We start from the raw sequence: 115,343 nt of genomic DNA, 5'->3' as shown, positions 1-115,343 counted from the left end.
GGTTAAAAAACCAGATAGCCGGTTGTTTTAATGAAAGGAACGGTCTAACTGCGATGATGGATCAATGGTACAGCGAAGGTCAAACGGCACGGTTTCCGAAATTACCTGATCTGGAGCGGGTCAATGCACGCTTATCTCGGATGGACAGCAGTTTTAAGCAGTTATGGGATCAACAAGGAGATAGCGCATGACCGCGCCTGGATCGGAATTCAATGATTGCCGCCTGCTGCTTTACTACAAGGGCGATATCAGTGCATTGACCTTGTTTGCCCAGCATCAGAACGGTTCGGTGTGTTTTCCTGAGCCTTTGCCTGTACTGTCCAGTGCTCTGGAGGAAGACGAAACGGTCGCTCAGAAAGTGGCTTTGCATCCGGCTATGTTGATCAATGCGATCAACAATTTGCTGGCGTTACCTCACGATTTGTTACAACCAGAACCCGGTTTTAAAGCCCAAATTGATACGCCGGGCGGCATTATCACCGTTTATATGGCCAGGCTTGCCCGATTAGATCCGCCTCATGCCTTGATGCAAGCCAAGGATTGCTCGCTCAAAACACTGCCTTCACTGCGTGGCAGGCCTCCAGCGGAAATGGAATTATTGCGCCGCGCCTATGTAAAAGTAATGGAAACCTGACGGTGTTCGATTTTTTTGAATCGGAAGACACGGTCGATTCAAGGCAAGACCCAGGCGGACTTTATCTGCCTGATGCCGCCGAATGCATGCGCTGCGGCCTGTGTGTGAGTCAGTGCCCGACGTACCAATTGTTTCAGACTTATGAAGAGTCGCCGCGCGGGCGCGTTAAAACCCTAGGTAAAATTCTGCTGGACGATCAGACCATTGATGTTGACGAGTTGACGCATCTGAACAATTGCCTGCAATGCCGGGCTTGTGAAACAGTATGCCCCAGTCAGATGGCCTATGGTCGCTTGTTCGATCAAGCTCAGGCACGGTTAAGTGAAGGCCTGAAACTCAGTATTTTGGCAAGACTCGCTTTCCGTCTCATTGAAATCAAAAACCTTCGCAGGGCATTGTTACCGTTCATCCGGGTCTATATCCGTTCGGGTCTGCAATCTCTGATTCGTCGCAGCGGTTTGTTAGACCGGTTGAACCTGACAGCAGCCGATCATTTAGCCGCAGTACCGGCACTGGCAAAATTAGCGGACTTCTATCCCACGCAGATTGCGCGTCAAGGCAAAGTCGGTTTATTTACCGGTTGTTTGAGCGATCATTTTGACAGAGACAGCTTGAATGCGGCTATCACATTACTCAATGCCATCGGCTACGATGTCTGGGTTTCATCTGAACAAACCTGCTGTGGGGCCATTCATCAACATAATGGGCAGCAAGCCAAAGCACTCCTTTTTGCTGATCAAAACAAGCTGGTTTTTAATGGGTTGGATGTCGATGCCGTGGTTTTTACTGCAACGGGTTGCGGGGCTATGCTGGACGAATATGCGCAAGACGATCAAGCAGGCCTACTCTTTCAGTCCCGGCTTTTCGATATCAATGATTTTCTGTTGCAGCATTGGCCTGAGCAGCAGATCATGAAACCGACTGATTTGACCGTTGCCGTTCATGAACCTTGCAGTCAACGGAATGTTCTGAAAAATCAGACAGCGGTCTATCGCTTGTTGGAAAAAATTCCGGGATTATCCGTTCAGTCACTGCCTGATAATCATCTTTGCTGCGGATCGGCCGGAAGTTACATGCTGACGCATCCGGATAACGCAGATCGCCTTAAAGCATTGAAGCTGGATACTATCGCCCAGGCAAAGCCCGATGTGGTGGTCAGTGCCAATTTCGGTTGTGCACTTCATCTTAATACCGGTTTAGCAAAGGCCGGGGTTCAAGTCGTGCATCCTTTGGTGCTCTTGGTCAACCAATTAGAATCTGACCTGCAATTGCCAGTTTGAACTTTTAATGGTGCTTTGAGGGTTGGCGTAAGCCTTGCGAGGAACGCCGTAGACCCCTCCATGGGGGCTTGACGGCAGCATTCCGGCTGCCAAAATCCCCGCAAAGCTTAACGCCTCTCCCTCTTAATCATCAAACTGGCTGAGTGTTCATCCATTCCTCTTATCAAGCCCTGATTTTGTCGTTAAACCGACAATTCAGCAAAAACTCCCTTTGATATTTTGTTCTGTATTCAACAAATTAAAACGGACTTTTTCTATCCAGGTGTTCAAAGCTTGAATTTTGTCGGGTGTTGATCAGCTGCTTTCTAATTTAAACCACGATAAAACCACTATAAATGACTGATTTATATATTTTATTTATTGTTTCTAATGCGCCGTGATGGGCTTATGGATTGTCTACAAGCGCTCATCTCAAGAGATCTTTTAAATGGCATAGTCTCTGCTTATTCAATAGTTATTCATTATGCACAGAGGTAACTCATGAAAATAAGCACCCGTAATACGTGGCAGGGCACAGTTATAGCGATTACCCACGGTACCATTGTTTCCGAAGTGACATTGGAAATTGCTCCGGATGTGATTGTCACTTCAATAGTTTCCAGAAAGTCGATAGATGACCTGAAGTTACAGATCGGCAGCCCGGCTTACGCACTGGTCAAATCAACTGAAGTGATTCTTGCGGTTGACTGATACAAAAGCCGTTACCTTATTTCTTTTTAGCAAAAAACTCCGGAGATAAATTAATGTTATTAGATGGATACAACAAACAAGGGTTATTGACAGTGACCTCGGTATTGGGCAAGACAGGCAGCTCAGGTATCAGTGCATTTCGTGGCGATCTCGTATTAATCGAAGGTGCTTTCCGCGAAGGTTCCACTACCGACAAAAAACCGCCTGAGTTGGTGATACGCCATGTGGCGCTATTGGCTGACAATGAAAAGATTTTGTTTGTCAGCGGTTTACTCTTCGAGCTGGAACATTTAGCTATTTTTGTTGAAAAATACAAAGCCGCTTTGAGCGCTGAAACAATAGCCTTATTTTTTGTTGAAAATATCGTTTCAGACATGCAAATCACGTTAGATGGCGTTGTTTTCAATTTGACACCCTATAAAAACGGCATGGTTTGGAATGATTTACTGGATTTACTTTACATAGAAAAAGCCGATCTGAAAGGCCAGTCAGCCGAAGATAAGGTGGTCACTGTCTTTGATGCCACAAAAAGTTTTGTGGGTAAATCACCGGTGGTTTCATACAGCGAGGCATTGACTCAAACGGTTGAAGTCAAGAAAGATGCCGCCGTCGGACCGGTTTAATGGCTTATGAATCCATTCGAAACGATTAAGGTAGCGGACGCTGAAAAACTGATAGCAGCGAGTGCGCCTGTAATTCTGGATTGCCGCGATTTAAAAGATTATCGTGCCGGTCATATTGAAAACGCGATGCATCTGCATGAACAATTGAAGGAAAGTTTGTTAATGAAGGGAAACAAGGAACATCCGGTGCTGATTTATTGCTATTACGGCCATGCCAGCGAGCATCTGGCCACCCAGTTTTGCGATTTTGGTTTTACCCACGTTTACAGTCTGGCCGGTGGTTATGCCGACTGGAAAGAATGTCATTCACAAACTCCTTCCACTTAAAGGCTGGTTAACCATGGCTCAATTATCCCGAGAAATCGCTTTACGCATCGCTTTGGCATCCAGAGTGCTTCCAGGCGTGGATGTGCCGATGCTGATAGGTATTCTGCATGATAAAGTCGGATCACCTCTGGACGACGACAAACTCAAAGCAATCACCGTCACCAACCTCAAAACCGGTATCGGCAGTCTCGATGGCGAAGAGGACGGTGAGGACATTGGCATCGGTTTGGCTAATATCAAACTGGCAATCCGTTATTTATGGGGTGAAGAGGCCGAAGACGAAAATCTGCCGGAAATAATGCCTTATCATGAAGGTGATATGCCGGAATCGATACGGGTTGCGATTGCTTCAAATTTGGGCACATTACTCAATGGCCATTTCGGTTCCTGCATCCGTTTTCTGGTTTATCAACTGTCCAGAAACGACTGCCGATTAGTCGATATTCGTTCGACTATCGATGCTGACAATGCCGAGGACAAGAATATGTTTCGTGCACAACTCATTAAAGACTGCCACGTTCTATTTATTCAATCCATTGGTGGACCTGCAGCGGCTAAAGTGATCAGAGCCGATATCTATCCGATCAAAGTGCCTGAAGTTATTGAAGCGGCGGAGAAACTCAGCGAGTTTCAGAAAGTCTTCGATGCGCCGCCACCCTGGATGGCAAAAGCGCTGGGACGGACCGCCGAAGAGCGCAAGCGGTTTATTTTAGAAGAATAATAGTGATCCTGATCAGCAGGCTGTTTCTGCTAAATTCATAAGACCGTCATGCCCGTCCGGAAACGGGCATCCAATGCCATGGATGGCAGTGGACTTTCACATCCTTGTATCCTGGATTCACTTACGCGGTCTAGCGCCTCCGGCAATCCATGCCGGAATGACGGCTTTAATTTACTTTCAATTACTGACGAGAAAATAGCTTTGAAAAAGGGGAATTTATTAAAAATCCGCCCCCATTTCGGGAAGTTATTTGTAACCCTATTCGTAGGAATTGGCCAATAATAATCCCTTCATTTCATTACTCAATGTGAAGGGTTATTTTATCGCTTGACAACCTGCTTTATTCCCCTCATGGTTCATCTAACCCATTCAAAAGTAGGAGAAAATCATGCGACTCATACTCCTTGCAACTTTAAGCACTGTTTTATCGGGCTTCCTGGTTCAAAATGTTCAAGCGGTCAGTATTACGGAGCGGGCCGGTAATCCCTTTCGGACAGCCGCAAATAATGAGGAATTCACACTTAACAAGCAAAACGTCAATCCCGATAAATTCGGGTTACTTCGTACCTATGATTTTGATGCGAAAGTCGAGACTCAACCGCTGATCATTGAAAAAGGTGCCGGTTCTGATGATCTGGTCATCATTACCACGATGAAAAATGACGTCATCGGTATCAATGCCAGCACAAATGAAACCTTGTATAAGGTCAAACTCGGTCCTGAAATCAGCTCTCAGGATATGGATATGTGGAAACATACCCCCACCTGGGGTATTTCGGCCACGCCGATTATAGATACTGCAACCAACACCTTGTTTGTCGCCGCATGGCTGCGAAAAAACGCCAATGACAACCGCTTTCGTGACTACTGGGTATTTGCTTTGAATCCCTTGGACGGCAGTCGTAAATCACCGCCGGTTCGTATTTTCGGACAGTCTCAGGAAGGCAATGGCTGCTGGTTCAACGATTCTGGTGCCGTATTCACTGAAAATAACCAGACACGGCAACATGTCTACCCAAAACTCAGAGCGGGACTGGCACTTACCGCCAACCATGGTCTGGTTCTCGCCTTTGCGGCAAATGGCGAATCGTTAATGGGAGGACGGAAAAATCCGCATGGTTTTGTCGTGGCTTACGATACCCGGGGCTTGCTAGCCCAGCCCGGATTTTCCAGCGAGGCTGCGATCTTTTGTGCAACTGCTTATAATTCATGGGGTGCTGGTATTTGGCATGCCGGCGGCGCACCGGTCACGGAAAATGACATGATCTATGTGGCGACCTCAAATGGAACTTCGAATAACGGTGATGTCGATCTCGCTGAAAGCATGATCAAACTCAGGTTCATTCCAAACAATGCCGGTGGGCGTCCGTTACTTGAACGGGTGGATTATTACAAGGCGTTCATGGATGAGCGCACTTCCGGTGCCGGCTGTCTGTGGGGAGACAATGACTCTGAAGTATCTTGTGGCCGTGCAGAAGCTCATGCGGCCGGAGCAGATTGGGATTTCGGGGCGGCGGGCCCGATGCTGGTGCCGGGCTCCAGTTTGCTGTTGCAGGGAACCAAAGACGGCATTATTTATTCGCTGGATAAATTTAATCTGGGGAAAAACGACCGATTTAATCAATTGATGTCCAAGCCGCCTTTGATCGCTTCATACAATGGCGGGGATGTAGCCGAGAATTGGGATAGGGCTCAACGCCTGAATCGAAGCCTGCCTTGCCCCTCAAGTCAACACAGTGAACACGGCTGGTTTATTCCATGCGGTGACCCTGAAAACAATAAAATGCATCACATCCACGCACTGTCATTTGCCCAGCGCGATCAGCTAGGCGGTATCGTTTATGTCTGGGGCGAAAATTCGACACTCAAATCGTATAACTTTTCAGCCTTAGGCGGCACGCTTCCGACTTTTCGTGCCGAAGGCCTTGAGCAAGCCTCATTAAATTCAGAATCACCGGGTGGCATGCCGGGTGGACTTCTGATGCTGTCCAGCAAGCCATCGGCCAAAACTAATTTTCCCTACGCCGTTGATTTCGGTTCGGCTATTCTTTGGGCGGTTTATCCTAAATACGGTGATGTCAACAAAGGCTTCGCCGAGGGACAACTGGTTGCTTATGATGCGACTACGGTTGCACCGGGCAATAAACTGAATCGCTTGTTCCGGACAGGAGACGACACCCAGGGCGGGCTTGGCACCATGTCCAAGATGATTCCACCCGTGGTCGCCAACGGCAGGGTTTATGTCATGATTTATCGCGTGGGCGACGTTTCCAATTGCAGTGCGCCCGATAATCAGCAGAAGGTCTGCAGTCAACTGAAAATATACGGATTGAAATAATTGTTTGCTCCGGATGGCTCAAATTAACGATCAGAGGTCGGCACAGTTACTGACTGTATCAGGCCGGGTTCAGGGCGTAGGGTTTCGTCCTTTTATCAGCAGACTGGCGCATCAGCTGGCACTGTGTGGCTGGGTCAAAAACAGGGCAGGGCAAGTTGACATTTTTGTTCAGGGTTTGCCGTCCAGTCTAATTCAATTTGAACAGCAATTAGTCTGCTCGGCACCGCCCTTGGCCAGACCCGTTATTGTCCAATCCTCAACTGAAAAACTTGTTAGCTTATCGACGTTTAAGATCCTCAGCAGCGAGGAGGGCACGTTTGACGAGATTCATGTGCCACCGGATTACTTCACCTGTGATGATTGTTTGTCGGAAATGCGTGATCCCGGCGAGCGCCGTTTCCGTTACCCCTTTATCAATTGTACCCAATGCGGTCCGCGTTACACGTTGATTAAACGTTTGCCATACGACCGGGTCAATACCAGTCTGGCCGAATTCCCTCTGTGTGAGGCTTGTCTGGCCGAATTTGACCAACCGAATGACAGACGCTATCATGCCCAGCCGCTGGCATGTCCTAACTGTGGTCCATCGTTGAGCTTTAAGCAAGGCCACCAGATCGTAGCCGGTGATAACGAAGGCGCTTTAAATTTGACCGTTGCAGCGCTTAAGTCCGGTTTGATTGTCGCCATTAAAGGGATTGGCGGTTATCACCTGGTTTGCGATGCCGGATCAGAGGACGCGGTTGTTAGGCTGCGCAGTCGCAAGCATCGTCCGGATAAGCCGTTTGCCGTCATGCTGCCATGGCAGGGCTGTGATGGCGCAGATATTCTGCATGAAGTGGCTGAGCCCAATTCGCAGGAGTTGTCATTATTAACCGATCCGCTCAGGCCGATTGTGTTGGTTGACAAACGTGCAGGATCAACTATTGCGCCTGCCGTTGCCCCGGGTTTGAACCAGATTGGCATCATGTTGCCTTACAGTCCGCTTCATCATTTATTGGCCGATGATTTTGGGGGGCCATTAATCATGACTTCTGCCAATATCAGCGGCGAGCCGGTTTTGACCGAGGCCTCCGATGTTGAGCAGCGATTGGGCGTTATAGCCGATGCATTTTTGCATCATAATCGGCCTATCGTGCGGCCCGCTGATGACAGTGTTTTCAGAATGACAGCGGGCAAACTGAGGCCGGTCCGGATTGGACGCGGATTTGCTCCGTTTGAATTTACGCTTCCCTCTGTGGTGGACTATCCGGTGTTGGCTGTGGGCGGGCAATTAAAAAATACCGTTGCCATTGCTTTTAATAACCGGCTGATCATGTCGCCGCATATCGGTGATATGGATTCATTGCGCTCGCAAGCCGTGTTTGAGCAAATCATAGCCGATATGTGCCGTTTGTACGGTGTCGAGATTAAAGCCATTGTTTGCGATGCACATCCCGACTACCGGACCAGTCGCTGGGCGGCAGAACAAGGCTTGCCTTTAACCCGGGTTTATCATCATTATGCACATGCCTCAGCGGTAGCCGGTGAATGGGCTGTAACAGAGCCTATGCTGGTTTTTACCTGGGATGGTGCAGGTTTGGGTGCAGATGGCTCAATTTGGGGGGGCGAAGGTTTATTGGGGCAGCCCGGTCAATGGCAGCGCGTCTGTTCATTTCGGCCATTTCGTTTGTTGGGGGGGGAGCGGGCAGGTCAGCAGCCTTGGCGTTGTGCGCTGGCTTTGTTATGGGAAACCGGTGAAAACCGTAACGATTTTTCTAAGGCGCATCCCTTACTTTTTTCTGCCTGGCAAAAACAGATCAATTCACCCCTGACCAGTTCTGTGGGCCGCTTGTTTGATACGGCTTCCGCTTTGTTGGATGTTGTGCAGGAGCAAAGTTATCAGGGGCAGGCTGCAATGATGCTGGAATCGCTGAGCACTAATGTTGATGAGGTGCCGCCATTGCGGCTCTATAAAAATTCCGGTGGAATTTGCTTGGCTGATTGGGAGGCTTTGATCGGCTTACTGTACGATAACAGACATTCAATCGAGACGCGTGCGGGTCAGTTTCATGCCAGTCTCGCCGAGACCCTGTTAAATCAGGCGCAACTGTTCCGTAACGAGTACGGCGTTAACAAGGTCGGATTTTCAGGCGGGGTGTTCCAAAATAAACGCTTGCTTGACCAGGCTGTCAGTTTGTTGGTGCAGCAAGACTTTGAGGTCTTTATTCCTGAGCGGGTGCCGCTAAACGACGCCGGTCTCAGTTTTGGCCAACTCATTGAAGTGATAGCGCAAGGCAATCACGCGATTTGATTAAGCGATCGTCTCGTTGAGTAAAAGGTTTGAATGAAGTTTTTTGCAAGAATGACAGATACCGTGGATCTCTATCGTTTTGCGCTGGGCGCTAAAATCTGAATCGTTGAGCTCATTGGCTAACGCATCCATCACCTGCTTGGCGGGTCTTTCCTGGACTTGATGACAGGCTTCACAAATCAGCAGCAGCAAATCATGTTGACCCTGCAGATGATTACAGCCGATAAACGCATTCATGCTTTCCACGCGGTGAATCAGCTTGTTTTCCAGCAAAAAATCCAGTGCACGGTAAACCGTGGCCGGTTTTGCGGAGTCGTTGAAGGGTTTGATGCGGTCAAGTAAATCATAGGCTTTAACGGCCTGGTGGCTTTCCCAGATCAGCTCCAGCACTTTATGCCGAATCGGTGTCAGTTGCGTTCCCCGCTGCAAACAAATTTCTTCGGCTTTTTTGATCGCGTCTTTGATGCAGGCGGTGTGATCATGACTGACATCGACCGGGTTAGGTGAATCGTTATTGGCTTTAGACATTTCTTGAAATCCACTTCATTAAGGCCCGAATACTATAACATTGCCGAAAGTGTGGCAATCACTCGGTGGCGTCTATGTCAGCGTCAGACAGTTATGATCCGGACGAAGCCTCAGCAAACCACGCGCTCAGCTTCGCCCGAAGTACCGGCTTACTTCAGAAATGAACAGCAATAATCGGTTGGTGTAATGATTTTAACGGTAAATTTGGATTGTGCAGGCACATTAAAAGAGTCGCCGCCTTTAATCGATTGCCATTGATCGGAGCCGGGCAACTGAACTTCCAGTTCGCCGTCGATGATATCCATGACCTCTGCATCGGCGGTATTAAACGTGTATTCGCCGGGGAGCATGAAGCCCAACGTTTTTATCGATCCGTCTGCAAATTGCAAAGTACGGCTGCTGACATTGCCGTTGAAATACACGTTGGCTTTTTTAGTGACTGTTACATTTTCAAATGATGACATATCCGTCCCGAGATAAATTTAAAAGTGGGTAATAATATCAGAATCGCTCAGTCTTGTGCCCTGGCAGTTATCCAAAACAGCACAGGCGCCTGAGGGTTTTGCTCATCGCTGTAAATAATCTCGATCGAATAACTGGCCTTATCAAGGTTTAGGCACCATTCACGGACTCGGTCGGTTTCTTGACTCCCTCCGGCATGGCCGGGATAGGCCAGGATAGAAACAATGCCATCGGTTGAAATCAATTCTAAAGAAACCGCCAGAGCGGCGAGTGTTGATTCGCTGGTTGTGATGACTGATTTGTCCCCGCCCGGCAAATAGCCCAGATTGAACAGTACCGCTTTAATCTGCCCGACATGCGATGAATGAATCCATTGTTTCATAGCGGCATGACTGGCATTGATCAGCGCTGCATAGGCCGTCAGAAGCCGATGATCCAGGGCAATACGGGTTTTTTCCAGGGCTTGAGCCTGAATGTCAAATCCGTAGACCCGGCCGTTCGGCGCTATCTTTTCAGCAAGAAAGCAGGTGTCGTTTCCGTTTCCGGCCGTGGCGTCTATCACGGTATCCCCGTTATGCAACAAAGTGGACAGGCGGTTGTGGATCAGGTTAACCAATGAAATGCGAGGCATAGTGTCGTTTGATGTCACAAGAGGGAGAAATGAGTTGGTCCGCTACTAAACTGTCGGCAAAATGAGCACTGAACCACGGTATTTGCAAACTCCCTTTGGCGCCAAATCCATTGAAAACCGACAGTTGCTTATGCTTGGGATGGCTACCGATAAAAGGCATGCGGTCGCTCGTGCAGGGGCGAATATTCGAATCGCTTGCAGTAATTCTGGCTTTGTTGAAAAAACCGGTCAATCGATAAAGTGAATCCAAGAGTAATTTTTCACCTTGTTTGGTAGGTTCAAGACTCAGGTTGTTTCTGATGAATGTTGCTCCCAGCCGGATTCGATGGTCGTCTAGCGGTACCAGCCAATGACCGAAATTGAGCATGAGAGGGGGTATTTTTGTTGGGTTTTCCAGTGTCAGAATTTCTCCTTTTACCGGTTGTAAAGGCAGCCAGTTAAACCAGGGGTTATTGATCAGTTGATAGCCTTCACAAAAAATAATGCGGCCGGGCCTGATATCCTGCCAGCTAAGCGACGGAGTCAATTGAACGTCCGAATAATTGAAAAGAGCGGGCCGGAAATGCCCGTTAATCATAAAGAATTCGCGTAGGCATGCCAGTAAAGGCCGCGTCAGCAAATAGCCTGTTTGTTTCTGAACCAGGACTCCGTGCAGGTGATGACAGGGGATTTCCAATTGGTCAGACGGTAGCAAAGAGGCCAAATAGGGCCGGTATCGGGAATCTTTTAGCCGTTTCAATGCGAAACGGTATTCGGTTTCATCGCGCAACAGCCTCAGCATTCGCTTTTCATGAAGAAAATCTTGTTTGAAATGCTGAGCCAGTTGATGGTAGTACGTTCTGTTAAACGCCATCAGTTGATCGGTTTCATCGGCTTTGACAAAACGCTGGCCGGTGACCGGATTGATCAACCCCGCTGCAATTTGCGAAGCATTGTTAGCGCCGGAATCAACGACCAAAACCTTGCAGCCTCGCCGGATCAACTCCCAGCCTAGCAAGCTTCCTGCCAGCCCTTGTCCTACAATTAAATAATCAATGTTCATGTGGGATATGTTAGCAGGGGCGGATAGGCATCTGGAAAACAAATACTGCCTTCATACTCAAAAATTGTTTGATTTTGATGTGCGAGGTGAGAACCCTACTCGAGGGCTTGATGGCTACTTACATGATTACTGCCGACATTCCCGCCAAACACACCCTGTAACTTCCGAAAACAGACAATTTTTCAATCAGATAGAATTAATTAGTCAGCAATAGGAGAAAATTATATTTGAAAAATAAGCATATGTAAGAGCACCATTTGATGATGAATTTGGAGTTATCTCATGAGAACCACGATAGTAATAGATGATGAACTGTTGGCAAAAGCTCAAGCATTGACTAACCTTTATGAAAAATCCAGCTTAGTAAATGAAGCCTTGAGAGCATTGATAGAAAGGGAGAGTGCAAAAAGGCTGGCCAACTTGGGCGTTACAGAACCAGGATTGGAAAAGATTCCTCGTAGACAAAATAACGACTAATTTAATGATCCTGGTCGATACTTCTGTCTGGGTAGATCACCTGCGCACTAACGAACCAGTACTTGCACAATTACTGCTGCAAAACCAAGTTATGTGTCATCTTTTTGTTAGAGTGGAAATTGCGTTAAGAAATTTACAGCAGCGGAACAAGATTTTGTCAGCTTTAGACAATTTGCCACAAGCCCCGTTGGTTTTTAACGAAGAAGTTAATTTTTTCATAGAAAGCTATCAACTCTTTGGCTTAGGCATTGGCTATATTGACTCGCATTTGCAGGCTTCGACGAGGTTATTGGGCAATGCGAGCCTATGGACACGCAACAAGCGTTTATTGTTAGTCGCTACAAAGCTCAAAATAGCGGCAAATTTTGAAGCCACAAACCAACACTGAATAACAAGCAAGGGTTAATAAAAAGCATCGCTGACAAAACCTAAATTTGGATACCAGTCTTTCAATTTAGTTATGTATGCTTGCAAGACTTGACCCTATACCGGGTTTTAAAAAAGCATAGCCGGAAAACCAAGTTGAAGAATGCAAGTTGGTTGCTAACATCCCAATAAGCAAATTTTTGACTGGAAATCTGTGTTCGAGAAAACCGAAGGCGCATTTGGTTTGAAGGGAGGGGGTTTATTAGCTTATCAATGCCGTGGAATTAAACGTGGAAGCCAAAGCTACAGTTTTCCGACCGGGGCCGCTGATGTCAAGGTAGGGTGCGGAGCTGAGATCGCCCAAACAACTTGATGTAGAGGGGGCCAGGCGAGGACTTGTCGGCCTCAATGGCATTTACGGGATTTACGGGTGCTGGCCTTGATTTCACGTGAGTAGTTTTCTCTTTTATTTTCCATCTCCCCGAGCGGTCCAGTTCCAGGACACGATCATGATATTCAATTAAAGTGGAACGGTGTCCGACACTGATAAAACCGGTGCCGGCCTCCTTAAGCAGTTGATACAAGCGCTCTTGGTTTTCTTCGTCTAGCGCGCTGGTGGCCTCGTCAAGGAAGGCGAATTTGGAATTTCGCAAGAACAGCCTAGCGAAGGCCACGCGCTGTTGTTCCCCGATTGAAAGCACGTTGATCCAGTCCATCACACGATTCAGATCGCTATCCACGCGCTCCAGCACATCCGACAGGTTGACCTTGCCCGCCACTTCGAGAATTTGCTCGTCGCTAAAGCCTTCGTCGGGATACGGGTATAGCAACTGGTCCCGCAGGTTCCCGTCTATCATATAGGGGCGCTGGGGCAGGAACATGATGTCGCGCAATGGTGGCCGTTCGAGCGCGCCGGAGCCGATTGGCCACAGGCCGGCTATGGTGCGCAAAACAGAACTCTTGCCAGTGCCGCTTGCGCCCATGATGAGAAGGCTCTGGTTACGACGCAGTTCAAAGGACAGGTCGTTCACCAGTGTTTTCATCCCGTCCGGCGTGCGAACGGTCAGCTTGTTCAGACTCACTTTTAGGCTGTGTTCGTCTACTTCCTGGCTCCCCTCTTGTGCCACCCGATCCTCCTCTGCATCGAATTCATCCAGCTCGTCCCAAAGCATGCCGAGACGCTGCACGCCGGCCAGGTAGGCACTCAGTCGCTCGAACTGCGTGACGATCAGCGACACAGAGGACAGGACCTGGGCGAACGCCCCGGCCGACTGGGTGACGACGCCGAATTCCACCTCTCCACGCATAAACATGGGAGCGACGATCAAGACTGGCATGAGGGCTGCTGCATAAAAGTAGCCGCTGATGAAGAATGCAAGGTTTCGATTCCAGCCGATGATGTCCAACATGTTTACCACCGCCGTCATCAAACGACCCACCAGAACACGTCGCTCACGCTTTTCGCCGCGATAGAAGGCGATGGATTCGGCGTTGTCGCGCACACGCACCAGGCCGTAGCGAAAATCGGCCTCTTTCTGATACTGGTTATAGTTCAGGCCGATCAGTCGGCGGCCAATAAGGATACTCAACCCGGTGCCGACCAAGGCATAGATCATCAGCACGCCGACCAGTGTCGTAGAGACAGCCCAAAGCACACCGACAAATGCGACCACCGTGACAATAGCGTTCAGTGCGATGAGCAGGAAAGACAGCGAGACGGAAGAGAAATTGCGCACATCCTCGCTGATGCGCTGGTCTGGGTTGTCGATGCTGGCCGAGCCGCACAGCCGGTAGTAAGCACGGTTGTTGAAATACCGCTTGACCAGGTGCTGCGTCATCCATTCCCGCCACAGCAGGGCTAGCCGCTCTTCCGTCCACCTGTAAAAAGCACCGAGCGGGACGGCCAGGGCAAATGTACCGAGATAGAACCACAGCATTTGCCAGTACGCAGGAGTGTCCTTCTTTGAGATGGCGGTCATGAAATCCCTGGCCACATAGCTCATAACCACTTGCACTCCGGCGACGCACAGAACCAGGACGAGTAGAACAACGGCAAGCTTACGCGCCGTGAACCGGCGCTCCGAGGCGAAAAACGCTTTGGACATGATCCAGAGTAACCGGCAGTTTGTGCTGAAAGACGATTTATCGCCAGCTTTTTGGTTCAAAGATACTGCAGATGAGTTTTGATCCATAACACTTAACGAACCTTAAGGAATACCATGGGTAAGGCAAACTAAAAAAGGAGTCAGATGGATTGTCTTCATCGTTGATGACGATACGCCGCTCGCTCCACTTTTGCATCGGTGATATCGAGAAAGCCAAGTAGAGCTGGATATGCGGTGCGACCGGCATGATAGTCAGGTAGCTGGTGAAAGTCCAGTCTTTACCCGGTGAGAAGAAAACAGCAGGAGAATGCAATGGTGTCCAAAGAAACTTTGAGTAGCAATCCCATCAGTTGGTTTATTAACAGGAAAGAACGAGAAATACGATTCGACCGAAAGCAGGCGCATTGATTTGATGTCTCTCAATGGATTAGTCTTGCTTGAGGAGCCGGGGTAGTAGTCCGCGTTGCTCCAATTAGCGATAGTATAAAGGGAGGAATGTTGATCTTGAAATGTACGATTACGCAAGCTAATTGCAACTACATTTTGAAGGACAGTTTATTTGCCCTTTCCTGTCACCGCAAATTAAATCTTATCTGTCGGTAATGGGTCGCTAGCATCCGTTCGCAACACTCACAAGCCGACAATCACTAATGGTGTAATCGTATGGGAATAGATAGCCTGATAAGAATTGAAACCGGGAGCAGGTTTGTAGCGGAATAGGCAAAATAGATTTATTCAGTGTGACAAAATTTTCTGGTGTTCCGGATTAGAACTTTTTTAGGGAAAGCGTTTATTCGGTCAGAGCGATTTAATTCGCGTCAGATTTTGGTCGCAGTTCAAATCTGCTTAACATGTATCTTCAACGTTTGAATGCGGTAGGCGATTTGTCTGGGCGTCATTTCCAGCAGTCGGGCAGCTTTGGCTTGGACCCAGCCGGTTTGTTCAAGCGCGGCGATAACCCGCTCGCGTTCATCCAGATTGTCATCGTCCAAATCAACCGGTTTGATTGGATACGTGTTCATTGTCATGCCTATTTCACTTTCAAGTCCGGTACTAGCGATAACATCACGGTCGATTATACCGTCTGAGCTCATGATCGCGGCACGTTCCAGCCTGTTTTCAAGTTCTCTTACATTGCCGGGCCAATAATGTTTCATTAGGATGCGCAGTGCGCTTTCCTTGATTTCCAGATGCCTGCCGCCTTGCTGGTTGGAGATACGGTTCAGCAAAAATGCCGCCAATTCAGGAATATCCTCGATACGCTCGCGCAATGGCGGCATATAGAGCGGCATGACGTTAAGCCGGTAATACAAGTCTTCCCGAAACCGGCCTTCCGCGACTTCTTCTTCCAGATTTCGGTTGGTTGCAGCAATTACCCGAACATGGACTTTCAGCGTTTTCACTCCGCCTACCCGTTCAAATTCGCCTTCTTGCAGTACCCGCAATAATTTGGCTTGAAATGAAGCCGATATTTCCCCGATTTCGTCCAGAAACAAGGTGCCGTTGTCTGCCAGTTCGAAGCGGCCTTTGCGCAGGCCGATCGCGCCGCTAAACGAGCCTTTTTCATGGCCGAACAATTCCGATTCCAGCAACGTGTCGGGTAGCGCCGCGCAGTTGAGCTTTAAGAAAGGCCCATTGGCGCAGGCCGAATTAAAGTGGATGGAGTTGGCTACGACTTCCTTGCCGGTGCCAGACTCGCCGCGAATCAGCACGGTCGTGTTCCATTTTGCGACCTGCCGGATGATGTCAAACACTTTCAGCATGGGTTCGGAATGGCCGATGATGTTTTCGAACCGGTAATTACGGACCAGCGTTTGTTTGAGATAATCCCGTTCGTTCGTCAGCTCGTTTTGTTTGCGTTCCAGGACGCGCAGCATATTGACGCTTTGCGCGATCAGGTTCGCGACCATTTCCAGAAAGCGAGCTTTCTCGCCTAAAAAACGCGCATTCTCGGGTTGCGCGGCTAGAATACCGACTACTTCACCTTGTTGAACCGCCAGGGGTGAACCGATAAACGGCAGATTGGGATTATAAACGCCCAAACGGCTCAAAAACCGGGGTTCATCGGCAATACGGTCGACCACAATGGTACTGCCTTCATCCAAAATAGCGCCTACCAGTCCTTCTCCAGGCTGATAGCGCACCGATTTGTCAATATTTTCGCCATAAACTTCACAGATGCCCATGCTGTCATCATCAACGTCACGTAAGGTAATCATGCCGAAGTGCAGGCCATTACGTTTGTGTAATATTTCCAGGATACCGCCCAGTTTGCTGTGCATATCATGCGTGCTGTTCAGCAATTGACTGACCAGGAACAAGGTATCCAGTTCGGACTCGACCAACAATAGACGCTCTGACATGATTTATCTTTTGACCGTTGATTTTTTTTGGTGCACGGGAAACCCGATCTTGAAACGGCAGCCTTCGCTGTAGGCCGAATCAATTTCTATGGTTCCATTGTGTTGGTTGACGATTTCTTTCGCCATGACCAACCCCATGCCGGCCTGAATCGCACCCATAGGGTGAGTGGTATAAAACGGTTCAAAGACTTTGATTCGTTGATTCGAGGGTATGCCGGGCCCTTTATCATCGAGTAAAACATAAACCCAATTGCGTTCAACGGCCGTCGTTATTTTGATTAAGCGCTCTTTGCTACCGTTGCGGTTCATCGCTTCTATGGCATTATCTATCAACTGTTTGAAAAGCATCCGCAATTTGTTTTCCGATCCCAATACGGAAGGTAAAATGGGACTGGGCCGCCAGTCAATAATGATGCCGTTAGCCAACAGTTTTGTGCTGCTCATTTGCGTGACTTCGTGCAGCAGTTGATTCAAATTGACCGGTATCACGGCTGTTTCGGGAATCTCAGGAACGCATCGCTGCAAGGTGGCCAGCGTTTCATCACCCATTCGGCTGACTTGCTGCAAAAGATCTTTGATCGGGCTGTTTTGGCTATCGTTGCGTTGACTCATGATGTTGATAGCCGCGCTGATCTGATTTAGCGGCTGGCTGATATGGTGCATTGCGCCCAGCAAGGTTTCCCTGATACTCCGCAGTTGTTCTTCTTCGGCCAGCAGGGTGCGTAATGTTTGTAACTGGAGTTCTTCCTGCTGTCTCCGCTGTTGGGTAATGTCACTTAAACTCAATAACAGGTAATCTTTCGTTTGACCTGAAAAGAACGCATCGGCACAGGTATCATTTTCGGTAAACCAGTTGCCTGAACAGGCATACCAACGAGTTCCTCTTCGCCCCATGCCTTCCATCCTCAGTTCCCGGTTTACGAAACCATGTTCGGTGTTGGATGCGTATTGCCAGAGATCGCCCATATCCTGGCGCAACAGATTCAAAAAAAACTGGACCGGTTCCTGGAGTCCCAGGTCACTGATCAGCATTTTATAGACCTGATTATCCATGACCACCCGGTCTTCTTTATCCAGCACAACCATCGCGACAGGGGACGCATTGATTACTGATTCGATCAGTTTTTTCTGATTTTTGACCTTTTGTTCGGCATGGTACGTCTTGGTTATATCCCTGTGCATCCCAATATAGTGCGTTATATGACCCTCTTCGTCCTGCATTGGCGCAATGGATAATTCAGCCAGGTAGCGTTGTCCGGTTTTAGTTCGATTGACTAGATGGCCGCGCCAGACTTTTTTGCGCGAAATGGTATGCCATAAATCGTAATAGACGGTTCTGGGTGTTGATCTATCCGACAATGCCGATTCGTTTTGCCCCAGTATTTCCGTTGATTTATAACCGGTGACTTCGGTAAAAGCCTTGTTTATATAGAGAATGTTGGCTTTCTTATCGGTGATCGATATCGCGATAGGCACTTGTTCGACGACTTGCACCAGCATAAAAAAAGGCAGCATCTTACCTTGCTGCCCCAATGACTCGATAAGCTTGTGCAACTGTTGGTTGACCGAAGCAGACGGAGCCAGCAGGGCCATCATCTGCTCGATATCGAGAGAGGAATGTTCATAATCCGGAAACGTATTATTCATATCGATCAGTCTCTCTATTTCCTTAATATTATGAAGGATTAAGCAATTTAAACGCCAAATTCATTTAAAGACCGCTTGTCCCTTTAACATTAAGAGCCTTATGTAGAAATTGCTACGTAATTCAGACGATTCGGCTATCCGATTTTGTAGCGTTTACGACAATAGCTATTCCCGTTTAAGTCATTGTGTTTTTTTTCACACAGAGAAACAGGCTGCATTCTGCTTGGTTTCGGCATGGTTAGTGGTGTTCACCAGTCAAATCGGTATTGGCATGGTTGATGCTGTCCCACAGGGAAAAGATAACGAATAAAGGCAAGATGATGGGCGAATATTTAATGCTGATTGTGGGAACTGCGTTAGTCAATAATGTGGTTCTGGTCAAGTTTTTGGGGTTGTGTCCGTTTATGGGCGTGTCCAACAAACTGGACTCTGCACTGGGCATGGGGCTGGCGACCACTTTCGTGTTGACCTTGGCGGCACTCTCCGGCTGGTTGCTGGAACACGGTGTATTAATTCCGCTGGATATCGGCTTTTTAAGAGTATTGAGTTTTATTCTGGTGATTGCGGCAGTCGTCCAGTTTACTGAATTGGTGATTCATAAAACCAGTCCGGTCCTTTATCAGGTGTTAGGTATTTTTCTGCCTTTGATTACGACTAATTGCGCGGTACTGGGTGTGGCCTTGCTTAATATTCAACAAGAATCGGGATTTATGGAAAGCGTCCTTTACGGGTTTGGTTCTGCGCTGGGTTTTACGCTGGTCATGGTTATTTTTGCGGGACTTAGAGAGCGGCTGGCTTTAATGGCTGTGCCGGTTTTATTTGCCGGAACTCCGATTGCATTCATTACAGCCGGCATACTGTCTCTGGCCTTTATGGGTTTTGCCGGTCTTTCTCCAAAATAGCGAGGTTTATATGTACGTGTTATCCGCGATTGCAAGCTTGGCGACTTTGGGTTTGGTATTGGGCTGGTTATTGGCGATTGCTGCTAAATATCTCAAAGTCGAGAGCAATCCCATCGTAGAGGAGCTGGAAGCCTTGATGCCGGGATCGCAGTGTGGACAATGCGGATTCCCGGGTTGCCGTCCCGCTGCGGAAGCCATCGCAAATGGAGAAGCACCTATCACGGTCTGTCCGCCGGGAGGCAGTGCTTTAGCAGAACAATTTGCAGCGCTGCTCGGTGTTTCCATTGATCTAAGCAATTTTGAAGAACCGGAATTTTTGATCGCCAAAGTCAGCGAAGATACCTGCACAGGCTGTACGCGCTGTTTTAAAGTCTGCCCAACGGATGCGATCGTCGGTGCAGCGAAACAGATTCATGCGGTAGTGGCAGATGCGTGTACCGGATGTCAGAAGTGTATTGATGTATGTCCCACAGAGTGTTTGCAGATGCACAAGCCGGAAGTTACCTTGCGTAACTGGCGCTGGCAAAAGCCTTTACCAGAACTTGCCGGGGCGCCGGCATGATCAGCTTAATGCAAAGCTTTAGAATTCGGGGCGGCGTTCATCCGGATCCCAAAAAAACGGCAACGACCGATCTTTCTATCGCGTCTGATTTTCCTTTACCTAAAAAATTGTATATTCCGTTACAACAGCACGTTGGCAAACCGGCTGAGCCCGTGGTCAGGGTTGGTGATTACGTCTACAAAGGGCAGTTGTTGGCACACAGTCAGGGCATGATTTCAGCACCTGTGCACGCACCCAGTTCCGGTGTTGTCACCGATATCGCAGATTATCCCGCTCCTCATCCATCGGCCTTGCCGATACGTACCGTATTCATGGAAACCGATGGGAAAGATGCCTGGCAATTACTGCAGACCCATACCGACCCTTTTGCCTTGAGTGCTGAAGAAATCAGTTTACGTGTGGGTGCCGCCGGTGTTGTCGGCATGGGTGGCGCCACGTTTCCGGCTGCCGTCAAGCTGAATCTGGGCCGGAAAAATAAAATCAGCACCTTGTTGATCAACGGCGGCGAGTGCGAACCCTATTTGACGTGCGATGACCGGCTCATGCAGGAGTCAGCCGATGGCATTATCGATGGAATTCGCATCATGCTGCACGGCATGGAAACACCGCAAGCCATTGTTGGCATAGAAGATAACAAGCCTGCGGCTTTTCGTGCGATGAAAAATGCGGCGGCTGACTATCGGCAAATTGAAGTAAGACAGGTCCCGACTCATTATCCTATGGGATGGGACAGACAATTGATTCGCTATTTGACCGGAAAAGAGGTTCCGGCCGATGGGCGGGCAACCGATGTCGGTGTTTTGATGCATAACGTAGCAACGGCTTATGCGATTCATAAAGCGATACGGCATAACCGTCCGTTAGTGGACCGGGTAGTCACTATTGCCGGTGGCGCTGCAGGATCCCCCGGAAATATTTGGGTGCCTATCGGTACCCTGATTTCAGAATTACTGGATTATTGCCGGGTTAATAGGACACGCATGGCGCGCTTGGTGATGGGCGGGCCAATGATGGGCGATGCATTGCCGATTGCTGAACTGCCTGTCGTCAAAGCAACCAGCGGCATACTGGCCTTGACCCAGGACGAAATCACGCGCGGCAGTGAACAGGCCTGTATTCGCTGTGCCCGATGCATTAGTGCTTGCCCTGCAGGTTTGCTGCCGGTCGATATGGCGAACAGAATTCGCAGCAATCAACTGGAGTCGGCCGTTGACATCGGGTTAAAAGATTGCATCAGTTGCGGTTCGTGTTCTTATGTTTGCCCATCCAACATACCTTTGGTGCATTATTTTAAGTATGCGGCCGGTGAATTGGCAGCAAGGCAGCAAGCACAACACAAAACCGAGCAAACCAAAAAACTGATTGATGAACGGAACAAACGTATTGAACGGATTGAAAAGCAAAAAGCCGAGGAAGCGGCGCGGGAATTAGCTGCGAAAGTCGCAAAATACACGGCAGACCAGGCGGAGCAGGTAATATGAATACGGTTGCACTGCTGACAACAGGACATCACTCATGCTGAATGTCAAGCCCACGACAGGACCCCATACCACAGAAAACTTGAGCATTGGCGGGATTATGCGGCAGGTTATTTACGCGCTGATCCCTGCCACTTTGTTCGGACTTTATTTGTTTGGCTGGCCGGCGATTAATTTATTTTTGATCACGATCTTTTCTGCTCTGTTTTTTGAATATTTCTGTCTGAAACTGGCCGATAAACCGGCGCTGCCGGCATTAAAAGACAGTTCCGCACTCTTAACCGCCTGGCTACTGGCAATGAGTTTGCCGCCTTGGGCTCCCTGGTGGGTGGGTGTTATTGGTGCTGGATTAGCAATTATATTGGGCAAACAAGTTTACGGCGGCTTGGGGCAAAATTTGTTTAATCCGGCCATGCTGGCCAGAGTAGCCTTGCTGATTTCATTTCCCTTGGAGCTAACCACTTGGGCTAACGTCGCGCCGTGGTTATCAGAGTCCGCACCTGATTTTAAGACCGGGTTGCACATTACCTTCATGGGTCTGGACAATATCGACAGTTCTACCGGTGCCACCGTGCTGGGCTATGTGAAAACCGAATTGTCGCAAAAGCATCCGTTATCGGCGAGTCTCGCAGATATTTACAACTCGAATAATGCCTGGCTGGGTTTCATGCGAGGCAGTTTATCCGAAACATCGGCTATTCTTTTGATTTTGGGTGGGGGCTGGTTACTGTTTAAAAAAATCATTACCTGGCATATTCCTTTATCGATCATTATCTCCGTTGCTTTAATTTCAGCCGTGTTTCATGCCCTGAATCCCGAAATCTATCTAAGTCCAAGTGTGCATCTCAGTTCCGGCGCATTGATGTGCGCCGCTTTTTTTATCGCTACCGATTATGTCACTTCGCCGAATACGCCGCTAGGTCAGCTTATTTTTGGCTCGGCGTGCGGTCTGTTGATTTTTACGATAAGAACCTGGGGTGGATATCCGGAAGGGGCGGCTTTTGCGATTTTATTGATGAATGCGTTGACACCGCTAATCGATCATTACGTAAAACCCAGAATTTACGGCCGGGATCGTCAGGGGCGGCCATTAGAGCTTTGAACTAGCCGCCTTAATTAATCAACGAGAGTATCGATGAATCTGAAACAACTAAAAGCCCGTGTTTCTTATCAGACAATCCTGCTGGCTGCTTACGCTTTGATTGCCAGCGCCTTGCTGGGTGTTGCCGATCTCAATACACGGGATGTCATCAAACTACGGCAGGAAGAAGATTTAAAAGCCTCATTGGTTCAGGTTGTTCCGGCCGAACTTTTTGATAACGATTTGGTTAAAGATGCTGTGCCTGTTCCGGCAGATAGCGAGTTAGGTACAGCAGAAACCCTGGTTTATTTGGCGCGAAAACAGGGAGAAATCACGGCAGCAGCATTCCAATTAACAGCACCCGACGGTTATTCGGGTAATATCAAAATGATCATGGGCTTGAACCGAAACGGCGAAGTCTTAGGCGTTCGCGTCATTGCTCATGCTGAAACACCGGGTTTGGGCGATAAAATAGAAGTCAGTAAATCCGATTGGATTTTGAATTTTAACGGACGATCCATTCATAATCTGACCGTTAAGGAATGGGCTGTCAAAAAAGACGGGGGCATTTTTGATCAATTCAGCGGCGCGACGATTACGCCGCGTGCGGTTGTCAACACGATTTACAAGGGTTTGTTGTTTTTCGATAAACATAAATCCGAATTATTCAATTGATGAACAGGCGAACTGCTTTATTTTTATCGCCAATCTTACTTAACCGGAGTCAGTATGTTGCTATCGAAACCTTATAAAAGACTCGCTTCTGACGGACTTTGGGGGAACAATATCGTACTCGTCCAGAATCTGGCGCTTTGTCCTTTGCTGGCCGTAACAGGTACGGCAACTAACGGTTTGGGTATGGGTTTGGCGACCTTAGTTGTTCTGGTTATGTCAAACGGCATTATTTCGTTGAACCGGCATCTGGTTCCTGCTGAAGTTCGAATCCCTGTTTTCGTTTTGCTAATAGCCAGTTTGGTGACACTGGTCGATTTGTGCATGAATGCCTGGATGCATGAGATGCATAAAGTATTGGGTTTGTTTATTGCTTTAATCGTTACGAATTGCGCGATATTGGGCCGAGCCGAGTCGTTTGCATCAAAAAATTCCCTGGCCTTGTCATTGTGGGACGGCTTGGTGATGGGGGCCGGCTTTACCTTTGTCCTTGTGGTGCTTGGTGCGGCACGTGAAATCGTATCTTCCGGAACTTTATTTGCCAACGCATCGTTGTTATTGGGTGATTCGTTTTCTTTTCTGGAACTGACCCTTATTCCAAACTACAAAGGATTTTTGCTGACCGCCCTGCCGCCGGGCGGGTTTATTATGTTGGCATTTATCATCGTTGCCAAGCGATTGGTTGATAACAAACGGGCGGCAAAACTATCCCGGGTAAATGTCAACGAAGCTATTCCGGAATTGTAGGAGACAAACATGAATGTGGGTGTATGTTATGCAGAAGCCGATCGTCAGCTTTGGTTACGATTGGAGGTGCCCGACGGCAGCACAATCGAACAGGCAATTCAGTTATCAGGTGTTTTAAAACAATATCCCGACATCAATCTTGAGAACCAAAAAGTGGGTATTTTTGGAAAAATCGTTAAGCTGGATACTGTTGTCACGGACGGGGATCGTGTGGAAATATACCGGCAGATTACCGCCGACCCTAAACTGGTCAAGCGTCGAAGGCTTTAATTTCGATCCGGGGGAACTATGTATATCTGTGTGTGTAAGGCAGTAACGGATGGGCAGTTGGAGGCAGCTATCGATAGCGGTTTATGTTCGCGTAAACAATTGTTCCAATGTTTCGGCGTCGGCGGCGATTGCGGCAAATGCAATTCCGAAGTCGGCGAGATTTTGGACAGGAAAAGAAACTGCCGCTTAACAAAAGCGGCCAATGAAAATTTAGTTACGTGCACTATCTAAGGAGTGACGCTATGCAAGGTGATAAAAAAGTTATCGATTTTCTAAATAAAGCGCTGGAAAATGAATTGACGGCCATCAATCAATATTTCCTGCATGCCCGCATGTATAAAAATTGGGGCTTTCAAAAACTCAATGAAAAGGAATATCACGAGTCCATTGATGAAATGAAACATGCCGACAAGCTTATCGAGCGTATTTTATTTTTAGAGGGTTTGCCGAATCTGCAAAATCTCGGCAAGTTAATGATCGGCGAGAATCCACAAGAAATGCTTAAGTGCGACCTTAAACTTGAACACATTGCCTTGCCTTTGTTAAAAGACGCCATCGCCTATTGCGAAACTGTTAATGATTATGTAACACGCGAACTGTTCGAACACATTCTGGAAAGCGAGGAAGAGCATGTCGATTGGCTGGAAACTCAGTTGGAGTTGATTGAGAAAATCGGCTTGCAAAATTATTTGCAGTCACAAATGTAAATGTCGAATAAGTCATCTCGATTCAGATAGGGATGACATCGAAACATCTACTTCTTTCATGCTGAATGCTCTCCTGGAAATGACAGAAATAATCATGTCAGTGCAGTTTTCGCCTCAGTTGCTTGATTTTGATTTGGCTATTGTTAAATCTTAATTTATTGGAAAGGAACATAACTTGCCGAGTGATTGCTTGAGTTTCAGCATTCAACTCCTCTGCTATTTGCTCAATCGTAAGACCCATCATGACTAACTGGGTAATTGTGTTTTCGTATGCAGTTAACAGAGTAGCTTCATCAAAAGAATGTTGAGACAGGTTCCATTTGTCAGTGGTGTTAACGGTCTGATTATCGGCTTTTGACTCATTAATTCTTTTTGTTTTAAAACGCTCCGGTAACCAACGTTCACCTTCAATCACGGAACGAATTGCTCGAGTTACCGTGCATGCGTTATCCTTGGCGCTCAGAATTCCTGAAATTTCATGTTTAGCCATTACTTCCGTAAAATCATGGAAGTCTTCATTGACGATTAAAATGATATCAACCGGAGAATCGGCCATTCGAATTGCGTTTATCCAAAGATCTGAACTTGATTCCAAGCCTTGCATGTCCAATAAAAGCAAATTTGGCTGTGCATGGTTAAGCATTATCGGTATTAATTCGGCTCTATCTAAACGAAGCGATGAGGCGCTGATGAAAGTATCCCAACTGAGCTGAGTCAGCCAGTTCTGATAAAGGACCGGATGCAGAGATACCAGGACCAGGCTGAATAAGTCATTGACTGATTTGAAGCTGAATTGAGAAGAAATAGAAACAAGAGGCAGGCCTGGGCTTGTCTCAGGAACACCTGCTAGTTGCTGGGTTTTTTCGTTGTTAGAGGTTGGCTGGAAAACAGAAGGCCAGCGCCGATCACACTTTCTTCGTTCGATACTATGACTGTCAATGCCAGGATTTAATTTATTAACCAATATCGAGCGGAGTTGGTCTTCCAGATTTTCAAATACAGTATCATCAGTCCAAAATGGTTCCTGCATGACCTTTTTGATTTTTTTGGGTTTTTCATCTTTTAATAAGATGACAGGCGTTTTCGCCAGATAATCATCGGTTTTTAATTGATTTTTGATCTTCTCACATTCTTTGTCGCAGCATATGACAATCACATCCGGATGTTTTTCATTGAAGCAGTGAGATTCAGACAGGCCAGTGCAAATAACAGATTGATAGCCTTTATTCTTTAATCTTAAAGTAAGTTGTTCAGCCGGGGAATGATCTTCGGAAACGACCATAATTTGAAATAAACGCTGCGATTCCACGGTTAATAAAGGGCTTTTTCTTCGGTCGCCATCTGAAGTGCGCCGTTCCGTAAAATTGTTTTTCATCTGATGTTGGACTCTGTTAAGACTTTTCCTGGAATTAACCGATTTAATTAACGCCTTAGTTCAGTTCTTTTCGCGATAACCATAAACTACACCATTCAAGACGAGAATAATACCTGAACAAAAGTATTAGACATCAATAGAGTTGTGCATTTGTAAAGTCTTGTGACCAAATTGGAATGAAATAAATTCAAAGCCATCGCAATAATTACTGTGAGTTTGCAAAACTTGGAAATTCTAGTAAATTGGATTTTTTAAAACACTGGATAGGATAGATGTGAATAATTTTTTGTCATTTCAAATTCATGGCGGCGGAGATCATGGGGAAGGATTTTCAGCCTATGTTGCCGAACTTCTGGCTTTTTTTGAAGGTCTGGCCGGCAAAGAGCCTTCCGATATGTTGGCAACTATTTTCCCTGGGTTGACTCAGTTAGAAAATATTCATCCGATTCTGGTGCATTTTCCGATTGCGTTTTTAACAGGATTTTTTTTGCTGGATTGCTTGGGTGGGCTATTCAAAAAATCACATTGGCGGGATGTCGCTAGCGGGCTGCTTTATTTGGGCGCGCTGACAGCCGGATTAACAGTGGCGGCAGGGCTTCAAGCGGCTGAATCAGTTGCTCATGGGGATGCTGTTCATGAAATCATGGAGAATCATGAGCATATTGGAATTGCCGTTTTAGTACTTTCACTTTTTTTAAGTCTATGGCGTTTTGTCGGTCGATTATCAACAGGTGATAATCCAAAAGGAGCAGCGAATGGTCTGTTCATTACATTTTCGGCCATTCTTGTGGTTTTAGTCATGTTTGCGGCAGATCTCGGTGGATTAATGGTTTATCAGCATGGTGTTGCTGTAAAAAATAATCCTTCTGATGCTGTCCAATTAGAGCTTCATGATCATGAGCACGGTCATTCTCATGCAGTGGAAAGTGGGCAAAACCATCAACATTCACATAGCCACGATCATTAAACGCTTCGACTAACTAAAATGAACTGTGTTCGTTTAACACAATCGTTTTAGTTTTGTGGATTTATTGAGCGGGAGGGTTGAGTTGAAAAAGCTGAATTCAAGGGTAAATTTATAGAAATCCGGTTTTTTGGCTACTCTGCGTTTTGTCTTTGAAACAGGCGATTAAGCCTTCGCATATAAGAGGACTGTATGCTATGCTACGCCCCCTTAACCTTAGGGGCTGCGGCCTGTTACAGATATGCGTACACGCGTTAAAATTTGCGGTTTTACCTGTGCCGAAAATGCAAGATCTGCAGCCTTTATGGGTATTGATGCAATCGGTTTGGTATTTTACCCACCCAGTTCGCGTCATGTGGATATTGATGCGGCAATAAAAATTGTTGCAGGGTTACCTGCTTTTGTTTCGGTTGTCGGATTGTTTGTCGATGCCGATGAAACTTCTATCAGAGACGTATTGAAGCATGTTGCTATCGATTGCATTCAGTTTCATGGCGATGAAACAGCGGAGGCTTGCCGGATATACGGTAAGCCTTATATCAAGGCCGTGAGAATACGCAATGACTCATGCCTTGATCAAGTGTGTAAAGATTATTTTGATGCGTCCGGATTGCTTCTGGATGCCTATGACCCTGGTGCTAAAGGTGGAACAGGCAACTGCTTTGACTGGGATTTGATCCCTGAACAATGCGATTTGCCTTTAATTCTGGCCGGAGGATTGGATGTCAGTAATGCGAGACAGGCAATTCTGCAGGTAAGACCTTATGCTCTGGATGTCAGTAGCGGTGTTGAACTAAAAAAAGGTATAAAAGATACCGCTAAGATGGCGGCATTTTTAAGCGAGATTAATGAGGCTGATAGATTATTACGATGACCGAAAAATATAACATGCCGGATGAACGCGGACATTTCGGACCTTACGGCGGAATGTTTGTAGCTGAAACGTTGATGGAGCCTATCCAGGAATTGAATACGGCTTATCAACATTATATCAAAGACCCCGAGTTTTTAGCGGAACTTGACGATGACCTGCGGCATTATGTGGGACGTCCTTCTCCGTTGTACCATGCCCAAAGATGGAGCAGGGAACTTGGCGGGGCTCAAATTTACTTGAAGCGTGAAGATTTAAATCACACAGGTGCTCATAAAGTAAACAACACCATCGGTCAGGCGCTATTGGCAAAACGAATGGGTAAAACCAGAATCATTGCTGAAACAGGGGCCGGACAGCACGGTGTTGCAACGGCTACCGTTGCCGCCAGACTGGGGCTTGAATGTGTGGTTTACATGGGTTCGGTTGATGTGGCCCGGCAATCGTTAAATGTCTACCGCATGAAGCTGTTGGGCGCTACTGTCGTGCCGGTTGAATCTGGCTCCAAGACTCTCAAAGACGCATTGAACGAAGCCTTGAGAGATTGGGTAACCAACGTCGATAATACCTTTTATATTATAGGCACGGTGGCAGGACCTCATCCTTATCCAGCCATGGTGCGCGATTTTCAGTCGATTATTGGCCGCGAATCGAAAGAACAGTGCCTGGAAATGACAGGCAGACTGCCGGATGCGTTGGTGGCTTGTGTCGGCGGTGGGTCCAATGCGATCGGTTTGTTTTATCCGTTCATCGATGACCGTTCAGTTAAAATGTTCGGTGTTGAAGCTGCCGGTGATGGCGTAGAAACAGGCCGTCATTCGGCTCCGTTATGCGCAGGCCGTCCCGGAGTCCTTCATGGTAACAGAACCTATCTGATAGAAGACGACGATGGTGAAATTATCGAAACCCATTCAATTTCAGCCGGCCTCGATTACCCTGGGGTAGGACCGGAACATGCCTGGTTAAAAGACACCGGGCGGGCTCAATATGTCAATATTACCGACGAAGAGGCTTTGGTTGGTTTCCATACATTAACTGAATTGGAAGGTATTATTCCTGCGTTGGAAACAAGCCATGCAATTGCTTATGCAGCAAAACTTGCTCCGACCATGGATAAAGATCAAACCATCATTATCAACGTGTCAGGACGGGGTGATAAAGACATACTCACGTTGGCTCAACGCGAGGGGATAGAATTGTGAGTCGTTTAACTGCTAAATTTGAAGAGCTGGCTAAAAGTGGTCGTAAAGCCTTGATACCGTTTATAACTGCCGGAGATCCGGAACCTGGTTTTACTGTGCCTATGATGCATGACATGGTTGAAGCCGGCGCCGATATTATTGAATTAGGCGTACCTTTTTCAGATCCCATGGCGGATGGTCCGGTCATACAAAAAGCGAGTGAACGGGCATTGTCTCATCACATGAGCCTGCGAAAGGTATTAATGTTGGTTGCCGAATTCAGAAAAAAGGATGAGCAAACGCCTGTGGTATTGATGGGGTATTTGAATCCCATTGAAGCAATGGGTTATGAAGATTTTGCGAATGCTGCACAACGAGTCGGTGTGGATGGTGTTTTAACTGTCGATTTACCGCCGGAAGAGGCTGTCGATTGTGTCAGCCTGCTTAAAAGCCGGGATATTGATCCGATTTTTCTATTGGCTCCCAACAGCTCAGAAGAACGCATCAGGCTTATGAGTGAAGCTGGAAGCGGTTATCTTTATTATGTTTCTTTAAAAGGAGTCACCGGTGCAGGCCATCTTGATACAGTGAATGTTAAGGAAAAACTGGATGTTATCCGGGAAAATACCGGACTGCCTGTTGGCATAGGCTTTGGCGTCAAAGATGCGCAAACGGCTAAAACAGTCTCAGAAATTGGTGATGCCGTGGTGGTCGGTAGTGCGCTGATCAGCAAGATTGAAGCTCATTTGGATGATCCTGTCCAGGCAAAAGCCGAAATCGTTGAATTACTAAAGTCAATGCGCCAAGCGATGGACAGCTGAGCTTTAAGCTATATCTATACCCGGAGTTCGACAAAATGAGTTGGTTTGAAAAATTAGTACCTTCAACGATAAGAACAGAAGGTTCGAGCAAAAAAAAGGGCACCGTACCAGAAGGTCTTTGGACCAAGTGCCCCAGCTGCAGTGCCATTCTTTACAATACGGAGCTGGAAAGAAACGCCAGTGTTTGCCCAAAATGCGAACACCATATGCGCATTTCTGCAAGAACCCGGCTTGAACTATTTCTCGATAAGAATGATCAGGAAGAAATAGGGGCCGGCATAAAACCTACTGATCCGCTTAAATTTAAAGACAGTAAAAAATATAAAGACCGAATTACTCAAGCACAAAAACAAACCAAGGAAAACGACGCGCTGGTCGTTGTTAAAGGAAAATTAAAAGGAAAGGACATCGTTGTTGCCGCTTTTGACTTTGGTTTTATGGGCGGTTCAATGGGCTCTGTCGTCGGTGAGCGCTTTGTAAGAGGTGTTAATAAAAGCCTGGAACTTAAAATCCCTTTTATCGTTTTTACTGCCAGTGGTGGTGCGAGGATGCAGGAGTCGCTGTTTTCGCTTTTTCAGATGGTAAAAACCAGCGCCGCATTAACGCGTCTTTCTGAAGCGGGAATTCCCTTTATTTCCTTTATGACTGACCCCACTATGGGGGGGGTGTCGGCAAGTTTGGCCATGTTGGGCGATATCAATGTTGCTGAACCCAATGCGCTGATCGGATTTGCCGGACCCCGCGTAATTGAACAAACTGTGCGCGAAAAATTACCTGACGGGTTTCAGAGAAGTGAGTTTCTTCAGGATCACGGGGCTATTGACATGATTATTGATCGCCGTGAAATGAGGGATAAGCTTGCTGATATCTTGTCTATTTTAATGGCGTCAAAACTTGAATCAACCAGTTACAACCAGATCCCAAGCTCAGATAATGAGGTTGCTGTTGAAGAACAGACGGTATAGTCATCTAGTACCCGCCTGATCAGTTCATAAACATGTCATTTAATTCTTTGAAGGACTGGCTGCAATGGCAGGAGAGCCTACACCCGCGCGTTATTGATTTGGGTTTGCAACGTGTAGGACAGGTTTTCAGTGCTTTGCAGCCGAAGTACAATAAACCGGTAACGTTAACGATCGCCGGTACTAATGGCAAAGGTTCAGTTGTCGCGTTTTTGGAGTCGATTTATATCGCTCAAGGTTACAAAGTCGGCACTTACACCTCGCCTCATATTCTCAAATACAACGAAAGAATCAAAATAAACGGAATTCCTGTATCGGATGACCTTATTTGCAGTGCTTTTGAGAGAATTGACACCGTTCGATCCGATGTATCTTTAAGTTACTTTGAGTTTAGTACCTTGGCAGCATTGGATATCTTTGCTCAATTCGATCTGGATGTGCAATTGCTGGAAGTCGGATTAGGAGGCAGGCTGGATGCCGTCAATATTATTGATACTGACTTGGCCATTATTACGAGCATCGGCATTGACCATACTGAGTGGCTAGGTGATACACGCGAATCTATTGGCAGAGAAAAAGCCGGCATTTTTAGAAGGAATGTGACTGCCGTTGTCGGTGATCCTGTTCCTCCCTTATCGCTTAAAATCTGCGCAGATGAAAGTGGTGCAAAAGTCAGCTTCATAAATCAGGATTTTTACTTCGAGAAGCACCCGCATGGATGGAATTGGTTTGGCGAGCAAGTTCAGATAAGCAATTTGCCTTTACCTAATTTAAAAGGGGAGCATCAATACAGAAATGCTGCCACAGTAATTGCTGCAATCACGGCAATGCAGACTTCTCTTCCGGTTGATCGTGATGCTTTAAACAAAGGTATATCCCAGGTTCAATTACCCGGAAGATTTCAATACATCGAGGGTAAAATACCGGTCTTGCTTGATGTGGCGCATAATCCCCAAGCAGTCGAAACTCTGGCTGATTATCTTAAGGAAAACTTTAGTCAGATGCGTGTGCGTGCCGTTTTTTCCGTGATGAAAGACAAGGATATTGCCGGTATCATCAATATTATCAAGCCCTTCGTGTTTGACTGGTTTTGTGCGCCTTTAATAAACAATGTCAGAAGTGCGCCCGATTTTATGTTGCAAGAAATATTTGCAAGTTGCTCGGTGCCGCTCGTTCATACGGGGTTTGCCGATACAAAGTCCGCTTTTTTAGCGGTTAATCAGGTAGCAGAAGAGGGTGATTTGGTGTTGATATTTGGTTCTTTCTTTTTAGTATCGGAATACTTAGCCAGTTTAGAATAGAGGTTATTAATAATGGATCAGGAATTAAAACAAAGGCTTATTGGCGTCGCGGTTATAACTGCTTTGGCGGCAATCTTTATCCCTATGTTATTCGATAATCCGGTTGACGAAAGCGGACAAATTGTTAATGAGCTGACAATCCCTGAGCCACCCGTTCAGACATTTGAAGAGACCGCTCAACAAGTGCCCCCGGCCGAGGCGGTATTAGAACAAAAAGCTGATGATGAGGTAATTGTTCCAGATGGCGAGGATCAGTATTTACCCTTAAATGAAGAATATGTCGAGGACGCCGGACAATACACTGCCGATTTTCGGCAGAATTATTCTGAGATTGGCGATCTAGGAGAAGGAGCCGCGCCTCAAGTCCAGACTGTTCAACCGGACACAAAAACATCATCACAAGCCGGGGTCTCTGAAAATGATCCGCTCACAACTTTAGCAGACGCTAGTATTGATCCAGTGCAGGAGCCGTTAAATACCCCGGCAGTCTCGTCTGCCGTTCCGGATGCAACCGGCTGGTATATACAGCTGGGAAGCTTTAGTAAGCAGGAAAATGCTTCTACCTTGTATAACAAATTAAAAGCCGATGGGTTTCCTGTCATACTGGATGAAATAAGAACACCTGCAGGTAAAGCTTATCGATTAAGGGTCGGCCCGGAGTCTGATAAAAACAAGGCTGTCACTATTAAGTCAAAACTTGATCAACAACATAAACTCAAGAGTATTTTGACCGGAGGAAGTAAACCTGCGGCATCAGATACTCTCAAATCGCCTGCTCAGCAAGTTGATAAAGCATTGTCCGCGAAAGCTGAAAAATCCGTGGCGGATAATCCTCCTGCATCCGTCCGATGGTTCGTTCAGTTGGGGACTTTCACTAAACAAGAAAATGCGGTTGCGTTAAGAGATAAATTGCGCAGCAAGGGATTTTCTGTCAATTTTGATGAAATTACGACATCAAAGGGAAAAGCTTACCGCTTAAAAGCAGGACCTGAATTGAACAAGAAAAAAGCAGAGGAGATGAAAGCTAAACTCGACAAAGTTACAAATTCTTCCACGCTGTTAAAAGCCGAGTAGAAGATAAGTTGGGGTTGATTCGAGGGTTGTTAGCAAATAGGATTTATAGTTTTAACGCATTCTCTATTAAAAGCTAACAAAGAACGTCAATATCCCTGCTTTAAATAATCATTGGAAACAGAACAGTATCAGTGAGCGGTATCAGAAAAACGACAGCTTTATCAAGGTAACAGGCAATGATGATCTGGGTTGATTACACCATTATTGGTTTGGTTGGTATTTCATTGGTGATGGGTCTTTTACGTGGAATTTTGAAAGAAGCGCTGGCACTTTCAATGTGGGTCATAGGGATTTGCATAGGACTGATTTTTAGCAGTGAGTTGTCAGTTTGGCTGCAACCGGCTATTGAACTGCCAATAGCAAGAATTGGCATGGCATTTGGTATCCTTTTTTTTACGACACTGTTAGTGGGCGGTGTTATTGAATTGCTGTTGACTGAATTAATTAACAAGACTGGACTTACGATTTCTGATCGTTTTGCAGGTATGATTTTTGGTGCAGGACGCGGTCTTGTTGTTGTCTCTTTATGTATTATGCTGGCGGGCTTAACCTCTTTACCGGAAGACCCCTGGTGGAAAGAATCCATTTTAATCCCCCCATTTCAAACATTGGCCATCTGGATCAGGGAACACCTTCCTTCCGGTTTGGCCGGCTATGTGAATTATCATTAACCGTTCCAGAAATTAAGGCTCTAAGATGTGTGGTATCGCCGGTATTGTTTCTCATCGTTATGTCAGTCAGGAATTATATGATGCTTTGACTGTGCTTCAGCACAGAGGCCAGGATGCAGCAGGAATTGTGACCTGCGAAAACGGCCGATTGCATCTGCGCAAAGACAATGGCTTAGTCAGAGATGTGTTCAGTAACAGTCACATGCTGAAACTAAAAGGAAATATGGGCATTGGCCATGTCCGTTACCCTACTGCCGGCTGCACAAGCTCTGCTGAAGCCCAACCTTTTTACGTTAATTCTCCTTTTGGTTTGACGTTGGCTCACAACGGCAATCTGACCAATACCGAAGAGTTGAAGCAGGCCTTGTTTGTTGAAGATCAGCGTCATATCAATACCGATTCGGATTCGGAAGTATTGTTAAATGTGTTTGCTCATGAACTTCAAGAGCTGAAAAAACTGAAGCTCAGTGTAGAAGATGTATTTACGGCAGTAACCAAGGTTCACGAACGATGCCGCGGTGCTTATGCGGTTGTGGTGATGATCGCCGGTGTCGGCATTCTGGGATTTCGGGACCCTCACGGTATAAGGCCTATTGTTTTTGGCGAGCGCAAATCCGAAAGCGGTTCGGAATTTATGATCGCCTCGGAAAACGTGGCTCTGGATGTTCTGGGTTTTGACATGATCAGAGATATTGAACCCGGTGAAGCGGTATTTATAGAGGAATCCGGCATTCTCCATACCAAGCAGTGCTCTGCCTTGGTGGACCACTGTCCGTGTATTTTTGAATATGTTTACTTTGCCCGGCCGGACTCCATTATTGACGATATTCAGGTGTATAAAGCCCGTCTTAGAATGGGGGAAAAGCTGGCCGATAAAATCATACGTGAATGGCCTGATCATGACATTGATGTTGTCATCCCCATCCCGGATACCAGCCGGACTGCCGCGCTGCAGTTAGCCAACCGCCTGGGCGTAAAGTTTCGCGAAGGATTCATTAAAAACCGGTACATAGGACGGACGTTTATCATGCCCGGCCAGCAAATGCGTAAAAAATCGGTTCGGCAGAAATTAAACGCTATCGATCTGGAATTTGAAGGTAAAAACGTATTATTGGTCGATGATTCCATTGTTAGAGGTACCACATCCGAACAGATTATTCTGATGGCGAGGGATGCAGGCGCTAAAAAAGTCTATTTTGCATCGGCGGCTCCGCCGGTCAGGTATCCTAATGTGTATGGAATCGATATGCCTGCCGCCCGGGAGTTGATCGCGCATAACCGCACCGAAGATGAGATTTGCCAGGCGATCGGCGCAGATAAAGTAATCTATCAGGATCTTGATGATTTAATTGAAGCAGTTAGACGCGGTAACCGTAATATCAAGCATTTTGATACATCCTGCTTCAGTAAAGAATATATCACCGGTGATATTGATGATGCCTATTTGGAAAAAATTGAAAAGCTGCGTAATGATGGTGCGCAAATAATGCGAAATTCAGAAAATTTCATTATTGGCATGCAGAATTCAGATTGACCTTAGATGACACAGGATATGGAAACAAAAAAGTACCTAGACGAAACACTGGCGATAAGAGCGGGGCATAACCGGACTCAAGAGGATGAGCACAGTATCTCTATATTTACCACGTCAAGTTATGTTTTTAAAAGTGCCCGGGAAGCGGCGTTAAGATTTACCGGTCAACAACCCGGAAATATTTATTCACGCTTCACAAATCCAACCGTTAATGCTTTTCAGCAAAGATTGGCACTGATGGAAAATGGTGAGCGCTGTTTGGCATTTGCATCAGGAATGGCTGCCATTATGGCGGTGGGTATGGGTTTATTAAAAGCCGGTGATCATGCCGTAGTATCCAGAAGTGTATTCGGCAATACCGTTTTAATGTTTCAAAATTATTTTGGAAAGTTCGGAGTAACAACAGACTTTGTCGATTTGACCGATTTATCGGCATGGGAGGCCGCAATAAAGCCGAACACCCGGTTTTTATTTTTGGAAACCCCTTCCAATCCTTTGATTGAAATAGCCGACATAACAAAAATTGCTGAAATAGCCCACAGGAACGACTGTTTACTGGTAGTAGATAACTGTTTTTGTACGCCTGCCCTTCAAAAGCCCCTGGATATGGGGGCTGATATTATCGTGCATTCTGCCACTAAATATATTGACGGGCATGGGCGTTGTGTCGGGGGCGCAATAGTTGCCAGTGATGAGATTATTGAAAAAAGCATTTATCCTTATCTGCGCACGGGCGGTGCGACGATGAGTCCATTCAATGCCTGGGTCTTTCTGAGCGGTCTTGAAACCTTGTCGATCCGAATGAAAGCACATTGTGATAATGCCTTTGAATTAGCTAACTGGCTGGAACACCAGGAAAGTGTTGAAAAAGTGCATTACCCCGGTCTTGCGCATCATGCCCAACATGAGTTGGCTAAGCAGCAGCAAAAGCATTTCGGAGGAATTGTCAGTTTTGAAGTAAAAGGCGGGCAAGAAAAAGCATGGTCATTGATTGACTCAACGCAACTGATTTCGATAACGGCCAATTTGGGGGATGTAAAATCGACAATAACGCATCCGGCAACCACGACTCACGGACGCTTGTCACCGGAAGCAAGACAGGCAGCCGGAATCAAGGACAGTCTGGTAAGAATTTCCGTTGGCTTGGAAAATATCGAAGATATCAAGAATGATTTGTTACCAGGCCTTACAAACGGTTAATTGTCTCTAAGAAATTGCGGCAATGGATTCATGATTCAAGAACTACCTGATTTCTGCCGTTGCCCTTCGCTTTGTAAAGGGCTTCATCAGCACGCGTGATAAGGCTTTCTACAGTATCATCAGGCCTCAAAGAGGCGATACCAATCGATACCGTTATCACGCCGATAGATTCGCTGTTATCTTTTCGTTTCAATCGGCTTTTTTCCAAAGTGGATCTAATATTTTCGGCTACTGTTAATGCTTTTTGAATATGTGTGTCAGGCATGATAATTGCCATTTCTTCTCCTCCGAATCGGGCTGCGAAATGGGCATCTTCTGTGTGTTGTTTGATTAATTTGGCAGTAAATTTAAGTACTTTATCGCCGACCAAGTGACCATAGGTGTCATTAACTTTCTTAAAATGATCCAGATCAAGCAGCGTTAAGCACATCTTGGTGTGTTTATTCTTATTAACCAAATGCTCTAAAGTTGTGTCAAAAAATCCTCTGTTTAACAAACCTGTTAATGCATCGCAGGATGCGCTTTCTTTAACCTGGACCAATTCAATGCGTAATTCCTCTATTTCTTCTTTTGCTTTGTCGAGTTTTGATTGTAAATCCTGACTTGTTACCGTCAGGCCATTCGTTTCAATAACGATTTCAGCTAGGAGTTGTTTAAGATCATCTCGGCTGTTGATGTTTTCAAGCAGCTTTGATTTTTCCTGAAAACTGATTGTTGCCGCTGATGCCTTTAAGCTCGAGGCTTCGACAGTTTGAGCCGTGTTATTCATTAAGCTGATAAATTCGTTGTTGATTTTTTCAAAGGCTTCTATCGAACTGCTGCAAATAAATTTTTTATACAGTTCAAGTGCAAAAGCCTGATCAAACGGTTGATTTTTATCTCGCCAGTTATCAATAGCCTGATTTAAAAGTTTATTTTTGCCGGTTACATATTCATACCAAACAGAATAATTAATAGGATCAGCAGATATTCTATGGTTTGCCATTATCTGTATGATCTGTCGTAAATAATGACTGTTTTCTTCGAATGTATGGTTATAACTGGAAATAATGGACATTAAATTGGATCGTCTGTGGTTGAAAATCAATTAAAACAAGTCGTTCTTTGATGGCTTTAGATTTTTTCAATCCTATTCATAAAAATAAACAAAATTCGTAATTATTAGCCCGCTTTTAATTGAGTGTATAGGTGATTGATTTCAAAAGGGAGACTGGATGCGTTCCTGTATATCTCTGCAACATTACTGTTGCAAAAAGCTTTTTTAATCAACCACCTACACCCCATAAAATTGTAGAGGTGAACCGATATCAATATTCATTCAGCGACGATAAACGCTTAAAAAAAGCAGTCAGTTCCTTAACAGATTTTGTTACTTTTAGTAAAGGAAATTCTAGTCAATAAATGAGATTAAGCTATCTTTATCTCAATCAAGAAGATTTCAGAAACTGGTAACTCAATAATGTTCCAAGATCGAAAAGAATATAGAAAAAACTTTACTTCTTCAGGGCAACTGTATTTAGGAGGAGAGGTGCTGGACTTTATCAGTCATGATGTGTCGGTCAAGGGCATTTCTATTGAAGTGTTACCAGGGCTGCTGCTGTCATGTTATGAAGATTTTGAAGCGTGTCTGGCCGAAACATCTCACGCTGAAATCTTCGTCAAAGATTTAATGCTGACGGGCGAAGCCGAAATAATCTGGCTTCGCCAGGAAAACGGCAAAACATTAATTGGGCTTGAATTTAAAGATGTCATTTATAACGCTGAAAAAATTTGGCTAAAAAGGCAATATTACCGGAAGCAACAACATTTTAGCGGTTATATGTTATTGAAAAACAAACGTATTGAGTTCGAGGGTAAAAATGTATCAGTGGATGGTCTGATGATTCATTTGGTACAGGGAGACGAAAGTTTAATACCCGGAGTGGTCGTTAAATTATTTTCCGAAGCTTTAAATATAAGAGCGCTGGCTAAGGTGTGCTGGGTAAAATCAGAAATTACCGGTCAAGGTCTGTTTATGGGCTTACGCTACTTGTCGAGCGAATAAAGAATCACTGAATCTTCAGCAGGTTATCCAGTTTTTTCTCCCTTTCCAATGCATAGAGATCGTCGTAACCCCCTACATGATAGTTATCGATATAAATTTGAGGCACGGTTCGCCGTTTAGTTCGCTGCATCATTTCCAGTCGTAATTCAGGCTTTTCGTCGACATTCATTTCGATATAGCGAACGCCTTTTTTATCCAGCAATCGTTTGGCCATAATGCAATAAGGGCAGATCGTCGATGTATAAATTTGAATGTCAGGCATGTCATTTAATTCCATATTTAAAGAGTCATTTCATTTTAGGGATATGCATTAATTTATTCAATGCACTTCGACTTAATCCAACAATTTATCAGAGCCCAGGCCGCTACTTCAAGAGATCGGCCGAACGCAACAATACCGTCTTCATGGCCTTGCATGCTGAATATTGAACAAGTGTCCAGTTGCCCGCCGGTAAATAATTCTTTAACCGCTACGGCCATTTCCGGCGATCCGTATAAAACTGAAATCGGCGTATAAGGAAGCCCTAACTCTCTGGTTTTTATCCACAGCTCAGGACTGTGAACATGAATTACAGCTTTAATTTCAGGATCTTGTTGATAAACACTGGCATGCGTCAGTGCTTCCGATGACGGTTTTGATAAACCGGTTGAGGTTAAACGGTTCTTTATTATTTCAGTGCCAGTGACCATGCAATAATGCTCAGTTTCCAATGCTTCAAGATGCCCCGTCTGAGTGCCGCTAATAATGAATTGATCCATTGTATTGTCTGATTTGAAGCTGATATTGCCAAATCCGTATCCGTCGTATCTTTCCGGGTTTTGACCGATCAGTCCTAACCGGTGAAATAGTGTTCGCCAGGCATTAATAGGACGCAGGTCAATTCCGGCAGGTAAAGGGGCATGAGCATGATGAAGCTCAAATTTGATAACGCCTTCTGGTTCGTTCATGGTGTCGAAGAATGGATGACCGCTTTCAAAATGCGTTGTAGTTTAACCAATGCAAACAAAGGATGAACAATTTTCAGAATTTTAAGGTTAATTAAGATAAAATGCTCGGTTTTAAACGACTTAGCCTCAAACAGCGTAACTACTGGCCCGCTTTGAATTAAGAGGGTAGGTGAATGATTCAAAGGACGCGTGAATACGTCCCTGTAGCTCTCTGCAACATCCCTGTTGCGGAAGCCTTTTCAATCAACCACCTACACCCACTAAAATTGGAGAGGGTAAGCAGATACCATGCAGCATTACTATTGGTAGTTGATTATGCGATGTCCATTTTGTGGGACACAAGACACCCGGGTCGTTGATTCAAGACTTTCTAACGAAGGCGACCAAGTACGCAGGCGGCGTGAATGCATTGTCTGTAAAGAACGATTCACTACTTATGAGTTTGTCGAATTAAGCTTGCCAAGAATTGTAAAACGAGGCGGGGCAAGAGAACCTTTTGATGAAAACAAGCTGCGTTCCGGCATGTTGAGGGCTCTGGAAAAAAGACCGGTAGGCAGCGATGCTATTGAAGCGGCCATCAACAGGATCAAAAAAGAGCTGATGGCGAAAGGCGAACGTGAAGTGACTGCCAATGAGTTAGGGGAAAAAGTCATGCGAGAATTAAGCGAACTGGATCATGTCGCATTTGTCCGTTTTGCCTCTGTCTATCGCAGTTTTCAGGATATCAGTGAATTCACTGATATGATCAATCATCTACAAAAAAAGTGAGAAGATCTGTTGCTGGATATCGATGCTGAGCTGATGGCGCGAGCAATCAAGCTTGCCCAAAAAGGCGTATACACAACTGACCCTAATCCACGCGTTGGTTGTGTTTTAGTTAAAGACGGACAGATTTTGGGTGAAGGCTGGCACAAAAAGGCCGGTGAGGGACATGCTGAAGTAGAGGCGCTAAAAAATGCGGGCGACGTATCCGGTGCCACAGCTTATGTGACCCTGGAGCCCTGCAGTCACTATGGTAAGACGCCACCTTGCGCGGAGGCTTTGATCAGTGCAAAAGTCGCTCGTGTTGTTGTCGCCATGCAAGACCCCAATCCGCTGGTATCCGGACGAGGTATCTCAAATTTAAGAGCGGCGGGCATTGAAGTTCGTTGTCATGTTTTGGAAGAAGATGCCCAAAAGCTTAATCCTGGCTTCATCAAGCGGATGCAGACGGGCTTGCCGTATATTCGCAGTAAATTGGCCATGAGTCTGGATGGGCGGACTGCGCTGGCCAGCGGCGAAAGCAAATGGATTACCTCGCCACAGGCCCGGTCCGATGTTCATAAGCTTAGAGCGAGAAGCTCAGCTATTATGACCGGAATCAATACCGTTCTGGCTGATGACCCGCAATTGAATGCCCGCATTGATAAACCGCTGGTGCAGCCATTACGCGTGGTTCTGGATTCGCAGTTAAAAATGCCTGTCAACGCGAACATGTTAAAAATTCCTGGGCGCACGGTTGTTTTAACCTGTTGTGATGATGAAAAAAAAGCACAATTACTGGAACAGTCCGGTTGTGAAATTGTCAGAATCGGCCAACAAGGTGCAGTTGTTGATTTGTCTGCCGCATTAAAATTTTTGGGGACCCTGCAAATCAACGAGTTGCTCATTGAGGCGGGGGCAATTTTAAACGGTGCCTTACTGAAGCAAAACTGCGTCGATGAATGGATTGTTTACCAGGCAATGTGTGTATTGGGCGATAAAGGTCGGGGATTATTTTCGCTGCCCGAGTTGACCGGTATGGCCGGAAGAAAACAACTCAAACTGGTTGATGTTCGGCCTGTTGGTCCCGATCTCCGGCTCAGTTTGACTCAATTAATTTAAGCAACATTAAAGAAGCCATGTTTACAGGTATTATTTTGGCAATAGGGCAGGTCTCGGCCATCACGCCTAAAGAGGGTGACGTCCGTCTTAAGATTCAAACGGGCAAGTTGCCGATGTCTGCGGTTCAGCTCGGCGATAGTATCGCGGTTAACGGTGTCTGTCTGACGGCGGTAGAACTGGGTACTGATTATTTTATTGCCGATGTGTCTAATGAAACGCTGTCTCGCACAACGCTAAATGAAGCTAAAACAGGTTCGCCTGTCAATCTGGAACTGGCATTAACGCCCTCGACCCGGATGGGCGGTCATATTGTCAGTGGTCATGTCGACGGCATAGGCACGATTCTCGATAAAAAATCAGACGGGCGTTCCTGGCGTTTTCGTGTCGAGGCACCCAATACAATTGCCAAATATATTGCCGAAAAAGGATCTATCTGTATTGATGGCATCAGTTTGACGGTTAACGAAGTTGAAGGCGCCGTGTTTGGTATTAATATCGTGCCTCATACACTAAAGGAAACAACATTGGGTACCAGTCACATTGGTACAAAAGTCAACCTGGAAGTGGATCTTCTGGCTCGTTACATGGAGCGCTTACTCCAGGGCGGTAGTGCCGAGTCATCAGAATATACGGGCGGTGTTACCGAACAATTGCTCATAAACAGCGGATTTTTTAAACATCAATGAATACCATAGAAGAAATTATAGAGGACCTGCGCCAAGGCAAAATGGTCATTATCATGGACGATGAGGATAGGGAAAATGAAGGCGATCTGGTCATGGCTGCCTCATTCGTCAGATCCGAGGATATCAATTTTATGGCGCGTTACGGTAGAGGATTGATTTGTCTGACCTTAACGACTGAGCGGTGCAAACAGTTGCGGCTGCCGTTGATGGTCAACGAAAATAAAACGGCCCATTCGACTAATTTTACCGTCTCTATTGAAGCCGCTACCGGTGTAACAACCGGTATTTCTGCGGCTGACCGGGCCAGAACGATTCAATGTGCCGTAGCAACCGATGCAAAAGCCGAAGATTTAGTCCAGCCGGGGCATATTTTTCCATTAATGGCGCAATCCGGCGGCGTGTTGAACCGGGCTGGTCACACGGAAGCTGGGTGCGATCTGGCAAGGCTTGCAGGCGTAGAGCCGGCCTCCGTTATTGTTGAAATTTTAAACGATGACGGTAGCATGGCAAGGCGTCCTGATCTTGAGAAATTTGCAGATCAACATCAATTAAAAATCGGCACCATTGCCGATTTAATTCATTACCGGATACAAAACGAAAATACACTTGAGCGAATCAGCGAATGTAATTTTCCAACTGAGTTTGGTGATTTCCGTCTTTATGCATACCAGGACAGGAATGACAATAAGTTACACCTGGCGTTGGTGATGGGTAAAGTCGCCGGGGATGAACCGGTTCTGGTCAGAGTCCATGCGCGCAATTTACTGGATGATTTATTCTCATCAAAGCGTAATGAAAATAGCGTGTCGTTGCGTGAAGCGATGCGGATTGTCTCGGCAGCAGGCAAGGGTGTCATTGTCGTGATTCGCCAAAATGAAGACAATAAATCCCTGGTGGAACATATTCATCAATACCGGATGCAGGATAATGGCATTGCTCCGCAACCCGCTATGGTAGGCACAGACAATTGGCGTATGACCGGAACCGGTTCACGCATTTTAGCGGATCTGGGTGTCAGAAAGTTAAAAGTGATAGGAACACAGAAAAAGTATCTGGGATTGTCCGGTTTCAATCTGGAAGTGACCGATTATGCAGATCAGGACAGTTAAATAAACCGGGCTCATTAATAGTTATCACGCTAATGCTTACCTGCTTAAGACATTTTTTTACATTTAAAATTTAGAGAGTATCCATGTCAGCTATAAAAACCTTTGAAGGGCAGTTGTCTGCTAAAGGCGGAAAATTCTGTATCGTTGCCTCAAGATTCAACAGCTTCATTGTGGAGCAATTGGAAATGGGGGCTATTGATACGCTGGTTCGGCATGGCGCCGACAAAGCCGATCTCTGTTTGATCAAGGCTCCCGGCGCATTCGAACTACCCATGGTGGTGCAGCGAGCGGCTGCCACTAAAAAATATGATGCGATAATCGCACTGGGTGCAGTGATACGTGGTGGTACTCCGCATTTCGAATACGTTGCCGGTGAATGTGTGAAAGGTTTGGCGATGGTGTCTCTGCAATACGATATACCCGTCAGTTTTGGCGTATTAACCGTCGATTCGATTGAGCAAGCCATAGAAAGAGCGGGAACAAAAGCCGGAAATAAAGGGGCTGAAGCGGCTATGTCCGCATTGGAAATGGTCAGTTTATTCAAAAATCTGGAAAACGTTTAATGAGTCAGGCTCGAACCAATGCTCGAAAATCAGCTGTGCAGGCCTTATATCAGTGGCAGATGACCGGTCAGAATCTCAGTCAGATTGAGCTGCAGTTTCTCGAAGATGACCGACTTAAAGATGCCCAAAAGAGCTATTTTCATGAAATTTTTCACGGTGTTCCGGCGCAACTGGATAAAATTGATGAAGCACTAACGCCTTTTGTCGACAGGCCTATTGAAAAAATAGATCCTGTCGAGCGGGCTATTCTGAGAATTGGTGTGTATGAGTTGCTTCTGCGTCTTGATATGCCTTATAAGGTCGTTATCAACGAGAGCATCAATTTAGCCAAATGCTTTGGCGCTGAAGGCAGTCATCGTTATGTAAACGGTATTCTGGATAAAGTCGCTCAACAACAACGCGCGGGAGAGATAAAAATAAAAAATAGCGGGGCAAAAAAAACAAGTGGCGCTGACTGAATTCAGTTTAATCAGCCGTTTTTTTGCCGGTAAAACACATTATCGCTCATTCACGCATCTGGGTATTGGTGATGACTGCGCTCTGCTGAAGGTGCCCGATGGCCACCAATTGGCCGTGACCACAGATACGATGGTGGAAAGTGTTCACTTTTTGCGTGGCACAGATCCCAGGCAATTAGGATTCAAATTACTGGCAGTCAATTTAAGCGATTTGGCCGCGATGGGTGCAGAACCTATCGCAGTGAGCCTGGCCTTGACGATGCCGGAAGCCGATGAGAAGTGGCTGTCGGAGTTTTCAGCCGGTTTTCAGACGTTGGCTTCGCAATTTGGCGTTGACTTGATTGGTGGTGATACAACCAGCGGGCCGCTGACCCTGACAGTTCAAGCCATGGGATTGATACCTTCAGGACTTGCCTTGCTCCGATCCGGAGCTAAGCCCGGTGATTTGATCTTTATGACCGGCAGTCTTGGTGATGCCGGCTTGGGTCTCAAAATGGCCCAACATCTGACTAAAATAGACTGCCAAATGGCTTTGCAACGTTTTAATTGTCCAATGCCCAGAGTGCAGGAGGGCATTGCATTGCGCACTGTTGCCAATAGCTGCATCGATATTTCCGATGGCTTGGCTGCCGATTTGGGGCATATTCTGGAGCTGAGTTCAGTTGGCGCACGCCTTGATTTTGATCGGATTCCATTATCTGCCGGTGTTAATAAATACCTGAAGGAAACTGACGACTGGTCATTTCCTTTCTGTTCAGGTGATGATTATGAGCTTTGTTTTACCGTTGCGCCTGAAAAAGCAGATCTTCTGAAATTTGCCTGCACACAAATCGGCATCATCGAGTCGGAGCCCGGCATAAGAATTTCACGTAATGGCTTGATTGATTCATTAAAGGTAAAAGGTTTTGAGCATTTTTCTACATGAAGCCGGACGAAATAAGTTATCGCGATCAGAAATTTTGCGAGACCCCTTTTTGTTTCTTGCCTTTGGTTTCGGTTCGGGGCTATCCAAAAAAGCGCCCGGCACAATGGGTACACTCGCGGCTATTCCGATCTATTGGGCGCTATCGGCGTTAGATCCCTGGCTTTATGGTTTTCTGGTCATTTTAATCAATCTGGCCGGAATCTATTTTTGTGACTATGCGGCCAAAAAATTGGGTGAACATGATTTTGGTGGGATCGTCTGGGATGAAATAGGCGGTTTTTTAATTACACTGTTGTTTATTCCTCCGTCATGGATGGCAGTCTTAATAGGTTTTGTGCTTTTTCGCTGGTTTGATATCTTCAAGCCTTGGCCGATCAGTTGGGCTGACAAGAAAATCAATGGCGGCCTTGGTATCATGCTGGATGACATCATTGCAGGCGGGATATCCTGTCTGATAATGCTCTTTATTTTTAATGACCAGTCCGTTATTTAACAGGTATAAAATTAGCCATCCCAGTTTGAATTTTTAATGTGGGTTTAAGCCTTGCGAGGAGCGACGTAGACCCATCCGTGGGGGCTTGACGGCAGCATCCCTCTGCCGACATCCTCGCAAAGCTTACGCCTACCCTTGTTTGTCATCAACCGGGGATTTACTAATATAAAATAAATGAGTTGCTTAATCTGAAAAAGCGCTTATAATGCACAAATCAATCGCGGGGTGGAGCAGCTTGGTAGCTCGTCGGGCTCATAACCCGAAGGTCGTAGGTTCAAATCCTGCCCCCGCTACCAGATATTAAAAGGCCCCTTTTGGGGCTTTTTGCTTTTTAGGGCTTTTGCTTGAGCCCTTGATATTTTTTAAGGAAGAGCCTTTGGCTCTTTTTTTATGTGCGAGAGAAAATGAGGCAGCAATATGAAACAGGCTCCTGAGCATTTGGTTAATTTAATTGAACCAATTGTGGAAGGTCTAGGCTATGAATGCGTTGGGATTGAATACAATCCTCATCCTCGGCATGGCCTGTTGAGAATTTATATCGACAGTGATCAAGGCATTCTGGTTGATGACTGTTCCCGGGTAAGCCACCAAGTCAGTGGCATGCTGGATGTCGAAGACCCCATACAAGGAAATTATCAATTGGAAGTTTCTTCACCGGGTGAAGACAGACCTTTTTTTAAAGTGGAACAATTTGAACGTTTTATAGGCAGTCTGGCTCAGGTTAACCTGTTCAGTCCTATTCAAAAAAGAAAAAAAATAATAGGCCTCATCATCAAGGTTGAAGGCCAAAACATCTTTCTTCAGGAAGATGAGCAGATTTTTGAGGTTCCATTTGAAGCGATGAGTAAAGCGCGTCTGGCGCCTGAGTATTTAAAAAATAAAGGAGTGCGCAGTGGCAAATAAAGAAATTTTATTAATGGTTGATGTATTTTCCAATGAAAAGGAAATCGATAAAGAAACAGTTTTTCAAGCCGTAGAATCGGCACTGGAGGCTGCAACTTCCAAGCGCTACAGTCACAATATTAGATCTCGGGTCAGTATTAATCGCAAAACAGGCGACTACGACACTTTCAGATGCTGGGAAGTGGTGGAGCCGGATTCACGATTTGAAAATGACTTGGAATTTCCCCACACTCAACTCTTGCTGGATGATGCCAGAAAAATAAAAAGTGATGCCGAGGTTGGCGATGTCATAGAGGAACAGATTGACTCGATAGAATTTGGCCGCATTGCCGCCCAAACGGCCAAGCAAGTCATTATCCATAAAGTGAGGGAGGCTGAGCGTCAAAAGATCGTTGAAGCCTATAAAGACAGAGTGGGTGAACTGATTACAGGTATCGTCAAGCGAATTGAAAAAGGCAGTATCTATCTCGATCTGGGTGGGCACGTAGAAGCTTATATTTCTAAAGAAGATATGATCCCCCGTGAATCGGTTCGCATTGGCGACCGGGTACGAGGGTATTTAAAAGCGGTACGCTCCGAACAAAGAGGCCCCCAATTATTCGTCAGTCGTGCGGCGGCTGAATTATTGATAGCTTTATTTAGATTAGAGGTGCCTGAAGTCGGTGAAGGCATGATTGAAATTAAAGGCGCGGCTCGAGACCCTGGCTCACGCGCAAAAATTGCTGTTAAAGCTAATGACCCGCGTCTGGATCCGGTCGGTGCCTGCGTTGGCATGAGAGGATCCAGAGTTCAAGCAGTCTCGAATGAATTGGCAGGTGAAAGAATTGATATCATTCTGTGGAATGACAGCGAAGCCCAATTTGTAATTAACGCAATGGCGCCGGCTGAAATTGAATCCATCATTATCGATGAAGACAAACACTGCATGGATTTGGCGGTAAAATCAGATAATCTGTCTCAGGCCATCGGCCGAGGCGGACAAAACGTTCGGTTAGCGACAGAGCTAACCGGATGGGAATTGAATGTTATCGATGCATCCAAAGCAGAAGCTTCCAGCGGAGCGGAGGCTGAAATAACCAAGAAATTGTTTATAGATGAATTGGGTGTAGATGATGAGGTGGCTTCCATCCTGGTTGAAGTAGGTTTTAATTCAATCGAGGAAATTGCCTATGTACCGGTCAATGAAATGCTTGAAATTGAGGAATTTGACAAGGAATTGGTTGAAGAGCTTAAAAATCGGGCCAAAGATGCACTTTTAATTAGCGCAATTGCTTCAGAGGAGAAAATTGAGGCTGCCGAACCAGCAAGCGATTTGCTTGAAATGGAAGGCATGGATAAAGATTTGGCTTATGAAATGGCCAGTCACGGAATTTTGACCATGGAAGATCTGGCGGATCAGTCAGTTGATGATCTGCTGGAATTCTCTGATGTAAATGAAGAACGAGCGGCAAAACTAATTATGAAGGCACGAGAGCCTTGGTTTGCTGGAGATCAAGGCGTATAGGACGAGGGTAAGATATGAGCGATAAAACAGTACGGCAGTTAGCTGAGGTAGTAGGCATACCTCTTGAAAAATTATTAGAGCAACTGAAGGAAGCAGGTTTGTCTGCAAGTGCCCCTGATGATGTCATTCAAGAAGATGAAAAGGTCAAGTTATTGATACATTTGCGCAAACGACATGGCAAGTCCATTAGCGAAATTGAAAGCACACCCACCCGCGTTACGCTCAAACGACGCAAGGTTAGCGAAATCAAGCAAAATACCGGACCGGGTAGTGCAGCAAAAACGATCAGCGTCGAAGTCCGTAAAAAGAAAACCTACATCAAGCGCACTGATACAGCCAGCGTCGATGATCATAAAGAGACTGAGGCCGAAAAAACTAATTTATTAGAAGCGTCAGCATCACCCGAGATTGTTGCGAAATCAGTTAAGCCCGGTCTTGCGATTGATGTGTCGGCAGAAGATAAATCAGTTCATTTATCACACCCTGTGGTTGCTTCGCCCGAAACGGCAGTTCAATCCGAAATTTCTGTGACCCTTGAGCCTGTGGTTAAAGTGGAATATGACGAAGAGATTATTCCTGAGGCAGCAGAAGAAGTCGTTCCTATCATTGAAATAAGCAAAGAACAAAAAGAGAAAAACAAAAAAGCCGAAGAAGAGCGCAAGAAGACGGTTGACCGTCAAAAACGGCATGAAGAAGCTGTCGAGCGTAACGCTGAAAAAGTCAGGCAACTGGCTGCGGCTAAAGTGGAAAGCCAGAAAAAACGTAAACCCGTTATTCAGGAAATAGATAGCGAGGGTAGACGCACCGGCAAAAAGAAATCGAAACAGAAAGACCGAGGAAATCAATCGTCGGATGCCAAGCATCAATTCGAAAAACCGGTTTTACCGGTAGTCAGAGATGTGACTATTCCGGAACATATTATTGTTTCCGATTTAGCTCAAAAAATGAGCGTCAAGGCAGCTGAATTAATTAAACAATTAATGAAGCTGGGTATTATGGCGACCATTAATCAGGCAATTGATCAGGATACAGCCGTCTTGCTGGTTGAAGAAATGGGGCATAAAGCCATCCTGCAAAGCGATGATGATCTTGAAGCTGAAATCCTGGCCGAATTGAAAGAAGAAAACCGCAGGGAATTGCCCAGAGCACCGATTGTCACGATCATGGGCCATGTTGACCACGGAAAAACCTCGTTACTCGATTATATTCGTGAAACTCGGGTGGCTGCAGGCGAAGCGGGCGGTATTACCCAGCACATAGGTGCTTATCAGGTTGTTACTGACCATGGCTCAGTCACTTTTCTGGATACTCCGGGTCACGCGGCGTTTACCGCCATGCGGGCTCGCGGTGCAGAACTGACTGACGTTGTTATTGTTGTGGTAGCAGCCGATGATGGCGTCATGCCGCAAACCAAAGAAGCGGTTGAGCACGCCAGGGCAGCCAATGTGCCTATCATTGTAGCGGTCAATAAAATTGACAAGCCGCAGGCTAACCCTGAAAAAGTCATGCAGGAAATGTCCGTCATTAATGTCATACCCGAAGAATGGGGTGGTGATGTCCAGTTCATCAAGGTTTCTGCAAAAACCGGTGAAGGGATAGATGATTTGATCGAGGCATTGATTCTTCAGACTGAAATTTTAGAATTAACCTCTCCAGTTGAAGGCTCTGCTTCGGGTATTGTGATTGAATCACGACTTGATAAAGGACGGGGAGCGGTCGCTACCGTTCTGGTACAAAAAGGCACATTACAGAAAGGTCAATTTGTCCTTTGCGGTTACGAATATGGCCGTGTTAGAGCCATGTTTAACGAAAATGGGAAAAACCTTAAAGAAGCAGGCCCCAGTACGCCGGTTGAAATTTTAGGACTATCCGGAACTCCCAACTCTGGCGATGAGTTTTTAGTGGTTCAAAATGAGCGTGCCGCCAGAGAGTTGGCAGAACACCGTGAGGATAGAAGTAAAACCAGCAGAATGGCAGCTCAACAGGCCGCTAAACTCGATCAGGTATTTTCTCGCATGGCTACCGGTGAGATCGCATCACTTAATCTGGTGATCAAAACCGATGTTCAAGGCAGTCTGGAAGCTTTAAGAGAATCGTTGGTTAACTTGTCAAGTGAGGAAGTTGAAGTTAAGGTCATTTACGGTGGTGTCGGCGGCATTAACGAAGGCGACGCTAACCTGGCCCTTGCATCCGGTGCAATACTGATTGGTTTCAATGTGCGTGCCGACGCAACTTCACGCAAGCTGATTGAAGAAAAAGATATCGATCTGCATTACTACAGTGTGATCTACCATGCGATTGATGAAATTAAAAGCTCAATCAATGGCATGCTGGCACCGGAAATCAAAGAAAATATCGTTGGTTTGGCCGAAGTGCGCGATGTGTTCCGTTCCCCGAAATTTGGTGCTATCGCAGGCTGTATGGTGATTGAAGGCAATGTTAAGCGCAATCTTCCTATCCGCGTATTACGGGACAATGTGGTCATCTATGAAGGACAGTTAGAGTCACTGCGCCGTTTCAAAGACGATGTCAGCGAGGTGAAAATGGGCATGGAATGTGGTATCGGTGTGAAAAATTACAACGATGTTAAAGCCGGAGACCAGATTGAGGTATTTGAACGTATTGAAGTCAAACGGGAATTGTAACGAGAATGGCTAGAGAATTTGGTCGTAACGCCCGTGTTTCATCACAGATTCAAAAAGAACTGGCTTTGATTCTTCAAAGAGAGCTGGACAGGATTCGTTTGGGTTTTGTGACGATTAATGATGTTGAAACAAACAAGGATCTGGCTGTTGCTAAAATTTACGTCACCATCCTGAATAAGGAAGGTGACGAAAGAAAGCAAAGTATGAAGTATCTCAATGACTCGGCGCCCTTTATAAGAAGTGAGCTTGCAAAACGAATGCGACTGCGCATAGTACCGGAGCTCAGATTTTATTATGACACGTCTTTTGAAAACGGCATGCGGGTCGCTGAACTGCTGAGTGATTTACCTGACACTAAGCAAGATTGATGTTTGATGGCTAGACGAAAATCAGGACAGGCAGTTCACGGCATTATATTGCTTGATAAACGCAGCGGCGTTTCATCCAACAAAGCCCTTCAGGAAGTAAAAAGGCTTTTTGATGCGAATAAAGCGGGTCATACCGGCAGTCTTGATCCATTGGCGACCGGACTGCTGCCGCTGTGTTTTGGCGAAGCCACAAAAGTGTCTTCATTTATGCTGGATGATAACAAATGCTATCGGGTTGTAATCCAGTTAGGCGTTGTAACCGAAACGGGAGACAGGGAAGGGGCTGTTATTCAAACTGCCGTGGTGCCGGTGCTTGATGATCAATTAATCAGGCAGTGTTTGCTCCATTTCACGGGTGAAATTGAGCAAATTCCACCGATGTACTCCGCTTTGAAACATCAGGGAAAAAAACTGTATGAGTTGGCAAGGAAAGGTGTCACCGTTGAACGTAAAGCCAGGCGTATCACCCTTTATAAAATTGATCTGCTTGATAAAACAACCGATACGCTGACCCTTGATGTCTGGTGCTCAAAAGGGACTTACATAAGAACGCTGGCAGAAGATATCGGTCTTTACCTCGGTTGTGGCGGGACTGTCAATGAACTGCGCCGATTGGAAGCCGGTTGCTTCAAAATTGACGATGCCTTGACGATAGAACAGTTGCTGGACTTGTCGTTGGATGGCTTAAGGCTTGCACTTGTCCCAATGGACAAACCCCTTGAATTTATGGACTCCGTTCAAGTGAGCGAAGAACAAGCCGAACGATTAAAACAAGGAAGAGCTGTGAACTTTGATGAACATCGCACAGGTAAGGTTCGCATCTACAATCTGCAGAACTTTTTGGGGTTGGGTGAATTATCTTTGGATGGTAAACTAGCGCCTAAAAAAATATTTAACTTAAACTGAATACTCGGTATTCACAGAACAAAGGTGTCTGATTAATAGCAGACCCAAAAAACATCTGTTTCTACACCCTATTGTGGAAACAATGTGAACCCCAGTCATGAAAAAATGACTTTTTTTATTTCGTTAATCTATAGGGATTATCAATGCCATTTACTGCTGAACACAAAAAAGCAATCGTTGAAGAATATCGTTTATCAGAAACCGATACCGGTTCTACTGAAGTCCAAGTCGCCTTGTTGACTGCGCGGATTGTTCATTTGACGCCTCACTTCGCAGAACACAAAAAAGACAATCATTCACGTCGCGGCTTATTACGTCTCGTTAATCAGCGTCGTAAATTATTGGACTACTTGAAGAAAACAGATCTGAATCGCTATCGTTCATTAATAGATCGCTTAGGTTTGCGTAAATAAATGATCAGACTTAGAACGGCACCTGTGTGCCGTTCTTTGCGGTTACATAATGACTTAATTTATAACCTTTAACATAAAGGAACCTTATAGTGACTCTTGTTAGGAAAGAATTTCAGTACGGCGACCAGCTCGTCACACTTGAAACCGGTGAAATAGCCCGCCAGGCCGACGGTGCAGTAATTATTAACATGGGAGGGACTACCCTTCTCGTCACAGTCGTTGGAAAAAAAGATGCAAACGTTGGCGGAGATTTTTTTCCATTAACTGTGAACTATCAAGAAAAAACCTATGCCGCAGGAAAAATTCCAGGTGGTTTTTTCAAACGCGAAGGACGACCTAGCGAGAAAGAAACGCTTACTTCACGCTTAATCGATAGACCTATCAGGCCGCTTTTTCCTGACGAGTACACCAACGAGGTTCAAATCGTTGCAACGGTCATGTCTCTTAATCCTGAGATTGACCCCGAAATTCCTGCATTATTGGGCTCATCAGCCGCATTAGCTATCTCCGGCTTGCCGTTCAATGGTCCGGTTGCCGCAGCTATAGTGGGCTATCAAGATGATCAATATTTGTTGAATCCATCAGTAACGGCTCTTAAAGGATCGCAATTGTCCTTAGTTGTTGCCGGTACCGAACATGCTGTATTGATGGTTGAATCAGAGGCCCAAAGCTTAACCGAAGAAATTATGCTCGGCGCTGTTCTGTTTGGTCATGAGCAAATGCAACAAGCTATAGCCGGCATTAAAGAGTTTGCTCAAACGGTCAATAAACCCTTGATTAACTGGCAGGCTCCCGTCGCAAACAGTGAATTGGAAAAATTAGTGTCCGATTCGATTGAAGCTGATATTAAAGCTGCATATCAAGTTGCTGAAAAACTGACCCGGCAAGATCAATTAAAAGAAATCAGAAGCGCTGTTGTCGCCAAACTGACGGCTGACGATCAATATTCAGAAAAAGACATTCGCGCAATTATCGAAAAGCTGGAAAAGAAAATTGTCCGCAGTTCGATTATTAACGAACACAAGCGTATCGATGGCCGTAATCTGGACAGCGTCAGACCTATTTCAGTCCGTACCGGCGTTTTACCTCGCGCTCACGGTTCTGCCTTATTCACTCGTGGTGAAACCCAGGCCTTGGTTGTAGCCACACTGGGAACGGAGCGCGACTCACAAATTATCGATGCATTGGGTGGCGAGTATAAAGAAAGCTTTATGCTGCATTACAATTTCCCTCCGTATTGCGTAGGCGAAACCGGTTTTGTCGGATCACCGAAACGTCGTGAAATTGGTCATGGCCGCTTGGCTAAGCGTGGCGTTCAAGCCATATTACCGAATATGGATGAATTCCCCTATGTCATCCGCATCGTTTCGGAAATTACCGAATCGAACGGTTCCAGTTCCATGGCATCCGTGTGCGGTAGCAGTTTGGCCTTGATGGACGCCGGTGTTCCTACTAAAGCACCTGTAGCCGGCATTGCTATGGGGTTAATCAAAGAAGGCGACAATTTTGCTGTTTTGTCCGACATCATGGGTGATGAAGATCACCTGGGTGATATGGATTTCAAAGTAGCAGGAACGGAAGACGGTATAACCGCCTTGCAAATGGATATCAAAATTGATGGTATTACCGCGGAAATTATGAAAACCGCTTTGGATCAAGCCAAAATTGGTCGTATCCATATTCTGGGCGAGATGAATAAAGCGCTTTCTGAAACCAGAAAACAGATGTCAGATTTCGCGCCTCGTATTATTACTATTAGAATTGACCCCAGCAAAATTCGCGAAGTCATCGGTAAGGGCGGGGCGACAATTAGAAGTTTGACTGAGCAAACCGGAGCCAGCATCGATTTGACCGATGACGGTATCGTAAAAATTGCTTCGGTTGATAAACAGGCGGGAGAAGAAGCGCGCCGGTTGATAGAAGAAATCACCGCTGAAGTCGAAGTCGGTAAAACCTATGAAGGAAAAGTTGCCCGCTTGATGGACTTTGGTGCATTTGTAACTATTCTGCCTGGCAAAGACGGTTTGGTTCATATTTCGCAAATTTCAGATGAACATGTTGATAAAGTCAGCGATAAACTGAATGAAGGTGATGTTGTCCGGGTTAAAGTTCTGGAAATTGATCGCCAGGGCAGGGTCAGACTCAGCATGAAAGCAGTCGATATCAGTGAATAATGATTTCGAATTAGCCAGCTAGTAAAAAGGGCCTTAACAGGCCCTTTTTTTTGCTCTTTTCTTTCTCATTTGAATTGTGCATCTGCGTTCAAAAGACAGGTAATGCCTGGATATTTGACTCAATCCGGTGGATTTTATCTTAGCTTTTTCATGACTCCATTACTCAATAAGATTAACGATAGTTAAAGACAATTTAATCTATAATACGCGCCAAAAGTCGATTCACTCTTTTTTTGCTTAATGCTTCAACTGATTGAACTATGGTTTCACGATCTCTTCTGAGTGTTGCCTAATTCGAAATGTAAGCCGTAAGTATTTGCGTCGCGTCCTTACGAACTTCCTTTTTTAGTTCCTACTTTTTAATAATTATTTTGTGGTTGTGATTGATGGCCAGGACCTTTAGTAACAAATGAAAATTGCATTACTTTCAAGAAATTCAAAACTATACTCCACGCGAAGACTGATTGAAGCCGCTCAGGCCAGAGGGCATGAAATTCATGTCATTGATGCTTTACGTTGTTACATGGAAATCACGTCCAACAGACCCGGCATCCACTACAAAGGCACCATATTGAGTGGATTTGATGCCGTCATACCTAGAATCGGAGCTTCGATTACTTTTTACGGAACTGCCGTGCTGAGGCAGTTTGAAATGATGGGTACTTACACACTAAACGAATCGGTAGCCATATCTCGCTCAAGAGATAAGTTGCGTTCATTGCAGTTGTTATCACGAAAAGGTATCGGTTTGCCCGTCACAGGTTTTGCTCATAAACCCGATGATGTAGAAGATTTAATCAAAATGGTTGGCGGAGCGCCCTTGGTTATAAAACTATTGGAGGGTACGCAAGGTATTGGCGTCGTAATGGCAGAAACTCAAAAAGCGGCTGAAAGTGTTATCGAGGCATTTATGGGATTAAAGGCCAATATTTTAGTCCAGGAATTCATCAAAGAAGCTGCCGGTGCCGATATACGTTGCTTTGTTATCGGTGACAAGGTCGTTGCGGCCATGAAAAGACAAGGTAAAGAAGGCGAATTTAGATCCAATTTGCACAGGGGCGGAACTTCCTCTTTAATCAGAATATCGCCTGAGGAACGCTCCATTGCCGTTCGTGCGGCAAGAACCCTGGGATTAAATGTTGCCGGTGTGGATTTGCTGCGCTCCAACCATGGCCCGGTCATCATGGAAGTCAACTCATCACCGGGCTTGCAAGGTATTGAAACGTCAACTGAAAAAGATATAGCGGGTATGATTATTGACTTTATTGAAAAAGATTCAGTCAACAAATCGACCCGCACCAAAGGAAAAGGATAAATCCGGCTATCATGGTATGACCCCCTATAGCCGGATCTTATCAGGATATCTCGATTTTTTGACCGATTTTGGGTAAGTTGGCAGGCCAACCCAATCGGTTAAAACAGGTCTGTAAGGAATGAGAAGCGCTTGTTTCTCCGTGAACCAAAAACAACCGGGGCTTGGTTCCTTCAAAGTGATTAGCCCAGGCGAGCAATTGGCTTTGATCGGCGTGAGCGCTAAGACCGCCCAACGTATGGATTGTGGCTTCTACATGGATTTTGCTGCCCAGTATTTTTAAATCTTTCTGGCCGTCAATCAAGCGCCTGCCCAAGGTACCTTGAGCTTGAAAACCGACGAAAACGATGTGTGCATTACGCCGCCACAAGTTGTACTTCAAGTGGTGACGAATACGCCCACCCGTGCACATTCCGCTGCCAGCAATAATAACAGCGCCGCCAACAATCCGGTTGATCGCCATCGAGTCTTCTGCCGTTTCCGAATAGGATAGGCAGGGGAGCCAGGCTTGCCAGCCTTTTTGTGCTATTCGATTAAATTCAGGATCATCCTCGTTAAAAAGGTGCTTATAATCAAAATAAATTTCACTGGCATTGATGGCCATAGGGCTGTCAAGAAAAACCTGCTGTTGAGGCAATGAACCTTCGCGGTAAAGTTTGCCCAACCAGTACAGCAAATCCTGAGTACGGCCGACAGCAAACGAAGGAATAATGACATTGCCACCGCTATTGGCGGCTAACTTAAGTATCACTCTCAGTTCGTCCAGAGTAGGGTCTAACGCTTTATGATCTCTGTCTCCATAGGTGGATTCCAGCAATAGCAGATCAGCGTGTTTGACCGTTTCCGGATCAGGTAAAACGGGGGAGGCGGAATTGCCGAGATCCCCCGAGAAAACCAGTGTTTTGTTTTTATCGCCTTCCTGTAGTTCAAGCTTTACGATTGATGAACCTAAAATATGTCCGGCATCTAAAAACTGCAGTTTTATGCCGGGTAATACCTCAATTGCCGTTTTATAAGGAAAAGGTTTTCTCAATGTCAGCAAAGCTTCAACATCTTCGAGCGTAAACAGAGGATCTAACAGCTTTTTTCCAGCTCTCTCGCGCTTTTTATTTTCCCATTCGGTATCTCTCAGCTCCAGAAACGCAGCATCTTTCAGCAGCAGTTCCAGTAACTGATAGCTGCCTTCCGTCAGGAACAGATTACCTCGAAATCCTTCTTTAACCAGCTTGGGTAAGCGTCCGGAGTGATCAAGATGCGCATGGGACAAAACGACAGCATCAATTGTTGCTGGATCAAAGGGAAAGTCTTCGGCGTTGAGCCGTTCTGTTTCCTTACTTCCCTGAAATAAACCACAATCCAGTAAGATACGGTGATGGCCTGTTTCAAGCAGGTAACAAGATCCTGTTACCTGCTCTGTGCCACCCCAAAATGTCAGGTAAGTCATTGATTGGCCTCTTTTGTCTAATACAGCGGCTAAGAATTATGGCTGAATCAATTTTTGAGGCGCTCTAAGATTCGGTGATAGGCCGTGTTGAGTTCGTCAGCAATTACTTTGGTTTTGGAAACCAGTTCCTCTGTCGTTTCTTTGGTTTCATCCTTGATTTCCTCTGCTTTAATTTTCAGTTCATGCCATTTTTCTTCAGCTTTGTCCCACTCAGATTTTGCATCAAGTCCGGCCAAGTGCATTTGTACCATGATTTCATCGCGTTGAGTTTTGACTTTTTCTGAAATTTGTTCTAACTCTTTCAACAAATCCATTGATATATCCTCATGTTGTTTTAATAATAAAAGGTCTTAGGCTGTTTTAATCACCCAAGATTTTTGAAGCTAAAATGAAAGTTTAACAAATTGGTCTATAAGTTGGGGTTCCATTCTTCGATGATAGTCCTGTCTACCCTGACTAGGCAAATTACATTTCAACCGGCCGGTAGTCTTTTAATTGTACTTATTTGTCTTTATTCAGTATCTATATGATATTTAAGATCAATTCTTTGAGTTTCACCCGCTCTTGTCTGCAAACTGAAATGTTTGCTTAATTTCTTTGTCAGCAACACCGCATAGTTATTGGAAAAGAAACCCAGCGATAAACCAATATAAAAATCAGGACTGATGAATTTTCCTAAGCGCACTGCTGAATCTTCCAGCCGTTCCTTTTCCTCAAACTCCAGCTCATCAATGCCCAGTTTGGCATTGAGCCAGGACAGCTGTCCGGTACCATAGCTTAATGCTGCTTTTGCCAAGGCCTCAGACTGACTTCCACCCGCTGATTCCAGAGATCGTCCGGTAATAAGATATGCCAACGCTTCTGATTCCGGCAAGGCGGGCTGACTGCTGACTTTTGTTTGTGGAGACTTTAAGGGGCCGGTGACTTTGAGAATCGCGGTAATGTCTTCGCTGGTCGCTTTGCGGGTGGCTTCGATATTCAACCAGGGATTATCCAGCGGTCCGTTGAACAAAAATTCGCCTTTGCTGACCGTCAAGTCCTGTCCATAGGCTTTATACCTACCCTCATTCATAGCGACCCGGCCTTGCATACGTTGCTGATTAGACAGGCCGGTGTAGCGCAAACGGCCGCTGAGTTGAGTTGACAAGCCAAAACCATCAAATGTTATTTTGTCACCCAGCAACAATGAAATATCGGTTTTTAAGTTGATAGGACTGGGCTGGACTGCGGCAATTTCGATTTGTCCCAGAATAACTTCATCCTCGCTGGGTTGCACGGCATGTTCCGGCAATTCGTTAATTTTAAGGATGGCTTCGTCTATGGTTACGTCACCTGTTATTTCAACCCGATTATTTTCATGTGTGATATTAAGCCGGGGTGATACCGATATTGCCGCTTCAGGTACACGGGAAATTTGAAAATTATTGCCGCCGATCTGAATGTCTGCAGGGAACCCCTGATCAGCATAAGGTGACATGAAGCCGGATATCAATAAGTTGCCCGATCCTGATTCCATTTGCCCGGCTATTTTTAACCGGCCTTGTTCTGCATCGTCCGGTGTCAAAGCCAGCTGGATATTTTTGATTTGGATACCGGCTGCGGGAATATCCATTCCGGCATCGGTTAAACGAATCAGGCCTTGAATAGAGGGGTGGGCTGTTGGGCCTGAAAAAGTGACATCGGCATTGAATTGTCCTTTTACCTTTTCTATTTCCGGAACTAAAACATCTAATAACGTTAAATCCCGAATGACAGCCTCAATGTGCCCGTCAAGGGCGTGATCTGGTCCTGAAATTTGAGCCTTGATAAAATCCTGGCCTTCCAGCAGCATGACAAGGTCGGCATTGACTTGCTTTTGCTGATAAGTCGCTGTTAGCGTTGTGGATGTTAACCTGAAATCGATGGGCGGTTTGTCCGGCAAATACAATTTAACGCCCGCACCTTGTATTTCCGCGTTCAGGTTGGCGTTTATATTATCGCCTTTAATTGTCGAGTTAAGTTTTGCATTGAGCAAGCCTTGCGTTACCAGTTCTTCCGGCAACCAAAGCTTCAAGATGCTGAGATCCAGTTTTTCAATACGTGCCTGCGCCATTAGGTCTTTTTTCAAATCCCCCTCCACCTGGAAACACAAGGCAGCTTCTGATCGGGTTAAACAGCCTTCACTCATCCGCAGAAAACCGCCTTTCCCAAACTGGCTCAAGCTCAAATTAACGGTTTGATCAAGCCGCCAGACATCCATCTTGGGGTGATGCAGATCTAATTGCGTAATGGAACCTGTCCACCTTTCGTTAGCCCAGGAGCCATTGAGGCTGGCCGTGACATTAGACACATTCGAAGCCACCTCGAGATTAAAATGATGCTGATTTAATGGGCCGCTGCCTTTCAAGCCTAGCCTTTGGATCTGTTGGCCGTTCAACAGCAAATCATTCGCCAGTAAATCAAGCGTTAACGGTTTTTGAGCAATTCCGGGATAGTCCAGTTTCAAGCTGATCGTTTTCAATGAGTAATCGTTCTCATATTTTAAGTCCATTCCAGACAGATCCAGCTTGATTTGCGGCATCTGGTAATTTCCGGTCAAATCGATCTTTCCTATTAAACTGCCGCCCAGTCCCGGCCAGAGTGAAGCAAGCACCGGTGCATTAAGAGTGGCCTCAAGCTGCATTTTGGCTTGTGTTAACAAGCCATCGGCTTCCAGTTTGTTTCTGCCTGATTGTAAATGCAATTTTTCAATCGTCAGTTGATCATCTTTGAAGGCTAATTTTCCTGCACCTTCTATTGGGTTTTTGTGCAATGTGCCGCTCAGCTTGTTTAGCGTGAAGTCGCCACTCAACTTCCCGTCGGTTAGCGTGCCTGAAGTAGCTGCATCCAAATTAAGAGAGCCCGGAACATCTGCAATAAATTCCGCCGGATTGATGGCTTTGGCTAATAGATCCAGCGCATAACTGAAATGATCAGCCCAGGACAAATGACCCTTTATAGTTAATGATCCGGATTTTGGCGCCAGGGAAAGCTCGGCAATATCCAGCGATTCTGCGTTGCCGGTGCCGTTCAATAGCAGTTTAAAAGATGGCAACTGCTCGTTTTTTACCTGAGTGTTCAGGCTGATTTGATAGGCATTGGATGTGCCGCTAAAAGAAGTTTGGCCGGATATGATCTGCAATTGGGGCGGGCCTGATAACGGCCATTGAAGCGACTTCCAGTGGCCTTTTAGTTGGAACGCCGGTTCAGATTGTCCCCAATTGATATCACCGGTGAATTCGGCTTCTCCTTTTTCGGGTTTTATACGCAAGCTTTCCAAAGTAAGCGCATCGATGCCGCCAAAGCCTTTAAGATCAATAGTAATAAGGGATTTTTCAATCTGTAGGGGCGATTTAAGCTCAATAGTATAAGCTTGGCTGGTTCCCTTGATGTTCAACCGACCCTCGCCGGATTGAATCGAAGGTGTTGATTCCGTCAATGGCCATTGAAGTTTCTGCCATACCAAGGCGATATCAAAAGACGGGCTTGCTCCGGACAAGTCGATCTGAGCATTATGTTTTAACGATAAAGGCCCGCTGACATCGCCTGACATCCTTAATGAATTAAGGTTGCCATCGATTCGGATTCCGCCGTTAATCGGTGGCGATTCCTCCAGATTTATTCGCCAGTTCAATTCAGTTTGTAACGGGAAATGCTCGGCCAGCTCAATCACCCCTTGACCACCGGTTTCCAGTAGAGGTGTAGTAACTTTCAGATAAGCAACAGTGATTTGCTGGTTCACTAACGAAACGCCTGTTTCCAGACGATTGATCAGGGTCTCGGCATCCGCTGTTTTATAAGTCAATTGTTCAACCAGAAACTGTTCCAGCTTGATTTCTATGGGTATGATCGGAATTTTAAACGCTTCATCTTCTTGTGTTTCTGACTCGCTCTCGAAACCTGAAATGGCAAGGGTTTTTGCTTTGATTGATTCAATATGAAGCTTGCCCGTCAATAGCTCAATCGGTTGCCAGTCAAATTGAAGACTGTCGATGTGTATAGCATCATTTCCCGATTGATACGCTATGCCTGTTAATTCGAGTTTTCCCAGCAAGGTCCCGTTGACTTTATCGACTGCCACATTAAAGTTCGACGTCAACACGCTGTTTTTCAACAGCCAGCGGGTGCCCGGTTCAGTTCCAATCAAAGTGAACACCGCTCCAACAAGCACCAATAAACAGAGCAATATAGCGTACAGTAATCCCCTGGCTAAACGCTTCATAGGACTGACCCTGCCGCAAAATGGATCTGAAAGGATGATCCGGATTCATCAAGGGGGACTGCAAAATCAATTCGAACCGGACCCACCGGCGAAATCCAGCGAACGCCGAAACCGACCCCGGTGTTCAAACTAAAGTCATTGGTATCGAAGGCATTGCCGCTATCTATGAAGGCCGCGACGCCCCATTTGTCGCCAATAAATTTTTCGTACTCAATACTCAAAACCCCTAACATCGGGCCGCCGATGACCTCGTTGTCCTTATTTTTAGGCCCTAATTCCTTATATTCATAACCTCTTATGGTCTGAGCGCCCCCGGCAAAATAGCGAAATGAAGCAGGTAATCGGCTAAAGTCGCTGACCAGTGTGCCGCCTAATTCTGCGCGGGTTATGAGACGCCCTTCCCAAGGCATGGCCGTCAGCCATTTAAACAGTCCGCTTGCCTGAACAAAACTGACATCGGAAAGCAGAGCCTCATGGGCTCCCGAAATGCCCAGATTGAGGTGGTAGCCTTCAGTCGGTCTGACTTCCGCATTGGATTCGGTATATTGGACGCGACCCCCAGGTACCAGCAAAAATGAGCTGTTTGCGGTATCAGCAGAGACATAATCCTCATAGATTAAATCCAGTGACAGAATGCTTTTCCATCTGTTTTGATGAAATTTCAAGCGCTGTGCAGACAGCTTGAAAAGGTCCGAATTAAAGGTGTCCGGTTCTTCGTGTTTGTAGCCCAGTCCCAGATTGAAACTGTCGGTAGTGGGATTCTGCAAAGGGATGCTGTAACGGGCTTCCACGGTTGATAAAACCGGCGAGATATCCATGGCGGCAGAAACAGAATGACCGCGCAGGTTGATACGGCGATTGACGTATCCGGCACTGAACAAGGGACCGTAGTTAGTGTCATAACCCAGGCCTACCTCATAGGTATGTTTTTTTCTGGGATGTAACTGGATGACAACAGGCACTCTGAAATCGTCGGTCGCTTGATCAATTAACGGCTGTATTTCTATGCTGCTGAAATACTCGTTGCTGGAGAAGCTGTTATGAATTTGTGCCAGTTTTTTACTGGAATAGAATTCATCTTCTTCCAGGTTAACAAAGCGGTCGACCAAGTCCGGACTTAAAAAATCCTGTTCAATCTTGATGTCCCCAAAATAGAATCGAGGACCGGAATCAAAGCTGATTTCCACAGCAGCCTGGTGTTTTTCAAGATCAATCAGCAAGCGGCTTTTATCAAAACGGTAGTTTAAATAACCACGCTCCAACGCCAAAGATTGCAAACTACTTTTTAAATTTTCATAACGGCCATGATGGACAGTTTTACCTGTTTCCAACGGATTTTTTGACAATAAGCTTTGAAAGGCGGGATCGGTTTCAGCGGAACCGGTTACTTGGACATCGACTGAAGCGAGTTTAACCGGTAAGCCTCGATCAATCGTAAATTCAGCGACCCAGCAATCGGAGGTGAATGCTAGCGTTTTAGTAATGGCCGGCTGGTAATAACCTAATGCTTTTAAAGCATTACGAATATCGTCATCCGCTTGTTTGAACAAAGTATTAATCCGCCATTTAGGCGTCGAACAACTTTCCTTTGCCAATCTCAAAAAAGCGTTAACGTTCCTGTATTGGCTACCCTTAAGTCCAATGACTTTTATCTCGGGAAGACTATCCTCAGCCTTACCCGCTTGAATCATTAAAAATAACAGGAATAGGGTGAGTAGCGCTTTTCTCTGCATCAAAAGAGGTTAATAAGCCACAGGCTTAATCTTCTAGAGGAAATACTTCTGTTGAATCGGCAGGCTGAACAGGGGTTACTGCCGGTTGGGGGGGCGGAACTGAATTGACGCGTTGGCGGTAATCATTTTCACTTTCGCTGATCAGTTTTTTCCCTTGCTCGATTAATTTGTTGCCCTCAGTGATTTGAATATTGCCTTTACTGATCAGTTTGTTGCCTTCGTTTACATTATCACGGCCTTGGGCAATCATATCGTTGCCAAATTGGACCAACTTATTGCCCTCATTCCATTTTGTTCCCACATCGATGAGATGAGGGCCTTGGTTCATCATCAAATCTCCTTGGGTTGGTTTATTAGCCGGGCAACCGGCTAAAACACTTAGGATGAATAAAAGTCCGATCAATTTGAAAACTGCTTTTGCTGGCATGGTATGTCCTTGATAAAAAGGGAGGTTAAAGCACTCAAGTTTAGTGAGTCGGTTAATCGCGAGCGTTTGTCAGAAAAAATCCATCTGACTGGTTTTGTGTCAACACAACAGAAAACATCCAAGAGTGATTATTAATTTATGTTACCAATAACACTTGTTAAGTTAAAACTTAAATTTGTTTTATAGGTAATTGATGTTTAAGGATAGTGTGATTTTTCCCGTAATCGAGAAGAGCCGCTTTAGGCAATCAATCACTACAGCTATCGAATCTAGCGAGCATAACGTTTACACTCTTTATTAGATGAGAAGCGCCATTAGCCGCCTCACCGCTAATAACTCAACAAATTTGAGAGGATGCCAAGCCTATGCATGATGAATTGAAACCCATTGCCGAAGGTGGATTATTGGATAGACGTTTTTTTCTTAAAAAAGGACTCACTTTTACCAGTATTGCATGGTTAGCTCCCTCTGCTATGGCCGAAGCAGTGCGCAGCGATGCCATGACAGCGCCAGGGCGGGCTTTATCAAATTACGGCAACCCGTCCAATCACGAAAACAAAGTCATACGCTGGACAATGGGTAATGCCGCAGCTCCGGGCAACGGGGTTTCATGGACGCCGCTGCATGCTTTGGAAGGGATGATAACGCCTAATGGTTTACATTTTGAGCGTCACCATAACGGCGTTCCGGATATTGATCCCGATAATCATCGTTTATTAATTCATGGTCTGGTGAATCGGGCGTTGGTTTTCAAAATAGAGGATTTATTACGTTATCCAATGACCAGCCGGTATTGTTTTATTGAATGTGGTGGTAACAGTAATGCCGGTTGGCATACTGAACCCATGCAAACCGAAGCAGGGTATTTTCATGGCATGGCCTCATGCAGCGAATGGACCGGCGTTCCTGTCAAAATACTGTTCGACGAAGCCGGTATCAAAGGCCGAGCAAAATGGGTAATAGCCGAAGGCGCCGATGCCTCTATGATGAGTATCAGTTTGCCGTTGGAAAAACTGCTGGATGATTGCCTGTTGGCTTTTTATCAAAACGGTGAGCGAATCAGGCCGGAGAATGGTTATCCGGTTCGTTTATTGGTGCCGGGCTGGGAAGGTGTGTTGAATGTCAAATGGTTGCGTCGGTTACGTTTGACTAACAGACCGGTCATGGCAAGAAATGAAACGGCAAAATATACCGAATTACTGCCCAACGGCAAGGCAGAGCAATTCAGTTTTGTAATGGGTGTTAAGTCCTTGATTACCCGTCCGTCCTACGGCCAGCAACTTACTAAACCAGGCTTGTATGAGATTATCGGTCTGGCCTGGAGTGGACATGGCAAAATCGTTAAGGTCGAAGTATCGGCTGATGGAGGGAAAAGCTGGGCGGAAGCGCAATTGCAGGAACCGGTTTTGTCTCGCTGTTTCACCCGTTTTCGCATACCTTGGCAGTGGGAGGGAAAAAAGGCCGTTTTAAAAAGCCGTGCAATTGATGACCAAGGTAATCAGCAGCCTGAGCGGCATGAACTTATCCAGGCAAAAGGAAAGCATGGCTATTTTCACTATCATGCCATTGTCAGTTGGGCGATTGCCGATGATGGGAGTGTCAGTCATGTCTATGCGTAAAACTCTGCTATTCTTTTTTAGTGTTTGCTGGTCTCTGGCAGGCAGTGCTGAAAGCAGCCCTGATCTGGGACAAAAAGCCCCGGGTGATTTTCTCAAACAAGGGAACTATGACGTATTTCCTGATGGCGAGGGGTTACCTGAAGGGTTAGGCAACGCAAGACAGGGAGAGGCGATTTACAGTCAGCATTGTCAAACCTGTCATGGACTCAAAGGGGAAGGGGGCAGCGCTGAAGAATTAGCCGGTGCATTGCACGGATTAACTGATAATCCACCCGATAAAACCATCGGAACTTACTGGCCTTATGCCACGACTTTGTTTGATTTTATAAGGCGTTCCATGCCTTTATCGGCGCCTGGTTCTTTAACTAATGATCAGTTATATGCCGTGACCGCATATCTTCTATACATTAACCACATCATCAAAAGTGAGGATGAAATAAGTGCGAAAACCCTTCCGCGGATTACCATGCCCAATCATGACGGCTTTATTAACGTATTTGACGGGCAAGAATAAATTCACACGTTATTAAAGAAACAGATGATCACAACAGTTTGAAGAAAGTGGCCTGCCAATTTCAATTACACCGTATCAGAAGCTTTTAGTTGCGATTTCATTAATTCATTGATCAAGTATCCTTTATGACTTATCTCTCAATATCTGACTTGTCGATTGTTCTGATTGAGCCCTCGGTAACCCAGCTGAAAATCATACTTAATTATCTTCATGAGGAGGGGGTCGTTAATATTCAAGGCGTCTCATCCGGTGAACAAGCAATGGCACTGCTTGAAAATTATCAACCCGATTTGATTATCAGCAGCATGTATCTTCCGGACATGACGGCAACCGAGCTTTTTTCATCGATAAAAAGTTCGCCTCAATTTGAGAACACAGTCTGCATGCTCATTTCCAGCGAAACCAATTTAGCGGCACTGGAACCTATCAGGCAATCCGGGGTAGTTGCTATTTTGCCAAAACCCTTCAGTCATTCGGATTTAAAGCGGGCTTTACGAGCGACCATAGAACTGGTCGAACCTGAAGAAATACATCTCGATTCATACGACATAGAGAGTATTCGCGTGCTGGTTGTCGATGACAGCATCATGTCGCTTAAACACATCACGCGAATTTTAAACAACATGGGCATTAGCCATGTATCGACAGCAAGAAATGGCAAGGAAGCATTGCAGATATTTTCGGATAATAATGAATCTTTCGATCTGATCGTGACTGATTACAATATGCCGGAAATGGATGGAGAAGCGTTGATTAAATCAATCCGAGATACCCTGGATAATCGTTTTGTGCCCATTCTGATGGTAACCAGTGAGGCCAACGAAAAAAGGTTGAGCAGGGTTCTGCAGGCTGGTGTTTCAGCCATTTGTGACAAGCCTTTTGAGCCGATGAACATAAGGGAAATGTTGTTTAGGCTGCTGGAGCAGCATTAGTTTATACGTAAAATAACACTCCTTTCAGATCATAAAAAACGTTTCGCTTTGTTAAAGGGCAACATGATCTGACTAAACTTGACTGGAAAAACCCAGAAAAGTAGTCGCCGAACAAAGCTATGAAAGGCATACCTCCGGGACCCTACCATATGGGATACCAGTAGAACAAGGTGAAGTTTTGATGCTTTTGTCACGAAGCTGGTTTATTAGTTAAAGCTGAAGTCAGGAACAGGCCCATTCGTAGTCATTGGATTTGATGAGGTTACGGGCGACTTATGGCTAAACTTGCTCTTTCAGTATTGAAGGATCAAAATCGACCCAATACTGCCGGTCACGCTTCTCCAAACCGGTCAGTAAGCCAAATGCAGATTCTGCGAACTGGAAGTCTACAAAACAGCCATTGATTACCTTAACCCAATCGGCCTCCAGACCGTAGCAATGAAGGGTCAATGTCGGCTCAAGACCATCCAGTAGGCGTTTCGTTGGTTTGATAACTGGCCTCCAATGATAAAGCTAGTGATTGGTTGGATTTGTGCCGGTGTCTGCAGTCGTGTGTTAAGTGATCGACAACGTCCGCTGAAAGAGTCGATTAAACCGTTGCCTCGTTTTTGGTACAGGATTTCAGCAACCCATGAATTTATTCTTACTGGCTGCCGGCTGTCAAAGATACAGAGTTTTCAGCATAAGTGTGCACAACCTGTATCATCAGTGTATCCTAATATTTAGCAAATTTTTCCACAAAAAAGCTGATACACGTTCACAGTTGAAAACCGACGCATGCTCATCAACCTGATCAACAACATCGCATTCCTGATTGCTCTGGTGGCGACCGGGCAGATTGTCCTCCGGCAATTTCATAACAACGCGCTGAATCGGCAAGTATTGCTTGGTCTCCTGTTTGGCGGGGTGACCCTGCTAGGCATGCTCAACCCGGTGACTTTTGTACCAGGATTGATTTTTGATGGCCGATCGATCGTTCTATCGGTGGCAGGCGTCGTCGGTGGCGCAATCACTGCAGCGATTGCGGCGATCATGGCCGCTATTTATCGTTATCAACTGGGCGGCATCGGGGCGCCCGTCGGGGTCTTGATTGTAGTGGTGTCCTCGCTATTGGGCGTGCTGGCAAGACAGTGGTGGTCACAACGCCAAGCACCTCCGACCATGCTGCAATATCTGGCCCTGGGCTTGGTGGTGCAACTGTCACAGTTGGCCGCCTTCACGCAGATTCCCGATCAAGTTGGCTATGCCTTCATTGAACAAGCCTGGTGGGTACTCTTGTTGCTCTATCCACCTGCCACCATGTTGCTGTGTCTGATCTTTCGCGATCAGGAACGGCAACTGGAAGACCAGCAGGCTTTGCAAGCCGCGCAGGAAACGGCAATGCGTGAGCGGTCCATGTTGCGCACGCTAATCGACACACTTCCCGACCTGATCTGGCTGAAAGATCCCAAGGGCATTTATCTGGCTTGCAATCATCGATTCGAGCAATTCTTCGGCGCCTGCGAGCGGGAGATCGTCGGTAAAACCGACCACGACTTCGTTGACAAGGCGCTTGCTGATTCTTTTCGGGCCAACGATCGCGCCGCAATGGAAAGGAACAGCCCCACGGTTAACGAAGAGGAAATCACTTTTGCCTCCGACGGTCACCGTGAACTGTTGCAAACCATCAAGATTCCCATGCGCAATGAAAATGGCCAACTCATTGGCATTCTCGGCATCGGTAATGACATCACGCAGCGCAATAAGGCTGAACGCGCGCTGGAAAACAGCGAAAAGCAACTGCGCTTCGTTCTCGAAGGTGCGGAACTCGGTTTCTGGGATTGGGACATAGCGGCTGGCACGGTTTATCGCAACGAGCGATGGGCCACCATGCTGGGTTACAGCCATAAAGACATCCGGCAGACGACTCAGCAATGGACCGATTTCATTCACCCGGATGACCGCAGCCGTGCCTGGGATTCGATCAACTCCGTTCTTGAAGGCCGCTCGAGCATGCACCGACTCGAATATCGCATGCTGCGTAAGGACGGCAGCCTACTCTGGATTCTCGATCAAGCCAGTGTGATGCAGCGCGACGCAGAAGGCAAACCGCAGCGCATGTGCGGCACGCATACCGACATTACGGAAATCAAGGCGACCCAGGAAGAGCTGACACAACACCGCAGCAATCTTGAGAAACTCGTCGGCGAGCGCACCCACGAACTGACACTGGCCAAGGAAGCCGCCGAAACCGCGAACATCACTAAGAGCGCCTTCTTAGCGAACATGAGCCATGAGATACGGACGCCACTCAATGCCATCACCGGCATGACGCACATCCTTCGTCGTTCGGTCTTGACACCACAGCAAACCGACAAACTCGACAAGATTGAAGCCGCCGGCAACCACCTGCTCGAAATCATCAACGCCATTCTCGATCTTTCCAAGATCGAAGCCGGCAAATTCACCGTGGAGCTCGCTCCAGTCCAAGTCGACACCGTGCTGGTCAACATCGTCTCGATGCTGGCCCAAAAGGCTAAGGCCAAAGGCATCGCCATCAATATGGAATCCGTCGCGCTAACTCACCCTCTCCTGGGCGATCCCACCCGACTCCAGCAAGCTCTGCTCAACTATGCCGCCAATGCTCTCAAGTTCACCGAGCGGGGCCATATCACCTTGCGCGTTAAGGAAGAGGCCCAGACCGACGAAACCGTTACGCTCCGTTTCGAAGTGGAAGACAGCGGAATCGGCATTGCCCCCGACGCTCTACCCAAACTGTTCGACTCCTTCGAGCAAGCCGACAACTCGACCACGCGCAAATACGGCGGCACCGGGCTGGGCCTTTCGATCACCAAGAAGATTGCCGAGCTTATGGGCGGTCGGGTTGGCGTCAACAGTATCGAGGGCCAAGGCAGCACCTTCTGGTTTACCGCCGTCTTCACCAAGGCAGAACAGATTTTCGAAACCCTCCCCAAGATCGACGGCGAGGACGCCGGGCAGGCGATCAGGCGCAACCATGCCGGCAAGCTTGTATTGCTGGCGGAAGACGAACCCATCAACCAGGAGATTTCCCGTATGATGCTGGAGGATGTCGGGCTCACTGTCCATCTCGCCACCGACGGTCGGGAGGCAGTCGAAAAGGCAAGTGCCGGCTACTACGATCTGATCCTGATGGATATGCAGATGCCGCACATGGACGGGTTGGATGCGAGCCGCCAGATCCGGCTACTCCCGGGCTGTTCAGCAACCCCAATTCTGGCGATGACGGCGAATGCCTTTGCAGAAGACAAGGAGCGGTGTTTCGAGGCAGGCATGAATGCCTTCATTTCCAAGCCAGTGAGGCCGGATGTCCTTTACCAGACTTTGCTGACGTGGCTTGAAAAGAGGCTAGTCTGCTCGACAACAGTGTCGCCGGCCGCAATTCGTCAATCTTTTACCCATTGACAGGGAGCTAAGTGCCGTTGTGACCCGGTGATGATGTCATTCTGCTGCCCCAATACCTGACAGTCAACAGGCTCACAGCTAGCCTAATCTATTGAAATTGGATGGCGACCCCGACGGTCGGGTATTGGCCGGTTGCGGCTAAGGATTTTCTCGAAACAGTGTCGGCCAGATTGTCAGGTTCACGGTATTTCAACATTCGACAAAGTTGGTTTTTGATTGCTTTTAACATGCAATGAATTTTTTCACTCGCCGATCTTTAGCTTTTCGATATTCAAATCCGATTAACTAATTAAAACGGAACATAATGGTTCGTCGTATTTTTCCGGTTAAGTGCTACTCTTATGTCACATGTAGCAAGGCCTTTTGAGAAAACACTTTGCAAGAAGACTTAATTACAAATTTATCAGTACTGGAAAGCCACCTCGATGGCGTACTCGGAAGAGTAAACCAAAACAGCCGGTCATTTAAAAAGTTACAAGACTTTGAACGGCAGCTGATCAATGCCAGTTCGCTGGCTGAGATGATCTTGCTGGTTTTGCATGAGGGCAAAATCTTTTTTGATATTGATGTACTGACTTTCAGCATCATTGATACTGACGGGGAACTGGCAGAAAGTCTGGCTGAAGAAGGTTTGGAATCCAGCAATATTAAAGATTTGATTTTGCTGCAGGATAAAGAGTTGTTAAACCATACGTTCAGTCTAGCAATGAGGCCGTTTATAGGGCAATTTCGACCTGAAAAGTGCGACGATTTTTTTTCCAAAGTCGATGAAAAGCCTGTTTGTGTTGCCATTATCCCGCTATGCCGCCGAGGCACTGTCATGGGTGCGCTAAACTTTGGCAGTTATCAGTCTGAACGCTTTATAGACAATATGGCGACTGATTTTCTTGAGCATATGGTCTCGGTAGTCAGTATTTGTCTGGAAAACAATCTGAATTATGAAACCATGCGGCGCACCAGTTATATCGATACGTTGACCCGGGTAAATAACAGGCGATTTTTAGAGCAACGGATGAGTGAGGAATTGGACCGCTGCCAAAGAAGCAACGAAGCACTTTCGTGCCTTTTTTTAGATATAGATCATTTTAAACAGGTCAACGACACTTATGGTCATCAAGCGGGTGACTATGTTCTGAAACTCGTCGCGAGTACCATAAAAAACCTGCTCAGAAATAATGATGTATTGGCAAGGTATGGAGGAGAGGAATTTGTTGCGCTGCTTTCCCATATCGATGATAAAACGCTTAAAAGCATAGCCGAACGTATTCGGGCCACCATTCAGGGATTAACCATTGTCTTTGACGGTCAAGCCATTTCATTGACTATATCTATTGGGGCTTCGTCGTGTATTCCTTCCGAATCTAAATTATTAACAGGGCCGGTTCTTGCTGCTAAACTTATCGAGTCCGCTGACAGTGCCCTGTATAAGGCTAAAAACAATGGTCGTAACAAGGTTGAAGTATCAGAATGTGTCTCTGATTCATCTGAAGTAAACTGGAAACGTGCTTGACAGGATTATTTTTTGACGACCTTGTAGTGCAAAAAGAAATTAGCCTTACTTGATTTAGAGTGTAAATCCATTCAAAAGCATTAGAATATTTATCACTGTTAATATGATCTATCGAGATAAAACATGATTGAGCAAATGGTCAAATATTGCAACATAGTCTCAATAGTTGGAAATATTATTACTGTCCGAGTCAGTCCTACCAATGATAACTCTGAAATAAGAACCCGTTTTGGGGATTTGGCAAAAGTTGAAGACACGAACGGCACGGTCTCTCTGGCACAAGTGATAAAAATCGATGATCGTAACATCTCGCTGCAAGTTTTTTCGGGTACACGGGGCATTTCAACCGATGCATCGGTTCGGTTTTTAGGGCATGGCCTTGAAGTCACTTATTCGGAAAATATATTGGGCCGCATTTTCAATGGCGTTGGCAACCCTATGGATGGCGGATCCGATTTACAGCCTGACCCTAAAGTATCAATTGTCAGTGCTTCGGTAAATCCTTTAAAAAGGGTTTTGGCATCAAGAATGATTCGAACCGATGTGCCGATGATTGATCTGTTCAATTGTCTGGTGGAAAGCCAAAAAATTCCTATTTTTTCAATAGCGGGTGAACCGTTTAATGCCTTTCTGGCACGGATTGGTATTCAGGCGGATGCTGATATCGTCGTTTTCGCTGGATTAGGTCTTATTTTTGATGACTTTCATTATTTTAGAAACCAGTTCGAAACAGCCGGTGTTTTTGCCAGAACCGTGATGTTTTGTAATTTAGCTTCAGACCCTATCGTCGAGCGCTTGATGGTCCCCGATCTTGCCTTAGCGGTTGCAGAGCGGTTTGCGGTCGAGGAGGGTAAGCGGGTATTGGTGCTGATGACCGACATGACCGCGTATGCCGATGCGATGAAGGAAATTGGCATTTCAATGGAGCACGTGCCTTCCAATCGTGGCTATATGGGTGATTTATATTCGCAATTGGCCAGACGTTATGAAAAAGCCTGTGACTATAAAGGCGCGGGGTCGGTCACCATTTTAGCCGTCACAACCATGCCGGGTAATGATGTCACCCACCCTGTTCCGGATAATACGGGTTATATCACTGAAGGACAGTTTTATCTGCATGATGGAATGCTGGATCCGTTTGGATCGCTATCACGGCTCAAACAACATGTTATCGGAAAAGTAACCCGGGAAGATCATGCCCAGATCATGAACACCATGATCCGTTTTTACTCTGCGGCCAATGAAGCAGAACAAAAATTAGCCATGGCCTTTGATTTGTCGCCGTTTGACAATAAACTGCTTAAGTTTGGCCAATTATTTCGAAAGCGGTTTATGGATATCCAAGTTTCGATGCCCCTGGAAGCAGCCCTGGACTTAAGCTGGCAAACACTTGCCGAATGTTTTGATGAAACCGAATTGTTAATGAAACAAGTCTTGATAGACAAATATTTCCCTAAAGATCGGCATGAGCAAGCTATTACTGAGTAAGGCTTCTTTACATAAAGAAACCCATAAGTTATCGGTTTACCGGCAATATTTGCCTTCGCTGGATTTAAAGCGTCAGCAACTGATTATTGAAAAAAACAGAATTGTTGCTGAAATGGCCGAAACAGAACATGAAATTGCCGTCTGTGAACGCTTTGTTATTGAAAACCTTCCCATGCTTTCGAATCGTGATTTGGATTTGTCGGGATTGGTTAAAATAACCAAAGTCACCGTGGGTGAAGAAAATATCGTCGGCATTCAACTCCCGGTTATTACTGAAGTGGTAGTGCTGACCCGCCCCTATTCGAATTATTCATATCCGCATTGGGTAGATCGACTGGTCAAGGAGTTGGCGGCCATTCTAAAACTTAAGGTGACGTTGACTGTGCAACGTAAGCGTATGGAAATCATGGAACAAGCAGTTAAAAGATTGACGCAAAAAGTTAATCTTTTCGATAAGGTTTTGATTCCCAAGGCCAGTCAAAATATACGAAAAATACGTATATTTTTATCGGATACTGAACGCGCAGGAGTGGTGAGAGCTAAAATTACCAAGCAAAATCGACAGCTCAGAGATCTTTAATGGCCATTGTCAAATTAAAAAAAGTGACCTTGTGTGGTTTAAGGGATGCAAAAACGCAAGTGCTCATTGATTTGCAACGTATTGGAGTTCTGCATCTGATTCCAATGCATACTCCGTTGTCGTCAGAAAGCACCGAATGTTATCAAGCCGAACAGGTTATCGAAGCACTTAAATACCTGAATCAGTGCCCCAACAAACGGCATCAGATGCACTCATCGGATCAGTTCGATTTGGATGCCATTACTCAGGAAGTACTCAGCGTCAAGTCAAGCATTCGATCGCTCTCCGATCAGCAGGATGCGCTTAAAAAGCGAATCGAGGAAATTGAACCGTGGGGTGATTTTCAGTTGCCTGGTCAGGAAGAAGTTGCCGGTCTCAAGCTTTGGTTTTACATTGTGCCAAAAAGATTGATGTCTGATATCGCTGAAAATCTGATTTGGCAGTGCGTTTATCAAGATAATCAATTCGCCTATGTTGTGGTGGTTGCCGAAACTGAACCGCAAAATTCAGCGATGCCGGTTGCAAGAACCCATACCGGCAGTATTTCTTTGTTGCAGCTACGACATCAGTTGACTGAAGTCACACTTGCTTTGGAAGACATGCAAGCTGAGCGTGAGTCATTGACTCGCTGGATTGCCGTGATGATATTGCATTTGAATGAAGCGACAGATAACAGTGAACTGGCGCTAGCAGAAAGAATGACTTTATATGAAAGCGGCGTTTTTGCGATACAGGGTTGGCTCCCTGAAAAAGATTTGGACCGATTAAAAGCTTTTGCCGATCAACGGCAACTGGCCATTTTGATTGAAGAACCCACTTCTGTTGATAAACCGCCAACGCTATTGGACAACCCGGCCGAACTCGCAGGTGGAGAGGAGGTTGTCAATTTTTATCAGACTCCTGCTTATCAAGGCTGGGACCCTTCGGTAGCCGTATTCATATCATTTACACTCTTTTTTGCCATGATTCTGTCCGATGCGGGTTATGCAGCAGTATTTGGTTTGATCCTGTTATTAAAGTGGAAAGCATTGGGACAAACAGAAAAGAAAAAACGCTTGCGCTTTTTGGCTGCAACTACGATTGGCGTGGCTTTATTCTGGGGTATTTTAACAGGCGGCTATATGGGATTCAGCCCCCCTCCCGAGAGTTTTTTGGGGAGAATTAAAGTATTCGATATCAATGATTTTGATCAAATGATGGCTTTGTCTATGGGCGTTGGCGTCATTCATATCAGTGTGGCTAATTTGATTCTGGCGTATCAACACAAACAGTCGTCATCGGCTTTTGGTTCAGTGGGATGGGTATTGATAGTTTGTGGGGGCTTTGGCTGGTGGTTTTTGTCACGTTACGACAATCAATTATTGATCGATACCTGTTATGGGGTTATGGGGGCGGGGTTTGCCATGTTGATATTATTCAGCAGTGAAAGACCTTTTGATTCCTGGAAAAATTTCGGCGGACGCTTGCTGGACGGCCTAAAAAATACAGTAAGAATCACTCAGTTATTCGGCGATGTACTGAGCTATATGCGTTTATTTGCACTCGGTTTAGCCAGTGCATCACTCGCCTTGACATTTAACCAATTGGCAGTTCAGGTCTACCATGCCATGCCTGGATTGGGTTTGTTATTCAGCATAATTATCCTTTTATTTGGGCATGGATTAAATTTGGTGTTATGCCTTATGAGTGGCGTGGTTCATGGTTTACGTCTGAATTTTATTGAATTTTATAATTGGAGTGTATCTGATGAAGGTTATCCTTTCAAAGCGTTTGCCAAAAAGGGAGGCCGCTAATGGCTGAACTGATGGTAATTCTCGGTTGGATTGGTTTGTATGCACCCATGGCTTTGGGGGCAATTGGCAGCATTATCGGTTGTGCGGTAGCAGGACAAGCCGCTATCGGCGCAATGCTGGACACTGAAAGCGGTTACGGGCGCTATATAGGCGTATCCGCCATGCCTTCTTCACAGGTTATTTACGGAATAGTGGTGATGTTTACCCTTAATAGACCTATAACTGCCGATGTTGCGCCCGGTATTTTTGCGATCGGCGTTTTGGCAGGATTGGCGCTGATGTACAGCGCCATTTATCAAGGTCAGTGTTGCGCTTCGGCTATCCATGCATCAAAAGCCAAGCCGGAAATTTTTGGTTTATCCATAGCGCCCGCAGCAATTGTTGAGGGTTTTGCTGTTTTTGCATTTATATTTGCGTTGGTTATCAGCGGCGGTATTGTTCAATCGTAAGGGATTGTTTCATGAAAGCAGAAAAAACCCATGTTGCATCTTCCGGAGTTGAAGAGCTGATTAAACGATTAAGGGATGAAGCGGTTAATGCCGGTCAGGAAAAAGCCGAAACAATCATTGTCGATGCTCAAAAAAGAGTCGACTGGATGCTTGAAGAAGCTAAATCTGAAGCACAAGCAATACTGTCACAAGCCCGTACAGAAGCTGAAACCATCAAATCGGCCGGCAATGATGCCTTAAGACTGGCGGGGCGCGATGCCTTGATCAAACTAAGAGACACTCTATTGGGCAGTTTCAGTAAGGAATTGAAAGGTGTTGTGGGCGAACAGATGGCGAAAGAGGCCTTCATTGAACAACTGATAATGGCTTTGGCTGGCAGAGTTAGAGAAAAAACCGGAATGGATCTCAATAGCCGCATCACCTTTCAATTACCTGAAGATGTCGTCGGCGTTGAAGCCTTAAAAAAGAATCCGGAAGAGTTGAATCAGGGGATTTTATCCCGATTAACCGCTGCGATAGCTGCTGATCTTTTGCGAGAAGGCGTCAATTTTGAAATTTCGGGTCAGTTCAGTGCGGGAATTCAGGTCAAACTAGACGATCTGGATATTGTTATTGATTTAACTGATGAGGCCGTTTCAGCTTTATTGCTCGAGCATTTACAGCCAAGGTTTAGGGCATTATTGCAGGGGATTGTTAAATAATGCACGACCGCTTCAAATACATACTGTTACTAAGCAGTTTGCCTCTGCATCCGAAAAGCTTCATTACCGCCAAACAAACGCCGGTATCAAGAATTCAGCTGGATAGGCGTTTGGCTTTGCTATCAGAGGGTGATGCGGCTGAGTTAGCCCGAATCGAATCAATCTTGCGTTGGGGAAAAAACGTCGATGAAACCGATCTGGCCTCTGTTAAAGCCAATATTCAACTGCTCGCTTTAATCCAACATCCTATCCTTAATCACATTGTCAGCTGGCGATTGGAATTGCGTACTGTTTTATCGGCACTTCGAATACGTCAGGCCGGTATAAATCCGGCAACTGCTAACGTGTTTTATGGATTTGGCAAATGGCCGGAGTTGATTAAAAAAAATTGGCATGAAAAAGAATTTGGAATTAGTCATTTGATTCCCTGGTTACCTGAAGCCAATAAGTTATTTGAAGCAGGTGATTCACTGGAATTGGAAAAATTTATGTTGGATCTGGTTTGGCAATACTATGCCAGACTCGGAAATGATCATTACTTTGATTTCGTTGCTGTTGTCATCTATGTTTTGCGCTGGGATTTGATCAGTCGCTGGTCAAGTTATGACAGAGACGAAGCTAAACTTCGGTTTGATGAGTTGGTTAACGCCGGACTTCTCGATTTTTAATACAAAATAAATAATCTTCAATGGAAAATCCAACCTCGGATAAAACATCGATTACAGCGCGTGTTATAGCTGTTCAGGATGATATTGTTTCAATTGAAATATTACCTGACAGTAAGAAGCCGCTAACCAAAAATGAAGTCATTTATATTCTACCCTCTCGAACTGCCAAGACACACCAAGAACATTTAAAAGCTGAAGTGCTGCGTATCAACGGAAATAGAGCCGATGCCCAGGTATATGAAAGCACCATCGGTGTCGGTGTCGGTGATCCGGTAATTCAAAGCGGTGAATTATTGTCGGTGGAATTGGGGCCGGGATTACTGGGACAAGTCTACGATGGTCTGCAAAACAGACTGGATCTCCTCGCTACTGAATTCGGCTATTTTTTGCCTAGAGGCGTTGAATATTCTGCTTTGGATCATAATGCCAAATGGGCTTTTACGCCCACTGTAAAAGTTGGTACGCAGCTTAAAGCAGGCTCGGTGCTAGGCAGTGTTCAGGAACGGCGTTTTTGCCACAAGATCATGGTTCCCTTTGATTGTGCCGATGAAGTCACAGTGACTTGGATTCAAGAGGGAAATGTGACTGTTGATGAGCCGGTAGCTAAAATAAAATCCGCGAACGGCAAAGAACGATTAGTTACATTAAAACAGCGGTGGCCGGTGCGAAGACCCTTGCCTCAACATATGTTGAAAACCAATCTTGCTACCCGTATCTATCCTGTCGAACCGCTAATTACTCACCTGAGACTGATTGACACCTTCTTCCCCATCGCACTAGGGGGAACAGGTTGTATTCCCGGTCCTTTCGGGGCGGGCAAAACAGTCTTACAGTCCCTGATATCAAGAAATTCGGAAGTGGATATCGTCATCGTGGTGGCCTGTGGTGAAAGAGCTGGCGAGGTCGTAGAAACCATCACCGAATTTCCAATGATGACCGATCCTAAAACGGGCGGATCGTTAATGGATAGAACCATTATTATCTGCAATACCTCATCCATGCCCGTTGCCGCAAGGGAAGCCTCCATCTATACCGGGATCACACTTGGAGAGTATTACCGGCAAATGGGTTTGAAAGTTTTATTGCTGGCCGATTCAACTTCTCGTTGGGCTCAAGCGATGCGGGAAACATCAAGCCGCTTAGAAGAAATTCCCGGCGAGGAAGCTTTTCCCGCCTATCTGGATTCGGCTATAAAAAGTGTCTATGAGCGTGCCGGAGTTATCAGAATGCAAGATGGAACCACAGGCAGTATGACGTTAATAGGGACAGTTTCGCCTGCCGGCGGTAATTTTGAGGAACCGGTGACCCAATCAACTTTGAGTACGGTAAAGACCTTTTTAGGTTTGAGTGCTGACCGTGCTTACAAGCGGTTTTATCCTGCGGTTGATCCTTTACTGTCCTGGTCCCGTTATTCGGAACAACTTAAAATCTGGTATGACGAAAATCTTGATGCCGGCTGGACGGAGCGTGTGAGTGAAGTGTTGGCTTTGCTTAGACGTGGGGATGCCATTTACCAAATGATTCAGGTGGCAGGTGAGGAGGGCATTACTCTCGAAGACTTCATTCTTTACCAACAGTCGTTGTTTTTCGATATGGTTTATTTGCAGCAGGACGCGTTTGATAAAGTTGATGTATCAGTGCCTTTAGATCGGCAAAAAGCAGTGTTCAACTTGATCTACACGCTGATTTCATATCCTTATCATTTTTCTGATCAGGAACAAGTGAGAAGCTATTTTACCCGCTTGACCGGTCTATTTAAAAATCTTAACTATGCGCCCTGGCAATCAAAAGAATATGATCAGTTGATGGCTAAAATTAACCTGCATGCCAATGAAAACGTGGTTCGCGGTTAGTAGTTGAAAGAACATCAACGCCGTCATTCCGGCATGGATTGCCGGAGCCGTTAGACCGAGTAAGCGAGTCAAGGTCACAAGGATGTGTCCAACCCCATCCATGGCTTCTTGACCCCGGCAATCCGCGCCAGGGCGAAACCCACTATAACGCGAACAGCGCCTAAAATAAACCCCATTAAAACCATGACATAAAACTTTTATTATGGCCGCCAATAAAAAAGGCTTTGAATCATTCAAAGCCTTTTTTGATTTAAGCAATGAAAAATATTGCCTGATTTTTCAGTTATATTTTAAACTGCCTAACAGCCTCTCTAAGCTGGTTGGCGAGAGTCTGTAATTCCCTGCAGGCAGTTGTCGTGTTTCTAGCGCCAATCGAAGTGTCGTGAGACACAGCGCTAATATTGCTGATATTACGATTAATTTCTTCTGCAACTAGACTTTGCTGCGCGGCAGCATTAGCAATCAGGTTATTCATATCATTGATGGTATCGATCTTCTGGCTAATGCTTGAGATGGCTTCTCCTGCAGACGCAGCCTGTTCGACACTGTTTGTAGCCTGTTTTTTGCCGTTTTCCATCACTTTAACGGCTTGTTCGGCTCGGGCTTGTAAGCGTTCTATAGTTTTTTGAATTTCCAAGGTCGAATTTTGTGTTCTGCTGGCTAATGTCCTGACTTCATCCGCCACAACGGCAAAACCTCTGCCTTGTTCACCGGCTCTCGCCGCTTCAATTGCTGCGTTTAAGGCCAGAAGATTTGTTTGTTCAGCAATGCCTTGTATAACCCCCAAGACTTCACCGATACTATTACTGTCCGACTGCAACTCATGAATAACCTGTGCGGCATTTTCAACTTCAGAGGCCAGCCGGTTAATGCCATCTACTGAAGCTGCGACTACATTTTTTCCGGACAATGCTTCAGAATCGGCCTTTGAAGCTGCCTCGGAAGCTCTTACCGCATTTCTCGCCACTTCCTGGACAGTTGCAGTCATTTCTTCCATAGCTGTTGCCACCTGGGTCGTTTCAGACTGTTGTTTATCTACACCTCTTTCTGTTTCCTCAGTAATGCTGGATAAACGAACAGAAGCCTGGGCGAGTTGATCACTGGTAGAACTGATACGCTCAACCGTTTTGGCTATCTTTTTGACGAAACTGTTGAAACTGCCTGCTACCCAGGCAAATTCGGATTTACCCGAAGCGTTCAGTCTGGCTCTCAGATTTCCTTCACCACCCGCGATATCTTGTAGCTTTAACGCCAAATCGGTCAGAGGGGCAATAATAACGAAATTAATTGTCAATGCCCCCAGGGTTCCCACAACAATCAGTGCTGCCAAGCTGAAACCCACTGCAATCATAAGTTCACGTTTTAATTGTGCATTGACTTGGCTTAAAGGGCTTATTATTTCGAATGCTCCGTGCAAATCGCCTGCCCGTTTATTTTCCATAGGGTAATCAAGAATATCAACTCCTTGAACATTTCCCCAGACCGCTTCAGACGTTGCTGGGTCCCCATGACAAACTTCACATTGCTTGCTGAGTTTAACCGGTCTGAAAAAGCGTAATTCTTCGTTATCTTCATCGATATAAACAAATTCTTTACTATCTGCATTATTTTGAAAAAAGGTTAAAGCATCCCGTTCAATGCTGTCAGCTTCATTGGCTGAATTTCTCGCGCCTACACGGGGAGCCTTAAATCGAAATTTTCCTTCTTTGGCTTTGGATTGTATTACGTCCCAAGCATTCATCACCGGAACTGTAGCCAACACTTTGTCTTTTTTATCTTTTCCGGTACTGTTTTGAGCGATCTGTTTAACCAGTTCGGTTGAAAAAATCCCTTTTTCCCACTTGCTGTTGGTGTTTTCTCGAACCGATTCAGATAATAAAATCAGATTTCTAGCGTTTTGAATTTCATTATTAATGAGTTTTTCTTTTTCTGATATGCCATAAATAAACAACAATACTGTTGCGATTATCGCTAACGCTGTTGTGGTAATAGCCACCACTTTAACGCCAACTGAATGCCAATTCATGATCATATGTTTCTCCGGCTCATCCTTTTTATTCAATCTAAATTGGTTTTAAGGATTAGCAATTTTAGTTATAAGGTTAGTTCAGAGTCCCTTTGTTTATTGGAACGCCTCAAATTTAATAAAAGGATAGCTGATAATTTAAGGTCGTCATTTTTTTTGAGGTAATTAAGAAAATATCAACCTTATTTCTCTGAATCGAGCAATTACTGCGATAGATATAACCAGCATTAATGGGCATAATAGTTAAACAGCAGGTTAAGTTTTCCAATTCTAAAATTATTTTTTATCATGAACCAAGTAAAAGTGTTATTTGTTTGTATGGGCACTATCTGCCGATAAAAATACTACTATGCAAATCAATATCTTAGTGATCGCCCCAAAATCGCCCCAAAATCGCCCCAAAATAACCACTCTATTTGACGGCTATTTCAAGCCATTCAGCACCTCTTGAGTCGTGATATACGTCGGTCATTTTCGCGGATTTGTGACCGAGTAGGCGTTGTGTATCTATACCTTGATCGCGATAGAGACGCTCAGCAAGTGATCGTTGTTCATGAAACGTCGGCGGCGAGCCATCCCATACCAATCCTGATTTTTGACGAGCTTTCTGAAATCCTTTGCTAACAGTATTAAGATGGACGGGGTCGCCAATTTCCTGATTTACTCCGCGGCGGGTGTGATGAACAAGGTATTGAGATAGGGCGTGCTTTCTGCATCTTGTTACGACATCACCCAGGCTTGTGTCGATGCATTCCAAACGAAGTGCTAATGGTATTTTGATCAATGCACGAGTCTTTTGTTGAGGCACATGCAAAAACTCACCGTCAATGAAGGTATAAGGCTTGATCGAATGAGGTTTTTTCTGAATGAATGCCGAAAATGCTGGCTCCCAGTCAGAACCGCGTTTGAAGCGTGCCAAGGCAATATCTTCGAGGCGTTGTCCAGTAAGGATTGCCAATAGCATGGCATTCTGCACCCAGGGTTGTAGTGACTCTGCGGAATCAAAAATTGTTTGCCAAGTTTCGAACGTCAACCTAGCGCGTTTCACGCGTACGGTTTTATTCTTTGTCATGGTTGCAGGGTTGGAATCTAACTCTCCAGCCTGTATTGCTTCTGCAAAAACATCGATCAACGTCGAACGTAAAGACTGTGCCATGCGCTCTTTTCCAGTGGCGCGGTACGCATCCAGATTTGTTACGATTTCTTTAACCGTGATTCCCTTTATTCCTTTGTCGCCGAAAATCTCCCCTAAACGTTTGACTAAATGGATTCGGGTTCGATAGGTGTTTGGTTTAATCTCTCCAGACTGCAAGCGGTCGTGGGTGATTTTCAGGTATTCGTCCACCCATTTTTTGAAGGGTATGCCCAAAGATTTGATGCGCGGCTGTTCGGCCATTATGCAATCGGTTGTTGCGGTTTGAGCTAGTTGGGAATAAATTGCCGCGTTGAGTTGTTTAGCGCGATTTTTAGCAGTTTCCTCGTCTGGACCAAGCCCCCAAAACTTCCCGTTTCGCGGGTCTTTGTACTGAAATGATAGCTTACCTCTTCGTTTGTCAAATTTGCGGTAGAGGTTTGGTATCTTGTTTAAATCTCGATTCGTTGTTGATCTTTGTCGAGGCGACATAATCTTATTGCCTACTTATTCAAAATAGCTAAAACCAATGGATCTACAGGCGATATTTCAAAATTCACATTGTTAGGAATTACAACAGGCTTTTGAGGCTTTTGGAAGATGGCGTCGCTTTGTACAAGCCAATCACGCCCTACTTTCTGAGCTGGAGGCTTGATATAGCCGTTCCTCGCCCAGACACGCAGGGTTTTAAGCGTATAACGCCCTCCGAATTTTATTGCGTTCCACTGTTCTAGAGGTACTAGCACGGTCATATTGTTACTCAAAGTCGCAAATGTTTCAGCTCAATTGTTAATTTTTTTCCAGGTTTTTTTAGCGTCGTCTAGATTTTGTAGCCATAGCCTCGGTACAACCGAAACCATGGCGTACTTTTGACTGCTAACCCGTTAAGGAATATCTGCCGTACCGAATTCTGCTAATAAAGCTAAATAAGTAGATACTTTCATGAAAATATTTCTTTCAACTTTTACAAACGCAGCAAACATTCTGCTGCAACTCATTATTAATCAGTTTGGCGCTTCGACAATGGTTACATCGCACCAGCTTTAAAATCCCACACTCTGACCATTTTGCAATCATCCAAGAATCAGAAAAATCGAAAACTGGTCTGACTTTATAAACAGTCAATATATATGCCTTGTATCGGCGATACGCGTTAATACATCGCTGAATGAAGTCATCATGGATTTCAATACGAAAATAAAAAACAAATACAGTGGCTTGCTTCGTTCTTGTAAAACTCTTATAGATAAAATTCGAGTTGAACTTTAACGGTCCTCTCGGTGGGGATCGTTTGTGCATATCGACAAACGCTTTGCGTAGAATCTTAGGCGACAATCCTGTCTCATCAGAGATGATGTTAATTCTTGCCTCAAGCGACAAAAGCTCAATAGCGGTAGCATATCGCTCAATGATATTCAGACTCATAGACCCCTTCCATGTCTATACTACCGATGACATTCAAAAATACGTCGATCTCATCTCCTTGTAAGGCAGCCAGTTTCGATGCGAACTCGGTAGTAAATCGTGGTTCAAAACAAATAACGCCAGAAGACGAAATTCGACGAATTTGTTCAATATCCATATTCGCAATGGACTCTATCATTCCAGAACTCAACCCAAAAATAATATGAGCCGCAGATGGATCACGGCGTGATAACTCCCTGGCCTTAATAAGCAAATCACAAGTGATATCCGATATGTCGCCAAATGTTTTGCTGTCCCGAGCTACAACCCTGTCCAAATATTGGAAGGACTTTAAAAGCGCTTCTTCGTAAGCCAAATGATGGTCATCTGACAAATTCATCAAATGAACCCTGCTTTTTATGGTTTCGCTCCCAAACTCAAGAACCAGCGGGAACAAAAAATCTTGAAAGAAAACTACTGTTACTTTAGCGATTGAATCGAAATCTACTCGACAAATCTGATCAGAAGTCAACAATCGTTCAGTAACGACCCGGGAAAGATCAGATCCTTCCGAATTAAGCATTTTTCGTCTATATAACTTCTTTAACAAAATCACAACGCCTCCGAATGAAACGTATATTTTGAAAATATATCGTTAGCGTTTTTCTTGTTAACGTTCAGGTTAGGCGTTTTCCATTTTTGACGCCCACTTGAATCAGTAATTGAGTCGCATAGTGGACAAAGTTTATAAAGCTCTGGGTAATCTCGAATGGAAACATATGACGAATTGCATCGGGCGCAGCTAATTCCACCTATGTAAGCCATGGCAATCTGCTGTCCAATGTGCCAAGCCCGATTGATATTTAGTATCTTAGGATTGCCCCCAATAATTTGCTCATAGAGCATATAGGAAGCAAGGAAGATTTCGCCTTTTGTTGCATGTTTTGCGGTTTCGTTTTCGGTATTTTTTTTGGGGTCGAGGCTGTTAGTTTCCTTGTTCCCGACTTTGCCGATAGACGAAATATCTTGTTTCTCGCCATTGATCGCCTTTTGGGAAATCGTTTGAAAAACATTGAAATAAATTGAAGCATGTAGGCAATTTTGCGGCGCTTTGACTATCCAGTCAGGATCATAGGGCAATAGACCGGCTGAGGGCCCTTGTCCATGGATCTCTTTATGGAATTGAAGAGCGGATGCTTTTGATATCTGGCAAACAGCTCTCACAATCGAAGGTCGCCCCCCTTTTTCAATGATGCCTTTTGCCAGATCTAATTTGCGTTTTAGACCTAAAATGTCTGCCTCTTTGGGTGTAAGCCGCAAGTGAGATTCCGTTATCACTTAGCCCCCTTTAAGCCTGTGCGAGCGACGCAATTGGTAATAAGGCTGCGGCTATACTTGATGTAATACCGTGCGGCGCTGGCATGACGGACGGCATTCTAAAGACAGCCCTGCCGCATTCAGACAGGCTTTTGATTTCTTCCAGCGTCATGCTGGCGATTTTCTCGATTTCTATGCCATTAAGATTAAACCTCCAAATAGCCTCCATGGGATTATGCCGGGCGCATTCCCTGGCCAGCATCAAAAATTGGAAGTTGATGGCTTTTAAATCATCGTTAACAAGATTCATAATTTTAATCACATCTCCATATTATTTTTTTGGGTGAATTTTGGCTGAGGCATTAAAAATGCCATAGCGCGAAAAATCACCCAAAAGGGCAATAACCCGCGCAAGCCATGATGCGCAAGGTATGTAGGGTCACACATCCCAAATGCTAGTCACTCCAAAAATTATGTAATCAAAAAACCTTGTTGACGATATATGTAAATATTGATCTACACAGGCGCCGCTCCAATTCAAGAACCGATTGTGGTCAATTCGTCCTCTCTATACCCTCCAGAGATATCACGCACTTAGGGTCAACGAACGCTCAAAAATCGAAAGAGGCCGAAAAACAGCGTCTTTTATGCCGATAGAAAAAAGTTGTTTCTCGTAAGATTTTTTCAACGTTAACCGGAAGAAAAATTGATGAGAAAACAATTAATAACCTGTGCTCTTGCTCTTTGTATGGCTTTGGCCAACCCGTCCCAGGCCGGAGAAATAAATTCAAAGTCTGATAACGATCAAACACTTAAAGCGTTCAAAACCTACGCTTCAAGGTCTTTTCCGCCAGAACTAATGATCGTCAAATTGATTTACAAGGGAGATAAACGTGCGTAGTTTTTATGGTTCGCACGCTATCTTGACGATGGTCTTGATCGCGGTTTTTGTAACAGATGGGATAAAAGATGCTTTTCTAGTTTTAGTGCTGGCGATACTGGAAATAAGCCTCTCGGTTGATAACGCCGTCGTGAATGCCGGTGTGCTAAAAAACATGGAACCGATATGGCAGAAGCGTTTCCTTACATGGGGCATGTTGATTGCCGTATTTGGCATGCGCCTGGTTTTTCCAATCATGGTGGTGTCATTTGCAACAGGATTAAGTGCTCATGATGTGATCTTGCTGGTGATAAATTCACCCGAGCAGTACGCCCATCACTTACATCAGGCTCATCCGATGATCGCATCGCTCGGTGGCATGTTTCTGTTAATGGTCGGATTGAGCTTCATACTTGACGAGACGCGTGATGTCTTATGGATCGGGGGCATCGAAAAACGTCTTCAATCGCTAGGAAAAATCGATGCTGTAAATACGACAATCTCTCTCGCTTGTTTATTGATCATTAGCACCACGGTATCTTCTGAAATCAAGTCCTCGGTTTTGTTAGGTGGCATTTGGGGGATATTCCTTTACGGATTCGTGAGCAGTTTGGATAGTCTGTTTGCGGTTTCCGAAGATCAAATGTCAATCACGAAAACCGCTAAACGGGGTGGCCTCATTGTGTTTTTGTATCTTGAATTGCTCGACGCCTCATTCTCATTCGATGGTGTCATTGGAGCTTTCGCAATATCTCAAGAAATTCAAATCATCACGCTTGGCTTGGGGATTGGAGCTCTATACGTTAGATCATTAACAATTTATCTGGTCAAAAAAGGCGTACTCGATCAATACATCTACCTCGAACACGGCGCTCATTACGCCATTCTCGCATTGGCAATGCTCATGCTGGTCAGCATCGTTCATGAGATACCAGAAGTGATAACAGGAGTTACCGGCGCCGTCTTGATTGGTCTATCTCTCTGGTCCTCAAATTCATACAACAAACAACAGGCATTGCTTGTTGCTCCGGAATCGCTCAAGCAGCGTTATCCCAAGCTTCACAACAATTCATAACCAACTCAAAGGGGTAAAAAATGGCTTTAAGTTTGACCAAAGGCGGGAATATCAACCTGTCAAAAACGGACTCTTCATTAAAAAACATCATCGTCGGCCTTGGCTGGGATGTTAGAGAGAGTGACCAGGAAACCTTTGATTTAGATGCCTCCATTCTAATGGTTGGGCCCAACGAAAAGGCTAAAAATGAGAAAGATCTCATTTTTTACAACAATAAGAAGTCGCTTTGCGGTTCGGTGAATCATGCGGGTGATAACAGAACTGGCGCCGGCGAAGGCGACGATGAGTCTATTCACGTATTTTTGGACAAAGTGCCGGATGAAATTCAAAAACTAATCATTTTTGTATCCATTCACGACGCTGACAAACTCAAACAAAACTTTGGCCAAGTCCTTAATGCATTTGTACGACTAGTCAAAAAAGATACTCAAGAAGAAGTTACTCGTTACGACCTAAGTGAAGAGGGAGATACGGCAATTTACACATCAATGATTTTTGGAGAGTTCTACCGCTACCAGGGTGACTGGAAATTCAAAGCTGTTGGTCGCGGGGTTAAAGGCGGCATTGCTGAATTCGCAAGGATGTACGGGCTCGACGCATGATTTCTCTAACCCCACTAAAAATGCTGGTTTTATTACTTTGTTGTGTCCTCTCTGGTGCTTTGGGCGGCTATTTCGCCGCCTCTTTTTCACCAGTGCCGGCACAAATTGCCATTGTCGATGTGCAAGCCTTAGTCAAAAAAGCTGTAGAAGCAGACCAGGCTAAAACAGAAGAAGACGCCAAAGCTCTTATGACGAAAGTTAAATCATCGACTGAAGAGTTAATCCAGCGCGGCGTGGTCATTCTCGACGCGCAGTCTGTCCTGAGCGCTCCAGAGGAAGCTTATGTCAACATTGAATAGTGACGAACCATTAACGATACATGTCTTTATCGAACGAACAAAGACATTCGGCCATATTTTAGTCAACCACCTTAAGTCGCATTCGATTACTTGGGTATTGTTGATTTCATTGTACGGCGTAATACACGCCAACTACCGTTTGGCTATCAATCAAACGCCTAGCCTGCCTTACACGCTGTTCCTGATTTGTCTTGATAGAAATGTCGAAACCGGGGGCTTTATAGCATTCAAATGGCACAACGGCGATCCCTATCCAGATGGATATATCTTCGCTAAACGCCTACTCGCTGGTCCAGGCAACATTGTTACTAAGAAAGGCCGAGATTTCACCGTGGGCGACCGGACGCTCGTCGGTAAAGAAGTTGGTCTTAGCCTCAAGAAACTATTTCCAAATGATGAGTTGCATGATGGGAAAAATACGATCCAATTGGGTAAATACTTCGTGGCCGGTGATCATGAATACAGCCTCGATTCTCGTTATAACCTTCTTGGACTGGTAGATGAAAAAGATGTCATTGGTCGCGCGTACCCTATTTTCTAGTCGTTTCCTGGCAGCGTTGGTGCTGCACCTGTCGTCTTCTTCCATTATGGCGGGAGAAGACGATTTTTTTCTAAAGGAACTCCTTAAACAACAGCCCAATATGAACCGACAATTACCCGATTGGTTGAAAACCAAGCCCATGCAGTTAAGTCCATCTTTAGAAAAGATACTTCGGGAAGGCAGTCGGATCGCAAATCCGGGTTCTGATAACGACATAGACATGGGTAAGCGGTCGCTTGCTCAGGCTGTGCATGGACGCTGGATTTTCGTTTCGTTCGGCATGCCGATGCATGAAATGAAAGCTGCGGCTGAAGAAGCAGCGGCCACCAAGTCGATACTGGTTTTTCGAGGGGTTGAGAAAGACCAAAACACGGGGTCAATCACCAAAAAGCTTTTGCCAATTGTGCAGAAATTAAAGCCAGTCCCAGGTGCTGTCATCGATCCCACTTTGTTTACGAGATTCAATGTTACAGCAGTACCAACAATAGTCGAGACCGATGCAGAAGGAAAAACACGTAGTGCTCGTGGTTTACCGGGATTCGATTGGTTAAGCGAGCAAGAACCTGGAGATCATGGCCAAAGAGGACCAATTTACGGCATTTTAGAGCCTGACATGATTGAAGAAATCCAGCGCAGAGCGGCAAATGTCGATTGGGAAAAACAAAAAACCGAAGCCATCGCCAATTTCTGGAAGCATCAAGACGAATTTAATTTACGACCGGCCGAAAAGACGAGGGAAAGGGCTATCGACATGACAATCGTTTCGACGCAGGATATTTTCCATCCCGACGGACGATTAATTATCAAAAAAGGCGACAGGATCAATCCGCAAGCACTGATGCCGATGCGGCACGCCTACATCATATTTGATGCCACCAGTAAAAAACAGGTTGCAATCGCCAAAAAAGCCGGAGACGAAATTCTCAAAAAAGGTAAACCTGTCATTTACCTGTTTTCCAAGATCGACAAGGATCGTGGCTGGAGCCATTACAACGAGACCGGCGATTTCGTGAACGGTCCTTTGTACAAGCTCAATAAAAGCATCGTCGACCGGTTCAAGTTAGAGGTATTGCCAACTGTAATTGAAGGTCAAGGCGATCACGTTGTTGCCAAGGAACTTGCAAGCGGTGAGGTTCATTAATGCGTCAGAAAATATTATTGACTCTATTTGGCTTGGTGCTCTCAGGCCATCTCCTGGCGCAAGAAACCATCAATACTTCCGATAGCAATACGATTTCAGCAGAGAAATTGTTATGCCCTGATGCCGATATTTGGGGAAAGAAAATGATGACCGGCATTTGTTGGAGTTGTTTGTTTCCTGTCAGGCTTTTGGGCATGACACTTTTCGACATGGATAACGATATACCGGATGGAGCGACGGATGAAAGCTTTTGCTTCTGTAGCGACGACAACGGTATTCCAAATATTGGCATGACGGCTAGCGCATGGCTGCCAGCAAGACTCATTGAAATCGTTAGAAAGCCTTACTGTTCTCCAGCCCTTGGCGGTATATCGTTCAACAACGGCGTAAGACTTTGGGGTGGGCATAAAGAGGTGGAAGGCGACGGAACAGATAAGACCTTTTACAACTATCACTATTGGGCTTATCCCTTGTACATGATCCTGGATCTGTTTGTTCAAAATAGCTGCAATGCGGGCGGATTTAGAAGTATGGACATGATGTACATGTCTGAATTGGACCCGACATGGAATATTGATGAATTGGCTTTTTTCCTCAATCCCGAAGCAGTGGTGTTTGCTAATCCTTTGGCTGTAGCGGCCTGCACGGTCGACTGCACCGTAACGACTGCATCGCAGCCCATGACTTCTTTATGGTGGTGTGCTGGATGCTGGGGCAACTTATATCCGTTCGTAGGAAACATTGCATCCGATGCTTCGCCTCCTAGAGACACCAGTTTATTGTCGGCAAGGGTATTGGCCGCACTTCACAGGCGAGGATTAGCCCATAAAACTTATGGCAATGACGCTTTATGTAGCGGAACGATCTACCCAATGGTTCCAAAGCAACAATACAAGATGAGCATGTTGTTTCCGGTCACTGAAGCGGAAGCCGAAAAAATGCTGACTGAGAAGAAAGATGCAAATGGCAATACAGTTATTGGAGCAAACGGACAACCAGAAATGGTTGAAAAGGTCGTGCCCGGTGAAAACTGTTGCCACTACATTGGGGAATCCCCATTCAAATGGGGTGAGTGGCGAAACATACCGGGCACAGGTGAAGATTTTGTTTACCTGATTTGGCGCTATACCGATTGCTGCCTGAGTTACATTGAAAAATAGAAGCAATGGATAAAATCCAAAAACCGATGGCACACATACTGATTGTGTGCATATTTCATAATTCTATTGCAGCGTTTTATTTATTGACGCTAGCGACATTCTTTGTGCCATTTCCCGTGTTCGCAGATGCTTTTCTCGATCAGGCGGCTGAAGGCGAGGCATTGGGGAACTCCCTCCTGTCAGGCTTTACTGTTCCAAATGTTAATGGCTCGACCGGTCAGATCACACTGACAAATGGATTGGTTTCAGGCCAAACCATAGAACAAAACGAAATGTTCCAAGAGATCCAGCCGGGATCAATGGATACCGCGGCCGCAGCTTATGGAAATGCCGGCGCTCAAGGAAGCTATGTTAATAGCAGCATCGAAAGTTTAAGTACAGGCTCAACACAACATGCCGCTGCGTATCAAACGCTCATGGGCGCCAATACAGCAATGCCGAACATGCTGAACGATCCGATTTGGAAGCAATCGGATGACGTTTTGTCTCGAACCTCGCCCTTGATCGACGATATGTTCAGCGGCTGTGAAAAAACAACAAATTGGAGTGAAAAATCATGTTCGATTCACGTCGAGGACTTGAAACAATGTAAAAAATCTCTCAAGACAGAAAAGTGTTCTGTAACCCGATCCCTTGCTTATAGTCCTGTAATGGCATTCGGTTCAGGAGATGGAAACATAGAGAGCTGTGGTATAGGTTGTACCTTTCTCAATCTTGGGATAGTCGGCGATAACTATTGGCCAGGTAATTGCGACACATACACGCAATCCGTCTCGTTTAGAGTGTTAAGACCCGACAAAATCAAGCGAGTGACAATTTATCGCGTCAAATATGACGACGAGACCCGAATATGGATGAATGGTGCATTGATTTTTACCGGGCAATCGGGTTGGGGAGGCTGCGAACACGGGACCAGTTGGGATGAATATCCGGACTTGGATATAACATCAACATTCAAGCAAGCTGCGGCTGATACGTTAATTAGCTTCGTGCAACAAACCAGGGTCGATGGAAATGGAGAGGGTTACGCGAGAATAAAAGTAGAAGCGGAACCCGATATCGAAGAACAATTTATTGATAGTCCTGCTGGATGCCGCGAGAGATTGTTTAACGCATGGCCACTAGGTGGAACAGCACCTACCTTTGTATCATCCGGTTCGTTGAATGACCAGGCATCGACGGATTGGTGGCAGTGTTCCGATGCGACAAATGCAATGGTGGTTGGCCCCGTAACCATCACTCCGAACAATTACACGACATACGTTTCAAATAATACGGACATCTTGCCGGATGCTCCTGTCATGCCTCCCAACCCAATTTGTAATAGAGCGGAGACAAGAACGCCGGGAACGATATCTCTGGACTGTTACACAGACTACCAAGGTTACCAAGTTTGTCCGCAATACAATTACGACACTAACGAACATAACACATGCGAATCTTTATCTTCCTGTGCTTACATCAAAGAAGAATGCGAGAAGGACGCAAACGGTAACGAGCTAATAGATCCAGTTACCGGGGCATGCAAAGACTTTATTGTCACTTATGACTGCGGAACTGACAGTGCCTCGACATGCGACACAACAAACAACGGTGAAAATACCATTTGTGACGCGCAAATCCGGTGCATGGGTGGGGAGTGCGTTGATCCCAAGCAAGAATCAAATGAGGATTTCATCAAAGCAGCAACCGCGCTGCAAACTCTGAATGAGTCTCAAAAGCAACTGTCTTGCGATCCGCTTGCAGGAGCATGCAAGCTATTTGCAGGAGAGGCTTACACATGCCAAATGGCGGATTTGTCGATCCTGGGTTCGGTAGATTGCTGCAATATGCCAATAGGAGGCAGTTGGATTGATTACATCTGGTTGGCAAAGAACACTTGGAGCTTAGCTGACACCTCTGTAGAGATATATACGTATGGACTGGAAGGCATTGGTCAGAGCGGTGCCTGGCAGGTACTAACTAGCGGGACAGTCCTTGAAACGCCCGTCAGTTTAATATCAGAAGCCTATACGGCAATTACCGATACGTTTACATCGATGTCCGATTCTGTTGTTTCGATGTTAGGCGAGGAGATAGGCGTTGATTTAGGGATTGAGGCGATAAAACAACAAGTCGTGCAATGGCTGGGTGAATGGATTGCGTCGACATTCGGGGAAACCGCGGCATCAACATTGCTATCAGCAACGGTAAGCGGTACTGGTGCGGCTGCAACGACAACCTATTCAATGGCCGGATCATTACTGTCCTCAATCGTAACCGTTGTCGGAATCATTTATGCGATTTATCAAATAGCAAAACTTGTTGTCCAGTTGGTTTTTGCTTGTACGGAAGAAGAAATAAAGCTTCAAATGTATAAAAATCAAAAAATGTGTACCAAACCCGATGAGATCGGGACCTATTGTTCGTCTAAATTCTTAGGCAGCTGTGTCGCCGAGAAGCAAGTTTACTGCTGTTTTTCAAGCCCTTTTGCTAGGGTGTTTCAGGAGCAGGCCAGGAAACAAATGGGCAATGATTTTGGTGAGCCATTGGCGCCAATTTGCGAAGGATTAACGATAGAGGAAATCAGTCAACTTGATTTTGACAAAATGGATTTTGGTGAATGGATCAATATGTTGAAAGTGGCAAACGTCATGCCACTGGACTGGGCTAAAGCAGACGAAATGTACAGCACCCAGTTTTCAACCGTTGGTGACCTACCTAACACTCAGACGAATAGTGTTATTGATAGGATCAATTTGCAAACCCAAGGAACCGATATCGATGCTCAAAGACAATATTTAATTGACAACATGTAGCTGTCTATTTATTGGCCAATCTGAGTGATAACCAGATAGCACGTAGCCAGGAGATTAATGATGAACAGGGTTATCCACAGATTCTGTGGATAACTGACACCTCATCCGAAAGGATGGATTGGCTCCGCCCGGCTGGACGGCTATGCCCAGCCGCAAGAATATTCCTGGCTGCATTGATATCGCGGTCATGCAGCGTGCCACACTGGTCACGGGATTAGCAAACCTGTTTTACCTTTACAGCTCTGCTGTCGCAGCATCTCCACCATTTTTCACAGGCGCAGTATCGCTGCGCCCCAGCTAAAAATCAAAAGAGGCCGAAATACAGCGCCTTTCACCATGATGCATTTTCTCGTGACCATTTACGATGACGGCATGAAAAAACATCTTATTCTCGCGTTCTCATTGTTGGTTTCTCAAAGAGCTTTCCCTGATACCGCGTTGGCAAACAGCTTTTGGGGTGAGGCAGCAAAGTATGCAGGCATAAATGTCGCGACTCTGTATGGAATAGCAGTACACGAAAGCGGCATGCACTGGTCAGATGGCAGTTTCAGACCTTGGCCGTGGACTCTCAATGTCAATAAAGGCAATGAAGGTGTTCAAGCCGGACCGCGGCGGTACGCTTCCAGGCAGGCTGCCGAAGCGGCTTTGGTCGATTTGATTAAAAAAGGAATTAGGAATGTTGATGTGGGAATCATGCAGGTAAATCTCTATTGGCATGCTGACAAAGTTGAGAACGAAACTGACCTGCTAGACCCAAGAACGAATATCAGGGTAGCTGCGGATTATTTGAAAGATTTAAAAACTAACAGAAATATTACTAGAACGGTATCCGACTACCACTCTCCGTCCAACCATGCCAGAGGAATCGATTACGTGGGAAAAATAAAACGTTACGAGAAAATAATTAATGAAAAAATCAAATAAATTACCGCCAATAATGGCTATTGCCTTAATTTTATCGGGTTGTGCTACAACGGATACATGTCCATTTGAGTCTTTGTTTGGCGATGATAATTGCGAAAAAATTACCATAAAAGCTTACCTGCCTCCGATCGTTTCAGATTTGGATTACAGGAGTATTCAAGGCGATAAAGACCAGGTGATTGTCCCAAGTGAATTTCAGCATGCGCTAACTGTTTCAGGTCATAAAGAAACGATTTCAGCGCCTGTAACGCCGACATTTGAATCATATCCATTTAATGCGCTTTCGGAAAACTATATTCCGAAAAAAGAAACCGTTTTATTTGAGCTTGATCAATCATCAATATCAGATGGAGAATCAAAAAAACTTGATGATCTTATTCATAAGATCGAGTCATCGAACTTAATGCATCTCAGCATTGAAGGACACACTGACTCGAAAGGTTCCGCAAAATACAACAAAATACTTTCTGTTAAAAGAGCCATAGCTGTAAAGGACTATTTAGTTCAGCATGGAATAAGCGAGTCGAAAATATCTACGAAAGGATTTGGCGAAACCTCGCCTGAATTTTCAAACGATACAGAAATTCATCGAGCTCAAAACCGCAGAGCAAACCTAATACCCATGACAGGTAATTGATATGCGAGATATACCAAATTATTTAGATGACCCACAGCAAATATTATTCTGGGAGCTCGATGAATTCATTCTTCTGGCAATAGCATTTGGAGCCGGGATTATGGTGGGTTATCTCGGTGTATTGCTGGTGATGGGACTTGTTGGGATCAAGTTTTATCGCAAAATCAAAGACAGGCAAGCATCTGGTTTCCTTCTACATGCAATGTATTGGTATGGCGGTATGGGTTCAAAAGAATCATTTCCTACATCATTGCCGCTTTCATTTATTCGTCGTTTTTTTTAGAGCAGGATATGAACTATAAAAATTTTGCTTCAACATGGTTAAGCCTGCAGGCATCAAATCGATTTTTAAAATTAGTTATTATCGGTTTGGTAGGTTTGAATCTACTGACTGTTATCGGGTGGCTAAAAAAGGATTCCTCCGTAATATTGATTCCGCCTGAATTGTCAGAAAAGGCCGAGATAGCAAAAAATAAAGCGTCGGAAGGCTATAAAAAAGCTTGGGCAATGTATACCGCAACACTTATCGGAAATGTCACGCCAGAAAATGCGGATTTCGTCTTGGATTCTTTTGCTGGGATGGTAACAGGGGAAATTCGAGCGCTCGTAACTGAACAGATTGCCCAGGAACTGGATACCTTAAAGCAAGAAAAGGTTACATCGAGTTTTGATATTGTCAGGGTTACTTATGAACCTGAAACAGACAAGGTATTTGTGACCGGGAAAAACAGAATGACGGGTGCCGGAGGAAAATCTGACGCAACCGAACAAACCTTTGAATTCAAAATTGATGTAAAACAGTATTCACCAATTATTACTCAAATGGCTTCATATGAAGGCATGCCCAAATTATTAAGCGTTCTTCAAAAAGAAGAAGCAAAACAAAAAGCTGAAGAAGAACGCCAAAAAGCATTACAAAAAAATAGGAGCCAACCATGATGAAAGTTAAATTAATTATTAACTCTATGGCGATAATTGCATTTACTACCGCTTATGCCAATAGCGATTCACCGCCTCCACCAGAATTGCCCTTCGAAGCTGCTGATGGGTCATCCTTAACTTCTTATCAGAATGGTGAAGCCGATGACCTGGGCGCCTATGACAATAGCAATAATCAGGTGATAGTCGATCCCGTGTTCAAGCAGGCAACGAATCAAATAACGCCCCCTACGCACTTTCAACCGCGACAAGGGGTGCCGGATGAGCCGTTGTTACAGGATCAACAAACACAAATTCCACTGGAAGAGCCAAAACTCGCGCCGAAACCCAAAAAAAGACCAAAGGTTTTAGATAAAGCTCCTGAAAATTCAGCGGAAAATTCGAAAAACTCAAAAGGTCTCGATCTCGGTTTGCAATCAGGGATTACGATCAAGCCAAAACCGGGGCGGACAGAAAGCGTGATCATCGCCAAAGGTAAGCTTAATAGAATCGTTACGCCTTATGCGGAACCGAAAGTATTAACAGTGGACAATGTTGAAACAAAGGTCGACGGCTCTGCAATTTACATCGCAACCGATTCGGAATCTCCGGTGAGCATGTTTATATCGGACAGCGAATCTGGCAATGCGGCATCACTACAACTATCACCTCAAGAACTAGTCATGCCGGTAGAAATCAGAATCGAGGGCGATCCAAAAGCCAATACAAGTGAAGCAGGGTCATCGAAAAATGACAGGCTATTCAGACAGGACTCGCCATATATAACCGAGGTTAAATCAATTATGCAAAATCTCGGTAAGCAACAAATCCCGCAAGGATTCACCCTAGTAGATTTGACGGATGAATTGCGCGCGATGACCTTTTGCCATGACCCTGGTTTGACCTATTGGCCAGGTCAATTACTGTCAGGCCACGACTCAAGAATCGTTGTGCTTATCGCGCAAAACAATGGACTTTTGGCAACAACGTTTGAAGAGTCATTCTGTGCCAGCGAAAACACCATGGCGGTTGCAGCATGGCCGAAGGTTAGGTTGGAGCCTGGAGAAAAAACCGAGATTTATCTTCTATTACGATTGCCAGAAGGTAAAAGTGGCGAAGAAATCAGACCGGCCCTGCTCTAATAATTCTGGAGAATCATTATGATCGATCTTGAAAAGAAGACCGCCAAGGAAAAAATCATCGAATGGTATGAAAAGCTCGATCCTTCCAAGCGAAAGCAATTAACGTTATTCGGCGGGAGCGGTGCGTTGTTCATTGTGGCAGCAATTCTCATCTCGGCCACATCGGATAACACTTCTAATAACTTTCTTCAAAAACCCAGGAAAGTCGAATACACGTTGTTCAACGGCAAAAGCCCGCGTGACGTGTCCATTGATGCCATGGCAGGAAAAATAAAAAAACTGACCGAGGATTTTTCTGAGATTCGAGCCCTGTTTCAACGCCAGGATCAAAAAATTCAAGAAGCGTCAAAATCACTAAAAATGCAAACTGACGAGCTGAATCGCAAAACAGAGCGATTAGCGCAACAGACAGGCGATCTTATGCAGCAAATGAGCGCGGCACAAGAAAACCTGAAAAATCAAATCCCGCTGCCCGATGTGCCGCTGGATGACCAGGGCAATGAAAATGGAAAGGGCCGCGGGAAAAAAGGAGGCAAAGAGCTTCCTCAGCCAGATTTGTTAGGCCAACAAGGTCCTCCAGCCTCAAATGGCGATGTTTCGCCGGCAGAAACTGGCCCGAAAATTCGCGTGGTAACTGGTACCGGTGAAGAAGCACAAAAAAATGCCAAAAGCGGCTCCAGCTCTGATGCCGGCGCTGCCAAAAAACAGGGAGAAAAAAGAATCACTGAATATGTGAACATCAAAAAACCGTCAAGTAAAACCGGTATTCCAGACATGTTTTTACCATCAGGCAGTATTTTGAGCGGTACATTGGTTACCGGTCTTGATGCGCCTACATCTAACCAATCTCGTAATGATCCTTTTCCTTCTCTATTGCGGGTCAAGCATGAGGCAATTTTGCCTAACCGATATAGGATGGATATTCGGGAATGTTTTCTTATTGCCAGTGGTTATGGCGATTTGAGTGCTGAACGAGCATATATGAGAGCAGAAAGGATTTCATGTGTGAAGAAAGACGGCGCAATCATTGAAACAGCTATCGATGCGTACTCTGTTGGCGAAGACGGGAAAGCGGGTGTTAGAGGTCGATTGGTCAGCAAAAACGGACAAATCATTGCAAATTCACTGTTGTCTGGTTTCGTATCCGGGATTACCAATGCATTTGCTCCTCAGAAAGTCAGGGCTTATGCCAATGTAACGCCTGGCCAGGAACAGGTATTTCAGTACCCATCTCCCGAGATGATAGGAGGACAAGCGCTGATGGGTGGCATTAAAGGCGCTGCGGAGCAGATTGCTGATTATTACCTGGAAATGGCAAAGAACATCTTCCCAATTATTGAAGTTGATGCCGGCCGGAAAATCGACTTCATCATGATCCGCGGTATGTCGTTGTCACCGAAATCGAAATCCAATCAACAGGGATCGGGCATGGTTGGAAATCCACGTAATGCAGGTTCAAGTTACGGGGGCGGTAATGAGATGTATGGAAACGAAATGATGGGAAACATGATGAGTGGAATGCTCAGTAGTGGCGGACAGGGTGTTGGCGGTTATTTAGGTTCTCGTATGGGCAGCAGTTATGGCGGCTATCGACGCTAAATTAAATATTTTGGAGAAAATAATGTTGAAAAAGACATCGGTTTTGTTTGCCCTAGTTATGTTTTGGGGAGAAGCACATGCAGTAGGGATAGATGCGGCTCAGCCTAACAAACCAAAAGCAGACACTGAAATGACGGCAGAAGTCAAAGACATCATGCGTAGCGTCGACGAAGTGAAGCGATTACCGGTGACGGGATTATCGATGGTTAAGGCGGGTGAAAGAACGTTCTTGATCACGGATAACGGTCATTTTGTCGTTGCGGGTAATTTCAAGCTAGTTGATATGTGGCAAGGAAAGGTTATTGGATCAGTATCAGATACCAAAGGCATTGACAAAGTAGACTTGAGGAAAATTGGCCTAAATCCAGATGAACTATCTACGTTCGCCATAGGCAAAGGCAAGAAAGAGGTGACTATATTTGTAGACCCTCAATGCAACTATTGTCACGACCTTATTGTTCAGCTTGAACCGTTGAGTAAAGAGTATTCATTCAAGTTGGTCTTGATCCCTGTTCTCGGAAAGGAATCAGCTGAGATCAGCAAAAAGCTGATATGCAATCAAGATAAAGAGCAATCTTTGAAGGCGTTGATTGCGAAGGATTATGCCAAACTACCAGCACTGGTTCGTAAAGAAGGGTCATGTGATCTAAAACCGCTGCAAAAAGCAGTTGTAGCCACTAAATTGCTGGATATTCAGGGAGTACCTTTCATCTTTTTACCATCAAAGAACACATTCAAAGGTGGCGTGCCATCATTCAAAACATTATTGGAAAAAGACCTTGAGGATGAAATCAATGGTAGATAATCGACACTTCAAGTCTATATTTTTGGCTTTGTTTGCGGCGCTTTTAAATGGGTGTTCGTTCTTAGGAATTGGACAAGGAGACTTTTCCTGTCCAGGTGGTGTTGATGGGGTGCGCTGTATGTCAGCACGTCAGGTTTATCAAGCCACCGAGTCTTCGGATTACGTAAAAACGATAGCGGAATCCGATAAGTCTGAGACGGGAAAAGCAATCGTCACCGGTCATATTCAGAACGGAACCAGTCAGGTGGCAGTGCCAAGTATCGAGCAACCGATTCCAATAAGAACGCAGGCCAAGGTGATGCGTATTTGGATGGCGCCTTGGGAAGATGATGATGGCGATCTCCACGCTGACGGATATATGTACACAGAAATTGAGAGCAGGCGATGGAATCTTGGGGATCGTTTTCGATCGCCTGGAACGGCGATATCTCCTTTATCGGTTCAAACACCCACATCAGGAAAATAACGAAACACTTCAACAAAAAAACCGAACCTCGTGTTCGGTTTTTTTATGCTCGGTCGAAAGGCGGGTAAAACAGATAGCCTTTAGATTCTCCACCGAAAGAGCATCTATTTTTGACATCTTTCGAGCTTAAACAAAGTTGATTTTTTCTAGAAAATGAACTTGTTCCGGAACAGAACCCCAGTCGGCGAATTGCAAATAGCTGGCCACCTTAATCAAGCATATTTTTGGAGTTGTAAATCATGAAACAATTGAAAGCCCTTTTTGCTAACAAAGCTGTTGTTGCTTCTACCGTGGCTGCTGCCGCTCTCTTGTCTACCGACGCGATGGCTGGTACTGGCGGTACCGAATTCGACGACATCTACACTCTGTTAGTAGGTTGGACTCAAGGTACTTTGGGCAAAATCATTGCTCTGGGTATGTTCATGGTGGGTTTGTCTGCCGGTATCATCAACCAATCTATCGTTGCTGTTGTTGTTGGCATCGGTGGAGCGCTGGCTCTGTACTACGGCCCAACCGTCATCAGCGGTGTTGTTTCCGCTTTGGTGTAACTCCAACGGAAGCGCCCGTTCTAACCGGCGGGCGCAGCAGTAAATTGTTGTTAGTTGTACCCCCAAAAAGGTCGCTCATTGTCATTGGTGAGCGGCCTTTTTTTAAAAGCTCAACAAGAAACAAAAGAGGCCGAAAAACAGCGCCTTTCACCGCGATGCAAATAAATACATCCCTCTAGAATGGATTTAGTAGCCAAAAACATCAGGGGAGCATTTTGTGGGTGCATTTGTATATGAAAAGCAACTCAAGCGTCATACGCTGAGCGAGCTTGTACCAGTCGAGTCATTTGATGAAGAAACGTCTTTATTCACAATGGCTGATGGATATATTGGATTTGGTTTTATCTGTAAGCCATTGCCTGGTGGCGACGACTCAATAACTCAACGTCTAAACGTTCTCTTTTCGTTTGACTATCCCAAAGAAAGCTTCATTCAAGTAATGTTGATGGGGTCTCAAGACATTCGGCCAACCCTGGACAAAATCAAGCACATTCGAGACACCAAGGATGAAGCATTGAAACAATCGATGAATAATCGATTGAAGATGTTAACCGATGGTTCTAGCCAGGCGATTAGTCTTCATGCTCAATCATTCATTCGAGAATACAAGACGATATTCACCATCAAAGTACCTCTCGAAAAGAAGAACCAGCTTCCAACTCAGCATGAAATCTCTGCGGCAAAAGATCTCCGGCTATCGTTCGAACAAACCTTGAAATCGGCTGGGTTTCTTCCGCAAACCATCGATGCCGAAATGTACTTGCGCGTGGTTGGGCAAATTCTGCATTGGGGTCCATCTGCAAACTGGCGTTCGCCGGCCCCGTATTACGATGACACATCTCCCATCAACGAGCAGTTGAGCGAATATGACGACATGTTGCAAACAAATTCCAACGGCGTGTGGTTAGGTGATAAACGGCTAAGGATACTGTCCCCTGGACGCTTGCCGGCACAGATGAGCCTGCAAAATATCCGAAGAATGATTGGTGATCCATTGACTGGTAATCGAGGAATTCACGGAAATTTTTTTATCAACTTGAATATCTTCATTCCCGACAATGCTGTTGAGAAACAAAAAGCGGATAAAGAGCGGAACGTAATCAACTACCAGGCATTCGGTCCTATGCTGAAGTTCAACCCCAAATTGATCTTCAAAAAAGAAAGCTCAGATCTTTTGTTTAAGTCCATCAATGACGGCGACAGGATTCTCAAGATCAAATTATGCGTCGGTTTATTCACTGATTCACTTGGGCAAAGCGAAACACGGCTAACAGAGGCTCAAACCTATTTCAGTGAAATCGGTTGGGCCATGAAGGAAGACAAGTTTTTAACGCTTCCAATGCTGGTCAATTCGATACCCTTTTGTGCCGATCTTCAAGCCGTAAAGTTTTTGCAAAGATATAAACGTTGCGGCTCAAAGCATGCGGTTGAATTTTTGCCAATCGTTGCCGACTGGAGTGGGACTGGGACGCCACAATTGACGTTTATATCGCGTGGAGGACAGATCATGAATATGGATATATTCGATTCGAATACGAACTACAACACCTGTGTTGTTGCCGCATCAGGTTCTGGTAAATCGTTCCTGACGAACGATATCATCACGTCTTATATCAGCTCAGACGCCAAATGCTGGGTAATCGACATCGGGCGGTCATACGAAAAACTGACAAAGATGATCGGAGGCGACTTCGTTGAGTTTGGTGAAGATAGTGAAATTTGTCTGAATCCATTTCAGATCATCAAAAACTATAACGAAGAAGCCGATATGTTAGTAGGCATCATCGTATCAATGGCTGCCATGGAAGACAAGCTGTCGGACCTTCAGCATGCCCGGTTACGTTCGATTCTGAAAGAATTGTGGGACGAATATGAAAGCTCGATGACCGTTGATTTGGTAGCAAACAAGTTGCTCGAAGATGAAGATCGGCGGGTTGTAGATATGGGGCATCAGCTATTTGCCTTTACAACTCAGGGTGAATACGGTCGATTCTTTAACGGCGTGAACAACGTGAACTTCAACAAATCACTAACATGTCTTGAGCTTGAAGAGCTAAAAGGCAGGAGTCACTTGCAACAAGTTGTACTGTTGATCTTGATTTATCAAATTCAACAGGCGATGTACCTCGGTAATCGTGATCAAAGGAAAATTCTGATCATTGACGAAGCCTGGGATTTATTGGCGAAAGGCAATATCGCGCGGTTCATTGAGACGGGCTACCGTCGGTTCCGGAAGTACAACGGAGCGGCCATAACGATTACTCAATCGCTTAATGACCTTTACAGCTCACCATCAGGCATTGCAATTGCAGAAAACTCGGCAAACCTGTACTTGCTGTATCAAAAACCAGAAACGATTGAATCCATTAAACGGCAAAACCGCTTAATGATTGGAGAAGGTGGCTACACCTTTCTTAAATCGGTTCATACGGTAACAGGACAGTATTCGGAAATATTTTTCGTTACCAGTTATGGCGTTGGAATCGGTCGTCTTATGGTTGATAAGTACACAAAACTTCTCTATTCGACTCATCCGAACGATATCAAAAAGATTGCGGAAAGAACCAATCGAGGCATGACAACTGCCGAAGCGATCGAAGACATCCTATTATCAGACGAATAGCGAATAAGCATTAAATCTTAATAACTCAGCAAGAGAAATACCATGGCGGAAAATACTCAAAATCGACTCAGCAGAGAAACTGCTCTTAGAAGAAACTTCATTCAAAATTGCCGGAATAGCAGGATTCACGAAAAATCAAACTTTTCTGAAACTGTGCTAAGGATCTATCGACGTAGGTTTAGAGAAGTATCAAGGGCGGCTTATTTGACAAGGTTCTATTGTAGTAACGGCCAAGGTTTCGATGTTGAGCAACAAATTACAAAAGAAATGACCGCAATGATCAAAGATGTAAACGAAAACATTGCGAAAAAAATCGTTGTCGCAGACCAACTCATCAAAAAGGCGAACATTAAGGTCGGCGAAGCCCAGTACGAAAGCGTCAACGTAACGATCATCGATCCGATTGCCAAGCTTTTCTTGAATACGCTTAATGCGGCACGGGATTTGGAAGAGAAACTCAGAGCATTGTGGTTAGCTTGCCAGTTGGATGACACGCAAAAGCGTCAAGCTTTGGCCGAAATCGAGAAAGAATTTACTGATGTTCACCAACGCTGCAGGGCGCTGATGGAGGGCGTGAAGAATCGATTTTATGAACAAAGAAGAGCTAGGGAAATTGCAAGGGATGCTTTAAGCGGTTCAACGTCTGAAGAAATTGCTGTATCTGAAACCGAAATCATCGAGGCAATTGAAAAAGATACAGATGTTGACGAAAGCGATTCCTTGCCAGCGCCTGAAAAAAAATCCGCAAAGAAAAGCCAGTCAAGCTCAGCAGGCGTTTCTAACCTACCTGTCGATGCCTTGAGTGCTGACGAAAACTTATCAGACACAACCGCGTGATAAATCGACTCCTGCCTTATGTGGTGGCCGCCTCTCTAGTCGGCCATATTACGCATGTACATGGTAGCGAAAGTGAAGGAACTAATTTTTTCGGTGTTTCAGATGGTCGCGAACAAATCTCTGCAATACCTCACAATGCCCCCTTTTACGAAAACAAGGAAAGGGGGTGGTTCTGGTATGAAGATCCCTTGTCCGATGAAGTCAATGATGTCGAACAATCCATCCAAGAGCCTCCGCCGCTAACTACGCCTGAGAAAAAAGAAAAACCGACGCTCGCGAAACCATTTGAGCCAAAGCCCCTGTCTTCGGAATGGTTTCGGAAAAACATGGAGAAATTTAGGGATAAAGCTATTGATGATCCAACCGCTGAAAACGTATCGACGTACATGTACCTGCAGCGCGTCATGCTGGATAAAGCTGAAAAATTTGCCGATGCATCTCAGAAGCTGATGATGATGGACGCGGTTCTGGATGAAAACGCAAGGCGGCCGATTGCAACTTTCGGGGCATTTGCCAAAGACGATATGTCAAACCGTGGCACCCTAAAAGCAGCTAAGAAATTGGCTGCGCAAGCCGGCATTTGGTTTTTCTATTACAGCACCTGCGAGTTTTGCGTCAAAGAAGCCGGAGTTTTGAAAGGCCTTATGAATGCATTCGGATTCAAAGTTCTGCCGATCGCACTTGATGGTTTGCCTCTTCCGGGAGGAGCGTTTCCGGAGTTCACGACCGATCATGGACAGGGCAAAAAACTAGGCGTTGAGACAACTCCTGCCTTATTTCTGGTCAAGCCCGGTGAAAACGGCGGCGCTATTCAAATAGGTCAAGGACTGTTATCTGGTGACGAGATTATTCGCCGTGCCATTGCACTTTCTCATGAAAACGGTTGGCTCGATAACGATGAATACGACGAAACCTTAAACGTGACACCTATCCAGGTTGATAACGAGACGATCAAGAGTATTGATGAAGACACCATGGATAAGCCTGGTGAACTGGTAAAAATCATTCGAAATAATTTAAAGAAAAAAATGTGACCTTAGGACCAACAAAGTAGTCGATCAAAACAATCAACCTCAAGAAGACATTAAATCCCTATTAGCAGATCACGTTCTAATGGATCTGATGAACGAAAGGAAAAGTGAACATCGGTGGAAATGGATCAAACGATTTACCTTTTCCACGATCGGCGCCTTACTATTTGCTGTCTATCTAGCGTTTTATGCGAGCAGTTTGGGCTACAGACTAATTCCTAATACGGAGATAGTTGGCGTTGTGAATGTATCCGGCTCAATCGGGTCAGGTCAGCTGGCCTCAGCAGAAGAATTGGTACCGACTGGAAAAAGCCTTCAATTCGCCCAAGGTGAAGCCTGGTCGGGTCAATTGGAGCGGTCATTACAGGTTGGGATCTTCATAAGTTGGCCGAAAAATTTGACGTAACCCAACGAGTCTATGCATCAGTAGTCCACAAAAATATGATTAACCCCTTTGTGACTATGTCAAAAGAGTCCGAAGCCAAAGCCCAGGAAATGGTCAACCAGATGGCTGTAGTATTTGCTGACGAATTTAAAAGTAAACGAGGCGCTAAGTTCAAGGAAAGATTCGATTATACGACAGGCGAAATATGGGGAGGCGAAGAAGCGTTAGCCATTGGCCTAATCGATGAAATCGGTACGATCGAGGGAGTGGTGAGTAATGAATGGCATGCCAAAACACACGATTTTGGACCAACTAACCAAGCCAAGGGATTTCTTCCTCAGCTTGGAACAAAAGCAGTTGAAAAAGTCTTGGCTCTAGTCGAATAACGACGACAACCTGTGACTAAGTAGAGTTTTAGCCGGCGATCCCCGTGTCAAATTACCCTTTCTCCAAGGCGAAAAACCCACGCTATAAGCCAGAGGCTTTAGCAGTGGGCGGATTCATGCGAGCAAATTTTGACCTGATCGATTATGTGATTGCTTAATTTTTGGCTCTTTTGAAGGCGTGAACACCCAAATAAGACTTCGAAAAATCAAGAATCTCCGAAAAAGACGCTTAAAAACAGTGTCTTTCGATAATACATGTTGATGAAAACTTCTGCATAGTAGACTTTTATACATCGACTTGTAATATGTTTATGAAGGCTTTGCAGAACCCACTTTACACACCTGTTTTTACCCCGGTTTTTCATCTTGCAGAGGCAAAAATTGTCGGGCTGGATGTGCAAGTCAAGATAGGACAAAAATTTCTAAGTGATTTAGAAGTTTTTAATGTTCTTGAGTCAAGTAATGAAAAAAACTTACTTCCCCAAATCAGCGAATACTTACAGCATTGGTCAGAAATGTCTGGCGAGAGGCTTTATCTATCATGGTCTGTCAATATCCACATGGGCAAAAAGAGGCTGGGAATTTTTCTTGAAAAATTAGCTCACCACGTGCCACTTAACCAAGTTGAAATGATGTTAAACATGCAAGTTATTAATGCTGAGGGTGTTATGCCCCATCAGACGGAGCTTTTAGAATGGTTTCAAAATCTTGGCATAAAAAGAGGATTATCAAACGCTAGACCATTAGATTTCAATTTGAGCGATTTATACGAATTCGTTGATGTTTTAAAAATAAAAAAAGGTGTCATCAGAGAAATGCAAGAAGACACCTATTCAGCATCTCAATGTCATTTGGTCATTGAAAAGCTGAATGTCAAAAATATCAAAATTGTTGCCGATGATCTTTATTCAAAATCAGATGTGACCGGTGCCATTCTGATGGGGATCAAATATGGACAGGGTTATTTTTTATCAAGAAACCATCCTTTGCCTAAGCCTGTTAGGAAGCTGAAAAAAATCCAAGGCAATCCTTATTGCGATCGAAAAATCGATTTTTTCCCTGACTTAGCATGGGTTTGATTTATGTCAAAACTGTTACTAATCCTGTTGCCGCTTTTTTGGGTGAATCCGGCTAATGCCAACCTGGACAATGAAATTAAAGGGATGTTTACCGACATGATCAACGTCACTCCGGGAGGTTCCTATGAGACACAACGGAGAGGCGTAATTACTGGTGGCGGAATCACGATGCGTAATAAGGTTGTTCACCCAAACCTGATCTCATTTGTGCCACCAAGCGCAAGAGGCGGATGTAATGGTATCGATATGTTTGCAGGCTCATTCTCATTCATCAATGGAGCCCAATTCACTCAGTTGGCAAGAAGCATTGCCCAAGCCGCGATTGGATATGCATTCCAGCTTGCAATCGAGGGTATGTGTCCAACTTGCGCCCAAGTCATTTCTAAACTGCAAAGCGAAATCGCAAAAATCAACGCTTTGATGAGAAATTCCTGCGAAGCGGGTAAAGCAATCGTAAATGCTACCGGTCTTCAAAATTGGGCTCACGAACGCAGACGGGAAGCATCAACAATCAACACAGGCCTTGGATTTGTCGATGACTATTTCAATTCAGAAGAAAAAAACGCAAGTTCACCTACACAGGTGCTTATTCAAAATGGTCGTTCTGACGAAATTACCGGCAATGTGGTGTATGAGGCATTAACTGAATCGAATGCGGCGAACTGGTTTGTGAATGGTGACGATCAAATCAAAATGACTTTGATGAGTTTAACGGGAACGTTGATTATCAGTAAAAAGGATGACGGAAGCGATGTGAAATATGACTTCAGACAACCGATCGTCAAAGTTAGAGATTTGATCGAGGGCGGCTCCATTGAGATTTATAAATGCGAATCCGGAGAATGCTTGTTGCCTAGCGGAGGAGAGAAAGAAACCATCACAATCCAAGGTATGCGTTCCCGAGCGAAAGCGATGGTATGGGGCACGGGCCCACAATCAACCGGTACAGGCGGCATTATTCGCAAAATGACTAGCCGCGACACGAATGATGCATTTACGGCTGATGAGCAGAGATTTATCGAAGCATCATCCCCTGGTGTTTATGGGTTGTTAAGAGGTGCAGCGGCTGAACCGCAGTCGGCTGGCCTAATCGCAGATCGTTTGGTGGATGTCGTGGCATCAGAATTAACAAACCGCATTGTCGAGGAAATGTATGGTGTGGTTGATAACGCAGTTAAAGGTACTGGCCGACCACTCGATTCATCCATGCTGGCTGTTATGCGCGATGTTAGGGATCAGATCAAAGAAGAAAGACGGATCACAGGCGAAAGCATTGCCGGCATCAATTCATTAATTCAATTGCAAAAAAGTATCAAAGACAGCTTGCGCACACCAATGAACAACAGGGTTCATTAAGACCATTAGCAAAAGGTATTTTTATGGCTTACGAAGTATTAAGTATTGGTGACGCAGAAATGCTTTACAACACCTTCCAAGGTGCTGCGATGATTTTCGGTAATGGAAGTTTAACCAAACTCATTCGCGCCGGTGCAACGCTAGGCGTTCTTTTAGTATCCATCAATTACTTGACCAATCAGGAATTCCCGCTCCGGTATTCATTGATTGGTTTGATTGCGTATTTAGTCCTGTTCGTGCCAAAAGATACCGTTGTTATCGAGGACGTATATACCGGGCAGGTAAGAACAGTTGCCAACGTTCCGCTCGGCATTGCTGCACCGATGTCCATTATTTCGACCATGGGCGTAAAAATGACAGCCATGTTTGAGACCGCATTCTCGACACCGTCAGAGGCCAGCTTATTGGAAAACGGGTATTTGAATGCGCTTAAAACCCTAATGAAACTACAGAACCTGGCTCTTGGAACCGCTGGCTCAGATAGCGACCTATCAGGATCGGTTGGGGAAACGATTGACACATACATTGAAAATTGTGTGATGCTGGATTTGGATCTTAACGAAAGTGATCATGAAGTCACCAAAGAAACGCTCCTTAAATCAACTGATTTACTCGATGCAATCAAAACATCATTCGTCAACGTCGATATCTTAGTCAAACTACCTTCCTCACCTCCGCAGGGCGAACAGAAATCCTGCAAAGACGCTTACGCTGCATTGATTTCATATTTGAGAGGACAGGACTTCGTTGACCAAATGGATCGGTATGTTTCAGGCGTTTTAGGGATAACTGATGCATCTGTAAGAGCATCTGAAAAAATCGATCAGGCTAAAGCCGCTCTCAATATCGCTGGGCAAGATTCGCAAACTTACATGGAAAACGCCTTATTAAAATCTTATCTTGAAGATGGGCGGGCAGCTTTCATTCATCGGCCAGCCAAAGAACAATTAAAGCAACAATGGGCGGCTGAACAAACCATGTTCAACGAAATCGCCAGACCATTGATGGCATTTGTTGAAATGTTCACTGTGGCGATATCGCCGATTGTGGCCTTTCTGACCACGTTAGGGCCTATCGGGATGACTATGATGGTCAGGTATATCCAGCTCATGCTTTGGATATCGCTATGGGGTCCATTGATGGCGGTATGCAACATGTATATCATCGTTGTCACAACCAGAGCTCTTGAGGCCGTAGCGAACTATGCTGGTTCCAATGGTACAGGTCTTGATGCGATGGTCATGCATGACCAGGTATTTGAAACCATTGAAACGTGGTTATCGGCTGGCGGGATGCTGGCTTCAAGCGTCCCCGCACTTGCACTCATGATCGTTTATGGCGGATCTGTTGCAGCAACAAACTTGTCTGGAAAAATGACATCTGCCGCATCTAGCAGCGTTAAAACAGGAGCGACTGCCCCTGATCCGATCAAAATTGATTCTCCTATGACGCTGGGATCAAAATCCGAATACTCACCGAACACAGGGCCAAAGAAATCGGGGATGGCCGACACCACGTTCTCAACATCCTCGACATTCGGAAGGGCGGCGCAAAGCGCTACGGCCTCGCTACGAAGTGCAAGTTCGTCCGCAAGTCAGACGCTTAGCAGTTCCTTGCAAACCTCTCAAAAATCGGGAACCACTAGCTCTGATGCAAATTCCATCATGAGTGCTTTGAGCAATTCTACGGCTGAATCGGACCGTTGGGCTGCATCTACGGGAAGAACGATTGCCGACAAGGTAGGACGGACAGATGCGGAGAAGGAAGCGATAACCACCGGTGTAAGTTCGGCCATTTCTGCTGGTCTTAGCACGGGCATGGGTATTCAGTCTTCCTCTATCGGTGCCTCCGGTAACGCTCAACTACAGTCTCAGGTCGGAATGGATGCGGGAAAATCGAAAGAATTGTCCGACGCTATCCAAAACGTTTGGAACCGCGAATACTCAGGCAGTACTCAAGTTCAGAAAATGCAGCAAAGTGCTCAGCAACATCAAGACCAAACCTATTTCGGTTCGGAAGAGATGAAGGGACATGCAGAACAGTACCTAAGCCAATTGCAAGCCGTGAGCCAGGCCAGCGAGACATTCAGCCAAACCGCGTCTATGCAAGACTCTTCTGGAAAATCGCTATCTATGTCTTACCAAGATTTGGCGAGACGCCTTAACAATTCTGGCGCGATTGTGGACATCAATCTGGCAAATCAAGCCATTGCAGAAAGCATGGGGGGCGAGGCTTACCAAAAGCTATCTGACGATGCTCAGTATGATATCAATCGATCTAGTGCCAGCGGCATATTTGGTGATGATAGAGAGGCGTTGGCTGGCTTTTTGAAACTCAACCAAGCCGATCCGATAAAAGCGGCGGAAATTGTAAACAAAGCACTAATGCCAACATCCAGTGGATCTGGAGTCGATATTACGCCTACACAATTCCAAAACGACCAAAAAAGCATTAAGGACATCATGGGGGATCAATCCGCTGATGACATTAAATCCTTGGCTGAGGATTGGAGCGAAAGCCAAGGCAGTGATGGCGAAGGCAAATCCTCTAAAGCAGGTAAAGGCACTACGATTGAAAAACCTGAGTTAGCGGGTAATCAATCAAAACGCGGAAATAATGATTCTGAATCTGAAAGCAATGGTAGCTATCATAAAACCTCAATGAAACACCAGACACCACACGCGTCAGAACACCAGGCTCATGGCACAAAAACTAGCCACACCGCTGAACCGAAACAGGCGTTAATAGATCATGTCGGCGGCAATAAGCATGGTTCTGGGTACACTTCAGACCTCAAGCAAGCCGCAAAACAGATCAAACCAGTGACCCTATCGGCAGAAGATGATTCACGCAAAGCGGAGATCGATTCTGCTCTTAAAGGCGGAAACCTTGGCAAAGCAGATGATGTTCGTCAGAAAATCGAAAATGGCGGCAAAATCGATAACAGCAAGGACATGTCTGAGATGGCTGGTAGAGCTTTCCGAAACGAAGGATCGTTGCTTTATGACAGCACAGTTACCCCGGTAGCCAAAACCGCTAAATCGGCGATGACCGGTCTTCGAGAAGGTATTGAAACAGCTGAAGATTACATTAATAACGCAGTATCAGGCGCATTATCGGATTCGAGTGACAAACGGCCAATTCAACCAAGTGATGTTTCAGATAACGACTTACCACCAATCCCTAAAAAATAGAGGAAATCATGTTAAGACCCAAAAACAAATTAAACAAAAAGAAATCAGCCGAACTTGGTTTGAAATACAAAATGCAACTGGATCAAGCAAAAGCGGAATTCGAGAAAAAAGAATTTGCTAGTAAGAGTGAAGATGGCAACGTGAGTGTTATCGTAAACGGCATGCGGGAAATCAAACAGTTATCCATCGCTGATGAGTTCTTGAAAAATTCTCACGAAACAGTCGAAGCAGCCTTGACTTCGGTAGTAAACAAAGCATTGTCAGCGGTAAGAGAAGCAAACAAACAACTGACCGCCGATGTTGCTGAACAATTCAACGCACAGAACGGCATCACAGTTAAATAAGGACGGTAATGATGAACAAATTTTCACTGGCCTTTTTGGCTGTATCAGCGGTATCCACGGTAAACGTATTTGCGGACCATGGCCTTCAAATCGACGAGCCAAAATTGATCGATGCCGGAGGAGCCGTTCAACTGAAAAATGGTGATATTCCGATGCCGTCTGAGATTGAGCTTCAAGCCCCGCCAATATCGACCGAACAATTGTCATCGGTACCGGGAAAATTGAATACGATCGGCCCAGCTCCAAGTGGACAGGTACCGATGTTCATGAGAGAAACCACAGATGTTAAGCCAGGCAGTCTCCCTCCAGAACTGCAAAAAATGCGAGACGAATATATCGCCAAACAACATGCGGAAAACAAAAAGGAAGAAACAAAAACCAAGCGTTCTTCCTCTGGCAAACAAAATAAAAAGTGACTTTGCCCTCCTTTTTCAATATATCCCCAATTTTCACTTGATAGCATTCATTTTAAGGAAAAGCGAGATCAGCCGCTGCGGCGGGCGCTATCCCAACCGGTTGCCAAATCCCGGTTTCTCGCGTAAAAGCGATGAAAAAACTACTGTTAGGACTATTGGCAGTTTTGTCACTGACGGCGGCCTATGATCAAAATTCCGTTCCGACTGTTAATGGTTTGCACCTTGGCGATAGCTACAGTCAGGTGGTGTCAATTTTAGGTAATGGCGAAGCATTCGGCATGAGCCAACCGTCGACCGCCACCAGAACGTTCAATCTCCGCTTCCCCGGCCAATACTTCGACAGCGAGACCGGCTTCCACTACAACGGCCAGCGTTACTACGATCCGTTTGTTTTAGCCAATCAGTGAAATAAAGGAGTGTTATCGTGAAAGTCCAGCCAAATAAACTTGATGACTTTCGGCCGAATTCAACTGTTTCACGATATCGATCAAATTGCTTTCAAGTACGACCTGTTGAATTTTGCCGTGATCCAAAACTTCCCGAGTGCCGGCAGCCAGGCACAGCGTGAAAAAGCATGAAGTGAAGTTTCTTACAATGCTGGTACCAACATCAGAAGTGGAAAAATAGCTGTTGCACAAGCCATAAAACTGATCATCGTCAATATAGGGCGTACATTCGGTAGCTTGACCGGTGTACACCCTCGGATCGAAGCTTGGGGCAATGCTTCTGAGCCTGCGGTTAACGAACAAGATTTCTTGCTTGTCATTAGCGCGACGAGCAGGGGTAGTAGATATCGACAAAACTTGCCAATGGCCATGGGTTTTATCCAGAACGGCATAATAACCTTCGCCCACTGGGTGGGAAACGATAATGAGCTTTGGCGCCTGTTGTTGGATGATCGGATCGATCAGAGCGACAGTGCTCCCTGAGCATCCGGATAAGATGCTAATCATCAAAGTTAAAAAGTAAAACCAGGCTAACTTTTTCATGTGTGCCCCTTACTGAACAATTACACCTCGATTGAGCGTGTATGGCGTAGTTTCTTTTTGGGCTACCCTGAGATATGCCCATTCCGGCAGATTCTCAGAAATCCGTTGGAAAAATTGAGCATAATCGAAATCAGGTATTTCCGTACCTTCGACATAATGTCGCTTTCCTGCAAAGAAACCTTCCTTGTCATACTCATTTGTGATTTTTACAAGACCAATTGATTGTTGCTCACATGGCTTTTCATAAACATAAGCTTCCTGACCAGTGACAACTTTCTTTATTGTCATACGACCTTCCCATTGCAGTGCTGTTGCAGAAGGGACAGGAGCATGGATCTGGCAGGACCAGTTTTCACATAACGGGCCGTTGACTCGAATCCATCTCGGCCGTAGCGTCCTGTCGAACGCATAATGATCGTCGTATTCCTCAATTCTGGTCTGATAATCCGTGCCAAGAGCTCGCGTAATGGCTCTTTCCACATGTTCGCTCATTTTTAGTTGGGCATCTAGCTCGTTTGAAACCTCGGTCAATGGCATAGCCACAGCAAGATAATTTGCATTGTCAGCAATATTTTTGGGTTTTGCAGAGCCAACAGACTCCAGAAAAAGTGCAGCTGCGATACCTATATCGGCGCCGTGAGAAGTAATTGCTCCGTGGACAGGTCTGCTGGCAACAGCCAATCCAACAGAGGCAGCATTCAATACAGTCTGATCTGAAGCTTTTCCAGGATTCTGAGAACTTGAAGATCGTGCAGAAACGCGGGTAATTTTGGCATCAGGGTTAAATGGATTTTGGGCGTAAGTTTTCACGCCTGGGGATCCGCAACCAGTCAGTAAAAAAACAGCAGAAAAAATAATCGGGTAAATACAATTTTTCATCAAGTCCATATGCTCGTCAGTAATAAAGACCGGGACCATCATCCGCATCCATATCCATTGGTCCCAACAAACAGCCGTTAGTTGCAGCATCGGTCCGTGACAAATAAAATCCCGGTTTTGGGATAGCGGTCAAGTGATTGACCACAGAGTGATCGCCTTCTCCATCTTCTTTCAGATCGTTTAAGTAAAATTGTGACTTATCGATATATGCAATAGATCTGCGTGCTATTCGACGATCGATTACCGTCGAGACAAAGCCAAGTTTTACTATTAAAAATGTTTTTAGATAATTCCAAAAATTAATGATTGCTTCCATAAATTAGAACCTGCCATTTTATGAGCAAGACTGCCGGGTATTTCCATCAAAACTGGATAACGGAATAATCAGATAACCCTTTCTTCGCTTTGCTTCCATGATTTGTTGACCTGCCTCTATGGCCTCTTCCTTTGATAAATACCAGTCTTTTTTAACTGTTCCAGGAGATCCCTTTCTTCCCCATTCGCGCACCAAAGACCAATCCCCAAGAATGCCTGGGGAAACGGAAATCTGGTAAAAACGGTGCATATTCTTTAAAGAATCGTGGCGTTCGAGGTAGGCCAAAGACATAAAACCCTATTTTCTTATGGGGACTTTACAATTTTGTCAGAGTACAAACTGAATCAATGGCTGTCAACAGATGCAATGAATGAATTGTCATGACGAAGAGGGCTATATAAAGATTTTTCCACCTAACCTGAATTTACGGTAATTCATTGAAGAAATTATAGCCGCGGTGAAAGACTGGATTTTTCGGTCTCTTTATGAATCTATACCACTGAAACAAA

112 protein-coding genes, 1 tRNA gene and 3 pseudogenes (1 of these 116 only partly in view) are annotated in these 115,343 nt (G+C 45.4%); 87 read left to right on the top strand and 29 right to left on the bottom strand.

Annotated elements, in window-relative coordinates; genetic code table 11:
* The 9 genes from GO003_RS17725 to hypF all read left to right on the top strand — a co-directional run.
* Positions 1–191, top strand: the 3' end of a protein-coding gene (locus GO003_RS17725; protein ID WP_159654723.1) for a DUF364 domain-containing protein. 787 nt of this gene lie to the left of the window's left edge; only the last 191 of its 978 coding nucleotides appear in the window; the start codon falls outside the window, past its left edge; the stop codon is at positions 189–191.
* Positions 188–634 carry a hypothetical protein gene (locus GO003_RS17720; RefSeq protein WP_159654725.1) on the top strand — a complete coding sequence of 149 codons (447 nt, stop codon included), beginning with the start codon at positions 188–190 and terminating at the stop codon, positions 632–634. The genes GO003_RS17725 and GO003_RS17720 overlap by 4 nt, the downstream gene beginning before the upstream one ends.
* Before the next feature lie 2 nt (positions 635–636).
* Positions 637–1,914, top strand: a complete 1,278-nt coding sequence (locus tag GO003_RS17715) for a (Fe-S)-binding protein (RefSeq protein WP_231089054.1) — start codon at positions 637–639, stop codon at positions 1,912–1,914.
* Between the two features lie 480 nt (positions 1,915–2,394).
* A complete protein-coding gene (locus GO003_RS17710; RefSeq protein ID WP_159654727.1) occupies positions 2,395–2,604 on the top strand; it encodes a TOBE domain-containing protein in 210 nt (69 codons plus the stop codon).
* A gap of 53 nt (positions 2,605–2,657) precedes the next feature.
* Positions 2,658–3,227, top strand: coding sequence for a hypothetical protein (locus GO003_RS17705; RefSeq protein WP_159654729.1), 570 nt, complete (start codon positions 2,658–2,660; stop codon positions 3,225–3,227).
* A 6-nt stretch (positions 3,228–3,233) separates the two neighbouring features.
* Positions 3,234–3,554, top strand: a complete 321-nt coding sequence (locus GO003_RS17700) for a thiosulfate sulfurtransferase GlpE (protein WP_159654731.1) — start codon at positions 3,234–3,236, stop codon at positions 3,552–3,554.
* 13 nt (positions 3,555–3,567) lie between these two features.
* Entirely contained in the window at positions 3,568–4,275 is a 708-nt protein-coding gene (locus GO003_RS17695) for a dinitrogenase iron-molybdenum cofactor biosynthesis protein (protein WP_159654733.1), read from the top strand.
* A gap of 388 nt (positions 4,276–4,663) precedes the next feature.
* Entirely contained in the window at positions 4,664–6,613 is a 1,950-nt protein-coding gene (locus GO003_RS17690) for a hypothetical protein (RefSeq protein ID WP_159654735.1), read from the top strand.
* 13 nt (positions 6,614–6,626) lie between these two features.
* Positions 6,627–8,903, top strand: coding sequence for a carbamoyltransferase HypF (gene hypF, locus GO003_RS17685; RefSeq protein ID WP_231089053.1), 2,277 nt, complete (start codon positions 6,627–6,629; stop codon positions 8,901–8,903).
* On the opposite strand, the gene GO003_RS17680 is transcribed toward hypF, so the two are convergent.
* The 4 genes from GO003_RS17680 to GO003_RS17665 form a co-directional block, all read right to left on the bottom strand.
* The gene (locus GO003_RS17680; protein ID WP_159654621.1) at positions 8,904–9,431 is read right to left on the bottom strand and encodes a transcriptional repressor; all 528 of its coding nucleotides are present in this window, start codon (positions 9,429–9,431) and stop codon (positions 8,904–8,906) included.
* A 149-nt stretch (positions 9,432–9,580) separates the two neighbouring features.
* On the bottom strand, positions 9,581–9,895 hold the full coding sequence (ppnP, locus tag GO003_RS17675; protein ID WP_159654619.1) for a pyrimidine/purine nucleoside phosphorylase: 315 nt from the start codon (positions 9,893–9,895) through the stop codon (positions 9,581–9,583).
* Between the two features lie 47 nt (positions 9,896–9,942).
* Positions 9,943–10,524: a class I SAM-dependent methyltransferase gene (locus GO003_RS17670; RefSeq protein ID WP_159654617.1), complete on the bottom strand. Its 582-nt coding sequence runs from the start codon at positions 10,522–10,524 to the stop codon at positions 9,943–9,945.
* A complete protein-coding gene (locus GO003_RS17665; protein WP_159654615.1) occupies positions 10,502–11,566 on the bottom strand; it encodes an NAD(P)/FAD-dependent oxidoreductase in 1,065 nt (354 codons plus the stop codon). The genes GO003_RS17670 and GO003_RS17665 overlap by 23 nt, the downstream gene beginning before the upstream one ends.
* Before the next feature lie 282 nt (positions 11,567–11,848).
* Here GO003_RS17665 and GO003_RS17660 point away from each other — a divergent pair, with 282 nt between their 5' ends.
* A complete protein-coding gene (locus GO003_RS17660; protein WP_159654613.1) occupies positions 11,849–12,043 on the top strand; it encodes a type II toxin-antitoxin system VapB family antitoxin in 195 nt (64 codons plus the stop codon).
* Positions 12,044–12,047: 4 nt separating this feature from the next.
* On the top strand, positions 12,048–12,431 hold the full coding sequence (locus GO003_RS17655) for a type II toxin-antitoxin system VapC family toxin (protein WP_159654611.1): 384 nt from the start codon (positions 12,048–12,050) through the stop codon (positions 12,429–12,431).
* A 310-nt stretch (positions 12,432–12,741) separates the two neighbouring features.
* Here GO003_RS17655 and GO003_RS17650 read toward each other — a convergent pair whose 3' ends face one another.
* The 3 genes from GO003_RS17650 to nifL form a co-directional block, all read right to left on the bottom strand.
* The gene (locus GO003_RS17650; RefSeq protein ID WP_206444618.1) at positions 12,742–14,514 is read right to left on the bottom strand and encodes an ABC transporter ATP-binding protein/permease; all 1,773 of its coding nucleotides are present in this window, start codon (positions 14,512–14,514) and stop codon (positions 12,742–12,744) included.
* 836 nt (positions 14,515–15,350) lie between these two features.
* Positions 15,351–16,877, bottom strand: a complete 1,527-nt coding sequence (gene nifA, locus GO003_RS17645) for a nif-specific transcriptional activator NifA (protein WP_159654607.1) — start codon at positions 16,875–16,877, stop codon at positions 15,351–15,353.
* A 3-nt stretch (positions 16,878–16,880) separates the two neighbouring features.
* Positions 16,881–18,524, bottom strand: coding sequence for a nitrogen fixation negative regulator NifL (gene nifL, locus GO003_RS17640; RefSeq protein WP_159654605.1), 1,644 nt, complete (start codon positions 18,522–18,524; stop codon positions 16,881–16,883).
* A gap of 320 nt (positions 18,525–18,844) precedes the next feature.
* Here nifL and rsxA point away from each other — a divergent pair, with 320 nt between their 5' ends.
* The 9 genes from rsxA to bfr are packed head-to-tail and all read left to right on the top strand — an operon-like array spanning position 18,845 to position 24,943.
* Positions 18,845–19,426 carry an electron transport complex subunit RsxA gene (rsxA, locus tag GO003_RS17635; protein ID WP_159654652.1) on the top strand — a complete coding sequence of 194 codons (582 nt, stop codon included), beginning with the start codon at positions 18,845–18,847 and terminating at the stop codon, positions 19,424–19,426.
* Between the two features lie 10 nt (positions 19,427–19,436).
* The gene (rsxB, locus tag GO003_RS17630) at positions 19,437–19,988 is read left to right on the top strand and encodes an electron transport complex subunit RsxB (protein WP_159654603.1); all 552 of its coding nucleotides are present in this window, start codon (positions 19,437–19,439) and stop codon (positions 19,986–19,988) included.
* On the top strand, positions 19,985–21,469 hold the full coding sequence (gene rsxC, locus GO003_RS17625) for an electron transport complex subunit RsxC (protein ID WP_159654601.1): 1,485 nt from the start codon (positions 19,985–19,987) through the stop codon (positions 21,467–21,469). Before rsxB ends, rsxC begins: the two co-directional genes overlap by 4 nt.
* A gap of 34 nt (positions 21,470–21,503) precedes the next feature.
* Positions 21,504–22,568: an RnfABCDGE type electron transport complex subunit D gene (locus tag GO003_RS17620; RefSeq protein WP_206444617.1), complete on the top strand. Its 1,065-nt coding sequence runs from the start codon at positions 21,504–21,506 to the stop codon at positions 22,566–22,568.
* A 33-nt stretch (positions 22,569–22,601) separates the two neighbouring features.
* Positions 22,602–23,222 (top strand): electron transport complex subunit RsxG, encoded by a 621-nt coding sequence (gene rsxG, locus GO003_RS17615; protein ID WP_159654599.1) that lies wholly within the window; start codon positions 22,602–22,604, stop codon positions 23,220–23,222.
* 54 nt (positions 23,223–23,276) lie between these two features.
* The gene (locus GO003_RS17610) at positions 23,277–23,966 is read left to right on the top strand and encodes an electron transport complex subunit E (protein ID WP_159654597.1); all 690 of its coding nucleotides are present in this window, start codon (positions 23,277–23,279) and stop codon (positions 23,964–23,966) included.
* Between the two features lie 9 nt (positions 23,967–23,975).
* Complete coding sequence (locus tag GO003_RS17605) at positions 23,976–24,236, top strand: RnfH family protein (protein WP_159654595.1); 261 nt, start codon at positions 23,976–23,978, stop codon at positions 24,234–24,236.
* An 18-nt stretch (positions 24,237–24,254) separates the two neighbouring features.
* Positions 24,255–24,467, top strand: coding sequence for a (2Fe-2S)-binding protein (locus tag GO003_RS17600; RefSeq protein WP_159654593.1), 213 nt, complete (start codon positions 24,255–24,257; stop codon positions 24,465–24,467).
* A gap of 11 nt (positions 24,468–24,478) precedes the next feature.
* Positions 24,479–24,943 (top strand): bacterioferritin, encoded by a 465-nt coding sequence (gene bfr / locus GO003_RS17595; protein WP_159654591.1) that lies wholly within the window; start codon positions 24,479–24,481, stop codon positions 24,941–24,943.
* Positions 24,944–25,040: 97 nt separating this feature from the next.
* Here bfr and GO003_RS17590 read toward each other — a convergent pair whose 3' ends face one another.
* Entirely contained in the window at positions 25,041–26,318 is a 1,278-nt protein-coding gene (locus tag GO003_RS17590; RefSeq protein WP_159654589.1) for a hypothetical protein, read from the bottom strand.
* Between the two features lie 394 nt (positions 26,319–26,712).
* Here GO003_RS17590 and GO003_RS17585 point away from each other — a divergent pair, with 394 nt between their 5' ends.
* The 10 genes from GO003_RS17585 (at position 26,713) to GO003_RS17540 (ending at position 36,897) form a co-directional block, all read left to right on the top strand.
* Positions 26,713–27,285, top strand: coding sequence for a DUF2231 domain-containing protein (locus GO003_RS17585; RefSeq protein ID WP_231089052.1), 573 nt, complete (start codon positions 26,713–26,715; stop codon positions 27,283–27,285).
* 238 nt (positions 27,286–27,523) lie between these two features.
* Positions 27,524–28,156: a phosphoribosylanthranilate isomerase gene (locus GO003_RS17580; protein WP_159654584.1), complete on the top strand. Its 633-nt coding sequence runs from the start codon at positions 27,524–27,526 to the stop codon at positions 28,154–28,156.
* Positions 28,153–29,355 (top strand): tryptophan synthase subunit beta, encoded by a 1,203-nt coding sequence (trpB, locus tag GO003_RS17575; RefSeq protein WP_159654582.1) that lies wholly within the window; start codon positions 28,153–28,155, stop codon positions 29,353–29,355. The genes GO003_RS17580 and trpB overlap by 4 nt, the downstream gene beginning before the upstream one ends.
* Positions 29,352–30,155, top strand: coding sequence for a tryptophan synthase subunit alpha (trpA, locus tag GO003_RS17570; protein ID WP_159654580.1), 804 nt, complete (start codon positions 29,352–29,354; stop codon positions 30,153–30,155). The genes trpB and trpA overlap by 4 nt, the downstream gene beginning before the upstream one ends.
* A gap of 35 nt (positions 30,156–30,190) precedes the next feature.
* Positions 30,191–31,120, top strand: a complete 930-nt coding sequence (gene accD / locus GO003_RS17565; protein ID WP_159654578.1) for an acetyl-CoA carboxylase, carboxyltransferase subunit beta — start codon at positions 30,191–30,193, stop codon at positions 31,118–31,120.
* Between the two features lie 32 nt (positions 31,121–31,152).
* Positions 31,153–32,418: a bifunctional tetrahydrofolate synthase/dihydrofolate synthase gene (gene folC / locus GO003_RS17560; protein WP_159654576.1), complete on the top strand. Its 1,266-nt coding sequence runs from the start codon at positions 31,153–31,155 to the stop codon at positions 32,416–32,418.
* 12 nt (positions 32,419–32,430) lie between these two features.
* Positions 32,431–33,492: an SPOR domain-containing protein gene (locus GO003_RS17555; protein WP_159654574.1), complete on the top strand. Its 1,062-nt coding sequence runs from the start codon at positions 32,431–32,433 to the stop codon at positions 33,490–33,492.
* Between the two features lie 179 nt (positions 33,493–33,671).
* The gene (locus GO003_RS17550) at positions 33,672–34,163 is read left to right on the top strand and encodes a CvpA family protein (RefSeq protein WP_159654572.1); all 492 of its coding nucleotides are present in this window, start codon (positions 33,672–33,674) and stop codon (positions 34,161–34,163) included.
* Positions 34,164–34,188: 25 nt separating this feature from the next.
* Entirely contained in the window at positions 34,189–35,697 is a 1,509-nt protein-coding gene (gene purF / locus GO003_RS17545) for an amidophosphoribosyltransferase (protein WP_159654570.1), read from the top strand.
* A gap of 18 nt (positions 35,698–35,715) precedes the next feature.
* Complete coding sequence (locus GO003_RS17540) at positions 35,716–36,897, top strand: O-succinylhomoserine sulfhydrylase (protein WP_231089051.1); 1,182 nt, start codon at positions 35,716–35,718, stop codon at positions 36,895–36,897.
* A gap of 28 nt (positions 36,898–36,925) precedes the next feature.
* On the opposite strand, the gene GO003_RS17535 is transcribed toward GO003_RS17540, so the two are convergent.
* Positions 36,926–37,954 (bottom strand): GGDEF domain-containing protein, encoded by a 1,029-nt coding sequence (locus GO003_RS17535; RefSeq protein WP_159654566.1) that lies wholly within the window; start codon positions 37,952–37,954, stop codon positions 36,926–36,928.
* Between the two features lie 402 nt (positions 37,955–38,356).
* Between GO003_RS17535 and GO003_RS17530 the strand changes: the two genes are divergently transcribed.
* Positions 38,357–38,941: a PilZ domain-containing protein gene (locus GO003_RS17530; RefSeq protein WP_159654564.1), complete on the top strand. Its 585-nt coding sequence runs from the start codon at positions 38,357–38,359 to the stop codon at positions 38,939–38,941.
* Between the two features lie 4 nt (positions 38,942–38,945).
* Here GO003_RS17530 and grxC read toward each other — a convergent pair whose 3' ends face one another.
* Both grxC and GO003_RS17520 read right to left on the bottom strand, forming a co-directional pair.
* Positions 38,946–39,203 carry a glutaredoxin 3 gene (grxC, locus tag GO003_RS17525; RefSeq protein WP_159654562.1) on the bottom strand — a complete coding sequence of 86 codons (258 nt, stop codon included), beginning with the start codon at positions 39,201–39,203 and terminating at the stop codon, positions 38,946–38,948.
* Positions 39,204–39,256: 53 nt separating this feature from the next.
* Positions 39,257–39,889, bottom strand: coding sequence for a class II aldolase/adducin family protein (locus GO003_RS17520; RefSeq protein ID WP_159654560.1), 633 nt, complete (start codon positions 39,887–39,889; stop codon positions 39,257–39,259).
* Between the two features lie 315 nt (positions 39,890–40,204).
* On the opposite strand from GO003_RS17520, the gene nrdR reads away from it, so the two are divergent.
* The 18 genes and pseudogenes from nrdR (at position 40,205) to rimK (ending at position 56,214) form a co-directional block, all read left to right on the top strand.
* On the top strand, positions 40,205–40,657 hold the full coding sequence (gene nrdR, locus GO003_RS17515) for a transcriptional regulator NrdR (protein WP_159654558.1): 453 nt from the start codon (positions 40,205–40,207) through the stop codon (positions 40,655–40,657).
* Positions 40,658–40,690: 33 nt separating this feature from the next.
* The gene (ribD, locus tag GO003_RS17510; protein WP_159654647.1) at positions 40,691–41,752 is read left to right on the top strand and encodes a bifunctional diaminohydroxyphosphoribosylaminopyrimidine deaminase/5-amino-6-(5-phosphoribosylamino)uracil reductase RibD; all 1,062 of its coding nucleotides are present in this window, start codon (positions 40,691–40,693) and stop codon (positions 41,750–41,752) included.
* A gap of 17 nt (positions 41,753–41,769) precedes the next feature.
* On the top strand, positions 41,770–42,438 hold the full coding sequence (locus GO003_RS17505; RefSeq protein WP_159654556.1) for a riboflavin synthase: 669 nt from the start codon (positions 41,770–41,772) through the stop codon (positions 42,436–42,438).
* On the top strand, positions 42,435–43,547 hold the full coding sequence (ribBA, locus tag GO003_RS17500; protein ID WP_159654554.1) for a bifunctional 3,4-dihydroxy-2-butanone-4-phosphate synthase/GTP cyclohydrolase II: 1,113 nt from the start codon (positions 42,435–42,437) through the stop codon (positions 43,545–43,547). The genes GO003_RS17505 and ribBA overlap by 4 nt, the downstream gene beginning before the upstream one ends.
* 83 nt (positions 43,548–43,630) lie before the next feature.
* Positions 43,631–44,110, top strand: a complete 480-nt coding sequence (ribH, locus tag GO003_RS17495) for a 6,7-dimethyl-8-ribityllumazine synthase (protein WP_159654553.1) — start codon at positions 43,631–43,633, stop codon at positions 44,108–44,110.
* Positions 44,110–44,568: a transcription antitermination factor NusB gene (nusB, locus tag GO003_RS17490; protein ID WP_159654551.1), complete on the top strand. Its 459-nt coding sequence runs from the start codon at positions 44,110–44,112 to the stop codon at positions 44,566–44,568. Before ribH ends, nusB begins: the two co-directional genes overlap by 1 nt.
* Positions 44,555–45,493: a thiamine-phosphate kinase gene (gene thiL, locus GO003_RS17485; protein WP_159654549.1), complete on the top strand. Its 939-nt coding sequence runs from the start codon at positions 44,555–44,557 to the stop codon at positions 45,491–45,493. Before nusB ends, thiL begins: the two co-directional genes overlap by 14 nt.
* Positions 45,474–45,986 (top strand): phosphatidylglycerophosphatase A family protein, encoded by a 513-nt coding sequence (locus tag GO003_RS17480; RefSeq protein WP_159654547.1) that lies wholly within the window; start codon positions 45,474–45,476, stop codon positions 45,984–45,986. The genes thiL and GO003_RS17480 overlap by 20 nt, the downstream gene beginning before the upstream one ends.
* A 219-nt stretch (positions 45,987–46,205) precedes the next feature.
* Positions 46,206–46,282: transfer RNA gene (locus tag GO003_RS17475), tRNA-Met, on the top strand.
* Positions 46,283–46,403: 121 nt separating this feature from the next.
* A complete protein-coding gene (gene rimP / locus GO003_RS17470) occupies positions 46,404–46,889 on the top strand; it encodes a ribosome maturation factor RimP (RefSeq protein ID WP_159654545.1) in 486 nt (161 codons plus the stop codon).
* A complete protein-coding gene (gene nusA, locus GO003_RS17465) occupies positions 46,879–48,393 on the top strand; it encodes a transcription termination factor NusA (protein WP_159654543.1) in 1,515 nt (504 codons plus the stop codon). Before rimP ends, nusA begins: the two co-directional genes overlap by 11 nt.
* Before the next feature lie 14 nt (positions 48,394–48,407).
* Positions 48,408–48,720: pseudogene (locus GO003_RS26660) on the top strand (translation initiation factor IF-2 associated domain-containing protein); the annotation flags it as partial.
* Positions 48,721–49,250: 530 nt separating this feature from the next.
* Positions 49,251–51,038 (top strand): annotated as a pseudogene (gene infB, locus GO003_RS17460) (translation initiation factor IF-2); the annotation flags it as partial.
* A gap of 5 nt (positions 51,039–51,043) precedes the next feature.
* A complete protein-coding gene (rbfA, locus tag GO003_RS17455) occupies positions 51,044–51,406 on the top strand; it encodes a 30S ribosome-binding factor RbfA (RefSeq protein ID WP_159654539.1) in 363 nt (120 codons plus the stop codon).
* Between the two features lie 6 nt (positions 51,407–51,412).
* Positions 51,413–52,312 carry a tRNA pseudouridine(55) synthase TruB gene (gene truB / locus GO003_RS17450; RefSeq protein WP_159654537.1) on the top strand — a complete coding sequence of 300 codons (900 nt, stop codon included), beginning with the start codon at positions 51,413–51,415 and terminating at the stop codon, positions 52,310–52,312.
* A gap of 143 nt (positions 52,313–52,455) precedes the next feature.
* Positions 52,456–52,725, top strand: coding sequence for a 30S ribosomal protein S15 (gene rpsO / locus GO003_RS17445; RefSeq protein ID WP_159654535.1), 270 nt, complete (start codon positions 52,456–52,458; stop codon positions 52,723–52,725).
* An 89-nt stretch (positions 52,726–52,814) separates the two neighbouring features.
* On the top strand, positions 52,815–54,899 hold the full coding sequence (gene pnp / locus GO003_RS17440; RefSeq protein WP_159654533.1) for a polyribonucleotide nucleotidyltransferase: 2,085 nt from the start codon (positions 52,815–52,817) through the stop codon (positions 54,897–54,899).
* 409 nt (positions 54,900–55,308) lie between these two features.
* Positions 55,309–56,214, top strand: coding sequence for a 30S ribosomal protein S6--L-glutamate ligase (gene rimK, locus GO003_RS17435; protein WP_159654531.1), 906 nt, complete (start codon positions 55,309–55,311; stop codon positions 56,212–56,214).
* 40 nt (positions 56,215–56,254) lie between these two features.
* On the opposite strand, the gene GO003_RS17430 is transcribed toward rimK, so the two are convergent.
* From GO003_RS17430 to GO003_RS17410, 5 genes are all read right to left on the bottom strand, one after another.
* Positions 56,255–57,655, bottom strand: coding sequence for an MBL fold metallo-hydrolase RNA specificity domain-containing protein (locus tag GO003_RS17430; RefSeq protein WP_159654529.1), 1,401 nt, complete (start codon positions 57,653–57,655; stop codon positions 56,255–56,257).
* Between the two features lie 47 nt (positions 57,656–57,702).
* The gene (locus GO003_RS17425; protein ID WP_159654527.1) at positions 57,703–57,969 is read right to left on the bottom strand and encodes a hypothetical protein; all 267 of its coding nucleotides are present in this window, start codon (positions 57,967–57,969) and stop codon (positions 57,703–57,705) included.
* Between the two features lie 197 nt (positions 57,970–58,166).
* A complete protein-coding gene (locus GO003_RS17420) occupies positions 58,167–61,895 on the bottom strand; it encodes a translocation/assembly module TamB domain-containing protein (protein ID WP_159654525.1) in 3,729 nt (1,242 codons plus the stop codon).
* On the bottom strand, positions 61,892–63,586 hold the full coding sequence (locus GO003_RS17415; protein ID WP_231089050.1) for an autotransporter assembly complex protein TamA: 1,695 nt from the start codon (positions 63,584–63,586) through the stop codon (positions 61,892–61,894). Before GO003_RS17415 ends, GO003_RS17420 begins: the two co-directional genes overlap by 4 nt.
* A gap of 67 nt (positions 63,587–63,653) precedes the next feature.
* On the bottom strand, positions 63,654–63,959 hold the full coding sequence (locus GO003_RS17410) for a hypothetical protein (RefSeq protein ID WP_159654521.1): 306 nt from the start codon (positions 63,957–63,959) through the stop codon (positions 63,654–63,656).
* 461 nt (positions 63,960–64,420) lie between these two features.
* Between GO003_RS17410 and soxC the strand changes: the two genes are divergently transcribed.
* The 3 genes from soxC (at position 64,421) to GO003_RS17395 (ending at position 67,120) form a co-directional block, all read left to right on the top strand.
* Positions 64,421–65,674, top strand: coding sequence for a sulfite dehydrogenase (soxC, locus tag GO003_RS17405; protein WP_159654519.1), 1,254 nt, complete (start codon positions 64,421–64,423; stop codon positions 65,672–65,674).
* A complete protein-coding gene (locus GO003_RS17400; RefSeq protein ID WP_231089049.1) occupies positions 65,661–66,188 on the top strand; it encodes a c-type cytochrome in 528 nt (175 codons plus the stop codon). Before soxC ends, GO003_RS17400 begins: the two co-directional genes overlap by 14 nt.
* A gap of 125 nt (positions 66,189–66,313) precedes the next feature.
* A complete protein-coding gene (locus tag GO003_RS17395; RefSeq protein WP_159654517.1) occupies positions 66,314–67,120 on the top strand; it encodes a response regulator in 807 nt (268 codons plus the stop codon).
* A gap of 279 nt (positions 67,121–67,399) precedes the next feature.
* On the opposite strand, the gene GO003_RS17390 is transcribed toward GO003_RS17395, so the two are convergent.
* The gene (locus tag GO003_RS17390; RefSeq protein WP_159654515.1) at positions 67,400–67,570 is read right to left on the bottom strand and encodes a hypothetical protein; all 171 of its coding nucleotides are present in this window, start codon (positions 67,568–67,570) and stop codon (positions 67,400–67,402) included.
* Between the two features lie 327 nt (positions 67,571–67,897).
* On the opposite strand from GO003_RS17390, the gene GO003_RS17385 reads away from it, so the two are divergent.
* From GO003_RS17385 to GO003_RS17345, 9 genes are all read left to right on the top strand, one after another.
* Positions 67,898–70,543, top strand: a complete 2,646-nt coding sequence (locus tag GO003_RS17385; RefSeq protein ID WP_159654513.1) for a PAS domain S-box protein — start codon at positions 67,898–67,900, stop codon at positions 70,541–70,543.
* Between the two features lie 376 nt (positions 70,544–70,919).
* Complete coding sequence (locus GO003_RS17380) at positions 70,920–72,053, top strand: sensor domain-containing diguanylate cyclase (protein ID WP_159654511.1); 1,134 nt, start codon at positions 70,920–70,922, stop codon at positions 72,051–72,053.
* 123 nt (positions 72,054–72,176) lie between these two features.
* On the top strand, positions 72,177–73,541 hold the full coding sequence (locus GO003_RS17375) for a V-type ATP synthase subunit B (protein ID WP_159654509.1): 1,365 nt from the start codon (positions 72,177–72,179) through the stop codon (positions 73,539–73,541).
* Positions 73,519–74,121 (top strand): V-type ATP synthase subunit D, encoded by a 603-nt coding sequence (locus tag GO003_RS17370; RefSeq protein WP_159654507.1) that lies wholly within the window; start codon positions 73,519–73,521, stop codon positions 74,119–74,121. The genes GO003_RS17375 and GO003_RS17370 overlap by 23 nt, the downstream gene beginning before the upstream one ends.
* Positions 74,121–75,914, top strand: a complete 1,794-nt coding sequence (locus GO003_RS17365; RefSeq protein WP_159654505.1) for a V-type ATP synthase subunit I — start codon at positions 74,121–74,123, stop codon at positions 75,912–75,914. The genes GO003_RS17370 and GO003_RS17365 overlap by 1 nt, the downstream gene beginning before the upstream one ends.
* Positions 75,914–76,363, top strand: coding sequence for an ATP synthase subunit C (locus tag GO003_RS17360; RefSeq protein WP_159654503.1), 450 nt, complete (start codon positions 75,914–75,916; stop codon positions 76,361–76,363). Before GO003_RS17365 ends, GO003_RS17360 begins: the two co-directional genes overlap by 1 nt.
* A gap of 11 nt (positions 76,364–76,374) precedes the next feature.
* On the top strand, positions 76,375–77,064 hold the full coding sequence (locus tag GO003_RS17355; protein WP_159654501.1) for a hypothetical protein: 690 nt from the start codon (positions 76,375–76,377) through the stop codon (positions 77,062–77,064).
* Complete coding sequence (locus GO003_RS17350) at positions 77,064–77,732, top strand: DUF2764 family protein (protein WP_231089048.1); 669 nt, start codon at positions 77,064–77,066, stop codon at positions 77,730–77,732. Before GO003_RS17355 ends, GO003_RS17350 begins: the two co-directional genes overlap by 1 nt.
* Before the next feature lie 20 nt (positions 77,733–77,752).
* A complete protein-coding gene (locus GO003_RS17345) occupies positions 77,753–79,585 on the top strand; it encodes a V-type ATP synthase subunit A (protein WP_159654499.1) in 1,833 nt (610 codons plus the stop codon).
* 283 nt (positions 79,586–79,868) lie between these two features.
* Here the strand turns inward: GO003_RS17345 and GO003_RS17340 are convergent, their stop codons facing one another.
* The 8 genes and pseudogenes from GO003_RS17340 to GO003_RS17315 form a co-directional block, all read right to left on the bottom strand.
* Positions 79,869–81,611: a methyl-accepting chemotaxis protein gene (locus GO003_RS17340; RefSeq protein WP_231089047.1), complete on the bottom strand. Its 1,743-nt coding sequence runs from the start codon at positions 81,609–81,611 to the stop codon at positions 79,869–79,871.
* A 412-nt stretch (positions 81,612–82,023) separates the two neighbouring features.
* Positions 82,024–83,007 (bottom strand): tyrosine-type recombinase/integrase, encoded by a 984-nt coding sequence (locus GO003_RS17335; protein WP_231089046.1) that lies wholly within the window; start codon positions 83,005–83,007, stop codon positions 82,024–82,026.
* Positions 83,008–83,037: 30 nt separating this feature from the next.
* Positions 83,038–83,235, bottom strand: a pseudogene (locus tag GO003_RS26655) (phage integrase Arm DNA-binding domain-containing protein); the annotation flags it as partial.
* 11 nt (positions 83,236–83,246) lie between these two features.
* Complete coding sequence (locus tag GO003_RS17330) at positions 83,247–83,495, bottom strand: excisionase (RefSeq protein ID WP_159654493.1); 249 nt, start codon at positions 83,493–83,495, stop codon at positions 83,247–83,249.
* Positions 83,496–83,700: 205 nt separating this feature from the next.
* Positions 83,701–84,168, bottom strand: a complete 468-nt coding sequence (locus GO003_RS26650; RefSeq protein ID WP_159654491.1) for a FlhC family transcriptional regulator — start codon at positions 84,166–84,168, stop codon at positions 83,701–83,703.
* The gene (locus GO003_RS17325) at positions 84,149–84,757 is read right to left on the bottom strand and encodes a hypothetical protein (protein WP_159654489.1); all 609 of its coding nucleotides are present in this window, start codon (positions 84,755–84,757) and stop codon (positions 84,149–84,151) included. The genes GO003_RS26650 and GO003_RS17325 overlap by 20 nt, the downstream gene beginning before the upstream one ends.
* A gap of 2 nt (positions 84,758–84,759) precedes the next feature.
* Positions 84,760–85,467 carry a FlhC family transcriptional regulator gene (locus tag GO003_RS17320; protein WP_159654487.1) on the bottom strand — a complete coding sequence of 236 codons (708 nt, stop codon included), beginning with the start codon at positions 85,465–85,467 and terminating at the stop codon, positions 84,760–84,762.
* Positions 85,468–85,495: 28 nt separating this feature from the next.
* Positions 85,496–85,774: a flagellar transcriptional regulator FlhD gene (locus GO003_RS17315; protein WP_159654485.1), complete on the bottom strand. Its 279-nt coding sequence runs from the start codon at positions 85,772–85,774 to the stop codon at positions 85,496–85,498.
* Positions 85,775–86,357: 583 nt separating this feature from the next.
* On the opposite strand from GO003_RS17315, the gene GO003_RS17310 reads away from it, so the two are divergent.
* The 26 genes from GO003_RS17310 (at position 86,358) to GO003_RS17185 (ending at position 113,057) form a co-directional block, all read left to right on the top strand.
* On the top strand, positions 86,358–87,419 hold the full coding sequence (locus GO003_RS17310) for a DUF475 domain-containing protein (protein ID WP_159654483.1): 1,062 nt from the start codon (positions 86,358–86,360) through the stop codon (positions 87,417–87,419).
* Positions 87,420–87,439: 20 nt separating this feature from the next.
* Positions 87,440–88,021, top strand: coding sequence for a TerD family protein (locus GO003_RS17305; protein ID WP_159654481.1), 582 nt, complete (start codon positions 87,440–87,442; stop codon positions 88,019–88,021).
* The gene (locus tag GO003_RS17300; RefSeq protein WP_159654479.1) at positions 88,018–88,320 is read left to right on the top strand and encodes a hypothetical protein; all 303 of its coding nucleotides are present in this window, start codon (positions 88,018–88,020) and stop codon (positions 88,318–88,320) included. The genes GO003_RS17305 and GO003_RS17300 overlap by 4 nt, the downstream gene beginning before the upstream one ends.
* On the top strand, positions 88,304–88,861 hold the full coding sequence (locus tag GO003_RS17295; protein WP_159654477.1) for a S26 family signal peptidase: 558 nt from the start codon (positions 88,304–88,306) through the stop codon (positions 88,859–88,861). The genes GO003_RS17300 and GO003_RS17295 overlap by 17 nt, the downstream gene beginning before the upstream one ends.
* Positions 88,821–90,002, top strand: a complete 1,182-nt coding sequence (locus GO003_RS17290) for a TrbC family F-type conjugative pilus assembly protein (protein ID WP_159654475.1) — start codon at positions 88,821–88,823, stop codon at positions 90,000–90,002. Before GO003_RS17295 ends, GO003_RS17290 begins: the two co-directional genes overlap by 41 nt.
* On the top strand, positions 90,002–91,162 hold the full coding sequence (locus GO003_RS17285; RefSeq protein WP_051961810.1) for a TraU family protein: 1,161 nt from the start codon (positions 90,002–90,004) through the stop codon (positions 91,160–91,162). The genes GO003_RS17290 and GO003_RS17285 overlap by 1 nt, the downstream gene beginning before the upstream one ends.
* Before the next feature lie 5 nt (positions 91,163–91,167).
* Positions 91,168–93,960, top strand: a complete 2,793-nt coding sequence (traN, locus tag GO003_RS17280; protein ID WP_159654473.1) for a conjugal transfer protein TraN — start codon at positions 91,168–91,170, stop codon at positions 93,958–93,960.
* A 372-nt stretch (positions 93,961–94,332) separates the two neighbouring features.
* Positions 94,333–94,884, top strand: coding sequence for a transglycosylase SLT domain-containing protein (locus GO003_RS17275; RefSeq protein WP_159654471.1), 552 nt, complete (start codon positions 94,333–94,335; stop codon positions 94,882–94,884).
* A complete protein-coding gene (locus tag GO003_RS17270; RefSeq protein ID WP_159654469.1) occupies positions 94,868–95,521 on the top strand; it encodes an OmpA family protein in 654 nt (217 codons plus the stop codon). The genes GO003_RS17275 and GO003_RS17270 overlap by 17 nt, the downstream gene beginning before the upstream one ends.
* Before the next feature lies 1 nt (position 95,522).
* On the top strand, positions 95,523–95,804 hold the full coding sequence (gene traL / locus GO003_RS17265) for a type IV conjugative transfer system protein TraL (protein ID WP_159654467.1): 282 nt from the start codon (positions 95,523–95,525) through the stop codon (positions 95,802–95,804).
* An 8-nt stretch (positions 95,805–95,812) separates the two neighbouring features.
* Positions 95,813–96,460: a TraE/TraK family type IV conjugative transfer system protein gene (locus tag GO003_RS17260; protein ID WP_020563131.1), complete on the top strand. Its 648-nt coding sequence runs from the start codon at positions 95,813–95,815 to the stop codon at positions 96,458–96,460.
* Positions 96,457–97,581, top strand: coding sequence for a TraK domain-containing protein (locus tag GO003_RS17255; RefSeq protein WP_159654465.1), 1,125 nt, complete (start codon positions 96,457–96,459; stop codon positions 97,579–97,581). Before GO003_RS17260 ends, GO003_RS17255 begins: the two co-directional genes overlap by 4 nt.
* 18 nt (positions 97,582–97,599) lie before the next feature.
* Positions 97,600–99,180 (top strand): TraB/VirB10 family protein, encoded by a 1,581-nt coding sequence (locus GO003_RS17250; protein WP_159654463.1) that lies wholly within the window; start codon positions 97,600–97,602, stop codon positions 99,178–99,180.
* Positions 99,161–99,985: a DsbC family protein gene (locus tag GO003_RS17245; protein WP_159654461.1), complete on the top strand. Its 825-nt coding sequence runs from the start codon at positions 99,161–99,163 to the stop codon at positions 99,983–99,985. Before GO003_RS17250 ends, GO003_RS17245 begins: the two co-directional genes overlap by 20 nt.
* Positions 99,966–100,451, top strand: coding sequence for a type IV conjugative transfer system lipoprotein TraV (gene traV, locus GO003_RS17240; RefSeq protein WP_081917808.1), 486 nt, complete (start codon positions 99,966–99,968; stop codon positions 100,449–100,451). Before GO003_RS17245 ends, traV begins: the two co-directional genes overlap by 20 nt.
* Positions 100,452–100,690: 239 nt before the next feature.
* Complete coding sequence (gene traA, locus GO003_RS17235; protein ID WP_159654459.1) at positions 100,691–100,999, top strand: TraA family conjugative transfer protein; 309 nt, start codon at positions 100,691–100,693, stop codon at positions 100,997–100,999.
* A 217-nt stretch (positions 101,000–101,216) separates the two neighbouring features.
* Positions 101,217–103,622, top strand: coding sequence for a type IV secretion system protein TraC (gene traC, locus GO003_RS17230; RefSeq protein ID WP_159654457.1), 2,406 nt, complete (start codon positions 101,217–101,219; stop codon positions 103,620–103,622).
* A gap of 42 nt (positions 103,623–103,664) precedes the next feature.
* On the top strand, positions 103,665–104,459 hold the full coding sequence (locus GO003_RS17225) for a hypothetical protein (protein WP_159654455.1): 795 nt from the start codon (positions 103,665–103,667) through the stop codon (positions 104,457–104,459).
* Complete coding sequence (gene traF, locus GO003_RS17220; RefSeq protein ID WP_159654453.1) at positions 104,456–105,493, top strand: conjugal transfer protein TraF; 1,038 nt, start codon at positions 104,456–104,458, stop codon at positions 105,491–105,493. Before GO003_RS17225 ends, traF begins: the two co-directional genes overlap by 4 nt.
* Positions 105,494–105,874: 381 nt before the next feature.
* Positions 105,875–106,261 carry a S49 family peptidase gene (locus tag GO003_RS17215; protein WP_231089045.1) on the top strand — a complete coding sequence of 129 codons (387 nt, stop codon included), beginning with the start codon at positions 105,875–105,877 and terminating at the stop codon, positions 106,259–106,261.
* A 311-nt stretch (positions 106,262–106,572) separates the two neighbouring features.
* Entirely contained in the window at positions 106,573–107,340 is a 768-nt protein-coding gene (locus GO003_RS17210) for an EAL domain-containing protein (protein WP_159654451.1), read from the top strand.
* Between the two features lie 3 nt (positions 107,341–107,343).
* A complete protein-coding gene (locus tag GO003_RS17205) occupies positions 107,344–108,696 on the top strand; it encodes a conjugal transfer protein TraH (protein ID WP_159654449.1) in 1,353 nt (450 codons plus the stop codon).
* Positions 108,697–108,719: 23 nt separating this feature from the next.
* The gene (locus GO003_RS17200) at positions 108,720–111,890 is read left to right on the top strand and encodes a conjugal transfer protein TraG N-terminal domain-containing protein (protein WP_159654447.1); all 3,171 of its coding nucleotides are present in this window, start codon (positions 108,720–108,722) and stop codon (positions 111,888–111,890) included.
* A gap of 71 nt (positions 111,891–111,961) precedes the next feature.
* Positions 111,962–112,234: a YbaB/EbfC family nucleoid-associated protein gene (locus GO003_RS17195; RefSeq protein ID WP_159654445.1), complete on the top strand. Its 273-nt coding sequence runs from the start codon at positions 111,962–111,964 to the stop codon at positions 112,232–112,234.
* An 8-nt stretch (positions 112,235–112,242) separates the two neighbouring features.
* Positions 112,243–112,650 carry a hypothetical protein gene (locus tag GO003_RS17190; protein ID WP_036250034.1) on the top strand — a complete coding sequence of 136 codons (408 nt, stop codon included), beginning with the start codon at positions 112,243–112,245 and terminating at the stop codon, positions 112,648–112,650.
* Between the two features lie 131 nt (positions 112,651–112,781).
* Positions 112,782–113,057, top strand: coding sequence for an RHS repeat-associated core domain-containing protein (locus GO003_RS17185; protein ID WP_231089044.1), 276 nt, complete (start codon positions 112,782–112,784; stop codon positions 113,055–113,057).
* Between the two features lie 12 nt (positions 113,058–113,069).
* Here GO003_RS17185 and GO003_RS17180 read toward each other — a convergent pair whose 3' ends face one another.
* The 4 genes from GO003_RS17180 to GO003_RS17165 are packed head-to-tail and all read right to left on the bottom strand — an operon-like array spanning position 113,070 to position 115,125.
* Positions 113,070–113,639 carry a hypothetical protein gene (locus GO003_RS17180; protein ID WP_159654441.1) on the bottom strand — a complete coding sequence of 190 codons (570 nt, stop codon included), beginning with the start codon at positions 113,637–113,639 and terminating at the stop codon, positions 113,070–113,072.
* A gap of 9 nt (positions 113,640–113,648) precedes the next feature.
* Positions 113,649–114,560, bottom strand: coding sequence for a hypothetical protein (locus tag GO003_RS17175; RefSeq protein WP_159654439.1), 912 nt, complete (start codon positions 114,558–114,560; stop codon positions 113,649–113,651).
* Entirely contained in the window at positions 114,535–114,834 is a 300-nt protein-coding gene (locus GO003_RS17170; RefSeq protein ID WP_152565049.1) for a hypothetical protein, read from the bottom strand. Before GO003_RS17170 ends, GO003_RS17175 begins: the two co-directional genes overlap by 26 nt.
* Positions 114,835–114,852: 18 nt before the next feature.
* Entirely contained in the window at positions 114,853–115,125 is a 273-nt protein-coding gene (locus tag GO003_RS17165; protein WP_159654437.1) for a WGR domain-containing protein, read from the bottom strand.
* Positions 115,126–115,343 lie beyond the last annotated feature (218 nt).

The organism is Methylicorpusculum oleiharenae, from assembly GCF_009828925.2.
In the GTDB taxonomy this organism is placed as follows: Bacteria; Pseudomonadota; Gammaproteobacteria; order Methylococcales; family Methylomonadaceae; genus Methylicorpusculum; species Methylicorpusculum oleiharenae.
This window is presented reverse-complemented; position numbering and strand designations above follow the sequence as displayed.

Excerpts from the sequence above, each read along its gene's own strand:
- GO003_RS17300 (WP_159654479.1), top strand. The coding sequence starts at position 88,018 with ATGATTTCTCTAACCCCACTAAAAATGCTGGTTTTATTACTTTGTTGT.
- GO003_RS17345 (WP_159654499.1), top strand. The coding sequence starts at position 77,753 with ATGGAAAATCCAACCTCGGATAAAACATCGATTACAGCGCGTGTTATA.
- GO003_RS17370 (WP_159654507.1), top strand. The coding sequence starts at position 73,519 with ATGAGCAAGCTATTACTGAGTAAGGCTTCTTTACATAAAGAAACCCAT.
- nusB (WP_159654551.1), top strand. The coding sequence starts at position 44,110 with ATGAGTCAGGCTCGAACCAATGCTCGAAAATCAGCTGTGCAGGCCTTA.
- GO003_RS17430 (WP_159654529.1), bottom strand. The coding sequence starts at position 57,655 with ATGACTTACCTGACATTTTGGGGTGGCACAGAGCAGGTAACAGGATCT.
- GO003_RS17670 (WP_159654617.1), bottom strand. The coding sequence starts at position 10,524 with ATGCCTCGCATTTCATTGGTTAACCTGATCCACAACCGCCTGTCCACT.
- GO003_RS17700 (WP_159654731.1), top strand. The coding sequence starts at position 3,234 with ATGAATCCATTCGAAACGATTAAGGTAGCGGACGCTGAAAAACTGATA.
- GO003_RS17710 (WP_159654727.1), top strand. The coding sequence starts at position 2,395 with ATGAAAATAAGCACCCGTAATACGTGGCAGGGCACAGTTATAGCGATT.
- traN (WP_159654473.1), top strand. The coding sequence starts at position 91,168 with ATGGATAAAATCCAAAAACCGATGGCACACATACTGATTGTGTGCATA.
- GO003_RS17200 (WP_159654447.1), top strand. The coding sequence starts at position 108,720 with ATGGCTTACGAAGTATTAAGTATTGGTGACGCAGAAATGCTTTACAAC.
- GO003_RS17340 (WP_231089047.1), bottom strand. The coding sequence starts at position 81,611 with ATGAATTGGCATTCAGTTGGCGTTAAAGTGGTGGCTATTACCACAACA.
- rimK (WP_159654531.1), top strand. The coding sequence starts at position 55,309 with ATGAAAATTGCATTACTTTCAAGAAATTCAAAACTATACTCCACGCGA.
- rpsO (WP_159654535.1), top strand. The coding sequence starts at position 52,456 with ATGCCATTTACTGCTGAACACAAAAAAGCAATCGTTGAAGAATATCGT.
- GO003_RS17605 (WP_159654595.1), top strand. The coding sequence starts at position 23,976 with ATGAATGTGGGTGTATGTTATGCAGAAGCCGATCGTCAGCTTTGGTTA.
- GO003_RS17175 (WP_159654439.1), bottom strand. The coding sequence starts at position 114,560 with ATGATGGTCCCGGTCTTTATTACTGACGAGCATATGGACTTGATGAAA.
- GO003_RS17350 (WP_231089048.1), top strand. The coding sequence starts at position 77,064 with ATGCACGACCGCTTCAAATACATACTGTTACTAAGCAGTTTGCCTCTG.
- GO003_RS17255 (WP_159654465.1), top strand. The coding sequence starts at position 96,457 with ATGATGAAAGTTAAATTAATTATTAACTCTATGGCGATAATTGCATTT.
- GO003_RS17330 (WP_159654493.1), bottom strand. The coding sequence starts at position 83,495 with ATGACCGTGCTAGTACCTCTAGAACAGTGGAACGCAATAAAATTCGGA.
- GO003_RS17365 (WP_159654505.1), top strand. The coding sequence starts at position 74,121 with ATGGCCATTGTCAAATTAAAAAAAGTGACCTTGTGTGGTTTAAGGGAT.
- GO003_RS17610 (WP_159654597.1), top strand. The coding sequence starts at position 23,277 with ATGTTGCTATCGAAACCTTATAAAAGACTCGCTTCTGACGGACTTTGG.
- rimP (WP_159654545.1), top strand. The coding sequence starts at position 46,404 with ATGAAACAGGCTCCTGAGCATTTGGTTAATTTAATTGAACCAATTGTG.
- GO003_RS17165 (WP_159654437.1), bottom strand. The coding sequence starts at position 115,125 with ATGTCTTTGGCCTACCTCGAACGCCACGATTCTTTAAAGAATATGCAC.
- rsxC (WP_159654601.1), top strand. The coding sequence starts at position 19,985 with ATGATCAGCTTAATGCAAAGCTTTAGAATTCGGGGCGGCGTTCATCCG.
- GO003_RS17290 (WP_159654475.1), top strand. The coding sequence starts at position 88,821 with ATGAAAAAGATGTCATTGGTCGCGCGTACCCTATTTTCTAGTCGTTTC.
- GO003_RS17580 (WP_159654584.1), top strand. The coding sequence starts at position 27,524 with ATGCGTACACGCGTTAAAATTTGCGGTTTTACCTGTGCCGAAAATGCA.
- GO003_RS17225 (WP_159654455.1), top strand. The coding sequence starts at position 103,665 with ATGGCGGAAAATACTCAAAATCGACTCAGCAGAGAAACTGCTCTTAGA.
- traA (WP_159654459.1), top strand. The coding sequence starts at position 100,691 with ATGAAACAATTGAAAGCCCTTTTTGCTAACAAAGCTGTTGTTGCTTCT.
- ribBA (WP_159654554.1), top strand. The coding sequence starts at position 42,435 with ATGAATACCATAGAAGAAATTATAGAGGACCTGCGCCAAGGCAAAATG.
- rsxB (WP_159654603.1), top strand. The coding sequence starts at position 19,437 with ATGTACGTGTTATCCGCGATTGCAAGCTTGGCGACTTTGGGTTTGGTA.
- GO003_RS17690 (WP_159654735.1), top strand. The coding sequence starts at position 4,664 with ATGCGACTCATACTCCTTGCAACTTTAAGCACTGTTTTATCGGGCTTC.
- ribH (WP_159654553.1), top strand. The coding sequence starts at position 43,631 with ATGTCAGCTATAAAAACCTTTGAAGGGCAGTTGTCTGCTAAAGGCGGA.
- GO003_RS17420 (WP_159654525.1), bottom strand. The coding sequence starts at position 61,895 with ATGAAGCGTTTAGCCAGGGGATTACTGTACGCTATATTGCTCTGTTTA.
- GO003_RS17210 (WP_159654451.1), top strand. The coding sequence starts at position 106,573 with ATGAAGGCTTTGCAGAACCCACTTTACACACCTGTTTTTACCCCGGTT.
- GO003_RS17410 (WP_159654521.1), bottom strand. The coding sequence starts at position 63,959 with ATGATGAACCAAGGCCCTCATCTCATCGATGTGGGAACAAAATGGAAT.
- GO003_RS17415 (WP_231089050.1), bottom strand. The coding sequence starts at position 63,586 with ATGATTCAAGCGGGTAAGGCTGAGGATAGTCTTCCCGAGATAAAAGTC.
- GO003_RS17270 (WP_159654469.1), top strand. The coding sequence starts at position 94,868 with ATGAAAAAATCAAATAAATTACCGCCAATAATGGCTATTGCCTTAATT.
- GO003_RS17180 (WP_159654441.1), bottom strand. The coding sequence starts at position 113,639 with ATGAAAAAGTTAGCCTGGTTTTACTTTTTAACTTTGATGATTAGCATC.
- GO003_RS17550 (WP_159654572.1), top strand. The coding sequence starts at position 33,672 with ATGATCTGGGTTGATTACACCATTATTGGTTTGGTTGGTATTTCATTG.
- GO003_RS17335 (WP_231089046.1), bottom strand. The coding sequence starts at position 83,007 with ATGGCCGAACAGCCGCGCATCAAATCTTTGGGCATACCCTTCAAAAAA.
- GO003_RS17195 (WP_159654445.1), top strand. The coding sequence starts at position 111,962 with ATGCAACTGGATCAAGCAAAAGCGGAATTCGAGAAAAAAGAATTTGCT.
- purF (WP_159654570.1), top strand. The coding sequence starts at position 34,189 with ATGTGTGGTATCGCCGGTATTGTTTCTCATCGTTATGTCAGTCAGGAA.
- GO003_RS17535 (WP_159654566.1), bottom strand. The coding sequence starts at position 37,954 with ATGTCCATTATTTCCAGTTATAACCATACATTCGAAGAAAACAGTCAT.
- GO003_RS17720 (WP_159654725.1), top strand. The coding sequence starts at position 188 with ATGACCGCGCCTGGATCGGAATTCAATGATTGCCGCCTGCTGCTTTAC.
- GO003_RS17355 (WP_159654501.1), top strand. The coding sequence starts at position 76,375 with ATGAAAGCAGAAAAAACCCATGTTGCATCTTCCGGAGTTGAAGAGCTG.
- GO003_RS17395 (WP_159654517.1), top strand. The coding sequence starts at position 66,314 with ATGACTTATCTCTCAATATCTGACTTGTCGATTGTTCTGATTGAGCCC.
- GO003_RS17520 (WP_159654560.1), bottom strand. The coding sequence starts at position 39,889 with ATGAACGAACCAGAAGGCGTTATCAAATTTGAGCTTCATCATGCTCAT.
- hypF (WP_231089053.1), top strand. The coding sequence starts at position 6,627 with ATGGCTCAAATTAACGATCAGAGGTCGGCACAGTTACTGACTGTATCA.
- GO003_RS17665 (WP_159654615.1), bottom strand. The coding sequence starts at position 11,566 with ATGAACATTGATTATTTAATTGTAGGACAAGGGCTGGCAGGAAGCTTG.
- GO003_RS17205 (WP_159654449.1), top strand. The coding sequence starts at position 107,344 with ATGTCAAAACTGTTACTAATCCTGTTGCCGCTTTTTTGGGTGAATCCG.
- GO003_RS17375 (WP_159654509.1), top strand. The coding sequence starts at position 72,177 with ATGATTGAGCAAATGGTCAAATATTGCAACATAGTCTCAATAGTTGGA.
- GO003_RS17655 (WP_159654611.1), top strand. The coding sequence starts at position 12,048 with ATGATCCTGGTCGATACTTCTGTCTGGGTAGATCACCTGCGCACTAAC.
- GO003_RS17400 (WP_231089049.1), top strand. The coding sequence starts at position 65,661 with ATGTCTATGCGTAAAACTCTGCTATTCTTTTTTAGTGTTTGCTGGTCT.
- GO003_RS17540 (WP_231089051.1), top strand. The coding sequence starts at position 35,716 with ATGGAAACAAAAAAGTACCTAGACGAAACACTGGCGATAAGAGCGGGG.
- GO003_RS17695 (WP_159654733.1), top strand. The coding sequence starts at position 3,568 with ATGGCTCAATTATCCCGAGAAATCGCTTTACGCATCGCTTTGGCATCC.
- GO003_RS17360 (WP_159654503.1), top strand. The coding sequence starts at position 75,914 with ATGGCTGAACTGATGGTAATTCTCGGTTGGATTGGTTTGTATGCACCC.
- GO003_RS17705 (WP_159654729.1), top strand. The coding sequence starts at position 2,658 with ATGTTATTAGATGGATACAACAAACAAGGGTTATTGACAGTGACCTCG.
- ppnP (WP_159654619.1), bottom strand. The coding sequence starts at position 9,895 with ATGTCATCATTTGAAAATGTAACAGTCACTAAAAAAGCCAACGTGTAT.
- GO003_RS17600 (WP_159654593.1), top strand. The coding sequence starts at position 24,255 with ATGTATATCTGTGTGTGTAAGGCAGTAACGGATGGGCAGTTGGAGGCA.
- GO003_RS17250 (WP_159654463.1), top strand. The coding sequence starts at position 97,600 with ATGATCGATCTTGAAAAGAAGACCGCCAAGGAAAAAATCATCGAATGG.
- GO003_RS17305 (WP_159654481.1), top strand. The coding sequence starts at position 87,440 with ATGGCTTTAAGTTTGACCAAAGGCGGGAATATCAACCTGTCAAAAACG.
- trpB (WP_159654582.1), top strand. The coding sequence starts at position 28,153 with ATGACCGAAAAATATAACATGCCGGATGAACGCGGACATTTCGGACCT.
- folC (WP_159654576.1), top strand. The coding sequence starts at position 31,153 with ATGTCATTTAATTCTTTGAAGGACTGGCTGCAATGGCAGGAGAGCCTA.
- GO003_RS17185 (WP_231089044.1), top strand. The coding sequence starts at position 112,782 with ATGAAAAAACTACTGTTAGGACTATTGGCAGTTTTGTCACTGACGGCG.
- ribD (WP_159654647.1), top strand. The coding sequence starts at position 40,691 with ATGGCGCGAGCAATCAAGCTTGCCCAAAAAGGCGTATACACAACTGAC.
- soxC (WP_159654519.1), top strand. The coding sequence starts at position 64,421 with ATGCATGATGAATTGAAACCCATTGCCGAAGGTGGATTATTGGATAGA.
- GO003_RS17555 (WP_159654574.1), top strand. The coding sequence starts at position 32,431 with ATGGATCAGGAATTAAAACAAAGGCTTATTGGCGTCGCGGTTATAACT.
- nrdR (WP_159654558.1), top strand. The coding sequence starts at position 40,205 with ATGCGATGTCCATTTTGTGGGACACAAGACACCCGGGTCGTTGATTCA.
- rsxA (WP_159654652.1), top strand. The coding sequence starts at position 18,845 with ATGGGCGAATATTTAATGCTGATTGTGGGAACTGCGTTAGTCAATAAT.
- traV (WP_081917808.1), top strand. The coding sequence starts at position 99,966 with ATGAAATCAATGGTAGATAATCGACACTTCAAGTCTATATTTTTGGCT.
- GO003_RS17245 (WP_159654461.1), top strand. The coding sequence starts at position 99,161 with ATGGCGGCTATCGACGCTAAATTAAATATTTTGGAGAAAATAATGTTG.
- GO003_RS17650 (WP_206444618.1), bottom strand. The coding sequence starts at position 14,514 with ATGTCCAAAGCGTTTTTCGCCTCGGAGCGCCGGTTCACGGCGCGTAAG.
- GO003_RS17505 (WP_159654556.1), top strand. The coding sequence starts at position 41,770 with ATGTTTACAGGTATTATTTTGGCAATAGGGCAGGTCTCGGCCATCACG.
- traL (WP_159654467.1), top strand. The coding sequence starts at position 95,523 with ATGCGAGATATACCAAATTATTTAGATGACCCACAGCAAATATTATTC.
- GO003_RS17530 (WP_159654564.1), top strand. The coding sequence starts at position 38,357 with ATGTTCCAAGATCGAAAAGAATATAGAAAAAACTTTACTTCTTCAGGG.
- GO003_RS17585 (WP_231089052.1), top strand. The coding sequence starts at position 26,713 with ATGTTGGCAACTATTTTCCCTGGGTTGACTCAGTTAGAAAATATTCAT.
- GO003_RS17620 (WP_206444617.1), top strand. The coding sequence starts at position 21,504 with ATGCTGAATGTCAAGCCCACGACAGGACCCCATACCACAGAAAACTTG.
- GO003_RS17680 (WP_159654621.1), bottom strand. The coding sequence starts at position 9,431 with ATGTCTAAAGCCAATAACGATTCACCTAACCCGGTCGATGTCAGTCAT.
- GO003_RS17285 (WP_051961810.1), top strand. The coding sequence starts at position 90,002 with ATGCGTCAGAAAATATTATTGACTCTATTTGGCTTGGTGCTCTCAGGC.
- grxC (WP_159654562.1), bottom strand. The coding sequence starts at position 39,203 with ATGCCTGACATTCAAATTTATACATCGACGATCTGCCCTTATTGCATT.
- GO003_RS17260 (WP_020563131.1), top strand. The coding sequence starts at position 95,813 with ATGAACTATAAAAATTTTGCTTCAACATGGTTAAGCCTGCAGGCATCA.
- GO003_RS26650 (WP_159654491.1), bottom strand. The coding sequence starts at position 84,168 with ATGAGTCTGAATATCATTGAGCGATATGCTACCGCTATTGAGCTTTTG.
- GO003_RS17590 (WP_159654589.1), bottom strand. The coding sequence starts at position 26,318 with ATGAAAAACAATTTTACGGAACGGCGCACTTCAGATGGCGACCGAAGA.
- truB (WP_159654537.1), top strand. The coding sequence starts at position 51,413 with ATGGCTAGACGAAAATCAGGACAGGCAGTTCACGGCATTATATTGCTT.
- GO003_RS17425 (WP_159654527.1), bottom strand. The coding sequence starts at position 57,969 with ATGGATTTGTTGAAAGAGTTAGAACAAATTTCAGAAAAAGTCAAAACT.
- nifA (WP_159654607.1), bottom strand. The coding sequence starts at position 16,877 with ATGTCAGAGCGTCTATTGTTGGTCGAGTCCGAACTGGATACCTTGTTC.
- rbfA (WP_159654539.1), top strand. The coding sequence starts at position 51,044 with ATGGCTAGAGAATTTGGTCGTAACGCCCGTGTTTCATCACAGATTCAA.
- nifL (WP_159654605.1), bottom strand. The coding sequence starts at position 18,524 with ATGAATAATACGTTTCCGGATTATGAACATTCCTCTCTCGATATCGAG.
- GO003_RS17295 (WP_159654477.1), top strand. The coding sequence starts at position 88,304 with ATGTCAACATTGAATAGTGACGAACCATTAACGATACATGTCTTTATC.
- rsxG (WP_159654599.1), top strand. The coding sequence starts at position 22,602 with ATGAATCTGAAACAACTAAAAGCCCGTGTTTCTTATCAGACAATCCTG.
- GO003_RS17315 (WP_159654485.1), bottom strand. The coding sequence starts at position 85,774 with ATGAATCTTGTTAACGATGATTTAAAAGCCATCAACTTCCAATTTTTG.
- GO003_RS17190 (WP_036250034.1), top strand. The coding sequence starts at position 112,243 with ATGATGAACAAATTTTCACTGGCCTTTTTGGCTGTATCAGCGGTATCC.
- GO003_RS17275 (WP_159654471.1), top strand. The coding sequence starts at position 94,333 with ATGAAAAAACATCTTATTCTCGCGTTCTCATTGTTGGTTTCTCAAAGA.
- bfr (WP_159654591.1), top strand. The coding sequence starts at position 24,479 with ATGCAAGGTGATAAAAAAGTTATCGATTTTCTAAATAAAGCGCTGGAA.
- GO003_RS17660 (WP_159654613.1), top strand. The coding sequence starts at position 11,849 with ATGAGAACCACGATAGTAATAGATGATGAACTGTTGGCAAAAGCTCAA.
- GO003_RS17170 (WP_152565049.1), bottom strand. The coding sequence starts at position 114,834 with ATGGAAGCAATCATTAATTTTTGGAATTATCTAAAAACATTTTTAATA.
- GO003_RS17385 (WP_159654513.1), top strand. The coding sequence starts at position 67,898 with ATGCTCATCAACCTGATCAACAACATCGCATTCCTGATTGCTCTGGTG.
- accD (WP_159654578.1), top strand. The coding sequence starts at position 30,191 with ATGAGTTGGTTTGAAAAATTAGTACCTTCAACGATAAGAACAGAAGGT.